Here is a 109334-nt window from a genome sequence, read left to right as displayed (position 1 = left end):
CTCGAGACGGATGGAGACCACCGATGACCATGACATTCATCAACCTGCCGGTGCGCGACCTCACCACCGCTACCGAGTTCTACCGGGCGATCGGTTTCACCAGCGACCAGGCCGAGCCGGACGGCGACAGCATGGTGCTCACCATCTCCGACACCACCCGGCTGGTGCTGCACCTCCGTTCGGGCTTCGAGGCGTACACCGGGGTCGCCACGCCGGACACGGCGACCAGCCGGGAGGTGATCGTCGGGCTGTCGGCGCCGAGCCGACGGCAGGTCGACGAACTCGTCGACCAGGCGGCGGTCGCCGGCGGGGAGTCGCTCGGGCCGGGGATGGCCAACGGGCCGATGTACATGCGCGGCTTCCGCGACCTCGACGGCCACCAGTGGTCGTTCCTGCACCTGGCCGGCTGACAGTGCGGCCCGGCGGCGGCCTCCTCGGACCGCCGCCGGGCCGCGGTCAGTCCGCCCCGCCCGGCACGGCCGCTGCCACGCCGGTGGGCACGGCCGTCCGGCGCCGGCGGTGGGTCAGTAGCACCAGCGCCACCACGAGGTACGCCCCGGCGGTCAGCGCGAACGCCACCGCGTTGCCGGCCGTCGTGGCGAGCAGACCGTAGCCGGCGTACGTCACGATGATCAGCACGTCGGTGGCCATCCCGGCCAGGGAGGTGACGGTGGCGCGGCTGGTGCCGGTGATCCGGGCCTGGAGCCGCGCGTCGGCCAGCACGGTGGCCAACTGCGCGGCGCCGAAGGCCACCGCGAGCAGCACGAACCCCGCCGGGTGCCGGAGCAGGGCGCCTCCGGCCAGCGCGACGCCGACCAGCCCCAGCAGTGCGGCGTACCCTCGGCTGCCCATCCGCTCCCCCGCCGGGGCGAGCAGCCCGCCGACTGTCACTCCGGCCCAGAGCAGCAGGAGCAGCAGGGGTACGGCCTGCGCCCCGACGCCGGTGTCCAGGGCCAGCAGCGGGGTGTACTCGTCCAGGGCACCCCAGTCGGCGGCGACCACGGCCACCAGCAGCACGGCGGCCCGTACCGGCGGACGGGTGCGGACCTGCGACACCCCGGCCCGCAGCGTGTCCCACCACCCCAGGTCACCATCGTCGTCCGGGCTCGCGGGCAGGGCGGTGTCCGGCTCGTCCGGCCCCGGTGGTGCGGCGCCCACCGGCCGGGCGGCCATCGCCGGCTCGGCGACCGGGGCGGCTGCGGCGCCCGGCGCGCGGTGTTCCGGGAAGCGGGTGGCGACGATCGTGGCGAGCACGCAGGCGAGCACGCTGGCCGCGCCGACCAGCGGGTACCCGCCGACGGCGAGCACCGGGCCGGCGAGCACTCCGGAGACCACCACGCCCAGCACACCCGCTGTCCGCGCCCGCCCGAGCACCCGGGCGTACCGCCCGACCGCGGCGAGCCGGTCCAACTCGGTCCAGACCAACGCCTCCAACGCACCGGAGACCAGTGCGCCACCAGCGCCCCAGAGCAGGAAACCGACAGCGAACGCCGGGTACGACGGCAGCAGCACCCAGAGCGCGAAACCGGCGGCGGCCACCAGCGGGGCGAGGCACAGCAGCAGCCGGCGGGACACCACGTCGGCCCAGGCGCCGGAGGGCACCTCGAACAGGATGCCGGCGGCGGACCAGATGACGAAGAGCGACGCGATCTGCCCCACCGACAGCCCGGTGTCGGCGAAGAACACCACGTACAGCGGGTAGAGCAGGACGAGGTCACTGAGGAACGCGTACCCGTAGAGGGTCGCCGTCAGCCGACGGACCGCCGGCTCGGGCACGCGCGGAGCGATGAGGATCATGGGGCCTTCCCGTGGGAGTGGAGACGGACACCGGACGTGCGGTGCCCGTGGTGGCCCACGGGATCGGCCGACGCTGCTGGATCAATGTCGCCAGGTCATGCCCGCGATGCTAGACAACCCGCGCGGCCCCGGCCAGCGCTTTCGGCGTGCCGAGCAGCGCGAACCGTGCCAGGTGAGCGAGGCGGGGGCGGACAACGAGAGGCGGGGCGGGATCAGATCGATCCCGCCCCGCCGCCGTACCGCTGGTGTCAGCGCCGGTCGACCGGCGGGATGACAGTGGTGGTCTCACTGTCGTCGCTGGTGCGCTGCCCGGGCACCGCGTGATCGGTGCCGCCCGTGACCACCTGGGTGGCGTCGGGGTCGACGTTGGTGCCCACCACCTGCGTGACGTCCGAGTCGGCCGAGCCGCTGACCACCTGAGTCGTGTCGTCGGTCGCGGACGGTCGGGCCGGCGTCGGCGTCACGTCGTCGAGGGCACCGCGATTGACGGCCTGGGTGGCATCGGAGCTGACCGGGAAGTGGACGACCTGGGTGGCCTCCGGGTCGGTGGGCCGGGTCACCACCTGGGTGGCGTCGGCGTCGGCGGGTCGGGTCACCACCTGGGTGGCCTCCGCGCCGCTGGTGGTGGCCGACCGACGGGCCAACTCGGCCTCGGCGTCGCGGCGACCGGCGCGGTACGCCTGGGCGTGCTCGGCGATCAGCTGCGACTCCTGCTCGGCGCGGGTCAGCCACGACTCCCAGCGGCTCTGCATCGGACGGATCAGACCGCCACCGACACCGACGACGAGGACGCCGCCGATCGTGGCCAGCACGGCGATCAGCACCGGAGTGGTGACCGCGGTGGCCACACCGATCTGGTTCAGTGCCGCGATGACACCGAGACCGAGGATGAACACCGAGGCGATGGTGGCCAGCACCCGGCCGTACGACAGGCCACCGAGCGCGCCGCTGATGATGTCCTTGACCGCGTTGGCGATGGCTGCGGCGACCACGACGATGACGATCGCGACGAAGGCGCGGGGCAGCCACGCGATCACCGCGCCGAGCAGGTCGGAGATCGGGTTCGGCCCCCAGATGCCGAAGGCGAGCTGAAGGGTGAACAGCAGCACCGCGTAGTAGACGAGCTTCGCGACGATGTCACTGGCGTCGTACCGGGAGCGGCTCAACGCGCGGCGGATGCCGCCGCGTTCGACGGCGCGGTCGAAACCCACCCGTTCGAGGACCTTCTCCACGATCTTCAGTACGGCCTTGGCGATCAGCCATCCGGCCACCAGGATCGCCAGGAAGGCGACGGCCTTGGGCAGGAAGAGCATCACCGAGCGGAGAGCGTCGCCCACCGCGTCGCTGACGTTGTCACTCATCTGGTCATTCCTTAAGTGGGGCAGCCGGAACGGTCAGCCCCGGACCTACCCCCGACCCGACGCGCGGAAACGCCGACCAGGCGGGGTCGCCCCTCACGACCGGAGTGCTGGTGAGCGAACAGCACGCGGCCGCGCGGATGTGGAGTGCCCCGAACCCGCCCTCGCCGTCGAGGATCTGTACGTGGTGATGAGGTGTGCGTGTTGCGGTGTTACCTGTCCTCGGTGCTGGGCTGCACTGTGCTTGGGGAGTCGAACCCCGCGCTGCCCACCGCGCGCCAAGAAGGGTGCCGGGTTTACAGCCCGGACCTGTGTGTACACGCCTCCACAACGGCTACCTGCTCCACATCGCTGCTGGAGTCACTCAGTCCAGCAGGTCAGCCTCCCAGTTGGTGCGCTGGATCCGCACCTCGAGCTCGCGGAGCTGCCCGGCGAGCCCGTCGGCGCGTTCCCGAAGCTCGGCGACCGGCAACGCGGCGAGCATCTTCAGCTCGGAGCGGAGCTGCCGGGCCGGGTGACCACGGCCGCTACCGGCGGCGGCGTCGGCGGCCGCCGTGATGGCCGCGTGCCGCAGTCGCAGGACGTCCCGCCGGGCCAACGCGTCGGTGAGCGTTCCGAGGTCGTCGACCGACACCGTGGCGTTGGTCCGGTTGATGCGCCGGATCAGCGTCTCCAGGTTGTCGAGGACCTGGTCCAGCTCGGCCATGAGCACAGTGGCGTCCTCCGGAGGCAGCTCGCCCTCCTGGTACCGGGCGCTGCCGTTGATCCGGGTCCGCAGCTGCTCGACCCGTCGTGCCGCCTCGGCGCGTTCGGTCAGCGCCTCACCAAGTTTCATCTTCCACCCCCGAGTCAGCGGCCAGGTTAGCGGATCGTTGATCTTTTCGCCGGCTGGTTTTCCGGCTGCCCATTGGGGGTGGGCGCCCTCTAGCGCGCGGGCGAGTCTTGGCAATATTCTCCGGAGTACGTGCGGCCACTGGAGCTACTTTTCATCCCCCCGCCGTCGGCCGCAGGAGGAGATGCAATGCACGTCGACCATTCCGAAGTGGATCGCCGGACGCTGCTGCGGGCCGGTCTCGGCGCCGCCACGGTCGCCGTCGTCGGGAGCGAACTCGCCTTCCCAGGCGCGGCGCAGGCCGCGCCGGGCACCGACCTGGACTGGATCATCAGCTGTGACGAGTGGGCCGCCCGCCCGCCGAAGGACCCGCTGTCGGTGAGCGCCATCGCCACCAACAAGATCATCGTGCACCACATGGCGTTCCCGAACGTCACCGACTACTCCCGCGAGCAGGCGGTCAAGCTGGCCCACGACTGCCAGGACCTGCACATGGACGGCAACGGCTGGTCGGACACCGGCCAGCACTTCACTGTCAGCCGTGGCGGGTACGTGCTGGAGGGTCGCCGGGGCAGCCTGGAGCGCCTCGAAGCCGGCGACCGGCAGATGATCTCGGCGCACTGCCCGGGTGAGAACGGCCGGGCCATCGGCATCGAGAACGAGGGCACCTACGTCACCGAGACGCCACCCGAAGCGTTGACCGACTCGCTGGTCAAGCTCTGCGTCGCGATCTGCCGGCAGTACGGGCTGCACGCGCACGACATCTTTGGCCACTGGGACTTCCGCACCACCGAGTGCCCGGGCGCGGCCTTCTACCGGCAGTTCCCCGAGCTGCGGCGGCGGGTGCACGCCGCCCTGGGCACCAAGCTCGGTGACGTGCCGGCGCGCCGCTGGCCGGACCTGTGGCGTTTCGTCAACTCCCCCTCGGTCCGGGTGGTGCAGCACCTGCTCGCCTACCGGGGCTACCCGGTGACCGTCAGCGGCACGTTCGACGCCGCGACCGTCGCGGCGGTGCAGGACTGGCAGGCCCGCAACGGCATCGCTGTGGACGTGGACGCCACGCTCACCACGCCGACCTGGGAGACCCTCGCTCCGGAGCTGGACCAGCACGCCACCGGAGCGCCGGTCACGGCCGTGCAGGAAATCCTCGCCACCAAGGGGTACGCAGTCACCGTCACCGGGGCGTACGACCACGCCACCCGGAGGGCGGTGCAGGACCTTCAGGCGCTGCACGGTCTGCCCCGCAACGGCAAGCTCAGCACGAGCACGTGGTGCACGATCGTCGGCGGATCGGTCCGCGAGTCGTTCCGGCACCGCTGAGCGCGTGGTGGCGGTGCGGGGCGCACCCGCACCGCCACCAGCCAGCTCACCGGTTTGATCCGCCGCTCGGGCGGAAAGAACCCCGGGCATGACCTGGGCCCGTCGAGCCGTACCCGCTGTCGCCGCCGCCGTCGCGGCCCTCGCCGCGCGGGACCTGATCCAGCGCGACCACGCGCTGCTGCGCAACTTCCCGGTCCTCGGCCGCGCCCGCTACCTGTTGGAGACGATCGGGCCGGAGCTACGGCAGTACATCGTGGCCGGCAACAACGAGGAACGGCCGTTCACCCGCGACCAGCGCCGCTGGGTGTACGCGTCGGCCAAGCAGGAGAACAACTACTTCGGTTTCGGCACTGACAACGACATCGAGTACACCCCCGGGTACCCGATCATCAAGCACCGTACGTTCGGCCGTGCCGTGCCGTCGTCGTCACCGACCGCCGGTCACGACGTGCGGTTGCCCAGCGCGAAGGTGCTCGGCGCCGCACGGGGACGCGCCCGGGCGTTCCGACCGGAGTCAGTCGTCAACATCTCCGGGATGAGCTTCGGCTCGCTCTCCGGCAACGCCATCACCGCGCTCAACAAGGGGGCGGCGCTCGCGGGCTGTCTGCAGAACACCGGCGAGGGTGGCCTGTCGCCGTACCACCGCAACGGCGGTGAGCTGGTCTTCCAACTCGGCACCGCGTACTTCGGCTGCCGCGACGAGCACGGCCGGTTCAGCCTCGACCGGCTGAAGGACCTGGTCGCCGGCGCACCGGTGCGGGCGCTGGAGATCAAGCTGAGCCAGGGCGCCAAGCCGAGCCTCGGTGGGCTGCTGCCCGGGGCGAAGGTGTCCGCCGAGATCGCCGCCACCCGGGGCATCCCGGCCGGTCAGGACTGCGTCAGCCCGTCCCGGCACGCCGAGTTCTCCGACTGCGACAGCCTGCTCGACTGGGTGGAGCTGCTGGCCGCCGAGACAGGACTGCCCGTCGGCATCAAGTCGGCGGTCGGTGACCTGAGCTTCTGGCAGGAGTTGGCCACCCTGATGCGGGACACCGGCCGGGGTGTGGACTTCGTGACGATCGACGGCGGCGAGGGCGGCACCGGCGCCGCACCACTGATCTTCACCGACTCGGTGTCGCTCCCGTTCCAGCAGGGCTTCTCCCGGGTCTACAAGATCTTCGCCGAGCACGGCCTGCACGAACAGGTGGTCTTCGTCGGCGGCGGCAAGCTCGGCCTGCCAGACAACGCCATAGTGGCGTTCGCGCTCGGCTGTGACCTGATCAACGTCGGTCGGGAGGCGATGCTGGCGATCGGCTGCATCCAGGCGCAGAAGTGCCACACCGACACCTGCCCGACCGGCGTCGCCACCCAGAACGCGTGGCTCTCCCGGGGCCTGGACCCGACGTTGAAGTCGGTCCGGGCAGCCAACTACCTGCGGACGCTGCGCCGGGACCTGACCAAGGTCGCCGAGGCCTGCGGCGTCGAACATCCCGGCCTGATCGGCACCGACGCCGTGGAGATCCTGGACGGCCGCACCGGCTCCACCCCACTGCACCAGGTGTACGGCTACCGGCCGGAATGGGGACTGCCCTCACCCGCCGACCAGGCGGAGATCATCCGACTGATGGCCCCGGAGGCACCCCAGGGCGGCAGCGCCCCGCCCTCCGCCACCGCCGTCGGCTGAGATCGCGCCCGCCCAGCCAGCGTGGACAGGGGTCCCAGGCCCGGGGCAGCCTGCATGCCGGCGGCCGGGCCACCGGTCGCTCGGGTCGCAAGCCCCGATCGCGGATCGGCTTGATGACCGTGCGGCATCGTGATGACTCACAGACATCAAGCGTTTTCCCGCCATGTCCGCGAAGCGCCGCGATAAACGCGTGGAGCTGGCGACACGCCGCGTCTATGGTGGCGCGGTGCTGATCAGACGCGAGACACCCGCCGACGTCGACGCCGTTCGGGCGGTGCACTCCGCAGCCTTCGCCAAGGCCGACGGCGGTGACGGCGTGCCGGTCGAGGCGACCCTTGTCGACGCGCTGCGCGCCGACGAGGGCTGGCTGCCCGCGTACTCCCTGGTGGCGACCGATTCGGACGGCCACGTGGTGGGGCACGTGGTGGCCACCCGCGGCCGGGTGGGCGGTGCGCCGGTGGCGTTGGGCCTGGGGCCGCTGGGTGTGTTGCCCAGCTGGCAGCGACGAGGGGTCGGCAGTGCGTTGATGCACGCCGTGCTCGGCGCTGCCGACGCGCGGGACGAACCCCTGGTGGTCCTGCTCGGGCATCCCGACTACTACCCGCGCTTCGGGTTCCGGCCGGCCGTCGAGCTGGGCGTCACCCCGCCGCAGCCGTGGGGGCCGCAGTACTTCATGGCTCGGCCGTCGCACGCGTGGCGCGAGTCGATCCGGGGCGAGTTCCGCTACGCCGGCCCGTTCGACGACCTGTGAACCGACCCGCTATCCGTCGGCGGCGTGCCACCGACCTGGACGGCTGCGTCGCGGCGCTCGCCGAGGTTCACCGGGTCGACGGGTACCCGATGAACTGGCCCACCGACCCGCACCGCTGGCTGCGCGAGCCGCACCCGGCGCGAGCCTGGGTCGCCGTCGACGCCGACGCGGCCGTCGTCGGACACGTCGCGGTACACCGGATCCCCGATCAGGTGGACGGGCCGCCCGGCCGACCGACGGCCGAGGTGGCTCGTCTCTTCGTGGTGCCGAGAGCCCGTGGGTTGGCGCTGGGCAGCGCGCTGCTGGACCGGGCCCGCCAGTGGGCGGACAAACGCGCAACGGACCTGGTGCTGGAGTTGGCCGGCGGTGGCACCGCCGCCGCCGCGCTGTACGAGCGCGCAGGATGGCGCTGTGTCGGCACCAGCACGGCACCATGGACCGCTTCCGACGGCAGCCCGGTGTCGCTGCGCCACTACACCCTGCGTCACCGCGCGCCGGGCTCCGACGTCGCACCGGCCAGCGCCGCGAGGCGACGGGCGAGCCGGCCTGCGGCCTCGCGCAGCTCGGGAGGCTCCAGCACCTCCATTTCGTGATCCAGGCGGGCGAGGTGCGCGGCGAGCCAGTCCAGGTCGTCGCCGCCGACGACCAGCACGCACCATCCGTCGCGGTCGTCCTCGACCCGCCCCACCTGTGGTGGAACCACCTCCCGCAACCGCTCCGGTTGGGCGTGCACCCGCACCCGGGCGAGGTAGCGGTACGGCGCACCGGTCACGGCCCGCTGCACGAAGGCGACCGGATCCGGGTGCTCGCGGGCCGCGAAACGCCAGGTCGTCGCCACCGCCGCCCGCATCCGGTCCAGCCGGAACGTCCGCCAGTCGGCGCGGTCGACGTCCCAGGCCATCAGATACCAGCGGCGGCCGGTCGTGACCATCCGGATCGGCTCGACCGTCCGTTCCCGCTCACCAGCGTCCCGGCCGGGATAGTGGAATCGAACGCGTACCCCGTCCCGACAGGCGCGGGCGAGTGTCACCAGCAGCTCCGCGTCGATCTCGGCGACCGGGCCGATGAGGGTGTCGGTGGAGCCGTGCACCGCCCGCACCTCGGCGCGGAGCCGCGATGGCATCACCTGGTCGAGCTTCGCGAGGGCCCGCAGCGCGGCCTCGCTCGCCCCGGCGACAGTGCCCCCGGAGGCGAGCCGCAGAGACACCGCCGTGGCGATTGCCTCCTCGTCGTCGAGGAGCAGCGGCGGCAGCCGGGTGCCGGCACCGAGTTGGTAGCCGCCGCCGACGCCCGACACCGCGTGCACCGGGTAGCCGAGTGTCCGCAGACGCTGCACGTCGCGGCGCACGCAGCGGCCGGTGACCCCCAGCTCGGCGGCGAGTTCGGCGGCCGTCCAGGACAGACGTCGTTGCAGCAGCGCCAGCAGGCGCAGCACCCGCTCGGTCGTCGCCTCGACGGTCACCAGTCGATCGTTGCACTGATAGCGGAACATCCCTGTCCGCTATCAGCGAGAGGCTGGGATCATGACCGACCAGAACAGGAAGCAGGGATCCGCCGTGACCCGCGACGTCCAGATCACGTTCGACTGCGCCGACCCGGCGGGGTTGGCCACGTTCTGGGCCGAGGCGCTCGGCTATCAGGTGCAGGCCCCACCCGGGAACTTCGAGTCCTGGGACCAGGCGTTGGAGGCGATGGGTGTCCCGCCGGAGAACCGCAACGACGCGTCGGCGGTGGTCGACCCCGAGGGCTCGCGACCACGGCTGTTCTTCCAGCGGGTGCCGGAGCACAAGCAGGTGAAGAACCGCGTCCATCTCGACGTACGCGCGGCCCCCGGGCTGGAGGGTGACGAACGGATGGCGGCCCTGGAGGCGGAGGCCGAGCGGCTCGCCTCACATGGCGCCAGGCGGCTCAGTCGGCACGAGCCCACTCCCCCGTTGGGCGCCGGTCATCTCATCATGGCCGACCCCGAGGGCAACGAGTTCTGCCTCGACTGACCGGCGTTCGCGCAGCTCAGCGCCGCACTGGCCGGGCGTCATGCGAACATGTGTACGTGTCGTCCGGCGCCAGCATCCTGCACGCCGACCTGGACGCGTTCTACGCGTCGGTCGAGCAGCGCGACGACCCGCGCCTGCGTGGGCGGCCGGTGATCGTCGGTGGCGGCGTGGTGCTGGCGGCCAGCTACGAGGCGAAGGCGCGGGGCGTCCGCAGCGCGATGGGCGGCCAGCAGGCGCGAAGGCTCTGCCCGGACGCGATCGTCGTGCCGCCGCGGATGTCGGCGTACACGGCGGCGAGCCGCGCGGTCTTCGAGATCTTCCGGCAGACCACACCGCTGGTCGAGGGGCTCTCCATCGACGAGGCGTTCCTCGACGTGGGTGGGCTGCGGCGGCTGGTCGGACCACCGGCCGAGATCGCCGAACGACTGCGCCGGGAGGTCCGCGAGCGGGTCCACCTGCCGATCACGGTGGGGGTGGCCCGCACGAAGTTCCTGGCCAAGGTGGCCAGCGGCGTGGCGAAACCGGACGGCCTGCTGGTGGTCGCACCGGACGCCGAGCTGGCGTTCCTGCACCCGCTGCCTGTGGAACGGCTCTGGGGCGTCGGCCCGGTCACGGCCGCCAAGCTGCGCGAACGCCGGATCCGTACCGTCGGGGAGGTGGCCCGCCTCGGTGAGGCGGCGCTGGTGTCGCTGCTCGGGGCGGGTGCCGGCCGGCACCTGCACGGGCTGGCGCACAACCACGACCCCCGGGCGGTGCAGGTGGGGCGGCGGCGCGGTTCGATGGGCGCGCAACACGCGCTGAGTCGCGGCCCGCACGCCTCGACGGAGTTGGACGCCATCCTCGCTGGCCTGGTCGACCGGGTCAGCCGGCGGATGCGGGCGGCCGGGCGGTCCGGCCGCACAGTGGTGTTGCGGCTGCGCTTCGGCGACTACACCCGGGCGACCCGCTCGCACACGGTGGGTAAGGCGACGGCGGACACGACGCCACTGCTCGTCGCCGCGCGTGCGCTCCTACGCGCGGCACTGCCCGAGATCGATCGCCGTGGAGTCACACTGATCGGTGTCTCAGTGGGCAACCTCGGCGACAACCCGGTCCAGCCTGAGCTGCCGTTCCAGCCGGACCCTGGGTCCGATCTGGACGCTGCGGTCGACGCGGTCCGCGACCGGTTCGGATCAGCGGCGCTCACTCGGGCGGTATTGCTCGGCCGGGAGCCGAGAGTGGAGATGCCACTTCTGCCGGACTGACCGATAAGCGTGCGCTGTCCACGGCCGAGTTGCGATCAGAGACACATCACAGCAGGTCGGCGGTTTAGCCGGCGGCTGACGGGTGACCCTTGGGGGGTACAGCCTGACGAGGGGGGCCCACCATGTCCGACGACACCAGCAACCGACCGAGTCGCACCGCCGAGCGTCCGCACGACGTGACCGACCCGCTGCTGTGGCAGTTGGCGATCGACGTGCTGAGCGCCCACGAGCCGGACGACGAGGGCCGGTGCCGCAACCTCCAGTGCGCCGGGCAGTCCTGGCCGTGCGCGGCCCGCACCGGCGCCGAGCACTCACTGCGGCTGGCCCGCAGCACCCCCGCCTCGGTCGAGGTGACCATCGACGGGACCGACAGCGACGACGCCGACACGGATGGGCGTCAGGGCGCGGCGGTACCGGCTCCCCGCTGGGGCTGGAACGCCGGCCCGGTGGCGTCGCACCGAGGGTCGAAGGCCGCCTCCGCGGCGTGACGGGCCACCAACCCCTGCACTGATCCGCACCACGTAGGCGAGCGCTCGGTCGGTTGTCCGGCCGAGCGTTCAGCTGTCGTGGCGGAGCCAGGTGACGATGCGGCGCAGCAGCTCCTGATGCCCCGGCGACTCGTACGACCGGACGTCGTGGCCGAGTGCGTCGTAGACGATCCGGCTGCTCCCGACGGTGCGCGCCCAGACCAGCGGGTGGGTGTCGCCGCCCTCGTCGTGGACGTAGAGGGGCTCGATGTCCAGGCCGTCGACCAGCTCCAACTCGGTGTAGCGCTCGTCGTGAACCTCGAAGTCCCCGAGCCCGGCGCTGATCGGGTGTTCCACACCGCTGCGCCGGATGAGACTCGGGCCGATCGGCGGGTGGAAGGTCCGGCCGTGGGCCCAGACGGCGCCGACGGTGGAGCGCCAGCTTGCCAGCTGGGGAAACGCGATCGTGGCGCTGTGCACGGCGAGCAGGCCGCCGCCACGGGCCAGGAAGTCGTCGAGGACGCGGGCGAAGTTCTCGTCCTCGGGGATCGGGGTTGTGCGGTCCGCGCTCGCGTTCACCACCAGCAGGCGCGCGCCGCCGAGCGCGACCTCGAGCTGGTCGACGGCTGTCACGATCGCTACCGAACCCTCGTCGCCGATCAGCCGGGCCAGCGCGGCGCTGGTTTCGGCCAGCGGGTGCCAGGGGTCGGCGTGCGGGCCCTCCCCGCTGAAGATCACGGTGTCGACAGACATGCCGGTGCTCCGTTCATCATTTGGATTATTTTCGAAATCACGAAATGAAAGCTAGCATGGCGTCCATGAGAGCCCTGCATCATCCCGATCTCACCTCGGTCGACCTGGCCACCCTGCTCGGCGCCCTGGCCGACCCGGTGCGCCTCAGCGTCGTACGGCAGTTGGCACAGGCCGGCGGTGTCGTCTGCGGCCAATTCGACGCGCTGTCCGACGTCAGCATGTCCACGCTCTCGCATCACCTGAAGGTCCTGCGGGCCGCCGGCGTCCTCCGTGTCACACCGAACGGCAGTTTCCGTCGCCACGAATTGCGGGCCGACGAGATCAACCACCGGTTTCCGGGAATCCTTTCCGCGATCCTCGCCAACCTTGACCTGCCGGAGCGAGTGGGAGTGCCCGCATGACCGAGGCCACATCAGGCGGAAAGAACCCGCCGAGCACGCTGGGTCTGTCCGCCGACGAGGTCCTGAGCACGACCCGCGCCGTCCGCAAACGTCTCGACCTGAGGCGTTCGGTCCCCCGCGACGTGATCGAGGACTGTGTGCGCATCGCGCTCCAGGCGCCCAGTGGCCGCAACAGGCAGCGCTGGGACTTCATCTTCGTCGAGGACCGCGAGACCCGGGCGGCCGTCGCGCGACTGTGGCGACGCGGCCTGATGGCGCCGCCACCGGCGTCGGGCGGCACCGGGCCGGCTTTCAGCCGGATGGACTTCGCCTCCGAGCAGTGGGGTCGGATCGCCGGCAGTCTGGCGCACCTGGCGGACCACCTGCACGAGGTCCCGTTGCTGCTCATCCCCTGTCTACGCGTCGAGTCACGCGCCGAACTGGACAGCGTGCGCGGGCAGGCGGGAGCCTGGGGTTCGGTGATCCCGGCGTTCTGGAGCTTCATGCTGGCCGCCCGGGAACGCGGGCTCGGCACCGCCTGGACCACCAGCCATCTCAGCTACGAGCGGGAGATGGCCGAACTGCTCGGCATCCCTTACGACACCGTCGTGCAGGTCGCCCTCACCCCGGTCGCGTACACCCTCGGCACCGACTTCAAGCCCGGTCCGCGGGCCGACGCGGACGCGTTCGCCCACTGGAACCGCTGGTAGCGGCCCGCCGGCTGCGGGCTTCCCGGTGATCCGGGAACCCCGCAGCCGAAGGGGTACGCCTACAGGGTGCGCGCCAGCCGGTCGGCGAGCGTCCGGGTGAAGCGGGCCGGGTCGGGCAGCTCACCGCCCTCGGCGAGCACCGCCAGGCCGTAGAGCAGCTCGGCGGTCTCGGTCAGGGCGGCGGTGTCGCTGCCCTGCTCGTGGGCCTTGCGCAGCCCGGACACCAGCGGGTGACCGGGGTTGATCTCCAGGATCCGCTTGGTGGTGGGGATCTCGTGCCCCATCGCCCGGTACATCTTCTCCAGGGTCGGGGTGAGGTCGTGGGCGTCGCCGACGACGCAGGCCGGTGAGGTGGTCAGCCGCGACGACAGGCGGACCTCCCGGACGCTGTCCGTGAGGGTGGTGCCCAGCCAGTCGAGCAGCCCGGCGAACTCCTGTCGCTGCTGCTCGCGCTCGGCCTCGGCCTGCTGCTTCTCCTCGTCGGTGTCCAGGTCGATCTCGCCCTTGGCGATCGAGCGCAGTGGCCGACCGTCGTACGTGCCGACCCGCTCGACCCACACCTCGTCGACCTGGTCGGTGAGCAGCAGCACCTCGTGCCCCTTGGCCCGGAACGCCTCCAGGTGCGGAGAGTTCTCGATCGCGGCCCGGGACTCGCCGGTGGCGTACCAGATGTCGTTCTGGCCGTCCTTCATCCGCGACACGTAGCCGGCCAGGTCGGTGGGCTCGGCCGGGTCGTTGGTCGTGGCCACCGACAGGATGTCCAGCAGGGTGTCGCGGTTGTCGGTGTCGTCGATCAGCCCTTCCTTGACCACGGCGCCGAACTCGGTCCAGAAGGTGCGGTAGCGCTCGGCGTGGTTGGCCTTGAGGTCCTTGACCGTGGCGAGGACCTTCTTGACCAGGCGGCGGCGGACGATCTGGATCTGCCGGTCCTGCTGCAGGATCTCCCGGGAGATGTTCAGCGACAGGTCGTGCGCGTCGACCACGCCCTTGACGAAGCGCAGGTAGGTCGGGACCAGCGCTTCGCAGTCGTCCATGATGAAGACGCGCTTGACGTAGAGCTGGACGCCTCGGCGGCCCTGCGGGGAGAACAGGTCCAGTGGGGCGTGGCTGGGCAGGAAGAGCAGCGCCTCGTACTCGAAGGTGCCCTCGCCCTTCATGTGCACGACCTCGAGCGGGTCGGCCCAGTCGTGGCTGACGTGCTTGTAGAACTCGTTGTACTCGGCGGCGTCGACCTCGTCGCGGGGCCGCGCCCAGAGTGCCTTCATCGAGTTGAGGGTCTGCACCTCGCGGGTGGCGGGCTCACCGTCGGCTCCGGGGCGTTCGACGCTCATCCGGATCGGCCAGGCGATGAAGTCGGAGTAGCGCTTGACGATCTCGCGGACGGTCCACTCGGCGGTGTAGTCGTGCAGGTTGTCCTCGGTGTCGGCCGGCTTGAGGTGCAGCGTCACTGTGGTGCCCTGCGGCGCCTCGTCGACCGTCTCGATCGAGTAGGTGCCCTCGCCGGTGGACTCCCAGCGGGTGCCGCCGGTCTCGCCGGCCTTGCGGGTCAGCAGGGTGACCCGGTCGGCGACCATGAACGCGGCGTAGAAGCCGACGCCGAACTGGCCGATGAGGTCCTGCTTGGCGTGGGCGTCGGCGGACTCGCGCAGTTGGCGCAGCAGCTCGGCGGTGCCCGACTTGGCGATTGTGCCGATCAGCTGGACGACCTCGTCGCGGGTCATCCCGATGCCGTTGTCGCGCACGGTGAGGGTGCGGGCGTCGCTGTCGATCTCCAGGGCGACGTGCAGGTCGTCGGTGTCGGCGACGAGTTCCTTGTCGACGAGGGTGGCCAGCCGGAGCTTGTCCAGTGCGTCGGACGCGTTCGAGATGAGTTCCCGCAGGAAGACGTCCTTGTTCGAGTAGATCGAGTGGACCACCAACTGGAGGAGCTGACGCGCCTCGGCCTGGAATTCCAACGTTTCGGCCTGGTTGCTCACACCGTCTCCCATCTCGGCTCGTGCGAAGGTTCGCGGAAAGGATACGAGTCGTCACCGGTCGGGGTGTGGGCGCGTCCGGGTCGTATTCCCGATCCGAGCGGCCGACCCCGTGACATAGCTGACTTTGCTCAACAGAAGTCAGGTCGGATAGCGTGACGGCCATGAAGATCGCTGGAAGCACCGCCCTCGTCACCGGCGCCAACCGTGGCCTCGGCCGGCACCTTGCCGCCGAACTCCTCGCCCGGGGCGCCACCGTCTACGCCGGCGCCCGCAACCCCGACAGCGTCGACCTACCCGGCGTGACGCCGGTCCGCCTCGACATCACCGACCCGGCCTCGGTGGCCGCCGCCGCCGAGCTGGCCGGCGGCGTGAACCTGCTGATCAACAACGCGGGCATCGACACCCGGACCGACCTGCTCGACGGCGACCTGGACCTCGTCCGGCTGGAGTTGGAGACCCACTACATCGGCACCCTGTCGACGATCCGGGCGTTCGCGCCGGTCATCGCCGGCAACGGCGGCGGAACGATCCTCAACGTGCTCTCGGTCCTGTCCTGGTTCGGCTCCCCGACCCACGCGGCCTACAGCGCCGCCAAGTCCGCCGAGTGGGCGATGACCAACGTGCTGCGCGTCCAACTGGCCGACCGGGGCGTCCGGGTCGCCGGCCTGCACGTCGGATACCTGGACACCGACATGGCCGCTGACATCATCGGCCCGAAGTCCGACCCGGCGGCAATCGCCCGCATCGGTGTGGACGGCGTCGAGGCCGACGCGTACGAGATCGTCGCCGACGACCTCAGCCGCCAGGTGCAGGCCGGACTGGCCGGCGGCGTCGCCGCGCTCTACCCGCAGCTCCCCTGACCCACCACGCGACGGGTGACCCACCACGCGACGGGCCGCCACCGGAGAAACCGGTGGCGGCCCTTCTCGGGTACGCGGTCAGCTCGCCTGCAACGTCACGTCATCGATCACGAAGGTGGTCTGCAACGACGAGTCCTCGGTGCCGGTGAACCGCAGCGTCACCGTCTGCCCGGCGAACGCGGCGACGTTGAGGCTGCGCTGCACGTAACCGGTCGCGGCGTTGAGGTTCGAGTACGTCGCCAGGGTGGCCGAACCCGCCTGCACCGTGAGCCGGTCGTACGCCGTGGAGCTGGTGGTCTCGGCGGTGTCGATGTGCAGCCAGAACGACAGCGTGTACGTGGCGCAGCCGGCCGGCAGTGTCACCGACTGCGACAGGCTCTCGGTGCGGGTGCTGCCGAACCCGTTGAGCCACGCCTTGTACGACCCGGTCCGGGCCGGCTGGCCGCTGGCGTTGGTGATCACGCCCGAGGACGCGGTCCACGGCGTGCTGCCGCTCTCGAAGCCACCGTTTCCGACCACCTGACCGCCGGTGCACGTCGGGGTGCCGCCGCCCACGGCGAGCTGCCACAGCGCGTACGCGACACCGTCGGCCGCCCGGTTCAGCACTGTGGCGCTGACGTTGGCGGTGGTGTCGCAGGACCGGTGGTAGCACGGGTCGTACGCGGAGTTGGCGGTACCGCCCCACTTGGCGGCCTGGGCGCTGGTCTTGCGGGCGCTGGCGCCGGCGGCGTAGCCCGAGGTGGGGATGCCGGCCTGCTGGAAGTAGTAGTCGTCGGAGCGACCCTGGCCCTCGACGTTCTCCTCCGGCTGCAGGCCCAACGAGTCCCAGTACGCCTTCAGTGGCGCGGCCGTGGTCGAGCTGACCCGGTTGATGAAGTAGCCGCCGTTGGTCGAGCCGACCATGTCGAAGTTGTAGTAACCCTTGATGTAGCCGCGCTGGGTGGCGCTGAGCGAGTTGACGTAGAACCGGGAGCCGTTGAGCCCCTGCTCCTCGTCGGTCCACCAGGCGAACCGCACCCGTTTGGTCACCGTCGGGTTCTGCGCGGCCAGGACCAGCGCGTTCTCCAGCAGGGTCGACGAGCCGGTGGCGTTGTCGTTGATGCCCGGACCGGCCGCGACGCCGTCGAGGTGCGCGCCGAACATGACCACCTGGTCGGCCGGGCCGCCGGGCCACTCGGCGATGAGGTTGTTCGAGGGGTACCGGCAGCTGGAGCAGTACTGCTCGCTGACGGTGTAGCCGGCCGACTGGAGCCTGGTCTTGACGTAGTTGAGCGAGGCGGTGTAGCCGGCCGAGCCGGCCCGTCGGTTGCCACCGTTGCTGGTGGCGATGGCGTTGAACTGGGTCAGGTGCGCCTGGACGTTGGTGATGGAGATGTCCGGCGCGGCCAACGCGGCGGCGGACGCGGCGATCGGCCGGGTCACCGTCGTGGCGGTCGGAGGTGACGCGGTCGCCGTTTGGGCGGCCAACGGCACCGTCATCCCGGCGAACACGGCGAGCGCGATTCCCGCGCTCAGCGTTCTGCCTCTCATGGGGGCTCCTCGGGGTTGGAGAGATACCCGAGACACTTACAGATATCTATTTCCTGAGCATCGGTCGTTCGTCCCGAACCGCCGCCGGTTCGACGGTGGGTACCGGCGTCGGCACAGGTGAGTAGAGGTGTCAGGATGGGTAGGTAACGCGGCAGGGGTCGTCGGGCCCGGAACGGGGGCTTGCGATGGGGTCGGATCGAGCGTGACACGACCCAGCACTGACCTGTTCCTCGGCGGCGAGACCGGGCGGTTGATGGCACAGCTGGACTGGGCCGGCACCCCGCTGGGCCCGGTCGACGCTTGGCCGCAGAGTCTGCGCGCCGCCGTCCGGGTGGTGCTCTCCTCCCGCTATCCCATGCTGCTGCTCTGGGGCGAGAGCTACTCGCAGCTCTACAACGACGCGTACTCAGCGCTGATCGGCGACAAGCACCCCGCCGCGCTCGGCGACGACGTACGAGTGACGCTGGCCGAGGGCTGGCACGTGCTCGCCCCGCTGATCGAAAAGGCCATGGCGACCGGGGTGGCCAGCTGGGTCCCCGCCCTGCAACTGCTGCTGGAACGGTCCGGCTATCGCGAGGAGGCGTACTTCAGCGTCTCGCACGCCCCCGCCCGCGACGACGACGGCCGCACCGTCGGCGTACTGACCGTGTGCAGCGAGGTCACCCAGCAGGTGGTCGGTGAACGCCGGCTCCGTCTCCTGCGCGACCTGTCCGTGCTCGGCGACGGGCGCACCGTCGACGTGGACGCCACCGGCGCTCGGCTGATCGACGTGATCGACGGCCACCCCTTGGACGTGCCGTTCGCCGCCATCTACCTGCGCGACGGCACGGCGCTGCGCCGGGTCGCCTGCACCGGCAGCGACCAGGGGCACGCCCAGGCCCTGCCGGACGCCGTCGAGCTGACCGACCCGGGCCCGCCCGCGTACGCCTGGGGGCTGGCGGACGCCGCCGAGGGCCGGGCAACCCAGGTGACCGACGTCACCGACCGGCTGCCGCTGCCCGCCGGCCCGTGGAACGACCCGGTCCGCACCGCGCTGGCGCTGCCGCTGCCCTCCGCCGACGAGGACCAGCCGCTCGGCGTCCTGCTCGCCGGGGTCAGCCCCAGCCGAGGGCTCGACGAGGCGTACCGCTCCTTCCACCAGCTGCTCGCCCAGCAGATCTCCGTGGCGGTGCGCAACGCCCAGGAGTACGAGGAGGAGCGGCGCCGGGTCGAGGCGATGGCGGAACTGGACCGGGTCAAGACCGACTTCTTCGCCAACGTCAGCCACGAGTTCCGTACCCCGTTGACCCTCATCCTCGGTCCGCTGACCGACGCCCTCACCGACGCCACCGCGCCGTTGGCGGCGGTGCAGCGGGAGCGGGTGGAGACTGGCTGGCGTAACGCCACCCGACTGTTGACGCTTGTCAACAGCCTGCTCACCTTCTCCAGCCTGGAGGCCGGGCGGGCGCGCAGCGACGCCCGGGTGGTGGACCTGGCCGCGCTGACCGCCGAGCTCGCCGGGGTGTTCCGGGCCGCCGTCGAGCGGGCCGGGCTGACCCTCGAGGTGAGCTGCCCACCGCTGCCCCGGCCGGTCGCTGTCGACCCGGTCAACTGGGAACGCATCGTCACGAACCTGCTCTCCAACGCGCTGAAGTACACGTTCATCGGCCGCATCCGGGTCACCCTCGACGCCGATGACGAGGAGGTGCGCCTCACCGTCGCGGACACCGGCATCGGCATCGCGGAACGGGACCTGCCGAAACTCTTCGAACGCTTCCACCGGGTGCGAGGCGCCCGCTCGCGCAGTCACGAGGGCACTGGCATCGGCCTGGCCCTGGTGCACGAGTTGGCCCGGCTGGAGGGCGGCGACGTGCGGGTGACCAGCCAGGTGGGCGTCGGCAGCAGGTTCACCGTGACGCTGCCCTGGTCGGCGGCGCACCGCACCGCGGTCACCGGGCCGGCGGTGGACGGGCGGGGTGACGCGGCCCGCGCCGCCGTCGAGGAGGCGATGGGCTGGCTCACCGAACCGGACGACGCGCTGACCGAGCCCGATCCCGCGTGCGGGGCGGCCACTGACGAGCTGACCGGCGCCCGGATCCTGCTCGCCGACGACAACGCCGACATGCGGGCGTACCTCACCCGGCTGCTCACCGGTCAGGGCTGGCGGGTGCGGGCCGTCACCGACGGCCGGCAGGCCCTCGACGAGATCCACAGTGATCTGCCCGACCTGGTCCTGACCGACGTGATGATGCCGGTGCTGGACGGCTTCGACCTGGTGCGCCGACTACGCGCCGACCCGACGACCCGGACGCTGCCGGTGCTGGTGCTCTCCGCCCGTGCCGGCGGGGAGGCCAGCGTGGAGGGCCTGAGCCTGGGCGCCGACGACTACCTGGTCAAACCGTTCGCCGCGGCCGAGTTGATCGCCCGGATCCGGGCCAGCATCCGCCGAGCCCGCGACCGCGCCCCTGCCGTTGCCGTCGTCGGCGACCCGGCGACTGTCGCTGCCGCAGCTCCCCCGGCGCGAACCGCCCCGACCGGCCCCGTCGCGCCGACCCCGGCGGTCGAAACCGTCCGCGACGCGTCAGTGGTGGTGGAGGCGCCGCCCGAGCCGGACGGGCTGGGCGACCTCCTGGACGTCGAGTGGACGTACCCGTCCGTGCCCACCTCCGCCGCCGCGATGCGTCGCGACGTCCGGGGTGCGTTGGGCGAGCTGGACGTCGACCCGGACGTGCTGGAAGATCTCCTGCTCGCCGCCTCCGAGGCCGTCAACAACGCCGTCGAGCACGCGCAGCGACCCAGCCGTCCGGAGGTACGGGTGCGCGTCCAGGTGGGTGGCGGACTGATCCGGATCTCGGTACGGGACTTCGGCACCTGGCGGGACCGCCGGCCGGCGATGGACCGGGGACGCGGAGCGCTGCTGATGAACGCCTACGGTGACGTGCGGCTGGTCTCCACCGCCGAGGGGACGACGGTGACCATCGAGCGTCGACTGGCCTGAGTGCCGGCGGCGCGTCAGAGTCGGCGGCCGCTGGCGTCGCGGGCGATGATGCCGTCCAGCCGCTCGCCCGGAGTGAGCCGCGCCGGGTCGAACCAGAAGATCAGCACCTGCTTGTCGCCACTCCATGGCGCCACTCGGGCGTCGACCTGCCGACCGTCGACGGTGCCGACGATCCGCTTGGCGGGGCCGACGAAGTAGCCGAAGGTGGGCACCGGCGCGGCGAAGCCCTCGTCGTAGCCGATCTGATGGAACCCGGCGCTGCGGTCGCTGCCGTAGACGTCGTTGACCAGGATGTCGGTGCTCAACGAGCCGTCCGGAGCCTGGCGACCGGCGGCCAGTCCGATGGACACCTTGGGCTCACCGGGCACTGACACCGCGACGACGTAGTAGACCCGACGCTCGGCGCCGTGCCGCACCCCGCTGTCCACGATCTGGCCCAGGGGCTTCGGTGGCGGCTCGTCGCGGCCCACAGTCGGCGGCGGCGTGGAGCCCAGCGACTTCTCCGCCCACGGCGAGACACCGACCGGCGGTGGAGCGACGGCGACCGGCGGCGGGTGCTCGGTCGGCGCCGGATCGCCCGACCCGGACACGCCGACCGCCACCACGACGACCGCCGCGGCCAGGCCGGTCGCGAGAGTCGCCGCCCCGGCTCCGGCGACGCGTCGACGGGTCCGCAACCGACGTCCCTCGCGCATCACGGAGTCCAGATCGAGCACGGCGTCGGAACGCTCGGTCGCCCGCATCGCGTGGCGGAGCCGATCCAGCTCGCTCATCGGTGCGCCCTCTCGTCGGCCGCGCGGGGCGCGGCGGTGCGCAGCTTCTCCAGAGCTCGCGAGCTGGTGCTCTTGACCGTGCCGACGGATACGGAGAGTTCCCGGGCCACCTGCGCCTCCGGCAGGTCGAAGTAGTAGCGCAGGACGACGATGGCGCGCTCCCGGGGGCTGAGCGCACCGAGGATGCTGATCAACCAGCGCCGGGTGGCCACGTCGTCGGCCACGTCGCCACGCCGCTGCTCCGGCACCTCGTCGGTCGGGTACTCCCGCATCGGCCGTCGCCACCCGTCGACCAGATGGTTGACCAGCGTGCGGCGGGCGTACCCGTAGGCGTCGTCGTCGTGGATCCGCGACCACGACGCGTAGGTGCGCACGAGCGCGGTCTGCGCGGCGTCCTCGGCCTGGTGGTGGTCACCGGTCATCAGGTACGCGGCGTGCACCAGTCGCGCGGACGCTGCGCGCGCGAACTCGACGAAATCGGCGTCACCCCGCGCCACCGCGAACCCTCCCCGTGCCACAGAGCTAGAGACGGGCGAGGCCGGCAAAAGGTTGAGCCCTGGGTCACATCAACTTTTCGGCACTGTCGCCCGTCTTCTCCTCCGCGCCGCCGCCGAGCGACGCGCGAGGGGAGAGACATGTCGACGAAGGTTACCCGCCGCTGGGGTACCGCCTCGATGGCGTCATTCTTGGTGGTGGCGCTGCTCACCGGGTGCGGCCTGCCCGCCGCCGGGCAACCCGCCACCGACCCGGTCGTCGCCGGGCCGCCGCCCAGCGATGCGGCGACACCTACCGGTCGGCCGACCGGAGCCACCGAGGTCCGAACCAGTTCCGCACCGGTCATCGCGGTCAGCTATCCCGCCACCGGTGGTAACCGCTGGTCGGTGGCGCCCGGCGAGACGACCCCCGGGCGCGCGACGGCCGGCCGGTTGCTGCGCTACCGGGTCGCCGTGGAGCGCGACATCCGGGGCCTGCCGGCGACTGACATCGCCACGGCGATCACCGCGACGTTGAACGACCCACGCGGGTGGATGGCGGGTGGAGCGTGGCGGCTGCGCCGGGTCGGTGCCGGCGAACCGACCGACTTCACCATCTACCTGGCGACCCCCGGCACCCGCGACACCCTCTGCCAGGACGTGCCGGACGCCTACACCTCCTGCCGCAACGGTGGCCGGGTGGTGCTCAACGTGGCGCGCTGGGTCAAGGGGGTGCCGGGTTACGGCGCGACAGTGGAGTCCTACCGGCAGTACATGGTCAACCACGAGGTGGGGCACAAACTCGGACACGGCCACGAGCGGTGCCCCGGGCGGGGTCGGCCGGCGCCGGTGATGCAGCAGCAGACGCTGGGCCTGCACGGCTGCACCGCGAACGCCTGGCCGTACCCGAAGGGCAAGGCCCGCTACAGCGGGCCGGTCGGGGCGTACGACGACGCGATCCCCAGGCGTGAGGGCGCCTACTCGGCATCGTGAGGACAGCGTTCCCTCAGGTACGCCGACGGCGCTCCTGGTCGAGTCGCTCATCCTGGCGGCCCATCTCGTAGATGGCGTTGAGGCTGGTCGGCAACCGGCTGACGTTCTCCGGCACCGGGCCGGGATCCGGTGCCGGGCCGGCGCCTGGTGCGGGGTCGAGGTCGGGTGTGGCGGCGGGGACCGCGGCCCGACGGCGCACGAGCAGCAGCGCCAGCACCGCGAGGACGGCCACGACCAGCAGGTACGACGCGGGCGGCCAGGCATTCCGGGTGGGGCTGGCGAGGACCGGCGGTGCGGTGGGTGCGGGGGCGTCGCCGTCGCGCCCGGGCACTGCGGCCTCACGGGTGGCGGTGCCCTCGCCAGTGGTGCGGCGATCGGGGGCGGTGGGTGCGGGGCGGCCCCCGGTCGAGCCGGCGGGCACCGGGATCGCTGTGGCCTCCGCTGGGCTGGGCTGACCGGCGGCCGGCGGCCGACTCGGCGTGGCCGCCCCGGTGGGGGTGGCGCTCGGCGGCGGAGCGGTGCTAGGCGTGTCACCGTTGAGCAGGTCGTCGACGATCTGGCCGACGCCGCCGATGATGTCGCCGAGCGGATCCGGGGTGGCCGACGGGGACGGCGCTGGCGCGAGGGCGAGGGTCAGCGCGAGGACGACGACGGTAGGCATGACGCCACCTCCGATGTGCCGGATATGCCACGCACCGTATCGCATCGTGGGATGGCGTGGGTGGCACCGGCACACCGGGGCGGGGGCGCGTGTGGTGCTCGCCCCCGCCCGCGATGTCGCTGATGGTCAGACCGGCAGGCCACCCACCTGAGTGGAGATCCACGATCGGATCGACGGCAGGTCGACGTAGATGGACGGGCCGGTGGCACAGGTGGAGTTGTTGTTGCCGGCCCGACTCGTGGCGCCGATCAGGTTCCACACTCCGTTGACCCGGCGCACCTGCGGACCACCCGAGTCGCCGTAGCAGGCGCCGGAGTTGCCGTTGGTGTTGTTGGTGCAGATCTCGTACGGGCCGTTGATGCCGGAGCACCGGCTGTCGGCCACGATGGACGTGTCGAGCTCGTTGGCCACGGCCGGAGCCGAACCGCAGCCCCGCGGGGCGCAGGTCTGACCCCAGCCGATGATCCGGGTGGCGGTGCCGACCGCGCCGGAGGTGCTCGGGATCGGGGCCGGCGCATACGTGACCGAGCTGGCCAGTTGCAGCAGCTTGACGTCGACGCTCGGGTGGTTGACCGCCCGGGTCACCCGCACCACGGTCCCGCCGCTGGAACGGTTGATGCTGCCCACCCGCACCGAGGACGGCGTCGAACAGTGCTTGGCGGTGACCGCCCAGTTGCCCTTGATCAGCGTGCCCGTGCAGCCGGAGACGTACACCATGAAGGGGTAGTTCTCCGTGGCCGGCCGGCCGCCGACCACCAGCGGGCTGATGTCGGAGTCGCCATTCCAGGTGTACGTCGTGCTGGCCGGCGCGGCCAGGGAGCCGGCGAACAGCGAGTTCACCCGGCTCGCCTCGGCGGCGCTGGGGTTCGCGTTGCGGCAGGAGACCGGTGCGCTGCTGCCGGACATCAGATCGGAGCAGAGGCCGGTGCGCCGGTCCGGCAGACCCAGGATGTGGCCGACTTCGTGGGTGGCGATGCGGGTGCGGTCGTAGCCCTGGTTGACGGCCGTGCGGCCCATCCAGATCCGGCCCGAGCCGAGGCCGGTCGGCTGCGCGCGGGGCCAGCCTTCGTCGACGTAGATGGTGATGCTGGCCGGGGTACCGGCCAGGAGTCGGACGTTGCTGACCCGGCTGTTCCAGATCTGCGCCGCCTGGTCGAAGTTGGTGCGGAACTCGCCGGTCCGGCTCGCGTCGTAGTAGACGGTCCGGACGGCGGCGGCCGGCGTACCGGTGGCAAGCTGTATCCCGGCCGCCGCCAGGATCGCCACCAGCATGGCCAGCGCCGCGCGTCTCAGTTGTCCTCGGAACATCGGGTACTCCCTGCGGTCGTCCGGCGACCGTCGCCACCGGTCCATCGATACATGCCGATATTAATGTGACGGCGGCCGATGTTCGGCATAGCGGAAGCGTCATACCGGCGACGTGCAGGCTGTTACCCAGCGGTTACGTCGCGGCGAAGCTCCCGTGCCGGGGCAGGACGACGGTGACGGCAGAGGGTCACCGGCAGCGCCGCCGCGACGTGACCCCCATACCGAACGGAGAAACCACAATGAGGATCAGGAGCGCACTGACCGCGTTGGCGGTCGTCCTCGCCGGGCTGGTCGCCAGCGCCGGCAGCAGCACCGCCGCGGGCACCACGACGGGAGCGGCGTACTGCGGGATCACCTGGGGCAGCGCGGAGAAGGCGGCCGGCACACTGAGCGACGCACCGCTGATGGGCGTGCGGACCGGCCGGGACGACTGCTACGACCGGGTCGTGTTCGAGTTCAACGGTCCGGTCGACGGTTACGCGATCGGCTACGGCGAGACGTGGACCGAGGGCGAAGGGCTGGCACTGTCGCCGTACACCGCCGGCGGGGCGCTGCTGCGGGTCTCCCTGCGGGCCCCGGCGTACGACGACGACCACCTGGGCACCGTGCCCTACGCGGTCGGCGAGCACGCGGCGAACTTGCTGCGCTACCCGACGCTGCGCGACGTGGTGTTCGGCGGCAGCTTCGAGGGCTACAGCACCTTCGCCGTCGGCGTACGGGCGCGCTTGCCGTTCCGGGTGCTCGTGCTCGCCGGTCCCGGCACCCACAGCCGGGTGGTGCTCGACGTCGCCCACCAGTGGTGACCCGGGCGGGAACTCGACCGTCACCGCTCGCCAGCAGCCGCAGGCGACGCCGGTAGCGTCACGGTCGGCGTGGTGATCAGTGCGGCGGCGAACTCCCGTCCCGCCGATCATGGAGTTGTGGTGGGTGACAAGGCGACCGACAGTCGCCACGACGGGCACCACAACTCCATGATCGACATTGACCTAAGCCTCGTCGGCCAGGTGCCAGACCTCGCGCATCGGGGCCCAGAAGTCCCCCGAGCCGGGCTCGGCGATCGACTCCTGACACGGGTCGGTCAGCTTCCACCACTCCTGCGTCTGCGGGTCCGCCGCGATCAGCCGCAGGTCGGCCTCGTAGTCGTCGCCCACGTACTCGTAGTAGCCGAAGAGCAGATCGTCGTGGAGGAAGATGGTGTAGTTGCGGAAGTTCGCCTCGCGCAGCGTCTTCTCCACGCTCGGCCAGACGGCGGCATGCAACCGCAGGTAGGTCTCCCGCTGCTCGGGGCGGAGTCGGATCACGCAGCCATGACGTTTCACGTCGTGCCCTTTCGTGTGAGCTGTTCCAGGGGTGCCGAAGGCACCTGAACGTAGCGGTTGGGCAGCGCCCGGAGGGGGCCAGCCGGCCGCCGATGTCGGCCGTTCCGCCAGGACTACGCACTGTGGCGCCGGGTCTACCCTCGGGTGATGGAGGGCCGCGTGCTGGTGGTCGAGGACGATTTCTCGATCCGGGAGGTCACCGCCCTCGGTCTGCGCCGCGCCGGCTTCCGGGTCGACACCGCCGTCGACGGGCGGCAGGCCCTGGCCGCGTTCCGCGCCCACCCCGTCGACCTCATCGTGCTCGACATCATGCTGCCGGGCCTGGACGGTCTGGAGGTCTGCCGGGAGATCCGGCGGACCAGCCAGGTGCCGATCCTGATGCTGACCGCGCGCACCGACACCATCGACGTGGTGGTCGGGCTGGAGTGCGGCGCGGACGACTATCTGCGTAAGCCCTTCGACCTGCCCGAGCTGGTGGCCCGGGTTCGTTCGGTGCTGCGCCGGATGAACGTGTCGGCCCCCTCGTCAGTCATCGAGGTCGGCGGCCTGGAGATCGACCCGGGCGGCTTCGTGGTTCGCCGGCACGGCCAAGAGGTGGCGCTCACCGCCACCGAGTTCCGCCTGTTACTGGAGCTGGCCCGCCGGCCCGGTCAGGTCTTCACCCGGGACCTGCTGCTGGACCTGGTCTGGAACCACGACTTCCTCGGCGACTCCCGACTGGTCGACGTGGCGGTGCAGCGGCTACGGGCCAAGATCGAGGACGACCCGACGCAGCCACTGCTGATCCGGACCGTGCGCGGCGCCGGCTACAAACTGTCGACGGGCTGACGGGGGCGGCGATGGCCGGACGCGGGGTGTTCCCCGGGCGCCTGCGGCGCCGGCTGACGATCGCGTTCGTCCTGGTCGCCGGCGTCTCGGCCGGACTGCTCGCCGGCGGGACCGGGCTGCTGCTGCGCCAGTCCTGGTTGGACGCGTCGCTGCACGAGGCCGCCGCCGATGCCCGCTACCAACTCGTTCTCGCTGGGCAGTTCCTGCCGCTGACCGAGCAGCGCAGCACCGAACTGCTCACCAGCTTCGAGGCCAGCGGTCGGCACGTGCTGCTCGTCGACGGCCCGACCCGCGCCTCGCACCCCGCGTACGTCCCGGTGCTGGGCACCCGGTTGCGGGCCGTCGTCGCGGACGGGCGGCTCGGTTATCAGCGCTCCGCGCCGGCGGAGCGTCCTCGGCTGCTGGTGATCGGTGGGCGCATCCCCGGCTCGGCCGCCGAGTTGTACGTCCTGACCGTGGAGGACGACGTCGCTACCGACCTGGGTCAACTCCGCACCGCGCTGGTGGCCGGCTGGGTGCTCGTGGTGTTGCTCGCCGCCGCGGTGGGGCACGCGTTGGCCCGTCGCACGTTGGAGCCGGTGGGCCGGGCCAGCCGGGCCGCCCGAGCCCTCACCGAGGGCCTGCTCGCCACTCGCCTGCCGGTACGCGGGCGCGACGAGTTCAGCGTCTGGGCGGCGACGTTCAACGAGATGGCCGAGGCACTGGAGTCGAAGATCGCGGCGCTGTCGGCCGCGCAGGCCCGCGAGCGGCGGTTCACCGCCGACGTCGCGCACGAGCTGCGTACCCCGGTGACCGCGTTGGTGGCCGCGGCGTCGCTGCTGCGCGAGCACCTCGACCAACTGCCCGACGACGCCCGACCGGCGGCCCGGCTGCTGGTCGGCGACGTGGTCCGGCTGCGCCGGTTGGTGGAGGATCTGATGGAGATCTCCCGGCTGGACGCCGGACGGGAGCAGTTGGCCGTCGGGCCGGTCGACGCGTTGGCGCTGCTGCACAGCATCGTCGCGGCGCGCGGCTGGTCGCCGCGGGTGCGGGTCGCCGGTGATCCGGTCACGGCGCGCACCGACAGGCGTCGGCTGGAGCGCGTGCTGGCCAACCTGGTCGCCAACGCGGTCGAGCACGGCGGCGGCGAGATCACGGCCAGCGTGGCGGGCGCGGGCACCCTGGTCGCCTTCGAGGTCACCGACGAGGGGCCGGGGATCCCGGCCGAGCACCTGTCCCGCGTGTTCGACCGGTTCCACCAGGTCGATCCGTCCCGCTCCGCGCCGGGCAGCGGGCTCGGGCTGGCCATCGCCCGGGAGCACGCCGAGCTGCTCGGCGGCGCGCTGAGCGTGCGCAGCGAACCAGGCGAGGGCACCCGGTTCCGGCTGGAGTTGCCCATCGCCGGTCCCGCCGGCCCCCACGGTGACGACCTGTCGCCCCCGAACGACAGTGCCCGCCCGGGTCCGGTTGGGCGTACCGCAGGCACGCCGGGCGGTGTGGGGTGACCGGCCGCGGCGCGGTCGGGCTGGGCGCATCGGCGCTGGTCGCGTCGCTCCTACTCGGCGGCTGCGGCACTCCCCGCTCCGGTGATCTCGGCCCGGCGCCCACCGCGCCGCCGCCGAGCGTCGCACTCACCGACCGCCCGGAACCCACAGCGACCCGGGCCGTGGCACCGACGCCACCGCCCGCGAACCGGCCGCCGGGTCCCTCGACGGCGGCGTCCACCGGCACGCGCCGGCCGGATCCGGTGACCATCGAGCTGTGGTACGTCCGCGCCGGGCTGCTCGTGCCGACCCGGCGCACCCGGCCGGCCACTGTCGCGACGTCCCGGCTGGCGCTGACCGAACTGGCCGCCGGGCCGAGCCCGGCCGAGGCCGCCACCGGGATGATCACCCTGCTTCCGACCGGCGTCGAGGTCACCCGCATCGCCGACGGCGTGGCGACGCTGTGGGTGCCGTCCGTCGGTGACCCGGCCACCCGGCGGCTGCGCGAGGCGCAGGTGGTGTGGACGCTCACCCAGTTCCCCAGCGTGCGTCAGGTCCGCCTCGACGACGCCGCCCCGGTCGGCCGGACGGACTACGCGGACCTGCTGCCACCGATCGTGGTCACCGGCCCGATCCCCGGGGAGCGCGTCTCCGCTCCGCTCGTCGTCACCGGCACCGCCACCGTGTTCGAGGCCACTGTGAGCGTCCGGGTGCTGGACGCCGCCGGCCGGGAGGTGGCCACCGGTTTCGGCACCGCCAGTTGCGGCAGCGGCTGCCGGGGCGGCTACCGCGTGGCGGTCGGCTGGCGCACGGTCCGCGAACAGAAGGGCACTGTCGAGGTGTACGAGGTGTCCGCCGAGAACGGCACGCGGATCAACACGATGGCGGTGCCGGTGGTCCTCGCGGCCCGCGACTGACCACCTCGCCCCAGAGGGTGTTAACCCGATGCGTCATCCATTTGTCGACGGCGACGTGCGGCGCTGACGTCTACCCGACAGCGCAGATCCTCGCCGGCATTTCCCGGGCCGGCGCGGCCACGCGATGAAACCGCAGGCCAGATGCCGTGGAGCCGGTGGGAACGTCTCCGACACGCCGGCAGCGCGAAGGCTCGTCGGGCTTGGCCGGACGGCCGTTCACGTGACCTTCGAGATTGACCTGGGTAGACATGTTTGCCAACGTGAGCGCGTCATTGCACACAGTCATATTCGCTGTTCAGCACCGTGCCGGCCGGGCGACTCAGGAAGTCGTACCGGTCGCCGCGACAGCCTCGCCATCCCTCACAGAGCGGAGATACATCATGTCCGGTGGCAGCCTTCCCCGTACCGGTATGGGCGTCGTCACGATCGGCGGCGCGGCCGGGATCGGCAGCTACGCCCTCCCCCTGCCGCTCACCATCGCCCTCACCGGAGCGACAGCCGTCCTCGTCGGCTTCATCATGATCCGGATGACGTTCCGTCGTAAGCAGTCGGTCGGCCAGTGACCGCGAGTGTCACGAAGGGTCGTGTCCTGTTCGCCGCGGCGGTCGTCCTGGCCGCCGCGGCGGCGTGGACCGCCCATCACGTCCTCGCCGTGATCGGCGCCATCGACGGAGGCGGTCACCGCTTCACCTTCGCGTACGCCGCCATGTTTCTGCTGCTGATCTGGCAGCTCGGCACCTCCTATCTGGAGAAGCCCGCAGTGGTCACCGACCGGATGCAGGGGCACCTCGACGGTCTGCACGTGGTGGGCATCGTGCCGGCGTACAACGAGGATCCGGGCGCGCTGCGGGCCTGCCTCGAATCCATGATCTTCCAAACACGCAAACCAAACACCATCTACGTGGTGGACGACGGGTCGAAGCTGACCGAGGGCTACCAACCGATCAAGAGGTGGTTTCTCGACGTCGCCCCCGTACACGGGATCATCGCCGCCTGGCACATCCAACCCAACGCCGGGAAACGGCACGCCCAGGCCGCCGCGGTGCGGTCGACACCGGCAGCCGACGTCTACTGGACGGTGGACTCGGACACCATCTCGGACCCGAACGCCCTCGACGAGTTGTTGAAGCCCTTCGCCGACCCGGCGGTGCAGTCCGTCGCGGGGGTGGTGATGGCCGCGAACGTGCGCAGCAGCTTCCTCACCCGGTTCACCGACCTGTGGCTGGTGACCGGGCAGCTCACCGACCGGTCGTCACTGTCGGTGTTCGGGTGCGTGTGGGTGAACTCGGGCCCGATCGCCGCCTACCGCGCGGAGGTGGTTCGCGACAACCTCGGCGCGTATCTGACGGAGACGTTCTTCGGCCAACGGGTGCCCTTCTCCGACGACTCCCTCCTCACCCTCTTCGCGATGGTCAGGGGACGTACCGTCCAGCAGCCGTCGGCGTTCGCGTTCTCCCTCATGCCGGAGAACGCCGGGCACTTCTGCCGGATGTTCCTGCGGTGGATGCGCGGCAGCTTCATCAGGACCTGGTGGCGGGTCCGGTACCTGTCGTTGCTGTCGATCGCGTGGTGGCTGCATCTGCTGCGCTGGGCGGCGACTGTGGTCGCGACGGTGCTGTTCGTGGCGGTGGCGATCCTGTCGCCGATCATCGACCCCGATCCGAGGGCGATTCCGTGGCTGGTGGCCGTGCCGTTGATCGTCGGGTACGGGCAGGCGCTCCGCTACATGACGGTGCGACGATCGGACCAGTCGACGGCCTACCAGTGGGGCACCTGGCTCCTCACGCCCGTCGCCGTGGTGTTCGCCCTGGTCGTGCTGCGCGCGATCCGCTGGTACGGCGTCGCCACCTGCTGGCGCACCGGCTGGGGAACCCGCAAGAAGGTGGAAGTGGCGCTGGGTTCCTGACCACGCGACCCGTGCCGATCCTGACACCCGGGCCGACTCCCCGTGAAACGTGACCGTTTCGCCGGCTGGATGCGAGGCAACTCACGAATCCCTGCACGATCAGCCAACCGCGAACTAGTGTCAGTACGACATCGTTTCGCGGGGGGTCGGGATGCTGGGTGGTCAGCAGGTGGGCGCGGGTGCCGGGGTGCCGGCAGCCCGGGCCCCGCGCTGCACCGACAGCGACCTGTTCACCGTCGTCATCGACACCCTGCGCGAGGTCGGCTTCGACCGGATGACCATCGACGCCGTGGCCGCCCGCGCCCACGTCAGCAAGGCCACCATCTACCGACGCTGGGACGGCAAGGCCGAGCTGGTCGTCGCCGCCCTGCGCGACCGGCACGTGGGTGTCCACAACCCGCCCGACACCGGCTCCCTCCGCGGGGACCTGATCGAGTTGCTGAAGGCCACGGCCGCGATCTGCACTGCCGACTGCGACCTCATGCAGGCGTTGACCTTCGCCATGCGGACCAACCCCGAGCTGGAACGCCTGGTGCGTCACCAGGTACTGCCGGCCGGGCGGGTGGCAAGCACCGCCATCCTGGTCCGGGCCGCCGCCCGCGGGGAGATCCCGCCAGAGGCCGGCGAGCGGGAGTTGTTCCACGATCTGGCGCCCGCGCTCACCATGTCCCGCATCGTCGCGCACGGCCTACCCGCCGATGACGCGTTCCTCACCCAGGTCGTCGACCAGGTGCTGATCCCGGTACTCCGCTATCAGCACGACCGTCCGTCGCCGGCCTGATTCACCGATATTCGCAACACGGAAGGCTTCACCATGCCCGGAACCACCTCGACCGCGCCCGGCGCGCCCAACGCCGGGGCGTCGACAGGCGCACCGCACCCGCGGCGCTGGATCGCGCTGGCGGTCATCGCGGTCTCACAGCTGATGGTCGTCCTGGACGCCACGATCGTGAACATCGCGCTGCCGCAGGCCCAGGCCGACCTGGGGATCACCGACGCGAACCGGCAGTGGGTGATCACCGCCTACACGCTGGCCTTCGGTGGTCTGCTGCTGCTCGGCGGTCGCATCGCCGACTACTGGGGGCGTAAGCGCACCTTCCTGGTCGGCATGACCGGTTTCGCGCTCGCCTCCGCCCTGGGCGGTCTGGCCACCACCGGTGAGATGCTCTTCGCCGCCCGCGCGTTGCAGGGCGCCTTCGGCGCGCTACTCGCCCCGGCCGCGCTGGCGCTGCTCACCGTCCTGTTCACCGAGGCCACCGAGCGGGCCAAGGCCTTCGCGGTGTACGGCGCGATCGCCGGCGGTGGGTCGGCGGTCGGCCTGCTGCTCGGCGGGGTGCTCACCGAGTACGCCGACTGGCGCTGGTGCCTGCTGGTCAACATCCCAGTGGCAGCCATCGCCATCGCGTTCGCGCTGCCGCTGGTGCCGGAGAGCCGGGCCCACGGCAACACCCGCTACGACGTGCCCGGGGCGATCGTGGTGACCGCCGGCCTGGTTTCCCTGGTCTACGGCTTCACCAAGGCCGCCGAGGACGGCTGGGACGCCACCGCGACGCTCGGTTTCATCGGCGCGGGCGTGGTGCTGCTCGCCGCCTTCGTGGTGATCGAGCTGCGCTCCAGCCACCCGCTGCTGCCGCTGCGGATCCTGCTGGACCGCAACCGGGGCGGCGCGTTCCTCACCTCGACGCTGATCGGCGCCGGCCTGTTCGGGGCGTTCCTCTTCCTGACCTTCTACTTCCAGGTGGTGCTGGAGTACAAGCCCCTCGAAGCCGGTCTCGCGTCCCTGCCGGTCACCGCCGGCGTGCTGATCGCCGCGGGCGGCGCCAGCCAGCTCATGCCCCGGTTGGGTGCCAAGCCGCTGATGGTCGCCGGTTCGGCGCTCGCCGCCGTGGGCATGCTGGTGCTGACCCAGATCGACGTGGACACCTCGTTCCTCACCCACCTGCTGCCCGCGCAGGTCGTCCTGGGCCTGGGGCTGGGCTTCACCTTCGTCCCGCTGTCCAGCCTCGCCCTGGTCGGGGTGCCGGAGCACGACGCCGGCGCGGCCAGCGCGACGCTCAACGCCACCCAGCAGATTGGTGGCTCGCTCGGCACCGCGCTGCTGAACACCTTCTACACCAGCGCGGTCGCCGCCTACCTGGTCGGACGGGCACCGAACCCGGTCAACCAGGTCGAGGCGCTGGTGCACGGCTACCGGGTGGCCTTCGCCTGGGGCGCTGCGCTGATCGTGCTCGCCGGACTGGCCACCCTGGTCCTGGTGAAGGTCCGCAAGGAGGACATCCCGACCGGCAACACCGTGCACATGGGCTGAGCCTGAGCGACGTGGCCGCCGGCCGGAGCGCCCCGACACCGGGGCGGGCCGGCCGGCGGCCACGTCCGGTAGCGTCCCGACCATCGTCGAAAATCCGTTTGAGGAGATCCATGTCGACCCCTGCTGACCAGATCATCACAGCTCTGCGCGCGGGCCACGAGGAGCTCGCCGCGCTCGTACGGGACCTCAGGGAGGACGACCTGCTCCGGCCGTCGGGGGCCAGCGAGTGGCAGGTCTCCCAGGTGCTGAGCCACCTGGGCAGCGGCGCCGAGATCAACCTGGCGACGCTGGACGCCGCCCGTTCCGGCGCGCCCGGCCCGGACGGGGACTTCAACCGTGGCGTCTGGGCACGCTGGGACGCGATGGCCCCGGCCGAGCACGCCGCCGGGTTCCTCGCCACGAACGAACGGCTGGTCGAGGCGTACGAGGCGCTGGACGCCGAGACCCGGGCCTCGATGCGGATCGACCTCGGCTTCCTGCCGGAGCCGGTCGACGTGGCCACCGCGGCCCGGTTCCGGCTCAGCGAGTTCGCCCTGCACCAGTGGGACGCCGAGGTGGCGTTCAACGGGTTCGCGGCGGTGACGCCGGGAGCGGTGCCGCTGCTGCTCGACCAGATCGGCGGCATGCTGGCCTGGACCAGCCGACCCCGGGAGCTGGCCGGCCGGGAGGCCACGGTGCTGGTCCGGCTGCACGCGCCCGAGCGGACGTTCGGGCTGCGGCTGGGCGAGAAGGTCGAGATCGTCGACGCGCCGGAGCGCCCCGACGGGGAGCTGGTGGCCCCGGCCGAGGCATGGCTGCGGCTGGCCACCGGACGGCTCGGTCCCCAGCACACCCCCGACGGGGTGCAGGTGACCGGCTCGGTGACCCTCGACGACCTGCGCCGGGTCTTCGTCGGCTTCTGACCAGCGGCCGTGCGGGCCGGTTTCCCCGGCCCGCACGGCACGTCAGCCCTTCACGCAGACCACCTGCTTGAGGTGCGCGACCACCTCGACCAGGTCCTCCTGCTGGGCCATCACCTCGGTGATGTCCTTGTACGCGCCGGGGATCTCGTCGACCACCCCGGCGTCCTTGCGGCACTCCACCCCGGCGGTCTGCGCGGCCAGGTCCTCGGTGCTGAAGGTCCGCTTGGCCTGCGCCCGAGACATCCGACGCCCTGCCCCGTGCGACGCCGAGCAGTACGCGTCGGCGTTTCCCCGTCCCCGCACGATGTACGACCCGGTGCCCATCGACCCGGGGATGATGCCCAGGTCACCCCGGCCGGCCCGGATGGCGCCCTTGCGGGTCACCAGCACGTCCACCCCGTCGTAGCTCTCCTCGGACACGTAGTTGTGGTGACACGAGATCGACTCGTCGAAGGACACCTGCGGGAAGTGCTCACGCACCACGCCGCAGAGCAGGGCCAGCATGACCGCCCGGTTGCGCCGCGCGTACTCCTGCGCCCACCAGAGATCCCGCCGGTACGCGTCCATCTCCGGCGTCCCGGCGAGGAACACGGCCAGGTCCCGGTCCGGAAGGTCGGCGTTGTGCGGCAGCCCCCGGGCCACCCCGATGTGCCGCTCGGCCAGTTCCTTGCCGATGTTGCGGGACCCGGAGTGCAGCATCAGCCAGACCCGCCCCTCGTCGGGGCCGCCCTGCTCCAGGCAGACCTCGATGAAGTGGTTGCCCCCGCCGAGGGTGCCGATCTGCCGCTGCGCCCGCGTCTCCAGCTGCGCCACCCGCCGGTCCAGGCCGGCGAACCGGCCCCAGAAGTCGTTCCAGCCGGCCTGCTCCAGGCCCCGGATCCGACGGGTGTCGACCGAGTCCTTGCGCTGGGCGAAGCCGACCGGAATGGTGGCCTCGATCGCGGCGCGCAGCCCGGCCAGGTCGTCCGGCAGGTCGGCAGCGGTCAGCGAGGTACGGACCGCCGACATCCCGCAGCCGATGTCGACGCCGACCGCGGCCGGCGAGACGGCCTGCCGCATCGCGATCACCGAGCCGACCGTGGCGCCCTTGCCGAAGTGCACGTCGGGCATGACGGCGACACCCTGCACCCAGGGCAGCGCGCCGATGTTGCGCAGCTGCTTGGCGGCCTGCGCCTCGATGGCGTACGGGTCGGTCCAGACCCGGACCGGTGCCCGGGTACCGGCGAGGGGGGTGAATCCCATCGTGGTCTCCTTCTGTCGTGCGGTGACCGTTAATGATCATATTTGGCGGCCAGCGGCGGTGCGCGGATACGAAAGGGCCGCCCGATCCCGGTGGGATGGGCGGCCGGCGGACGCGTCAGCGTCGGCGTCAGTCGCGCCACCCCGGCTCGTTGCGCCGCGATGGGCGGTAGGCACGGGTTTTGGCGGTGATCTGCAAAGGGGTGCCGGCGGAGAGCAGGCACCAGCGGGCGTCGGTGCGGACGCGTCGCGACATGGCGTACTCCCCTCGGGTGTCATCGGTTGGCCTTGCACCGACGAGACTAGGAGGGCCACGGCACGTCCGCAATGGATATCCCCGCTAGCCGTAGGGCAGACTCGCGAACATGGTGGAGACCTCCGTGCGCCTGCTGCGGCTGCTGACTCTCCTGCAGGTGCGCCGGGAGTGGTCCGGCGCCGAGCTGGCCGAGCGGCTCGCGGTCACCACCCGCACGGTACGCACGGACGTGGAGCGGCTGCGGGTGCTGGGCTACCAGATCGAGTCACACCCGGGGGTCGCCGGCGGCTACCGGCTCGGTGCCGGGTCGGCGCTGCCACCGCTGCTGCTCGACGACGACGAGGCAGTGGCGGTGGCCGTCGGGCTGCGAGCGGCAGCCGGCGGCTCGGTGACCGGCATCGAGGAGACCTCGCTGCGGGCGTTGGCCAAGCTGGAGCAGTCGTTGCCGTCACGGCTGCGGCACCGAGTGGACGCCCTACGCTCGGCGACGGTCTCCGCCGCGGGCGGTGGCCCGACAGTGGACGCCGACACACTCACCGCCGTCTCCACGGCCGCGCACCGTCGGGAGCGGCTGCGGTTCGACTACGCCGGCCACGACGGCACGGTCAGCGTGCGCGACGTCGAGCCGTACCGTCTGGTCTACACCGGGCGGCGGTGGTACCTGCTGGGGTGGGACACCGACCGGGCCGACTGGCGGACGTTCCGCGCCGACCGGATCCAACCCCGGGTGCCGACCGGCCCACGCTTCGCGCCGCGGGAGCCGCCAGGTGGCGACGCGGTCGCGCACGTGCTGCGCGGCGTCGGCTCCACGGCCTGGCCACACCCCGCCCGGGTACGCCTGCACGCGTCGGCCGAGGCGATGGCGCAACGGATCCCCACCACGGCGGGCCTGCTGGAGGCGATCGACGAACGCGCCTGCCTGCTGCACACCGGCGGCGAGTCGCTGGGCAATCTCGCCGCCTTCCTCAGCACGCTGGCTGTCGACTTCGACGTGCTCGACCCACCGGAGCTGCGCACCGTCGTCCGGGACGTCGCCGCCCGGTTCGCTCGCGCCGCTCAGGTGTCGTAGACCCCGTCCCAGGGCGGATCGAACCCCAGGTCGTCGGGGAGGAACTCGGCGTGGTCCGCGCCGTCGTACTCGTGGGACCAGTCGACCAGCCCGAAGACGTGCCCGTCGACCTCGACCTGGAACAGCCGGATGGCGATGTCAGCGAAGACCCGGCCGGGCAGGGCGTCCAGCCACTCGGCGAGGCGAGCCTCCGCCCGATCAATCGAGGCTTCCTCGTCCTCGCTGGTGCCGGCGAACCAGATGTCGGAGTCGGTGTGCACACCGTCGGCGTCGAACCGGTGCAGCACCGCGTACCAGCGCTTGTGGCGGTACCAGTCGTCTTCGGCTCCGGCACCGTCCTCAAGGGTGGCGGTGACGGAGCCGAAGAACTGACCCTTGTCGTAGTGGCCGATCGTGCTGGTGCGGTAGTCGGGCTCGTGCGCGATCGGCACCAGGTCGGGAATCGCCATGGCCGAGAGGCTACGGCAGTAGATCTATGCCTGCGGCACCAGCCGGAAGGACTGCGCCGCGGTGCCGTTGCAGGTGTATTGGATGAGTTGGACGCTGTCCGCGGTGGACGCACCCGGGACGTCGAGACACTTGCCGCTGGAGCGGTTGACCAGGCGGTAGTAGCCGCCCCCCTCGGGCTCGGCCCGCCACTGCTGGTTGTTGCCGCCGCTGTAGGACCAGAGCTGAATCGGCGCCGAGTCGGCGGTCGACCGGTTCGTCACGTCGAGCACCTGGGCGCTGTTGTTGCGGTTGTTCACCCGCAGGTACCCGCCGCTGGTCGGCACGAACTGGTACTGCTGCGCGGTGCTGCTGTTGCACGCGTACTGCTGGATGGCGGTGCCGTTCGCGCTGGCCGCGGCCCGGGCGTCCACGCACTTGCCGCTGGCCCGGTTGACCGCTGTGTGCCAGGCGGTCGGCGAGATGCCGTCGGACGGCGGGGGCGTGGTCGGCGGGACGGTGCCGACGCCTGCCAACCAGTGCAGCCCGTCGATCAGCAACTGGTTCTGCTGCGCGCTGTCGAACGTCGACGACAGCCCGGTGTTGGTGCTGTAGTTCATCTCGTTGTGGCCGAAGTTGGCGTAGAGCATCTTGTACTGCCGGTTGCTCCAGACGAGCGGGTAGTAACCCCCGTACCAGGACTGGTTGGGGTCCGTGCCGACCGGGAAGCTGGACGGGTCGACCGAGGCGAGGATGTCGATGTTGGGGTTCTGCCGCAGGTCGTTGCTCCAGGAGTACCACTCGCTGATCGACGACGGGAACGTCGCCGGGAGGTTCCGGGTGGCGGCGTGGGTGCGGTTGTCGGCGCGCATCGTGACCCGGGTGGGTCCCCAGGTGTTCGTCTGGAACGAGCCGGTGCCGAGGAAGGTGTTGTAGTACCAGCTCCAGCTCGACGGGTTGGTGGTGAACGCGCTGACGTGGAAGCCGAACCACCCCCCGCCGTTCTGCACGTACTGCTGGAACGCGGCGCGCTGCGCGGCGGGCGGCGCGTCGTCCAGGAACATGACGACCTTGTACTGGGCCAGGTTGGCGGTGTTCAGCAGGCCCCAGTTGTTGGTGGCCTCCCACGAGAACCCGTGTTGGGCGGCGGCCTGCGGGAACCAGGCTCGGGCGTCCTTGACGAAGTCGATGTGCGCGGCGTCCCAGGTGCCGTTGTAGAAGGCCAGGACCTTGAACGTCGGGGCGGCCTGGGCGCTGCGTGAGGCGTTGACCGCGAGACCGGCGGTCAACGCGACGACCACTGCGACGAACAACGACAGGATCCGTCTGGTACGGGAGGAGAGTTCTGCGATCACCTGATCGTCCCTTCGGTCGGGACGCGCGCCGCCGCGTCGATGTGCATCTGTTCACAAGGTTTACAGATAGATGGAAGGTTATGCGCTCCGGTTGGGCGGAGTCAATCGCGGGGCGACCGATCGGGTGGGATTCCTGCGGCAACGGGTACCCCGGCCGGATGACCAGCCCGGACGCCGTCGACGTCGACCAGCCGCTCGCAGTGGACGTACCCGCCGCGCCGCACGACGCCAGCGGCGAACGTGTGCCGACCCGCGATCTGGCCGGCCTCGCGCCGCCGGCCCGGTCGGCACGCCGCTGGACCCCGAGCCGGGTGGTGGCCACCCCCGCCGCGCTCGACCACCCACACGGCCAACGGATCGTCGAGCGGGTGCGGGCACTCGGCATCGAGGTGGAACACCTGCGCGCCAACCGGCTCACCGGGGTACGCGGGCAGACCGACCGGGAGACCTACGCCCGGGCCAAGTCGACGATGGCGATCGTGGTGAGCCCACCCTCGCGGCGCGTCCTGCAACCCATCGCCCCCAGCGCCGACTGGCGGGTCGACCTGGCCGAGGGCTGCCCCGCGCACTGCCAGTACTGCTACCTCGCCGGATCCCTGTCCGGGCCGCCGGTGACCCGGGTGTACGCGGACCTCGACGACATCCTCACCGGGCTGGCCGCGTACGCCGGACGTGGCACGGTGACCAGCCGCAACGCGCGGCGCGCCGACGAGGGCACCACCTTCGAGGCGTCCTGCTACACCGACCCGCTCGCCCTCGAGCACCTGACCGGCAGTTGGCGGCGCGCGGTGCAGCACTTCGCCGACTGGGACGCCCCCGTACAACTGCGCTGGACCACCAAGTACGCCGACGTGGACACCTTCGTGGGGCTGCCGCACGCCGGCCGGACCCGGGTCCGCTTCAGCGTCAACTGCGCCCCGGTCAGCGAGCGGTTCGAGGGTGGCACCGCCCGGGTGCCGGACCGCCTCGCCGCGCTGCGCCGGCTCGCCCTCGACGGCTACCCGGTCGGGCTGACCATCGCGCCGATCATCGCGCTGCCGGACTGGCGGGAACACTACGGCGAACTGCTCGATCACGTCCGCGCGGCGGTCGACGGGGTGCCGGACCTGGATCTGACCGCCGAGCTGATCACCCACCGGTTCACGCCGGGCAGCAAGGAGGTGCTGCTCGGCTGGTACCCGCGCACCCGACTGGAGATGGACGAGGAGTCCCGCACCCGTAAGCACGGCAAGTTCGGCGCGGTGAAGTACGTCTACCCGCGTGAGCAGATGACCGAGCTGCGCGACTGGTTCACCGCCGAACTGACAGCCCGCGTGCCCGCCTGCCGAATCCTCTACTGGACCTGACCTCGGGCCCAGGGCGGGTCAGCCGACCGAGGAGCGGGCGACCGGGGCGGCGAAGAACGTGTCCGGGTACGGCTCGTCGCGCAGGCTGTAGTGCCACCACTCGCGGTCGTAGTTGACGAACCCGGCGTCGGTCATCAGCCGCTGCAACAACCGGCGGTTGTCCCGCGCCGTCCCGGTGACGCGGGGGTCGGCGGTGTGCGCCCGCGAGTCGAAGCAGTCGAAGCCCGTACCCATGTCGATGCTGTTGTCAGCGAAGCGCTGCCCGCGCGGGGCCGTGCAGGCGACCAGCGGCTGCCCGACCCGGTACGGAGGTTGGCTGGCGGCGGGCTCGTCGACCAGTGTCAGGTCCAGGGTGCTGCCGCGGCTGTGCGCGGTGGGCGCGCCGATGTAACCGTCGGCGAAGAGCCGGTTCTTGGCCAGGCCCGGGTAGAACTCGGCCTTGGTCTGCTGCTCGTCGGGGCGCTTCGACCAGGCGACGAAGTCGTCCACCGCCGGTTGCGGGCGGTAGCAGTCGTACACCTTGAGGCTGTGCCCACCGGTCAGCGCGGCGTCCTGTACGCGGCGCAACGCCTCGGCCGCCTGCCGGGTGAGCAGGCACAGCGGCTCGCGGTAGCCGGTGATCGGTCGGCCGACGAAGTTGTGCGGTGTGGCGTACCGGATGTCGGCGTGAATGCGCGGGTCGAGGTCGGTCAGCACCACGAACCCCGGCAGCGCGGCCGCCACGGAGGTGGACGGGGTCGGCGCGGGAGTGGGTGTGGGGCTCGCCGACGTCGGCTGCGGCGCGGCCGGCGCGGGGCGGGGCTCCGGCCGCGAGCAGCCGCCGAGCAGCGCGGCGAGCGCGAACACGACGGCCAGGCGGTAGCGCACGAGTCCTGTCTATCAGCCCGGCCAGGGTCACCATCCCAGGATCCCTGTGGTCCGTCGAGCGAAAGTGACCGGAAAAAGTCCGGAACTTTTCCGCAACTCAAGCGAAGCTTCGATCGACCTGGCATGTCGTCAACCCCCGTCGGTGAGGCAAGATGACGCGTGGAACGGGCACGCCGTTTCGGGACACACGGTGGGCGACGCCTGGTGGTCGTTCCTCCGGCTCGGTGAAGGAGACGCGGGTGGGCGCGGACGACGGACGCAGGGTGACCATCACCGCGATCGCACGGGAGGCCGGGGTGTCGGTGCCGACCGTGTCACGGGTGCTCAACGGGCGCTCCGATGTGGCCCCGGACACCCGGGAGCGGGTCGAGGAGTTGTTGCGCCACCACGGCTACCGGCGTCGCACCAGTCGCAGCGTTCGCCGTGCCGGTCTCGTCGACCTGGTCTTCAACGACCTGGACAGCCCCTGGGCCGTGGAGATCATCCGGGGGGTGGAGGATGTCGGGCACGGTGCGGGCGTCGGCACCGTGGTCTCCGCGATCCACCGGCAGCCCACAGCGGCTCGGCAGTGGTTGCAGAACCTGCGCACCCGGGCCACCGACGGCGTCATCTTCGTGACCTCGCATCTGAGCCCGCCGCTGCACGCGCAGCTGCGTCGCCTCAACGTGCCAGTGGTGGTCGTGGACCCGGCCGGGGTGCCGGCCATGGACGTGCCGACGATTGGCGCCACCAACTGGGCCGGCGGGCTCGCCGCGACCGAACATCTGCTCGCGATCGGGCACCGGCGCATCGGTTTCGTGGCCGGGCCGACGCACCTGCTGTGCAGCCGGGCCCGGCTCGACGGTTACCGGGCCGGGCTGGAGGCCGCCGGGGTGCCGGTGGACGACGCGCTGATCTACCCGGGCGACTTCTACCACGCCTCCGGTTTTGCCGGCGGGACCGCGCTGCTCAACCTCGCCGACCCGCCGACCGGCATCTTCGCCTCCAGCGACCAGATGGCCTTCGGCGTCTACGAGGCCATCCGGCGCCGCGGGCTGCGCGTGCCGGACGACGTGAGCGTGGTGGGGTTCGACGACCTGCCGGAAGCCCGCTGGGCCTCACCGCCACTGACCACAGTGCGCCAACCGTTGGTCGAGATGGGACGGTTGGCGGCCCGGACCGTTCTGCGCCTGGCCCAGGGCGAGGGCATTGACTCGCCCCGGGTGGAACTCGCCACCGAGTTGGTCGTCCGGGACAGCACCGCCGCCCCGCTGACCGGGTCGCCCGCCTCGACGTGACGGCCGGAACTGCGTCGGAAACCGGTTGGACCGGTTCCGGTCCGTTCCCGAAAATTCCGGCGAGGTCCTGCCCGACCGAGCGCCACCCACGGCGGGCGCGGTGAGCAACCGACGGTCACCCACCGCGCCGCGCTGTCAGTGGTGGTGCCAGCGGACGGCCTTGCGGATGGTCACCGGCAGTGCGGGCGCGCCGTCGACCGGCGCCGGGTCTTCGGCGGTCGGCGCCACTCCCCCGGCGGCGATCCGGTCCAACGCGGCCAGGCCGGCACCATCGACCTCGCCGAAGATCGTGTAGTGGGGACGCAGCGCGGAGTTGGCGTAGACCAGGAAGAACTGGCTGCCGTTGGTGTCCGGCCCGGCGTTGGCCATGGCCAGCAACCCCCGGGCGTACACCCGGCGCTCCCCGGTCGGGTCGGTGGGCGCGGGCGGCAGGTCGGTCGGCAACTCGTCGCGATAGCGGTAGCCCGGGCCGCCCTCGCCGGTGCCGGACGGGTCACCGCACTGCAGCACGCTCAGCGTCGGGTAGGCGGTGAGCCGGTGGCACGGGGTGCGGTCGTAGAACCGCTTGCTCACCAGGTGCAAGAAGCTCTGCACCGTGCACGGCGCGGCGGCCCGGTCCAGTGTCAACCCGATCGGCCCGTGATTGGTCGCCAGTGTCACCCGGACACTGCCCCGAGACGGGGTGCGTCGCGGGTCGGGCGGCAGCGGCACCGGCCGGGCGGCGGGTTCGTCCGGGGTCTCGGTGTACGCGCACGGGCCGTGGGTGGTGCGCGGCGGTCGGGTGGCGGCGTCGACAGTCACGAGCGGCGCGGCGGAGATGCCCGCCGAGTCGGCCGACGGGCCCGGGGCGGCGAGCGCGGTGGCGGACGAGCCGACGACCAGCGCCCCGGCGAGCGCTGTCACCCCCGCGAGGCGGGTCAGGGCGCGCACCGGCCGGCGGGGTGCCGCCATTGCGGGGCGCGGTTCGAGTTCACTCGACACAGGGATCCTCCTGGACTGGTGGTGCCAGAAAGACCGGAGTCTATGGACGGCAGCGCCCGATGTCGATCCGTCAGAGCATCCGGCGGCGACGCCGCCACAGCAGGCCGCCCAACAACGCCACCACCGTCGCGCCGCTCACCGCGGTCACCGACCAGAGCCACTCCGAGCCGGTACGCGCGGGCCCACTGGCCGCCGCCGGCCGGGGCGCGCCGGGTGCCGCCAGCGCGGACGGCGCCGCCGAGGGGGTGGCGGTCAGCTCGCCGGGCTCGACCAGCCGACCCACGGCGGCGTCCCGGGGCACTGTGAAACCCCAGTCCAGCAGGGCCGCACCCTGCTCCCAGCCGCGTACCGGTGCCGATTCGGCGCCCAGCAGTGTCACCACCAGCCGCCGCCCGCCGCGTTCCGCCGCCCCCACGTAGGTGTGCCGGGCCAGATCGGTGAAGCCGGTCTTGCCGCCGAGCGCCCCCGGGTACCGGTAGATGAGCTGGTTCTCGTTCTGGATCTCGAAGCCCTTGGTGCGTTGCGCCGGTTGGGGCGGAATCGACGTCTGCTCGGTCAGCGCGTACCGACGGAAGTTCGGCTCGGCGAAGCAGGATCGGGCGATCAGCGCCAGGTCGTACGCGCTGGTGAACTGCCCCTCGCCGTCCAGCCCGGACGGGGTGACCGCGTGCGTCTGGAGGGCGCCGAGGTGGTGCGCCTGCTCGTTCATGGCGCGCACGCCGGCGGCGCTGTCCGTCCCGCTGCCGAGTCGGGCCAGCGCGTTGGCGGCCTCGTTGCCGGAGTTGAGCAGCAACCCGAGCCAGATGGTCTCGATGGTGTACCGGCCGCCCGCGACCAGGCCCACGGCCGAGGAGCCGGGTTCGATGTTCATGTCCGCGTCGGTGACGGTGACCGTCTGCCTCGGGTCGAGCTTGGGCATCATCGTGGCCGCCAGCAGGAGCTTCTGCACGCTCGCCGGTGTGCCGTACTCGTGGGGGCCGCAGCCGCCGAGCACCTGGCCGCTGTCCAGGTCGGCGACCAGCCACGACGTGGCGGTGACCCTGGGTGGCGCGACGACGCCGGCCGGCACGACCAGGCCGGCCGTGTCCAGCGCCGCGCCGCCGATCGTCCGTTGCTCGGGAACGGCGGGTGGAGGCGACGGCCGGGGTGGGCGGGACGCCGCTGGCGCCGGGACCCGGGGGCAGCGCACCGTCGGCGCGGCGGACGCTCCCGTCGCACCGACCGGCACGGGAGCGAGCAGGACGGCGGACGTCGTGGCCGCCAGCAGCGCAGCTCTCATGTGCCCGACCCTAGTCAGGAAGATCGCCCGGCGGGACGGGATGCCGGTCAACTCGCGTCGCCGCGACCGCATAGGTAGTCGTGCAGCGCGGCGCTACCCCGCAGCCGGCGCAGGCTGCGGGTGTGCAGCTCCTGCTCGCGGCGGCCCAACTCGGCGCGGACCCGCTGGGCGCTCCCGGTGGTCCGCAGCTCGCCCAGCACCGCGGCGATGATCTCGAACGGGTACGCGCCCCGGCGCAGCAACGCGATGACCTGCGCCGCGCGCAGCTCCGCCTCGTCGTACACCCGGTAGTTGGTGCCCGGGGTGCGGCCCGGCCGCAGCAGCTCGCGCTCCTCCCACAGCCGCAGCTGTGAGGTCCGGACCCCGACCAGGGCGGCGACCTCGCCGATGCGGACGCCGTGGCGTGGCGCGGGCCGGGCCGCGGGTGGGCTGGCCAGCACGGTCTCGAAGGCGCCGAGCACCCGTCGGATCTCGGCGCGTTCCCGGTCCAGCTCGGCATGGCCGCCGTCGAGCGCCGCCAGGGCCGCCGGCAGGTCACCCGTGTGCACCGCCGCCATGATCTCCCGGGTACGGCTCCAGCCGTGCCCCTCGGCCAACCGCCGCGCCACTGTCAGCGCTCGGGCGTGCTCGGTGGTGAAGATCCGGTAGCCGCTGGCGGTGCGGCGCACCGGAGGCAGGACCCCCAACTCGACGTAGTTGCGCACCTGCTGCACCGAGATCCCGACGGTGGCCGCCAGGTCCACGGCGCGCAGCCGATCCTTCGAGGCGACGTCCACGCGAGCCACCGTACCGCTTACGACGTGATTTGAGACTTTACGGGGCGTAGTGCTTCGGTGCGCGCTCGGAGTTCACCAGAACTGTCTACATGGGGATGAATGAGACAATGGAACCCGCCAGTGCCCGGCGGGGCAAAGTCCCGCCACGATTCCGTGAAGGGTTCGTATGTCGCAGCCAGCATGGTCCGCCGCCGACAGCCACGACATGATCGAGGTACGCGGAGCGCGGGAGAACAATCTCGCCGACGTCTCGGTCGACATCCCCAAACGCCGGCTGACCGTCTTCACCGGCGTCTCCGGGTCGGGCAAGTCGTCGCTGGTCTTCGGCACCATCGCCGCCGAGTCCCAGCGCATGATCAACGAGACCTACAGCGCGTTCCTCCAGTCGTTCATGCCGAACCTCAACCGGCCGGACGTCGACTCGCTGCGCAACCTCAGCGCGGCCATCGTCGTCGACCAGGAACGGATGGGGGTCAACTCCCGCTCCACCGTCGGCACCGCCACCGACGCGTACGCCATGCTGCGGATCCTCTTCAGCCGCCTCGGCCAGCCGTCCATCGGCGGCGCCGGTGCGTTCAGCTTCAACCTGCCCGAGGGCATGTGCCCCACCTGCGAGGGGCTGGGCCGGGTCTCCGACCTCGACGTCAACGAGCTGGTCGACGTCGAGCGCTCCCTCAACGACGGCGCGATCACCGTGCCCAACTTCGCTGTCGACTCCTGGTACTGGCAGACCATCGTCGGCTCCGGCCTGTTCGACCCGGACGTCAAACTCCAGGACTTCACCCCGCAACAGTGGGAGGACTTCCTGCACAAGCCGGCCACCAAGATCAAGGTGGGTAGCAACAACTGGACGTACGAGGGGCTGGCGGTCAAGGTCAAGCGGCTCCTTCTGAGCAAGGACCGCGAGTCGATGCAACCCCACATCCGCGCCTTCGTCGACCGGGCGGTCACCTTCACCAGCTGCGGCGACTGCGGCGGCACCCGACTCAACGCGGCGGCCCTGTCATCACGGATCGCCGGGCTCACCATCGCCGACTGCTCGGCCATGCAGATCAGCGACCTGGCCGCGTTCGCCCGCACCGTCGACGACCCCGGGGCCGCGCCACTGGTCGCCAACCTCCGCGACCTGCTGGACTCCCTGGTCGAGATCGGTCTGGGCTACCTCAGCCTGGACCGCGAGTCGGCAACCCTCTCCGGCGGCGAGGCGCAACGGGTGAAGATGGTCCGGCACCTCGGCTCCAGCCTCTCCGACGTCACGTACGTCTTCGACGAACCCACGGTCGGCCTGCACCCGCACGACATCGCCCGGATGAACGACCTGCTGCTGCGGCTGCGCGACAAGGGCAACACCGTGCTGGTGGTGGAACACAAACCGGAGACCATCGCCATCGCCGACCACGTGGTCGACCTCGGACCGGGCGCCGGCACCGACGGTGGTCGGATCTGCTTCACCGGCGACATCCCCGGCCTGCGCCGCTCCGACACGCTCACCGGGCGGCACCTGGACCACCGGGTGACACTGCGCTCCGACGTGCGCCGGCCGACCGGGCAACTCGCCATCCGCCAGGCCGACCTGCACAACCTGCACGACGTGGACGTGGACATCCCGCTCGGGGTCCTCACAGTGGTCACCGGCGTGGCCGGCTCCGGCAAGAGCTCACTGATCCACGGGTCGCTGCGCGGCCGGTCCGGGGTCGTCATCGTCGACCAGTCCCCGATCCGCGGCTCGCGACGCAGCAACCCCGCCACCTACAGCGGGCTGCTCGACCCGATCCGCACCGCCTTCGCCAAGGCCAACGGGGTCAAGGCCGCGCTGTTCAGCGCCAACTCCGAGGGCGCCTGCCCGACCTGCAAGGGAATCGGGCTCATCTACACCGACCTGGCGATGATGGCCGGCGTCGCGAGCGTCTGCGAACGGTGCGAGGGGCGACGCTTCACCGACGAGGTGCTCACGTACACGCTGCGCGGCAAGAACATTCACGAGGTGCTGACCATGTCGGTCACCGAGGCGTACGCGTACTTCCCGCACGTCATCCTCGGTCGGCTGGTCGACGTCGGGCTGGGCTACCTCAGCCTCGGCCAGCCGCTGACCACCCTGTCCGGCGGGGAGCGGCAACGACTCAAGCTCGCCATCCACCTGGCCGAGAAAACCACCACGTACGTCCTGGACGAGCCGACCACCGGCCTGCACCTGGCTGACGTGGATCAACTGTTGGCCCTGCTCGACCGGATGGTCGACGCCGGAAACACGGTGATCGTCATCGAGCACCACCAGGCGGTCATGGCACACGCCGACTGGCTCATCGACCTCGGCCCCGGCGCCGGTCACGACGGTGGCCGCATCGTCTTCACCGGCACACCGGCCGAACTGGTCGCCACCGGCGACACCCTCACCGCCAAGCACCTCCGCGAGTACGTCAACCCGGCGGTGGTCGGCCAGGGCTGACACCGCCGGCGGCGCACCGGCGGCGGCGCACCGGCGGCGGCGCACCGGCGGCGGCGGTGTCAGGTGACGTGGCGCAGCCAGCGCCGCTGCCAGGGGGTCTCCACCGCCTTCGGGTGGTAGCCGGCCCGCACCCACGGCACCGCCCGCTCGACCGGCAGACCGTCGAGGATCGCCAGTGCGGCCAGGGCCGTTCCGGTACGACCCACCCCACCCCGACAGGCCACCTCGACACGTTCACCGTCGTGGGCCCGTCGCAGCGCCTCCCGCAGGACGTCGAGGGCTTCGGCACGGTCGAGCGGCACCCAGAAATCGGGCCACCGGATCCGTCGGTGCGGCCAGGCCGGCTCCGGACCAGGTGCCAGCAGCACGGCGAAGTCGGCGGGCGGAGCCGCGTCAGCGACGCGGCGTCCGCGCACCGTCGCCCCACTGGGGAGCACGAGTACGCCCGACTGCTCGGACCACGGCTGGGCGTCAGTCATCCGGACATTGTGCCGCGACGCTCTGACGGATGAGCACAGACAGCGCCGCCCCCAGCCGGTGGGCCGGGGGCGGCGCTGGTGTCGGTGTGCAGGTCGCCTCTCGGCGAGTGGCACGACGCGGCTCCAGCCGAACGGTATTCCGCGAAGGCGATATTAGGTGAGGCCCGGGGACACTGAGTCACACCGACACCCTCCACAACCAGCCCGCACCCCGCGTTGTTCCCCGGCTCCACCCATCCGATCCTCGCCCGGCCGTCCCGCCGCGTGGCGGTAACACTGCCCCGCCGGGTCCCATCGCCGCCGGGTCCCATCGCCGCCGGGCCCATCGCTGTCGGGCCGCCCCGCCGCCGGGTCCCATCGCTGGACAGCGGTCGCCTCACGACCACAACACCCGCCAACGCGCCACCCTTCGGGTAGAACCCACGAGATCTTGGACAGTTTCCGTTACGGCAGAACTGTGCTGTCCCGAGACATGTGTCAAGGGGAAGTCCCGATAGATGTGTCAGGTGTTGTTGATCAGGCTGCTCGGGTGAGGCTGATGTAGGTCCGGTCGGGGGCGAGGTGGAAGTGGCCGAGGGGTTGGCCGTCGTGGTGGTAGATGGTGATCCGGTTTTGGTCGCGGATGGCGGTGACGGTGGCGCCGGCGTGGGTGGTGCCGACGCTGGTGCGGTGTCCGGCGACGGTGATGGCGCCGGTGCTGCCGACCCGGCAGCGGTGCAGGGTGGCGTCGGTCTGCATCGGGAGGCTGGCTGGCCCGCCGAGGCTGGGCGCGTCTGTCCATGCCTGGGCGGGGGTGGCGCGTTGTGGCAGGGCGCTGTGGCGTCGTTGGGTGTTGTAGTAGCGGCGGTAGACGTCCAGCAGGTTCTGCAGCTCCGCGCGGGTGCTGGGGGTGGGTTGGGTGCTCAACCATTTCTTGAGGGTTTGGTGGTGGCGTTCGACCTTGCCGCAGGTTTGCGGATGGTAGGGGCTGGAATTGATCGGCCGGACATTGTGGTCCAGGAGGCACTGGACGAATGTGGAGATCGATCCGGGCCGGGTCAGTCGGCTGGTGAACGCGGTGCCGTTGTCGGACAACACGATCGCCGGGGCGCCGTACTCGTCGAACGCCTGCCTGACCGCGGTGACCGCGCCTTCGGCGGTCTCCGCGATCGTCGTGTAACAGCCGACGAGGGTTCGGGTGCAGTCGTCCAGGACGTCGAAGACCGCGGCGAGGCTGCCGTCGGCGAGCCGAACGTTCGTGGCGTCGATCTGGTAGCAGTCCCGGGGCCGGGCGTAGACGAACCGCCGAAACGAGCTGCGCGGCCGTTTCGCCGGGTTCCGCTCCAGCAGGTCATGCCGGGCCAGGACCCGGTTGATCGTCGACCTTGACGGCACCCGCCACACCGCACCGGTAGCGGCATGCACCTCGATCAGGGCATCGCGGATGAAGTCAGCCCCGTTGTCCAGGCCGAGTTCGACGCGCAGCTTGCAGATCCAGGCGTCCAACTCCGGTGGCGTCACCCGCGGACTGCTCCGCGGCCGCCGGGACCGCTCATGCCACTCGCCCACGTCCCGGATCCGCGCCTGATGCCGGTACACGGTACGGACCGACACCCCATGCTCACGCGCGAACTCGGCCGCGTTGATCCGCACTCCAGCAGCCAACTGCGCATCGAGCAGATTCATGACATGCCGCCGAGAAGCCATGCCCGGCACCATGGACCAGCACGCCCAAGATCCCCACCAAGTGACACATGTATCGGGACTTCAACACTGACAGATGTCATGGGACTGAATAGTTACGGCAGAACGGAAACTGTCCAAGATCTGCTGGTGGCCCCCGACCGGACCGCGCCATCCGCTTCTGGCAGCGCGGCATCCGCTTCCGGCGGCACCGGGCGGCGCGGCGATCCGCGACCAGCGAGTATGTGTCTGCCGCACACGGAGACGGAAGTGCCGCTGGCCGGCACCCGGGTTGCGGGTGCCGGCCAGCGGTCGCTGTCCTGGTGTCATCTTGCCGTGCCGTGCCGTGGTGCGGTGCGGTGCGGTGCTGGGTGCTTGTGGTGTGGTGCTGTGGTGCGGGTCAGCTGTTCCAGTGCTGGCCAACCAGGTCAGCGGCCTGCTGCTCCCACTGGGCGTAGGCGTCCGGGTACGCCGACACCTGCACGGTCTGCGCGGCGTCGGTCAAGGCCATGTCCTGCCACCCGTCGACCTGCTTGAGGCCCTTGAGGAACGCGGTGGTGGAGTACTCGGGGTCGGTGATCTGCTCCGGCGTGCCCCAACCACTGGACGGGCGCTGTTGGAACAGGCCCAGCGAGTCGTGGTCGTTCATGTCGCCCAGGTGACCCAGGTTCTCCAGCTTCGACTCCTGCAGGCTCGTCGCGATCGAGATGACCGCGGCCCGCTCCGGCAGACCGGCCTTCTTCGTAGCGGCGATGATCGCCTTCACGTTCGCGGTCTGCTCGTCATTCAGGCTGATGCGGGACTGATCGCCCTGCGGCTTCGGCGCCGCCGACTGCACAGCCACCGCGACCGGCTTGGAATCCACCGGGTTGGCGTGGGCGGCGATCGGGCCGGCGAACACACCACCGGCGAACGCGAGACCAGCAACAGACAACATGCTCTTACGGAAGATCGTGTTCATGGGGGTAGCTCCTTCGGGGGTAGAACACCCACACCGCCAAAAAAGGGGGAACGGCGGTTGATGGGTGTGAGCACCTCGTCCGGCGCTGCAACAAACAACGGGAAAAGTCTGAGGGGGTGACACCGTGTCGGGGTGTCGGGGTCGGCGACCTGGCGAGCGGGGGCTCGTGGCGCCGGGTTCATGTGTAACGACCGGGGGGCCGGGGTCATTCCGGGGTTGGCCCACTTTGCTGGCACCCTCGTCGTGGCGGTGCCTGTCGGTCGTTCGTGGGGACTGCAACGACCTGGGGGCCGGGGTCATTCCGGGATCGGCCCACCCGTCGGCACCCTCATCGCGGCGGCGCCTGCGGTCGTTCGTGGGGGTCGTAACGACCGAGCGCGGATCGGCATTCCAACCCGGCGCGACCAGCCCTCGGGGTCGGGCGGCCGGTCGGTGGTGCTGCGATCGTCAGGGTGTGTAACGACCCCGGCCCGGCCATGATTCCGGCCCACGAGTGCGCCCGACCACACCCCACAAACCCCCACCAACGACCAAACCACCCACACCCACCGAAACCCCTGGCGTCTAATCGCCCCTCACCCGCTTGATCCACTCGGGTTCACGGAAGGCGGGGCATCCCGGACGCCGGGACACCCCGACATCAAGGAACCCGAGTCGATCATGCCGGGCCCGGCCCCCGCGTGCCCGGCGTCCGATCCCGCATGGCTTGCCTGGTCCGCGCCTGCACGGCCCCTGATTCCGCAGGCTGGACCGGCCGCCGCGCCCGGACTACGAGGATGCCCGGACTACGAGGGTGCCCGGCCTACGAGCCCAGGTAGCGCAGGATTGCCAGGATTCGTCGGCTGTAGCCCGTTGTGTGTACGAGGTCGAGTTTGTCGAAGATGGCGTTGACATGCTTCTCGACTGCGCTCTGCGATACATGCAGCCGCTGGGCGATGGCAAGGTTCGTGTGCCCCTGTGCCATCTCGTGCAACACGTCCCGTTCCCGCGGTGTGAGCCGACCGAACGGGTCGGGTCGGTCCGAGCCGGCCACCACCTGACGGACCACCTCCGGATCGAGGGCGGTGCCTCCGGCGGCGACCCGGTCGAGTGCGTCGAGGAAGTCGTCCACCTGGGCGACCCGGTCCTTGAGCAGGTAGCCGACTCCCTCGGGACGGTCCGCGAGCAGCCGTCCGGCGTAACGCCGCTCCACGTACTGGGAGAGCACGAGGACTCCGGTGTCGGGCCACCGACGACGGATCTCCAGGGCGGCCCGTAGCCCGTCATCGGTGTGGTTGGGTGGCATTCGGACGTCGGTGACGACCACGTCGGGACGGGATCGTCCGACCGCCTCGACAAGCTGGTCGGCGGTCGCGACCGCCGCGAGTACCTCGTGCTCCTCGTCGGCGAGTAGCCGCGTCAGGCCCTCCCGGAGCAGCGTCGAGTCTTCGGCGAGGACTAGCCGCACGGCAGCTGCGCCAGCACTGTCGTCGGACCGCCGGCGGGGCTGGTCACCAGCAGCCGGCCGTCCAGCGCGGCGACCCGTCGCGCCAGTCCGGACAACCCGCGTCCGGTCGGTTCCGCCCCGCCGATGCCGTCGTCGTGTACGCGCATCCGGATCCACCCATCCCGTACTCCGATGTCGACAGTGACCAGGGTAGCGGCGGCGTGTTTCGCGGCGTTGGTGAGCGCCTCGCAGGCCACGAAGTACAGCACCGTCTCGACCTGCCGCTCGGGGCGGACGGGCAGCTCGCAGCGGATCCGCACGGGCACCTCGGATCCGCGGGCGACGATGGCCAGGACCTCGCCCAGATCGCTGTCGTCCAGTGCTGACGGGTAGACCCGCCACGCCACCTCGCGCAACTCTTCGATGGCCCGCTGCACGTCCTCGTGCGCCTGGGCGAGCAGTGCGTGTGTGCGGTCGGCGTCGCGGGCGCGCCGGGCTCTGCCGAGCAGCATGCCGAGGGCCACCAGCCGCTGTTGGAGGCCGTCGTGCAGGTCACGTTCGATGCGCTGCCGTTCGGCGTCGACCGCGGCGATGACCCCGGCCCGACTGGTGGTCAGCTCGTGGACCCGCCGCGTCAGCTCCGCCCGACTTCCCGGCCCGAGCAGTCGTCGGGCCAGCCGGATGTCCAGCGCGGCGATGCTGGCAACGGCCTGAACGTTGAGCAGCAACAGCACCGCCCCGACGCCGATCTGGGACAGGGCGTCGAGGACTGTCAGCTCTCCGCGCACCGCCGCGCGCAGCACGATCCCGGCCAGCACCACGCCGACGCCGAGCACGGCGTACGCCAGCAGGCCGAGCGTGCCGGGTAGCAGCCGGGCGGCCAGGTAGCCGAGATGCCGCCGGGTCGCCACGGTGATCGGCGCGGGCAGATCCTCCGCGGCGAGCAGCCCGACGAGGCGGCGATGTTCCATCCGCACCAGCCGCCCCCCGTACCGGTCGGTCAGGCCGGCAACCCGATGGCCGGCCGCAGGCGCGACAGCGCGCACGCTGGATGCGGCGGCCGCGACGGCGAGGAAGGCGAACTCGACGGCGGCCGTCGCGATGCCGACGGCGACGCCGAGCGGCAGCCGAAGCCACCGCCTGCCGGTCCGCCGCTCCCCCACCATCTCGCCCGCCTTCCGCACCACGCCTCTTCTCCTGCTCTGCGTCATCTGACCCGCCCGCACGCGACCCCGGGGTGTGGCGCGTGGGGTGGAGGAGAAGAAGAGGGGGCTATCGCTCGTCCGAGGCCCACGAGCCGCTTCGGTAGAGGGTGCCGCGACCCCCCGGGTCGGGCATCCCGTCCAGTTCGCTCTGCTCGGGTTCGGTCGGCTCGGGGTTGCGGGCGGCGCGGCGGGCTTTCAGCACGCGGGACCCGACGAACCAGACGGCCGCCGCCACGCAGACCACGATCACCACTTTCTGAAGCGTGCCGACGTAGCCCTCGACGAGGTGCCAGTTGTCGCCCAGCAGGTAGCCGGCGAGCACGAATGTGGTGTTCCAGATCAGGCTGCCCAGCGTGGTGTAGAGCAGGAACGTGGTCACCGGCATCCGCTCCACGCCCGCCGGGATGGAGATCAGGCTCCGGAAGATCGGGATCATCCGGCCGAAGAAGACTGCCTTCACACCGTGCCGCAGGAACCACGCCTCGGTCCGGTCCACGTCGCTGAGCTTGACCAGCGGAAGCCGGGAAACGATGGCGCGCATCCGGTCGCGCCCCAGGGCCGCGCCGATCAGGTAGAGCGCGAGCGCGCCCACCACCGAACCCAGCGTGGTCCAGAAGATCGCACCGGCCAGACTCATCCGTCCCTGCGCGGCGACGAACCCGGCCAGCGGCAGGATCACCTCACTGGGGATCGGCGGGAAGAGGTTCTCCAACGCCACCGCCAGGCCGGCACCCGGCCCGCCGAGTCGTTCCACCAGGTCAGTGACGTAGCCGACGATCCCGTCCTGTGGTGGCTCCGCTGCGGCGGCGGGGGTTCCGGTGGCGAACACGGCGTGGGACGTTCGAATCATGCGCCCACGTTACGAAGTCATCCTGAGAGCCGACCATGGGGCCGACCGCCCGACCGCGCGGGTCGACCACACCGGTGGGGGTGTGGAGAGCCGCACCCCGCTGCGGCTCGCCGTGGTCCAGCCGCCGTGCGTACCCCTGGATGTCGCGGTAAACGCGCGGGCGCACGCCGCCGCGGTCCGCGCGGCGCGCGCCCGAGTGGTGGTCTTTCCGGAGCTGTCGCTGACCGGGTACGAGTTGGACGCGCCGGTCGTGTCGGTCGACGACCCGCGGTTGGCGCCGCTGGTCGAGGCGTGCGCCGAGGCGGGTGCGCTGGCCCTGGTCGGTGCGCCGGTCACCGGTGACCACATCGCGATGCTGGCGGTTACCGGCGGCGGTGCGACGGTGGCGTACCGGAAGATGTGGCTGGGGGACGCGGAGGCCCGTCGCTTCCGGCCCGGCGACGCGCCGGTCGTGCTCGATGTGGACGGTTGGCGGCTGGGGCTGGCGATCTGCAAGGACACCGGCGTGGCCGCGCATGCGGACCGGACGGCGGCGCTCGGGATCGACGTGTACGCGGCGGGCGTCCTGGAATCGGCCCGCGACGCCGCCGTGATAGACCAGCGGGCGCAGCGGATCGCCACGGCGCACCGGGTCTGGGTGGCGGTGGCGAGCTTCGCCGGGTCGACCGGCGGTGGCTACACCGAGGCGGCGGGGCGCTCGGGTGTCTGGACGCCGGACGGCGAGGTGTACGCCCGCGCGGACACTGGACCGGGCGAGTCGCTCAGCGTCAGCATCGGGTGACTGGGCGGTCGACGTCGGACCCATCCCCTAGCGTGCGGCAGTGTCACCGACACGAGGAGGAGCGCATGGCCGAGGCCACGACGACCGGCACGGTCCGCTCGGCGGACGGCACCACCATCGCCTACGAGCGCAGCGGCGCCGGTCCCGCGGTGATCCTGGTGGATGCGGCTGGCGGGTTCCGCGAGATGGGCCCGATGAGGTCGCTGGCTGCCCACCTGGCCGAGGAGTTCACAGTGCTGGCCTATGACCGGCGGGGCCGGGGGCAGAGTTCCGACACGTCTCCGTACGCGCCACAGCGGGAGGTCGAGGATCTACGGGCCCTTATCGAGGGCGCGTCCGGCGGTTCGGCAGCCCTCTACGGTTTCTCCTCGGGGGCGGTGCTGGCGCTCCTCGCCGCGACCGGCGGCCTGTCGGTCACCCGGCTGGCCCTCCTGGAGCCGCCGTTCACACAGGACGAGCAGTCGACTGGCGATCCGGGCCTGGCCGCGGACATCACCGAGCTGGTCGCCGCCGGCCGTCCGGGCGATGCGATGCTGCATTTCCAGCGCAGCATCGGTGTGCCCGCCGAGTTCGTCGACGGGATGCGCGACGGGCCGGGCTGGCCGACCATGGAGGCCTTGGCGCACACCCTGGTGTACGACCTCACCCTGCTCACGGCCCTACCTGCCAAGGCACTGACCACACTCACGATCCCGACGTTGGTGCTCGATAGCGCGCAGAGCGACGCACGGCTGCACGGCTGGGCACAGGGGGTGGCCGAAGCGCTGCCAGCGGGGCGGCACCGGACGCTGCCCGGCGAGTGGCACGGTGTTTCGGTTGACGTGCTGGCACCGGTGCTTGCCGACCATTTCTCCGGCCGCGCCGACTGAACGGCGACGCGTGCCCGCGCCGCTCCTGCCTCCTGTGGCTGCGGGTGCTGTTTGCGCAGCGGCGATGACCTTGAAATGCTTCCGGGATGACCTCCTTTCCTCCGACCTTCGCCGATGATGTGGTCGGCCAGTCGGCTCAGGCGCAGTTCGAGGCGTTCATCGACGAGCACCGCAGGGCGCTCAACGGCTACCTGGACGGGCTGACCGAGGAGCAGGCGCGCCGGTCGTTGGTGCCGTCCCGGACGACGCTGCTGGGTCTGGTGAAGCACGCCGCGTTCGTGGAGAAGGTCTGGTTCGACGAGGCCGTCACCTGTCGACCCCGCTCGGAGATCGGCATCCCCGCCACGCCGGACGAGTCGTTCATCCTCGACGACGGCGACACGATCGCCACCGTCCAGCGCACGCACCAGGAAGCCTGCGAAGCCTCCCGCCGCGCCACGTCCAGCCTGGGCCTCGACGACCTGCTTCGCGGCAACCGGCGCGGCCCGCTGCCGCTGCGCTGGGTCTACCTGCACGTGCTGCGCGAGTTCGCCCAGCACTGCGGGCACGCGGAGATCCTGCGCGAGCAGATCCTGGCCGCCGACTAGCGCCACCGCATGCCCAAGCTGGTCGCGCCCGGTGCGGCCCGGATCATCCCCTGGCCCACCCGCCGGTGTCGGCGAAGCGGCGCAGCGTCCAGCGGGCCGGCGGCCAACCGCCGGGGTCGTGGTCGGTGGTCCATTCGGTGATCGAGGCCGGGGGCACGTCCAGGTCGAACGCCCGGAAGACCGGCTGCGCGGCGAGCGCGTGGAACGCGCCCTCGACGGTCTCGCTGTGGCCGACCAGGACCACTGTGGAGCCCCGGTGCCGGTGGGCGATCTCCATGATCGCGCGGCTGACGCGGACCACCAGCTCGGCCCAGCTCTCGTTGCCCTCCTCGAAGGGTCGGAACACACCGCCGCCCGCCACCGCGTGGTCGGTGCGGAAGAGGGCGGTCGGCAGGCCGTCGGCGTACGGGGGTGTGTGCCAGGTGCAGAGACCACAGTCGGCCACTGGCCGGACGCCGAACGCCGCACCGATCGGTTGCGCGGTCTCGACGGCCCTGCGCAGCACGGACGAGTAGACCGCCACCGGCCCGTCGACGGCGACCTCGCCGGTGAGCCGGTTGGCCAGGTCGTGTGCCTGCTCGTGGCCGAGGGCGGTGAGGCCCCGACAGCCACGTGGCCCACCGATGATTCCTTCGAGCTGGTGGACCGACTCGCCGTGTCGCACGAAGATCAGACGTGTCCGCATCGGGACATCATGCCAGCGGTATCGACGGCAGTATCAGTCGTCCGTACGGCTGGTGGAGAAGGCGTCGGCCCGGCTGAGCAAAGCGTCCAGTTTCGCGCCCGTCTGCGCTGGTAGACGGTCCCGCCGCACCAGCTCGGCGATGTGGTCCCGTAGGTCGCCGACGCGCTTGGCGCGGTCCCTGGTGCGGCGGTTGAGGTCGGCCAGGTCGTCACGCAGATCTTCGGCGGTCTTCGGGTCGACGTCACCGCGGGCGACAGCGGTGGCGAGGACGGCGGCGAACTCGCTGCTCACCTCCCGGAAGCTGACCGGTAGCTGCTGCCCGATGGTCGGGGGCGCGGTGCTGGCGGTGGGGCGTGTTGGCGACGGTGCGGCCGGCGTCGGCGAGTGTGTCGTGGGCGCGGGGGCCGGGGCGGAGGTCGACGGCGCGGCCGCGATCTCGGCCGGGTCGGGTGTGCCCGGGTTGCCGAGCGGATTCTCCACGAACAGGACGCCGACGCCGATCAGTACGGCCAGCACGGCCGCGGCGAGCACGGCGAGAGGCCGACGCGACCGGCGTCGGGCCGGTGCGGCGGGTGCCGGGACGGGGCGGGCCACCATCGACCGGTCGATCAGGGTGGGCGGGTGGGCGGCCGGTCGGATGCGCAGCAGCTCGGTGGGTGGCTCGACCGGCTGACCGGCACCGAAGCGGCGGGCCAGGTGCGCGGCGCTCGGCCGGTCGGCCGGGTTGGCGGCCAGGCTGGCGACGGTCAGCTCGGCGATGTCGGCGGGAAGGCCGGGCACCCGCAGCGGCGGCACCGGGGTGCCGCGCCGGTGCACTTCCAGCGCGTCCTCCCAGCTCTGCACGGGCAGTGGCGCCCGCCCGGTGAGGGTGCGGTAGAGCAGTGCGCCGAGGGCGTACACGTCGCTCGCCGGGTCGGGCGGGCCGGCGGTCAGCCGTTCCGGGGCGAAGTAGGCGGGGGTGCCCATCAGGGGTTCGCCGGACTGGCTGTCGAGGCCGCCGAGCGCGGCGATGCCGAAGTCGAGCACCTTGGCGCCGGTGTCGGTGAGCATGACGTTGCCGGGCTTGACGTCGCGGTGCACGACGCCGATGCGGTGCGCGGCGGCCAGCGCGGCGGCGATTTGCCCTGCCACCCGGACCGCCTCCGGCCAGGGCAGGGGCCCGGTCCGCAGCCGGTCGGCCAGGTTGTGACCGTCGACGAGTTCCATCACCAGGTACGGGACCACGACGCCGCCGGCCAGGGTCGCCTCGGCGTAGTCGTACACCTGGGTCACGTGTGGGTGGGTCAGCCGGGCGGCCGCACGGGCCTCGCGTTGGATGGTGGCCCGCAGCTGTGGGTCGGTGGCGAACTGCCCGGCGAGCACCTTGATCGCGACCGGCCGCCCGAGCACCTCGTCGTCGCCCCGCCACACCTCGGACATGCCACCGAGACCGATCCGCTCGTGCAGTACGTAGCGGTCGTGGAGGCGGAGAGTGGGCGTGAGCGGTGACATGGCTTCACCAGTCTGCCTGGCAACACCGCCGTCGACCACTCTGCGTGCCCGGACCCGCACTGTTCGTCCCGTGCGTACCGGAATGGGATTGGTGCGGGTCAGGAGCAGCGCGGGGTGGCGGGCAGCGGTCGTGGCTGGATGCGGTCGGCGAGCCGGCGCAGGGCGAGGGCGGTGGCCTGCCGGGTCGGGGCGAGCAGGGCCCGGCGGGGGTGTTCGACCTGGACCGGAGCGTCCGGTCGGGCCGAGTTGACGTGCCGGTTCATGGCGTCGAGCGCGGTGATGTATCCGGTGGGAAGTTCCATGGTCAACTCCTCGGGACAGGTCCGGTGGAGTCCCGGACAATGAGTGCGGTGGGCAGCAGTACGTGACCGGCCGCGACGTCAGCGGGCGGGTCGAGCAGCAGTTCGGCGGCGATCCGGCCCTTCTCCTCGGCCGGTTGCCGGACGGTGGTGAGACCGGCCGCGGCGGCCTCGGGGACGTCGTCGAAGCCGGTCACCGAGACGGTTGGACGATCATGGGCCGGCCGTGCGGCCAGGGCGTCCAGCACACCGAGCGCGAGGACGTCGGAGCCGGCCAGCACGGCGGTCGGCGGCGTGGGTTGGTCGAACAGCCCGGCGATGGCCGCGGCTGCCGCCGGGCGACTGTTGCCGGGGACGTTGACCAGCGTCAGCTCGGCCCAGCCGACGCCGACCTCGGCGAAGGCGTCGGCGAACCCGCTGAGCCGACCTCGGGTGGTCGGATGCGGCACCTGGTCGACCCCGGTCACTGTGAGCGGGCCGGCCGGCGCGTCGGGCAGCACGGAGTCGGCGAGCAGCGCCACCCGACGGTGCCCGAGCCCTGCGACGTGCGCGGCGGCGCTGCGTGCGGCGGCCCGCTCGTCGATGCCGACGAACCGTTCGTCGTCGCTGGCGTCGTCGCGGGCGGCCGTGCTGACGAACGGCAGCCCGCGTTGGCGAATCACGTCCAATGCCCAGTCCTCGTCGGCGACGCAGTAGACGCAGAACCCGTCGACGGCGGCGTTCTCCACCGCCTGTCGGGCGTCGGTCACCGCCGGGGGCAGCGGCACCAGCAGCATGCTGGTGCCGTGCCGCTCGGCCGCCGCGCCGACGCCGGCCAGGAAGCGGACCGCGAACGGGTCGGTGAAGGCGTACGACAGTTGCGAGGTGAACAGCACCCCGATCGACCCGACGAAACCTCGGCGCAGGGAGCGCGCGGTGGGGTTGGGGCCGGGGTACCCGAGTTGCCGGGCGGCGTCCAGGATTCGCTCGCGCAGGGCGGCGGAGAGTTGGTCGGGGCGGCTGTAGGCGTTGGACACGGTGCTGCGCGAGACACCGACGGCGTCGGCCACGGCTTGCAGTGTTGGCTTCACCGGCACCTCTCTGCATCGATCCAGTCTGTATCGATACAGAGACTAGCTCGGCCGGTCGGCGTCGGTCAATACGCGCGCTGAGAGTCTTCCGCTGAGGGCTCGAGCGGTCAGGGCAGGCGGGCTGACTCCGGCCCACTGTCCACGGTCATTGACCAGGCCAGGGCCGTCGCGGTCGGCAGTCAGGCCGGGTAGAGGTCGTCCAGCAGGTCGCCGAGGATCTCCGCCGTACGCTCCGGCGGCTCGGCCTCGACGCAGAGCCGCTCCATGGCCACCGCGTAGTAATCCAGATCGTCGCGCTTGTCCAGGTAGATGGCGCTGGTGAGCTGTTCGATGTAGACGATGTCCGGAAGCTCCTGGTCGCCGAAGCGCAGGATGGTGAAGGCGCCGCCAGCGGCGGCGTGGCCACCAGCGGCGAACGGGATGACCTGCAACCGGATGTGGGGCGACTTGGTCGCCTCGATGAGCGCGGTGAGCTGACCGCGCATTACCTCGGCGCCACCGATGGGCCGGCGCAGGGCCGCCTCGTCCACCACGGCCCAGAGCTGCGGCGGGTTCTGCCGGTGGAGCAACTGCTGACGCTGCATCCGCAGCGCGACGCGTCTGTCGATCTCGCCCGGACCGGCCGCGCCGTGCCCGAGCAGCACGACCGCCCGGGCGTACTCCCGGGTCTGCAGGAGGCCGGGCACGAACTGCACCTCGTAGCTGCGGATCAGCGCGGCGGCCGCTTCCAGGCCCAGGTACGACTGGAACCAGGAGGGCAGCACGTCGCCGTAGCGGTGCCACCAGCCGGGGCTGTTGGCGTCCCGCGCGAGCTTGAGCAGCGCGTCACGCTCGTGGTCCTCGGTGACGCCGTAGAGGGTCAGTAGGTCGGCGACGTCGCGCTCCTTGAAGCCGACCCGACCCAGCTCCATTCGACTGATCTTGGATTCGGAGGAGCGGATCTCCCAGCCGGCGCCCTCCCGGGTCACCCCGCTGGACTCCCGAAGGCGGCGCAGTTGGGCGCCGAGCAGCATGCGCAGCACGGTCGGCCCGGTTGTCGGGCCACCCTCGGCGGGAACCATCGTCACGTGCGGACCTCCGGACACCGACCCACGACGGCCGGGCGCCCCGGCCCGGCCGACGTGTAAGCATGCCATGGACCGACAGTGAGGTGAACTCCTCCGCGCCGGTGAATAAGTCCCGTCGCCGGGACGACCCACCCCCGGACGGTCAGTTGATCAGGTGGTCGAAATCTCCGTCCCGCGCACCGAGAACGAAGGCGGCGATCTCATCCACCGTGTAGATCAGCGCCGGCCCTTCCGGGTGTCGTGAGTTGCGGACCGCGATGCCCGCTCCCTCGGGCAGTTCGGCCAGTTCGACGCAGTTGCCGCTGGGGTTGCTGCGGCGACTCTTCTGCCAGCTCAGCGGAGGCAACTGGTGGATCGGTACGCCATTGGGTGGCTGCTGCATGGGGGCGTCTTTCTGTTACGAGCCCGCCGGTGGCCGTGGGAGGAGCGGTGACGGCGAGGAGGTGCGGTATCGACATTGGACGGTTCTGCACGTGCATCTGCTATTGCATCTGCATCCGACGGCGAGCATGATAACGCACATGATCGGTGCCCATCCGTTCACTTTGTGTTACCCCCACACGGGCAACGATCAGGCAAAACTGGGCCCGACGCGGCGTGCCGCGTCAACCGAAGGCTGGAGGCGGTCGCGGCGATGGGAGGGTTCGTGCCGGATCCGATGAGTGTCGCCTCCGGCGTCTGCGCGGCGGGCGCGCTGCTCTCCTCCTGGCAACTACGCCGACGGGCGGTGCGCGCCGAGGCCGAGATCGGTCACCTCCAGGCAGAGCTTGCCGCCGAACGGCACGCCGCCAGTCACGACCCGCTCACCGGGCTGCCCAATCGACGCGCCTTCTACCGTCTGGCAGCCGCCCTGCTCACCGACGCCGCCGGCCAGCCGCTGATCGCCGTGGTGCTCGACCTGGACGACTTCAAGCAGATCAACGACCGGTACGGGCACGCCGCCGGCGACCAGGTGCTGATCAGCGTTGCCGAACGCCTCGCCGGCTTTGCCGGGGACAACCTCGTGGCGCGCCTCGGCGGCGACGAGTTCGCCGGGCTGCTCTCCAGCCCCACCGTCGACCGGCGCTGGATCGAGCACTCCACCCGCCGGCTCAGCGAGACCGTCGCCGCGCCGATCCGGCTGAGCGGGTGCAGCGTCCGGGTCACCGCGTCCGTCGGGCTCGCCCCGGTGAGCGGCCCGGCCCAGCTCACCGACGCGCTCAGCCGCGCCGACGCGGCCATGTACCAGGCGAAGAGCCTCGGTGGCACCCGATCGCCCCGCCAACTGGTCGACAGCGCGTTCCTCGGCGAGCGCTGACCGTTCAGCCCCGCACCGCATCGTGGCCGCCCTGAAGAGGCGGTGGCCGTCGTCGGCCCGCAGTGGCGCGGTGATGCCCGGCAAGTCGGGCGTGCTGGTCCGCCCCGGAGGTGACCGGCTCCATCGTGGACAGGCGCAGGCCGAAGCCCGCCCGTACCTGTTCGGCCACCTGCCGTGCGACGTCCTGCACCATGCGGAACACCATGCCAGCGCACCGGCGACCGGCCCACCGCTTTTGCCGGTCACCAGGGCGTTCTGAGGCGTCCTATCCGGGTATGGGAAACCAGTACCCGAATCACGACCGCCGAGAGGAACCGACGTGGCGACCATCAGCGCCCTCGTACTCAACTGCACCCTCAAGCCGTCACCGACGCCGTCGAGCGCCGAGCAACTCGGTCGGGAAGTGCTCGCCGAGTTGGCAGCGCAGGGCGTGGAGGGCGAGATGATCCGCGTCGTCGATCACGACGTGCGTTTCGGGGTGTCCACGGACGAGGGCGACGGCGACGGTTGGCCGGCGATCCGCGACAAGCTGATGGCAGCCCAGGTGCTCGTCATCGCCACGCCGATCTGGCTCGGCCAACCCTCCAGCGTCTGCAAGATGGTCCTCGAACGCCTCGACGCCGAACTCTCCGAGACCGACGCCGAGGGCCGACTCCTCACCTACGGCAAGGTGGCCGGCGTCGCGGTTGTCGGCAACGAGGACGGCGCCCACCACACCATCGGCGAGGTGCAGCAGGCGCTCAACGAGGTCGGGTTCACCATCGCCGCCGCCGCCGCGACCTACTGGGTCGGGGAGGCACTGCAGACCGTGGACTACCGCGACGCCGGCCCCAAGCCCGACACCACCGGCCGCACCACGAAGGCCCTGGCGCTCAACACCGCACACCTGGCCCGACTCCTCGCCGACCAGCCGTACCCGCCGCCGGACACGAAGGGTGCCGCGGTCGGGCCGAGCCGCGAATAGATCTCGCCGCCAGGTGCGTCACTGTGGGGCTACCCCACTGCCGGGGTTGCTCGCCGCGCGGTCAGCGCCAGCCGTAGCCGGCGCGCAACGCCTGCCCGACGCGGTCGAAGCGGGGCCGGTCCAACACGGCGCCCTCCCGGCGGATGCTGTCCTCGCGCATGGTGAGCACCCGGTCCAGCCGGACCCAGCTCGGCCGGTTGTCGCGGTCCCACTCACCCGGCCCGAGCGCGAACCAGTGCCGCTGCCCGTCCCGCTCGCTCTGGCTGGACAGCATCAGCCCGAACAGGGTCCGGCTGTGCCGCCCGACAACCAGCACCGGCCGGTCCTTGCCCTGGCGGGGGTCGTCCTCGTACGGCACCCACGTCCAGACGATCTCGCCCGGGTCGGCCTGACCGTCCCGCTCCGGAGCGTAGGTCAGCTCCCGACGCTGCAGGGCGCTCACCTGGCGGCGGCGGGCCACCTGCGCGGGCGCCGGCCCGGTACGCCGGGGCGACGGGATCACCGCACCGACCCGGGAGATACGCGCCGCGACATTCCTCAACAGACCAGCCACGGCGGGCAGCCTACCCGCCGCCGAAGAGGGCGGTACGACAGACTGGCTCCATGAACGAGCTGCCCCGTGACCTGCCGATCCTGGAGCGACGCGCGGTGCGGGTGGTGGTCACCGACGGTGCCGACCGGGTGTTGCTGTTTCACACCCGCGACCCGGACCACGCCCGGCTGGGCACCTGGTGGGAGCTGCCGGGCGGGGGCATGGATCCCGGTGAGACCTATCGCGACACGGCGGTGCGGGAGCTGCGGGAGGAGACCGGCATCGTGATCACCGCCGACGAGGTTGGTGCGCCGAACTGGCGGCGGCGGGCGAGCTTCCTGCACCGCCAGTTGCGGCAGGTCCAGGACGAGGTTGTCGTCGCCGTACGGCTGGCCGGCCCCGGCCCGGACGTGGACGAGGCGCACCGGCTCGACTACGAGCGGGAGGACTACTTCGGCTTCCGCTGGTGGCCTTTGCCGGCGGTGGTCGCCAGTCGGGAACGGTTCTATCCCGGGCAGCTCCCCCGGCTGATCACCCCGTTCCTCGCCGGCACGGAGATCGACGAGCCGTTCGAGCTGTGGTCATGAGCGGGGCCGGCGGGCAGAGTGGGGACATGAGGACCGATCTGCACGGGCCGCTCTCCGCGTACGCCGCGCGGCTGCACGCCACGGCCGGCGACGGACACCACGTCGCCTCCCCGCTCGGTGCCTGGCTGCTGCTCGCTGTCACTGCCACCACGGCCGACAGCGATCCGGCCGTAGCGGACAGAGCCGCCGCGAAGCTGGCGCAGGCGCTGGGCACCGACCTGCCGAGCGCGGCCGAGGTGGCCCGAACACTGTTGGAGGCGCCGCACCCGCTGGTCGGGTCCGCCACCGCGCTCTGGCACCGAACGGGGCAGGCCGACGGCGGGCCGGCGGCGTGGCGGGCCGCGCTGCCCAGCACGACCGAGGTCGGCGCACTGCCCGATCAGGCCGGGTTGGACGCCTGGGCGCGCGAGCACACCCTCGGCCTGATCGAGACGTTCCCCCTGGAGGTCGATTGGGACGTGGTGTTCATCCTGGCCAGCGCGTTGGCCACCCGGGTGTCCTGGGCGAACCCGTTCGACGTCGCCGACGCACGCGCGCTCGGCGCCAACAGCCCGTGGGCCGGCCAACTACGGCGGGCACTACGCAGCCCGAGCCATGGCCACCACTGCGCCATCGTGTCCACAGCACGGGCCGGTGACGTGATCGTGCACGCCGCACCCGCCCAGACGACCGACGGCGCGGGGCTGGTCGTCCTCTCGGTCGCCGCCGCGCCGCAGGTGCCACCGGCCGAGGTGCTGGCCACTGCGTACGACCTGAGCGCCGGCGCGGCCGACGGCGCGCCACCGGCGGGCAGCCGCGCGCTGTTCGACCTGCCGCTCGGCGAGACTCCGCTGTGGACGCTGACCGAGGAACGGGTACACACCTGGGCGCGCGACGGCCGCGAAGAGCGGCACACCGCCGTCCTGCCCTGCTGGTCCGCTCGGAACGACCATGACCTGACCGCCCCGGCGCTCGGCTTCGCCGCCGCGGTGGACACGCTCGCGACGGCGCTGGCGCTGCCGGTGGAGCGCTTCGAGGCATGGCAGACGGCGGTGGCCCGGTTCGACAGGTACGGCTTCGAGGCGGCGGCGGTGACCGGCATGGCCGGGATCACCAGCATGCCGCCGGAGGGCGTGGCCCGCACCGCCGAGCTGCGCTTCGGCCACCCGTACGCGGTGGTGGCCGTCGCCACCGACGCCCGAGCCGACGGCGTCACCGGCCCGTGGCACGGGGTGCCGGTCTTCTCCGCCTGGGTCGCCGAGCCCGAGGAGGTGTCCGAGGCGTGAGTCACCTCGCGGAGGACCAGGTGGCCGCTGTGCTCCGGCAGTGGATCGGCACGACCACCCCGAAGCTGCTGGGCGAGGGCATGGAGGGCGCGGTCTTCGAGGTCGACGACTCGCGGGTGGCGAAAATCTGGTTCGCCGGTTCGGTCGAGTCGTCCCGCCGGGCGGCAGCGTTCTACGACGCACTAGCCGCGAAGCCGCTGCCGTTCCAGGTGCCGCGGATCACGCAGGTGGAATCGGTGGGAGGCCGAGTCGTCACCATCGAGCGGCGGCTGACCGGCACGACAGTGGCCGCCGCGCTCGCGGCCGGCGCGGTGTCCCGCGAGGCCGCGTACACGATCGTCGTCGACATCGTGGCCGCGCTCGCGGCCGGCGGTGGTCTCCCGGCGGCCCGTGAGCTGGCCGTGCTGGGCGAGGTTGCCCCGCTGTTCAACACCGGGGAGGGCTTTCCGGTCGCCCTCGCGCGCCTCGCCGAACGCCGGGTCGAGCGTTTCCGACAGGTGCTGAGCGGGGCGTCGCCGACTTCGACCGGAAAGCCGCGGCGCTCACCAGCCGTCTGGTCGAGGTGGACAGTGGCCGGCGGGCGGTGCTGCACGGTGACCTGATTCCGGGGAACATCCTGGTCGACGCCTCGGGTCGACCGAGCGCGGTGCTGGACTGGGGCTTTCTGACCACCGAGGGTGACCCGGCGTTCGACGCGGCGGTCACCGCCGCGATCTTCGACATGTACGGGCCTGAGGCGGCGCAAATCGAACGCGACCTCCTCGACCGGATCGAGGCGCGGTTGGGCTACGACCGCGGGGCGCTGCTCGTCTACCGGGCCGCCTACTCGCTGATCACGGCGAACGCCTACGACCCGACGGGTCAGGACGGCCACTTCGCCTGGTGCGTGGCGGCCCTCAACCGGGCCGACGTCACAAGGGCCCTCCTGGGCTGATCCCGCCGGGTCGGGTCAGAACCCGCCGTCGCGCGGCAGTCGCGCCACCATCTCCCGGAACTCCCGCACCGTCATCGCCGTTCGCAACGTGGCGAAGACGGCGCCCGTTCCGGCCCGGGCGGTGGCCGGGTCCACCCCGGCGCGCTGTTCCACCCGACGAAGGAACTCCGTCGGGCCGGCCTCCATCGGGGTCGCGCCGGCACCGCCGACCTCCAGGCCCACCCCGCTGGTCAACCCATCGGCGCCAGCATCCGGGCCGAGGGCCCCGGCCGGAAGGGCAGTCGCGGCCGCATCCGGGGCCGGACCGGAGGCCCCGGCCGGATCCGGGGCCGGGCCACTCAGGTAGCCGTCGACCTCGTTCGGAAGGTGCCCGACGACGTCGCCGGACGCGTCGCCGGTCACCCGCTCGGCCAACGTCTGGAGCACGGCGCGGGCGAGCACGGCGGCCTCCTCGGCCGGCAGGCCGGACCGTTGGGACACCGCGTCGATGAAGTACGGGAACCCGTCGCCGTCGGTCACGCTCGGCCGGTTACCCCTGGCCGGCCGCGACAAACTGCTGCTAGGCCAGCAGACCCTCGGCCCGCAGGTGGTCGAAGATGATCTGGTCGACGGGCGAGGTGCGGTGTCGGTCCGCGTACCCGAGCCAGGCCATCTCGGCGATCTCGCTGGCCGGCCGCAGCTCTCCCCGATAGTCGGCCCGGTAGCAGGTCATCCGCACGGTGATGCCGGTCGAGTGGCCGTGCGCCTGCGCGGTGAAGGTGCCCAGGTGCACGGCGCCGGGCACGACGACCTCCACGCTCAACTCCTCGTCGATCTCCCGACGCAGGGTCTGCAGGTCGGTTTCGCCCGACTCGCGCTTTCCGCCCGGCAGGTACCAGACGTCCTTGCCCACCGACCGGGTGCTCAACACCCGACCGTCCTCGACGAGGATCCAGGCCACCTTGTCGATCTCGCGCACGATGCTCCTTTTGCCGCCACCGGGATCGGGGACGCTACCACCCGGCAGCGCGCTCAGTCGGCGAGCAGGTCGAGCAGCAGCGCGGCGGTCCAGCTGAACGCCGGTGAGCCCAGCCCGGCGCCGGTGTCCGGGTGGAAGTACTCGTGACAGCCCGCGCCGGCGACCAGACCGATCATCGAGCGACCCAGCCCGGCGGCCAGTTCCGGGTGCCCGTGCTCGATCAGCCCACGCCGGACGAGCCAGCCGATGTTGAGCCAGCTCGGCCCACGCCAGTAACGCAGCGGCTCGAAGTCGGGCGCGGTGCGGTCGTAGGTGGGCAGCGGCCGGTCCATCCGACGGGCCACCCCGAAGCGCGCCGACCGGGCCTCGACGACCAGCGCGTCGACCTGCCGGGTCGGCAGGTCGGGCAGGATCAGGGGGGTCAGCCCGAGCACGGTACGGGCGCTCACCAGGCGGTCGGTGCGCAGGTCACGGGGCTGGAACGTGCCGGTGTCCGGGTCGTACAACCGGCGCAGGAGGGCTTCGGTGACCCGGGCCGCGCGGGCCCGGTGCGGTCCGGGATCGTCGCCGACGAGCGCGGCGATCTCGGCGAGGGCGTGTTCGGCGGCCCCGAACGCCGCGTTGAACAGCGGGCACTCCACCAGGAACGGGTGCCCGGCGGCCAGGTCGCGGTCGGAGTAGCAGTGGTCGCGGTAGGCGGCGACGATCGCCAGGTAACGCGCGTAGTCCAGGTCCGTGGGGCGGTGCGCGGCGTCGGCGTGCGTGGTGTCGTGCCGACGGTACGCCCGCATGACTGCCGCCTCGGCCGGCACCGCGGCCATCGGCTCGTCCCAGGCCGGGCTGTTGTCCAATCCGGACTCCCACGGGTGCACGATGCAGACCAGCCCGTCACCGGCCACGTCCCGCCGGTCGGCCAGGTAACGCTGTTGGGCGACCAGCGCGGGATAGAGCCGGCGCAGCGCGGTCAGGCCGGTGGGATCGGGCGCCCGCCGGTACGCCAGCAACGCGGCGAGCGCGTGCACCGGCGGCTGGACCAGGCCGGAGGTGGCCACCGTCGGTGCTCCCGGCACGTCGGCCGATCGCCACATCTCCGGCCCCGGGAAGTACGCGCCGACCCGCAGTGCCGGGTTGAACACGATGTGCGGCACCCGTCCGTCGGCCCACTGCGCCCGGAACAGGCTGGCCAGCTCGCGCCAGGCGCGGTCGGGGCGGACCTGGGCCAACCCGATCGCGATGAACGCGGAGTCCCAGCTCCACTGATGCGGGTAGAGCGTGCGCGACGGCACCGTGTGGTCGTGCTCCCAGTTGGCGTCGAGCGTGTCGACAGCGAGCCGGCGCAGCCCGGCCGCGTCGGCCGGGCCACCCGTGCCGGCGGCGTCGGCGCGCGTCGCTCCGGCGTCGGCGGGCTCGCCGACGTTAATCGGCTCGGCGTCGGCGGAAGCGCCGACGCTGGTCAGCCTCGCGTCGGCGGTCACGCGGCGGCCCGCCGGGGCAGTGCGTGCCGCAGCACCGTGGCGGCCTGTTGCAGGGCCCGGACCGGGTCGCCGCGGAGCCGGCACTCCAGGGCCAGCCAGCCCCGGTAGTCCAGCTCCAGCAGGGTACGCACCAGCGCCGGCCAGTCCAGGTGCCCGGCGCCGGGCTGGTACCGGTTGGAGTCGCTGACCTGGACGTGCCCGAGGTACGGCGCGGCGGCGCGCAGCGCGCGGTGCACGTCGTCCTCCTCGATGTTCATGTGGAAGGTGTCGGCGACCACCCGGACCGACGGCAGTCCGAGCGCGGCGCAGAGCGCCACCGCCTCGTCGAGACGGTTGACCATGTGGTCCTCGTACCGGTTGAGGGGTTCCAGGAAGAGGGTGACCCCCTCGGCCCGGGCGTGTTCGCCCAGCTCGCCGAGGGCGTCGAGGAGCACCTGCCGGTCGCCGTCGGGGGCCCGGGGCGGCTCGAACGGCGGCAGTCGTCGGGAGAACATCCCCCAGGCGGCCGGGGTCATCACCCCGACGCCACCCAGCTCGGCGATCACCGAGAGCTGGGAGCGCAGGTTGCGGACGGCGTCGGCGGACCGGGCCGGGTCGAAGTCGCCGATGAAGTGGTCCATCTCGACGCAGACGGTGGGCATCACCACCCCGGCGGCGCGGGCCCGGCGCAGCTCGGGCAGCCGGCGGGCGAACGCCAGGTCGCCGCGGCCGCGTAGTTCGATGCCCTGGTAGCCGAGGGCGGCCGCGAGGGCGTACTTCTGGATCAGGTTGGTGCCCGGCAGGAGTTGTTCCTGACAGGCCAGCGCGATGGTGGTCATGAGAACCTCAGCACGACTTGGAGGACGTCACCGGCGCCGCGGTCGAGCAGCGCGAGGGCGTCGGCGACCGCGCTGGCGTCGACGATGTGGCTGACCAGCGGCAGCGGGTCGACGCTGCGGTCGGCCACCAGGTCCATGAAGGTCTGCGCGACCCGATCTCCGGTCCACCGGCCGGCCATGCTCGGCGCGGGGGTGGGCCCGGAGACCTGGGCGGCCACCAACTGGATGCGGTTGTGATGGAACTCCTCGCCGAGGCCGAGCGCGTCGGCCTGGCCCTGGTAGAAGCCTGCGGCCACGACCCGGCCGGCGTGGGCGGTGGAGCGGATCGCCTCGTGCAGCGCCGGGTACGCGCCGGACAACTCCAGGCAGACGTCGGCCCCCCGGCCGTCGGTGGCCTGGCGCAACACGGCGGCGGCGGAGGTGACAGTGGCGTCCACAGTGGATCGCGCGCCGTATCGGGCGGCGTGCTCCAGCCGGTCGGGGACCGGGTCGACGGCCACCACCCGGGCCCCGGAGAGCACCGCGAGCCGAGTGGCGAGCAGCCCGATGACCCCCTGGCCGAAGACGCCGACCCAGTCACCGAGGTGCAGGTCGCCGGCGAGCACGGCGGTCAGCGCGATGGCGCCGGGGCGGGCGAAGACCGCGGCGAGCGGATCCAGCCCGGTGGGGAGCGCACGGACCGCGTCGGCGGCGAGCACGGCCTCGGCCCGGTGCCCCCAGATGCCCCAGACGAGCTGCCCCGGATGCCGGTCGGTGACCTCCGAGGCGACCTCGATGATTTCCCCGACCTCTTCGTAGCCGAAGCCGATCAACGGGTAGGGCACCGGCGTCTGTCGGGGGACGAACATCCGGGCGGCGTCGTCCCAGTCCTTGCTGAGCCGGGGATTGCTGCCCCGGTAGAGGGTCAGCTCGGTGCCGGCGGAGATGCCCGAGTAGCAGGTGCGGACTCGGACCTGGCCGGGGCCGAGCGGATCCGGCGGGCAGGGCTCGAGGCTGATGCGTCGAGGCCCGGCGAGAGAGACCACCCAGTTGCCCATGTGTCACATCCCGGTAGCACTGGGTTCCAGGATAGCAAAAAATCGCGATATGTCTTGCTATTGATCAATCGAAGGTGTTGGATCCTTCTTGTACCCTTCGAGAGGAGTGCCATCGATGTCTGCACCTCCGAGGCGGATACTCGCCACCACCCTGATCCTGGCACTGACCACGTCCACCCTGCTGGCCTGCGGCGACGACGAACCCGACAGCAACAGCAAGAAGATCACCGTGTGGAGCCTGGAGGACGTCGCCGACCGGGTCACCGCCACCAAGGCGATCATCGCCGACTTCACCGCCAAGACCGGGATCCAGGTCGATCTCGTGACCGTCAACGAGGACCAGTTCCCCTCACTGATCGCCGCCAACGCCGCCGCAGGCGACCTGCCCGACGTGGTCGGTTCGGTCTCCCTCGCCGGCATCCGTACGCTCGCCGGCAACGAGCTGCTGCACGCCTCGGCGAACGCGGAGGTCGTCGACAAGCTGGGCAAGCAGACGTTCTCTCCCCGAGCGCTGGAGCTCACCTCCGACGACGGCAAACAGCTCTCCGTGCCCAGCGACGGCTGGGGGCAGCTGCTCGTCTACCGCAAGGACCTGTTCGCCGCGGCCGGCCTGCCCGCCCCCGACACGTATGAGCGGATCACCGCCGCCGCGGCCCGACTGAACACCGGCGGGGTCGCCGGCATCACCGCGGCGACCGCCCCCAGCGACGTGTTCACCCAACAGACCTTCGAGCACCTGGCGCTGGCCAACGGCTGTCAGCTCACCGACGACTCGGGGAAGGTGACACTGGATTCGCCCCAGTGCGTCGAGGCGTTCCGCTTCTACGGTGACCTGATCCGCACCAGCTCGGTCAAGGGCGCCCAGGACGTGGACACCACCCGGGCCACCTACTTCGCGGGCAAGGCGGCCATGGTGATCTGGTCGCCGTTCATCCTCGACGAGCTGGCCGGACTGCGCAACGACGCCAAGCCGACCTGCCCCCAATGCCAGGCGGATCCGGCGTTCCTCGCGAAGAACAGCGGGTTCGTCACCGCGATCAAGGGCCCCAACGGCACCGAGCCGGCCCAGTACGGCGAGATCAGCTCGTGGGCGGTTCTCGACGGCGCGGTGACCGACCCGGCGAAGTCCTTCGTGGAGTACATGCTCGGTGACGGCTACCCGCGCTGGTTCGGCATGTCCCCGGAGGGCCGCTTCCCGGTGCGCAAGGGCACCCCCACCGAGCCGGAGGCGTACCTGACCGCCTGGAACACCAGCCAGGCGGGCGTGGACGCGAAGAAGCCCCTCACCGATGTGTACGGCGACGAGGTGCTGGCCACGCTGCGCCGCAGCCCGGACACCTTCGGGCGCTGGGGCCTCAGCCAGGGGCAGGGCAAACTCGTCGGCGCCATGCTCGGCGAGTTGCCGGTGCCCAAGGTGCTGGGCGACCTCGTCTCCGGCAAGTCCGACGCGGCGGCCACCGCCAACCGCGCCACGAAGGACGTGGACGCCATCAAGGCGGGCGTCAATTGACCACCACAGCGCCCGGCCCCGGCCGCTCCCCCACCCGGGAGCGGCCGGGGCCACCCCGGCGCCGACCACTGACCCTGCGCCGCCGCGAATCCCGGGCCGGGCTCGCGCTGGTCGCACCGACCCTGCTCGTCACCATCGCTGTCATCGGCATCCCGATCGTGTGGACGGTGGTGCTCGCCTTCCAGCGGGTCCGGCTGGCCACGCTGCGCAAGACCGGTCTGTTCGGCGAGTTCACCATGGACAACATCGACCGGGTGCTGAACACACCCGGCTTCGCCGAGACGCTGTGGGTCACGCTGATCTACAGCATCGGCGGCACCGTCGGGTCGATACTGCTCGGCCTGGTGGCCGCACTGGTCGTCCGCCGGCCGTTCCGGGGTCGCACCCTGGTCCGGGCGTCCATGCTGCTGCCGTACGTGGCACCGGTGGTCGCCGTGACGTTCGTCTGGCAGGTGATGCTCGACCCACAGCTCGGCATCGTCAACGCGTGGGGTCAACGCCTGCTCGGCTGGGACGCGCCGGTGCCGTTCCTCACCCAGGAGTCGACTGCGCTGGCCACGGTGATCGTCTTCGAGGCGTGGCGGTACTTCCCGTTCGCGTTCCTGTTCCTGCTGGCCCGGCTCCAGGCGGTGCCCGGCGAGTTGGAGGAGGCCGCCCGGGTCGACGGCGCCACCCCCACCCAACGGTTCCGGCACATCCTGCTGCCGCAACTGCTGCCGGTGATCGCCCTGCTGGGCGTGCTGCGCTTCATCATGACGTTCAACAAGTTCGACGACGTCTACCTGCTCACCGGCGGTGCGGCCGGCACCGAGGTGGTCAGTGTGCGGGTGTACGAGTTCCTCACCGCCCGTACCGACATCGGGGCCGCGGCCGCCCAGGCGGTCGTGCTGGCCGTGGTGCTCATCGTGTTCGTGCTGATCTATCTGCGCTTCTTCGGACGGAGGGTGGGTTGATGGACCGGGACGTGGTCGAGACGGTGAGCCTGCGTTGGCTGCGCCGCCTGGTGATCGCCGTGTTCCTGGTGATCACGGTCTTCCCCTTCTACTACATGCTGGTGCTCTCGGTGCGCCCCATCGAGCGGCTGCTGCTGGACCCCGGGGCGCTGGTGGTCGGCTTCGGTGAGCTGACAGTTGCCACGTACGCCGAGGTGCTCAAGGCCACCGACGACGGCGGCCAGGGTTTCCTCACCTTCATCCGCAACAGCGGGCTGGTCGCCGTCGCGGCGACAGTGCTCACTCTCCTGGTCGCGATCCCTGGCGCCTACGCGGTGGCCCGGCTGCGGTTCTTCGGCCGGAGGCAGGTGGACTTCCTGTTCCTGGCGGTCTACCTGTTCCCGTCGATCGTCATCGCGATCCCGTTGTTCGTGGTCTTCACCCGGGCCGGGCTGCGCGGCTCGCTGTTCGGTCTGGTGCTGGTCTACATCTCGCAGACGTTGCCGGTGTCGGTCTACATGCTGAAGAACTACTTCGAGACCATCCCGGTCAGTCTGGAGGAGTCCGCCGCGATCGACGGCGCCGGCCGGCTCGGCATCATCCGCCGTGTCAGCCTGCCCCTGGCGATGCCGTCGATCATGGCGGTCGCGCTCTACGACTTCATGATCGCCTGGAACGAGTTCCTCTTCGCCCTGCTGTTCCTGGTCGACAAACCCGACCGGTGGACGGTGTCACTGGGGTTGTCCCTGCTCGCCGACGGGGTGGAGGTCCCCAAGACCGTGCTGATGGCCGGGTCGGTAGTGCTCACCCTGCCCATCGTGATCCTCTTCTTCGCCAGCGAACGGCTGCTCACCGAGGGACTGACCAGCGGCGCGGAGAAGGGATGATGGTCTCGTCCGGGTCGCCCGCCCGGGCCCCACCGGCCCGGATACGGTGGCCTCATGGCCAACCCGACCCGCTGGGCTACCGACACCGGTCCCGAGCACTCACAGTGGTATATCGACCGGTTCCGCAAGCTCGTGGCCGAGGGTGCGGACCTGGCCGGCGAGGCCCGACTGGTGGACGCCCTCGTCGCGCCCGGCTCCCGCATTCTCGACGCCGGCAGCGGCACCGGCCGCGTCGGTGCCGCGCTGGCCGAGCGGGGGCACACGGTGGTCGGGGTGGACGCCGATCCCGCGCTGGTGGATGCCGCCCGCGCCGACTATCCCGGCCCGACGTGGCTGGTCGCCGACCTCGCCGAGCTGGATCTACCGGCGCTGGGTGAGGCCGAGCCGTTCGACGCGGCAGTGCTGGCCGGCAACGTGCTCGCCTTCGTCGCCGTCGGCACCGAACCGGAGGTGCTGCGCCGGGTGGCAGCGCACCTGCGACCCGACGGGGTGCTGACAGTGGGCTTCGGCACCGAGCGCGGCTACCCGCTGACCGCGTTCGACGCCGACGCGGTGGCCGCCGGGCTGCGCGTGGAGCAGCGCTTCGCCACCTGGGACCTGCGCCCGTGGCGCGACGACGCCCCGTTCGCGGTCACCGTCCTGCGCCGCCCGGCCGACTGACCACCGTCCGCCTCCCGGTGCCTCCCGGTGCCTCCCGGTGCCTCCCGGTGCCTCCCGGTGCCTCCCGGTGCCTCCCGGTGCCTCCCGGTGCCTCCCGGTGCCTCCCGGTGCCTCCCGGTGATCAAGAGATTTCCGTCAGGCTCGCGCCAATTTCTGACGCAAACCTCTTGATCACCGCCGCCCCGTCGACGGGGCGGGTCATCCTCAGTCTGGGGCGGCGACGGCGCGGGCGGCGGCCGGGTCGAGGGTGGCGCCGGCGGGTACCAGGCTGACCAGCCCGGCCGGCAGCCGCACCGGCCGCACGTCGCGGTAGCCCAGCATCGGGAGCACCTCGCGGTCGGCCAGCACGTACCGTCGGCCCAGGTCGGTGACCACGGAGACCGCGCCGCCGGTCGCGCCGGGCGCCGCGGCGGCCTCGACCACCGCACCGCGGCCCGGCTCCACCACGACGTGGTCGGCCAGCACCGCGCCGCCGGTCGGCGCGGTGCGGGGCACCGCCGTCAGGTCCCCCAGCGGTACGCCCCAGCGCACCTCACCAACCCCGCCGTCGTCGCCGATGCGGGTGCAGAGCGCCCCACCGTCGCCGGCCGCGAGCCGGGGAGGGCTCGGTGGCGGGGCGTTCGGGCCGGTCGGAGCGAGATCAGGCACAGTGGGCAGCGCGGCGAACCGACCCAACGTCATCGGCACCGGCTCGACCTGCCCGGTGCGGGCCAGCAACAACCCCGCCTGCAACTCGGTGATGCCGGCCAGGCCGGCGTCGAGCGCCACCGCGTACTGCCGGCCGCCACCGGAGTTGCTCACCAGGTAGACAGTGCCGATCGCCGCACCCGGCACCCGGGTGGCGGGTCGGCCCAGCGCGGGCAGATCGAGTGGGGCGAGGTCGGTGCCGGCGGGCAGCGAGTTGAGCAGCGCCGGCGCCACCCGAACCGCCTGGGCCCGGGTGGTGGCGAGCGCCGCCAGCACCCGGCTCGGGTCACGGACGAGGTAGCGGCGCTGGTGCCAGACCAGGTGCAGCCCGCCGTCGGGGTGGCGCAGCAGCAGCGCGTCGTCGCCCAACGGCCGACCGCCGTCGGGCTCGGTGCCGATCAGCAGCGCCGAGCGGGGCGCCTCGACGCCCGTGCCGGCCGGGACCGTCGAGCAGACCGTCCACGCCGTGGCGGCCAGCCGGCCCGGGGCGGGCAGCGAGTCGGGTGCGTCGGCGATGCCCAACGGCAGCCCGCGCGGCACCCCGTCGATAGTGCGTCGGGACACCAGGACGGTCTTCGAGCGGTCGGCGCCGACGATGAGCAGCGCCGAGGCGTAGTTGAGCACCGGGTGCAGCTTCTGCTCGCGGTAGACGAACCGGGCGCCGGATTCCTTCTCCACGATCACCGCGCCCGGGTCGCGCCACCCCTTGCCACCACCGGCGAACAGGCCGTAGAGGGCGAAACCACCGAGCCCGATCGCCGCGACCAGGACGCTGGCCAGGCCGGCGCCGGCCAGCCGCCGAAACGGCGACTGGGCGGGGTCGGTCTCCCGCATGACCAGGGCGGCGACCGCCCGCTGGACGCTGAACTGGTAGGAGTGCAGCTGGTCCTGCCGCGACGGCATGAGTCCGTTACCTTTCGGTGCGCTCTAGTGAGCGCGTGATTGGTTGCCCCGCCTTGCGGTGGGGGCGGTCCCGGTCTTGCCGGCGGAGTGCGGCGTTGTGGTCACGGTCGATGACCAGGCCGCACGCCTCACAGTCGTACTCACGCTCGTGCAGGGCGAGCTTGGCTTTCACCGCGCCACAACCCGAGCAGGTTTTCGAGGACGGATACCAGCGGTCGGCCACGAGCAACCGGCCGCCGTTCCACCTCGTTTTGTATGCCAGCTGACGGCGGATCTCGGCGAACCCGGCATCAGCGATGTGCCGGGCCAGCCGCCGGTTGCGCAGCATGCCCGCGACGTTCAGGTCTTCGACAACGATGGTGCCGTGTTCGCGTGTCAGCCTCGTGGTGAGCTTGTGCAGCCCGTCGCGGCGCAGGTTCGCAACCCGCGCATGGGCCCGACCAAGTCGCCTCGACGCGCGTTGCCAGCGGTTCGAGGGGCGGCAGCCGGTGCGCCGGTGGGGCCCAGACTTCCGCGACAACACCCGACCGAGCGCCCGCAGTCGGGCCTGCGCGGCGACGAGGTGCCGCGGGTTGTCGACCCGCTCGCCGGTGGACAACACCGCAAGATGTTTGATTCCGACATCCACCCCCACCACCACATGCCTACGATCGGGCTCGACCCGAATCGCGCCTGTGGTGAACCGCACCGACGGTGTCCCACGGCGGCGGGACTTGAAGCGAGGGAAACCGACCCGCCTGCCGCCCCGCCCGCCCTGACGGGAAGCAGCCCAGTTCTTCAAGCCACGGGCGAGAGCATCCAGGCCGGTGTTGAACGCCTCTTTCGACACCTCACCCCACCACGGCGCCGCATCGGCCTTCGCAGCGTTCCACGCCTTGCGCAGCCCGGCGAGCGACCACGGCAGCGACGGCGTCAGCAACTCATCCGGCACCCCATAGGAGCGCTCCGCCGCGCGCTGGTCCATGACCGCCTTGACCCGGGCCAGCGCCCAGTTGTGCGCCACTCGCGCGGCCCCCACATGCGCCCTCACGGCGCGTTCCTGACCAGGGGTGAGGTCGAGAGCGAACCGGTAAGCCTGGATCGTCTTCACGTCGGATCCTCGATGACCACCTCGGCCGCGCGGCGAGCCGGTACGCGGGAACAGGCAACGTCCCGGACTCGTACCGCCGTCGCGTACGAGACGCCGGTAGCCGCCGCCCACTCCTTCAAGTTCACACCGCCCCTCTAGACGACCACTGAACACTCCTGACCGTCAGAACGCCAGCAGTTACTTCCCCTCCGGTGGATCGGCCGGGCACAGGATATGCGCTGCGTCGATGTCCGGTGGACCCTGCGTGGCCGCCCGTCGCGGGGCAACCGCTACCATCCGTGGACGAATCCGGCGGCGAGAGGGCACCCGTGGGCGCGCGTTTCGAAGAGCTGGCCTGGCGGGAGACCCCGATCGGCGCGATCAGTCTGCGCCGACGCCGGGACCCGGCACTCCAGGTCGAGGTGTACGAGGTCAAGCTCGACGACGAGTATCTGATGTCCAGCCTCTTCCCGGTCGCGGAGATCGAGCTGGCCCGGCTCGGGCTCGCCGAGGTGGCCGGTGACTCGCTCGACGTGGTGGTGGGCGGTCTCGGGCTGGGCTACACCGCCTGTGCGGCGCTGGGCGACCCCCGGGTGCGCTCGCTGTTCGTGGTGGAGGCGATCGAGGACGTGATCGACTGGCACCAACGAGGGCTGCTGCCGTTCGCGGCGGGGCTCGCCGAGGACCCCCGGACCCGCTTCGTGCAGGCCGACTTCTTCGCGGCGGTGGCCGGTGACACCGGCTTCGACGCCGAGGTGCCCGGCCGGCGGTTCGACGCGGTGCTGCTCGACGTCGACCACTCCCCGCGCAACGTCCTGCACCCGAGCCATGCGGCGTTCTACCCGCCGGCCGGGTTGCGTCGCCTGGCCGCCCTGCTACGCCCCGAGGGCGTCTTCGCGCTCTGGTCGGACGACCCGCCGGACGCCGAGTTCACCGCAGCTCTCACCGAGGTGTTCGCGAGCGTACGCGCGCATGTCGTGCCGTTCGCCAATCCGCTGACCGGCGGGGAGTCGGCGAACACCGTCTACGTGGCGCGTACCGGCCCCTGATCGACTTCGGTATGCGGCGCGTGCATGGTGTCGGCCGGACGGGGAACGAGGAGCCGGGGCCGGCCGCACCAGGCGCGGCCGGTTACGGGAGGTCGACATGCGCGCGCTGCTCTGGGTTGTCGGCGTGGTCGCCGGCGTGCTGATCCTGCTCGGGTTGATTCTCGAGGCGGTCCGCTGGCTGATCATCATCGGTGTGATCGCGCTGGTGATCGTGATCGTCTGGGGCGTCGTCAAGGGGCGGCAGGCCGTGAGCCACCAGTCCCGCCGACGGTGAACGGCGGCGGGACCGGTCAGAACCAGTCCGGGCGCATGTCGAGCGTGGTCCGGTCCCGGCTCTCCAGCAGGTCGAACTGCGGGCCGGTCCGGGGCAACTCGACGGCGAAGAAGTAGCGGGCGGCCTGCCTCTTGCCAGCGTGGAACGCGTCGCCGGCACCCTCCGCCGGCAGCGCCAGCACCTGCTCCAACCACATCCATGCGATCACCACGTGCCCGACGGCCTCCAGGTAGGCGCTGGCGTTGGCCAGCGCGAGCACCGGGTCACCGTCGGCCCACAGTCGACGGGTGACAGCGCTGACCCGGTCCACCGCGGCGGCCAGCCGGTCCGCCAGCTCGGACGCCTCTCCCCCGACCTTGCGGGCCCGCTCGACAGTGTCACCGATCGTCGTGGTCAGCAGGGCGAGACCAGCGCCGCCCTGCATGGTCATCTTGCGCCCGAGCAGATCCAGTGCCTGGATGCCGTGGGTGCCCTCGTGGATCGGGTTGAGCCGGTTGTCCCGGTAGTGCTGCTCCACGTCGTGGTCGCGGGTGTAGCCGGCACCTCCGAGCACCTGGATCGCCAGGTCGTTGGCGGCGAGGCACCACTGCGACGGCCAACTCTTGGTGATCGGGGTGAGCACATCCAGTAGCAGGTGCGCGCGCTCGCGGTCGGCCTCGGCCGGTGCGGTCTTCTGCTCGTCGAGCAGCCGCGCGCAGTAGAGCACCAGCGCCAGTGCCCCCTCCACGTAGCTCTTCTGGGCCAGCAGCATCCGTCGTACGTCAGGGTGGTCGATGATCGGCACCTGCGCGGCGGCCGGGTCCTTCGCGCCGACCGGCCGGCCCTGCGGCCTCTCCTTCGCGTACGCCAGGCTCTTGAGATAGCCGGTGTAGCCCAGCGCGGTGGCGCCCGCCCCGACCCCGATCCGGGCCTCGTTCATCATGTGGAACATCTGCGCCAGACCCTGATGCGGCGCGCCGACCAGGTGCCCGACCGCTCCGGCGCGACCAGCCGGGGTGTGCGCGCCGTCGCCGAAGCTGAGCAGGGTGTTCGTGGTGCCCCGGAACCCCATCTTGTGGTTGAGGCCGGCCAACGCCACGTCGTTGCGCTCACCGAGCGACCCGTCCGGGCCGACCAGCACCTTCGGCACGATGAACAGCGAGATGCCCTTGACGCCGGGCGGTGCGCCCGGGATGCGCGCCAGCACCAGGTGGACGATGTTCTCGGCCAACTCGTGGTCGCCACCGGAGATCCACATCTTGGTGCCGAAGAGCCGGTACGTGCCGTCCGCCTGCGGCTCGGCGCGGGTCGTGATGTCGGCCAGCGAGCTGCCGGCGTGCGGCTCGGACAGGCACATGGTGCCGAAGAACCGGCCGTCCAGCATGGGCCGGACGTAGGTGTCCACCTGCTCGGGGCTGCCGTGCGCCAGCAGCAGGTTGGCGTTGCCCAGGGTGAGGAACGGGTACGCCGAGGTGGCCACGTTGGCGGCCTGGAACCAGGTGAAGCACGCAGCCGCTACGGCGTGCGGCAGTTGCAGGCCGCCGACCGTGGCGTCCAGCCCGGCAGTGAGCAGGCCCGTCTCGGCGAAGCTGTCCAACGCCGCGCGGACCTGCGGGATCAGCCGCACCCGCTGCCCGTCGAAGGTGGGCTCGGCCAGGTCGGCGGCGCGGTTGTGCGGGGCGAACTGCTCGGTGGCCACCCGCTCGGCGAGATCCAGGGCGTCGTCGAAGGTCTCCCGGGAGTGCTCGGCGTAGCGGGGGCGCTCGACGAGCTCGGACACCCGCAGCCACTCGTGCAGCAGGAAGTCGAGGTCACGGCGGGAGAGCAGGGTGGACGGCACGGCACTCCTCAGCGGGCACGGGGGCGGGTCGGGCCGGGGCGACGGCCCACTGTCGCCCCGCCCATCCTGGCGGATCGACGGGGCGCGCACCACCGGCCCGGGTGGGGTTCGACGAGCGGAACTTGTCACACCGACCGGTTAGCGTCGTTGTCCGTGACCGCACCCGGAGACGTCCCGCCCGAGGTTCTCGACCGGCTGCGGCCGATCTGTCTCGGGCTGCCGGAAACCTACGAGGAGCCGGCATGGGTGGGCACCCGCTGGCGGATCCGCAAGCGGACCATCGCCCACGTGCTCACCGTCGACCCCGATCGCCAGCCGGTGCACGCACGGGCTGCCGCACTCGATCAGCCCGCCTGCCTGCTGACCTTCCGGTCGCCACTCGACGAGATCGCCGGGCTCCTCGCCACGGGGCACCCCTTCTACAAACCGGACTGGAGTCCGAACGTGATGGGCATGGTCCTGGACGAGAACACCGACTGGGAGGAGGTGGGTGAGTTGCTCACCGAGAGCTACTGCGTGATGGCCCCGAAGCGGCTCGCCGCCCGGGTCGGCCCCCCGGCACCGCCGATTGGGTGAGCGCCGGGGCGCCCTGCCGCCGGTTGAGCGTCGGTGTCCTGCGACCGGCGGTTTCGGCCGGCACGCTCCGGGGATACCGCGCCGGGCGGCAGTGGCCGTTCGTTGCCGGCTAACCGGACGGCCGCCGACGTCGGTTACCGGCTGAAGCCGAGGCGCCGCCGAAGGGGTGAGGAGCAGGTCCATGTCGTCGCTGCCCACCGAGGAGGATCACCGGTTGACACCGGTGTTCCAGGAGGACCGAGTGTGCACGGGCGTGTCCACAGTGGGCGAGCGGGTGTTCCTGAGCTACCCGTCGGCGGATCGGCCCGGCGTACAGGTGGTGGAGGCGCTGCCGGACGGCCGTCGTGTCCCCTACCCCGACGCCGCGTGGAATCGTGCCGACCAGCCGCCGAGCGGGGCGTTCGTACACGTCAACGGATTGCGCGCCGGCCCGGACGGCCGGTTGTGGATCGTCGACTCGGGTTCGCCGCGGTTCGGCGGCGCGCAGGTGCCGGGCGGCGCTCGGCTGATCGCTGTCGACCCGGACGACGACCAGGTAGAGCGGGTCTACGACCTCGACGAGGCAGTGCACCCGGGCAGCTACGTCGACGACGTCCGATTCAATGGCCGGATGGCCTATCTCAGCGACGCCGGGGCGGCCGGCCTCATCGTGCTCGACCTCGACTCGGGTCGGTCGAGGCGGGTGTTGGACGGGCATCCGAGCACGGCGGGCGGCCCGGTGGTCGCCGACGGGCGCGTGCTGCGTGACCCGGACGGCGCCGAGGTACGCCTGCACGTGGACCAGTTGGAGGTGTCGCCGGACGGTCGCTGGCTCTACTACCAGCCGGCCTCCGGCGGGATGTCCCGGATCGCCACCCGCTGGTTGGACGACCCGTCGGTGTCCGCTGTGGAGCTGGCCCGGAGGATCGAACGCTGGTGTGACACACCCAGCACCGGCGGCACTGCCATCGACGCCACCGGCACCATCTACCTCAGCGACCTGGAGCGGCGACGCGTCCTGGTCCTCGCTCCCGACCGCAGCGTACGGACGCTCGTCGCCGACCCCCGGCTGGCCTGGGTGGACGCGATGTGGCTCGACGCCGATGCCCGGCTGTGGATGCCGGCGGCCCAACTGCATCTGACCGCCGGGCTCAACGGCGGGGTCTCGGCCGTCGACTACCCGGTCCAGATCTATCGGATGCCCGTTGAGATCGGGCCGCCCGCCCAAGACCACGCCTGAGTGCTCAATCCGGCGGTCCACAACGGGTCTCCCCGGCCCGGCTACGAAAACCCGGTGGAAAGGCGCGGTCCGGTGGGCGAAGATCGCAGGGTGTCTGTTCCTGCCCGTCAGATCCGTGCTCGTTTCTCGGCCGACACGATCACCGTGTACCAGGCGTACCCACCGGAGATCGCGCTGCCGGCGGTGGCCGCCGGTCGCTTCGTGGCCCCCTTCAAGCGCGACCGGATGACCTGGATCAAGCCGTCGTTCCTGTGGATGATGTACCGCTGCGGTTGGGCCACCAAGCCCGGGCAGGAGCGCGTGCTGTCCATCGACATCACGCGGGAGGGCTTCGAGTGGGCGCTGGCGCGAGCCTGTCTGAGTCACTACGACAAGGGCCTGCACGGTGACCGGGCGACGTGGTCGCGGCAACTCAAGGCCAGCCCGGTCCGGGTGCAGTGGGATCCGGAACGGACACTGCACCTGAGCGCGTTGCCCTACCGGTCGTTGCAGGTCGGGCTGTCCGGCGAAGCCGTCGCCCGGTACGTCGACGACTGGACGGTCAGCGTCACGGACATCACCCCCGCTGTCCACCGCGTACGGGAACTGGTGCGGGCCGATGACGTGCGGGCGGCCACGGACCACCTGCCGGCCGAACGAAGCTATCCGCTGCCGAGGCAGATCGCTGCCCACCTCGACGCCACCGGCTGACCGTTCGCGATCACCGGTCCCGGCCCGCGCCTGGTAGCGACGTATCGGGGCTGTCGGAGGGTGCCGCTAGGGTCCGCCCATGGCTGATTTCGTGTTGGTGGCGGGTGCGTGGCTGGGATCCTCGGCATGGGACGAGGTGGTGGCACCACTGCGGGCGGCCGGCCACGGCACCCACCCGCTGACCCTCTCCGGCCTCGCCGACCGGCGGAATGTGCCCGCCGGGCAGCAGACCCACGTTCAGGACATCGTCGACGAGATCGAGCGCGGCGACCTGCACGACGTGGTGCTGGTCGGGCACAGCTACTCGGGCATTCCGGTGGGTCAGGCCGCCGAGCGGATCGGCGAACGGTTGAGCCGGGTGGTCTTCGTGGATTCTGAGGTGCCGGTCGACGGTGGGTCGTTCGCCTCCGGCTGGTGGCAGGGGCAGGCCGCCTTCGAGGCGCAGATCGCCGACAACAACGGTTACTGGGCTCCGCTCGGCCCGGCCGACGTCGACGGTCAGGGTCTCACCGACGAGCAGGTCGCCCGGCTGATCGAGGGCTCCACGCCGCATCCCGGGGCCACGCTGACCGAGCCGGCCGTGCTGACCCGGCCGTTGGGTGAGCTGCCGGCGACGTACGTCAAGTGCCTGCTCGACGGGCCTGAGCCCAACGACACGGTGGCGAAACTGCTGACCAGCGACCACTGGCGACTGGTCACCATGAACACCGGCCACTGGCCGATGTTCTCCCAGCCCGCCGAGCTGGCTCGGATTCTGTTGGCGGAGGCCGGCTGAGCTTCGCTTGCGAAGGCCGCAGAGCCAGGTCGGCCGTACGCCGGCAGCCCTCAGGCCGTGTCGATGGTCTGGATGTGGCGCACCGGTGACGCGAGCAGCCACAGCACGGCGAGCACGCCACCCAGGCCGGCGATGGCCAGGGTGGGCCGCAGCCCGATGGTGGTGCCCAACGCGCCGCCGACCAGCGCGCCGAGTGGTCGGATGCCGTAGTTGACGGCGCTGTAGGCGCCGGCCCGGCGTCCGAGCGCGTCGGCGGGTGTCACGGCGATGAGGAGGGCGTTGAGATTCACGTCCATCAGCATCACCCCGATGCTGGAGACCAGCTCGATGGCCGCCAGCATGGCCACCTTCGTCCAGGTGGGTCCGGACACCAGGGCGGTCAGCGCCAGCGGCGCGGGGAAGAGCACCGCGCCGATCATGGCGGTACGGCCCAGTCCGATGGCGCGTGAGACACGCGGCGCGAGCGCCGCGCCGATGAATCCGCCGATCGCCCCGAAGCCGAGGGCGATGCCGATCGCGCCGGCCGACAGGTCGAGTTCGCGGCTGGCGTAGAGCACCAGCAGCGCGCCGGCGATGAAGGTGAAGAAGTTGACAGTGCTGGTGCAGCCGAGGGCGGCCCGCAGCACCGGGTGCCGCAGTACCAGCACGAGCCCTTCGCGGACCAGGCCGAGAGTGGACGTTCGACGCGGCGGCGGCGAGGGCTCGGTCACCGGGATGCGGCTGAGCAGCAGCGCGGAGCCGAGGAAGGAGACCGCGTCGACGACGATCGCGACCGGCGCGCTGAGCGCCTGAACGAGGCCACCGCCGACGGCCGGGCCGGCGATGAAGGAGAGCGACCGGCTCATGCTCATCTTGCTGTTCGCGTCCACGTACGCCGATCGCGGCACCAGGCCGACGAAGAACGCCTGCCGCGCCATGGCGAAGAGCACCGCTCCGAAGCCGGTGAGCAGTGCCACCAGGTAGAGCTGGGTGAGGGTGATCGCGTCGAACAGGTAGGCCACGGGCAGGCTGAGCAGCACCGCGGCGCGGATCACATCGGCGATGATCAGCAGTCGCCGCTTGTGGGTGCGCTGGTCCACCCAGGCGCCCAGGAACAGGCCCAGCAGGTTGGGCAGCCAGATCAGCGCGGTGAGAACGCTGACCTGCACGGGTGTGGCGGTGAGCAGGGTGACGGCGATCAGCGGTAGAGCCAGTTCGCTGATCCGATCGCCGAAATGGGAGATCGTCTCGCTGACCCAGAAGGTGCGGAACCGCCGGTCTCGGTGCAGGGTCGGCGGGGGCCCGGTGTCGGCGGAGGCGTCGATGGCGGCGGTCACGACGTGGCCGCGTCGTCGTCGCTGGGCTCGGCCGGGGCTTCGTCCGCCGGCTCGGGCAGCAGGTAGCGCAGCATCCGGACGATCCGCGCGTCGGCCGGGGCCGACTCCTCTTTGCGTCGCACGTACGGGGCAATCAGCTCTTCAATGGACTCCTCCAGTTGCCGCAGTTCGTCGGCGGTGGCCACGAACCGGGTGTCGGCCATGCCGGCCAGCGCGCGCCACTCGGGGTGCAGTCGGGGCTCCTCATGCAGCAGCCACTGCTGGGGTGCGTCGGCGTTGCGGGCGAACATCTCCGCGCGGAGCTGCTGGACGGCGGACTGCCCCTCGGTGCCCTCGGGGGCGGTGAACCGGAAGCCTCGGGCGACGGCCTGCCACCAGCGTTCCCGCTTGCTGGTGGCGCCGTCCCAGTCATGGACCAGGCCGAACGTCGCGAGGTGCCGCAGGTGCCAGCTGACCACCGACGGCGTGGCGCCGACGTGCGGTGAGAGCCCGGTTGCCGTGGCCGGGCCGTGCCGCTGAAGGTGTTCGAGGATCGCCAGGCGTACCGGGTGGGCCAGCGCCCGCAGCGCCTGCGGCTCGGTGATCTCGAAATCCCCGTACGGATTCTTGAGAGACATGTTTCGAGAGTAGTCTCTCAGATTAGATCGGGGCAACCCCGAGCCGCCGCAGCGGCGCGGTGATCAGGCGATGCCCAGCCGCGCCAGCGGCTCCACCAGCTCCCGCTCCTCGTAGCTGAGGTGCGACAGCAGGGCGTCGGTCAGCAGGTCCACCGCAGCGCGCAGCTCGGCGATGCCGTCCGGAGACCCGACGTACGCGACCAGCGCACGATCGACACCTTCCAGCACGTCGTGGATGGCGTGATGCTCCTGCTCCAGCCGGTCGACCACGGGGCCGAGTCGGGGGTCCCGCGCCCGCAACCGGGGAAAGAGCGACTGGTCCTCGATCGTGTGGTGGGTGGTGACGATGCGGCAGTACGACTCGCAGTAGACGCCGAGCGTCCACCGGTTCTGCCGCATGGTCATCGTGTTGATGTGGGAGCGGGCCGCGCCGGCGTCGATCTCGCCCGCCGCCACCTGCTCGATCAGGTCGTGGATCTGGGCCAGTTCGGCGCGCAGGCCGTCGTGGATCTGCACGAGGTGCGCGCCGGTGGCCTGCTCCTGCGGGGTGTAGGTGCGCTCCGGGTCGGGCGTTGGCCCGGTCGGCCGGGCCGACTCGTCCCACACCTGCTGCTCGCTTCGCCGTACGCCGTCGTCCGGGGTCGGCACCACGGCGAACGCACCACCGGTCGCGGTGGCGCGGCTAGCCCGCGCGGGCGGCGCAGCGACGGGCTCCGGCTCCGGCTCCGGGGCCGCGTCCCGGTCACGTTCGGCGGCGACCAGCTCGCGGACGGCGGGGGCCACCTCGCCGGCGAAGCGGCGCAGGTCGTCGGGGTCGTCGCTGCCCAGGATGAAGGTGCCGACACCCTCCTCCAGCGCCAGTTCGGCCAGCTCCTCGGCCCACTGCTCGGCGGGCCCGTTCAGCGGGCCGCGCCCGACGGTCGAGAACTCTCCTGCGATGTTGAGCAGCCGACGCACGTCCTGCGGGGACCGGCCGGCCTGCTGCGCGGCGTCGTCGATGATCGCGTTGCCCTTGGTCAGATCACCGGGCTGGAGGTAGCCCAGCGTGGGCAGCCAACCGTCGGCCCGACGACCGGTGAGCTGGAGCATCCGGGGCTTGTACGCACCCAGCCAGATCGGCACCGCGTGGGCCGGAGCGGGACCGCGCTTGGCGCCCACCACCCGGTAGAACTCGCCGTCGACCCGCACGCCGCCGCGCGTCTCGACGTCCCAGAGCTGACGGACGACCTCGATGGCCTCCTCCAGCGCTCGTACGCCCTGGCCGGGGGTCAGCCGTCGGCCGCCCATCGCCTCGATGGCATCCCAGAACGCCCCCGCCCCGAGGCCGAGGCTGATCCGGCCACCGCTGAGCCGGTCCAGGCTGGCCACGCTGCGGGCGAGGACCGCCGGCGGGCGCAGTGGCAGGTTGGTCACGTTCGCCGCCAGGTGCACCCGGTTGGTGCGGGCCGCGACGAAGCTCAGCAGCGTCCAGGTGTCGAGGAACGCCGGCTGGTACGGGTGATCCTGGAAGGTGACCAGGTCCAACCCGACCTGCTCGGCCAGGACGGCGACACCGACCGCGCGGTCCGGGTTGTCAGCGCTGGGCGTGACGAAGGAGCCGAAGACCAGGTCGTGGCCGTAGTCGCTCATCTGCGAGCCTCCCGATTTCCTCGACGCCTCGGACGATGCGTCGCAACCTTAACCTTATGCCACACAGAACATCTTCTGCCAACAAGGTCTTACTCACTGCGCTATTGTCGGGGCATGACGGGTGCCACTCACCGGCCGGACCGGCCCGATCCGCTCGACGACGACCTGGGCTGGATGCTCGGGATCGTCTTCCGCGGCTACGTCCGGGCGGCCGAGCACGCGCTCACCGACTTTCCCGGTGGCCCGCGCGGCTACCAACTGCTCACCGCGGCCAGCAACGGGCCGGCCCGGAACCAGGGCGCCATCGCCGAGGAGATCGGCATCGACCGCACTGTCCTCACGTACCTCATCGACGACCTGGAGCGGCCCGGGTTCGTCGCCCGGCGCGCGGACCCGGCCGACCGGCGCAACCGGCTGATCGAGGTCACCGACGCCGGTCGTGCCGCCTGGGAGCAGCGGCGGTTGGCACTGCGGCAGGTCGAATCGCACCTGCTGGGGGCGCTCACGTCGACCGAGTCGGCGACGCTGCGGTCACTGCTGCAGAAGGTCGCCTGCTCGGCGCAGGCGGTGGACCCGTTGCGCGACCTCTGCGAGGTGGTCACCCAGGTGCAGGCCGAGACTACGACGGCGGCACCCGCTGCGCGCCGGACCGGCGCCGCGGCGGCGCGGAGCGGGCGGACCGCCACCCCCCGAGCCCGCCGCAGCAGGCCCGACTGACCTGCGGAAACCGCGGGCGGGCCTGCCCCACACCGCCCGACGTCGTCAGTCGAGCGGTGCCGGACAGGCCCGCGATGTCGCTACCGCACTCGGTCAGCGCACGTGCACGAAGACCGGGTTCGAGTAGAACCACAGGTCGTCCCACGGGCTCTCCAGCCCGTCGGCGAGCGGCTCGGCCTCGTCGGTGCTGGTGCCCCGCACCCGCGCGTAGGTGTCCGCCTCCACGTTGCGCAAGGTGTGCCGGATGACGTAGCTGTCGCCGTGCCGACGCCAGTCCCGCGGGCCGAACCGGGCCGCCACAGTGGTCGTGGGGTTGGTGTCGGCGTCCAGGCTGGCGCTCGGGCCGGTGATCTGGCCGACGATCAGGTCGACCCGGCGGACCTCGGGCCGGTCACCGTTCGCGTTCACCCCACCCAGCGGGCGGAAGGTGATCTCGATCTCGACATCGGTGCGGCTACGACGGCTCACCGTGATCGTCTCGCCCACCTCGGCGGTCCGGCCCTGGGACGTGGCGGTGACGTCGAGGCTGCGGATCAGGTCACCGGTGGTGACCCAGATCCGGCCGTTGCGCAGGCCGTCCATGATGTCGCCGTAGTCCTGGCGGGCGTGCACGTACGTCTTGCTGTACTCGCCCGGCCAGAAGTCGGAGCCGCCCCGGGTCCAGTGCACGTGTGAGTCCGAGGTCGCGGTGATCCACCAGCGCCGGCCCTCGCCGAGCAGTGAGTCCCACAGGCCGCCGACCCGGGCGGTCATCTGGTCGAAGCCGCCGTAGGTGGGGTGGTTGCCGTAGCCGCCCCGCTTGCCGCCGTTGAGCGGGCCGGCCTGGTGACCGGGCGCGCCCTCGAAGCCGATGTAGACGTCCGGCGCGGCATTGTTGCCGTTGCGGAACTCGCGCGGGGTGTCCTGACCGTAGACGCCGAGACCGGGCGCGGAACGAGACGCGTGGTGGGCGATCACCAGCGGCTTGTGCGGCATGCCCCGGGCCACCTTGAGGAACTCCACCATCTTGGCCTCGGTGTCGCGGGCCGGGTCGGTGGGGAACGCGTCGTACTTGGCGAACCGGCTCTCCAGCTCGAAGAGCTGCTTCGCCTCGTCCTCGTGACGCGGGATCATCAGCGTGTGGTGGTCCAGCGAGGGCGCGTCGAACTCCATGCCCCAGAACTGGAGCACCTCGGGGACCAGCTTGCGGGACCGCAGCAGGTCGGGGTACGCCTGCTCGATGTTCACCTTCGAGTGGGTCGGTCCACCGTGGTCGGTGCACATCGCCCAGGTCAGGCCGAAGTTCTTCGCCATGATGGCGTTGGTGACGATCGGGTAGACCGCGTCCGCGCCCTTGTGGAAGACGATCGGGGACTTCGTGGTGTCGAACTCGCCGCTGTACTCGGAGTGGATGTGGTGGTCGCCCGCACGCCACGCCCGGTTCTTGGAGTTGCCCCGGTCGGTCTTGTCGTCGTCACCCGGTCGACGGGTCTCGTCGGCCCAGGCCGCGCCGGAACCGACCAGTGGGCTGGCCGCGGCCAGCGTCGCGCCGACGCCCGCGTACTTGACCAGCTTGCGCCGGGACAGCTGCGCGTGCTCGGTCTCTTCGGGATGTCTGTCTCTCACCTGAGAGCCTCTCCTCGATCAAGCGAATGCTCTTTCGATCAAGGAGCCTCGGAGAGGGCGGTGAACAGCCGCCGTACGCAGCTGGTGCGCACGATGAACACCCTGCCCCGGCCTGCGCGCATCGTCGGGTGGGGCAGCAGCGGGTCACCCCGTGCTCGCACAGCGCCCAGTCGGGACCCGTACGACGTGTCCGGGTCAGGACACCGGACGACCGGTGCCCTGCCGACGGTCCGCTCAGATCCGGGCGCGCGGCAGCCAGCCCAGAAAGCGGAGCCGGACCCGGGGCAACGGCATCGTGGGCAGGTCCTGAGCGGCGGCGACGAGGCAGGAGCCGAGATAGACCGCGAGGGAGGCGCGCGCTCCACCGAACTCGGCGAGCAGTTGGCTCTGCTTGGTGGCGCAGGGCCACTCGCGGCCACATCCCGTGCAGGTCCAGCTCGGTGGGTTGGGGAGGTGCTCGGGCAGCTTGGCGCGGCGGTACCGACCGACGACGCTGTTGTCCGAGCGCACGTCACGTCGCCGTGCCGCGGGCCCTTCGTTGCGGTGGGCCACCGGACGGGCACCGGGCAGGTAACGCCCGACGGTGCCGAAGAGCACGCCGACGCGGATCAGGGCGTCCGGTCCGACGTGCTGGGTCAGCAACGCGGTCATCAGATAGTGCCCCAGCAGGTCGAAGGCGTCACGGTGCAGACGCAGGTCGCGGCAGAGGTCGACGAACTCCGGCGTGGTCAGTGGCACCCGGTCGTCGAGCGCGCGGCGCAGCACCTCGCGGAGCCCACGCCCGAGCCTCTCCAGCGCGTCCCCCTCGCCCAGACCCAGGCTGTCCTCGTCCGCCACCCGGGCCAGCGCCTCGGCGACGGCCAGCCGAACGACGCGGTCAGGATCGGTACTGTCCAACGTTTCCCCCTCCGTGGGTCGGCCTCCCGGCAGTGACCCGGTCATCCTCCGACGAATCATGAACAAGATTTCGCTGTCGGCCACGAGGGTGGCTAGGACAGCAGACGCAGAACCATGTGGCGCGCTAGTCGGAAAACGAAGTCGAGCTGCCGACACGTCGCGGTGATTCGCGGGACGGCACGTCGGTGATTGTCGTATGGTGACATTCCCATCTACAGATATTGCGCCTCAGCGTCAGTGAATGGTCAGACCAGATCCGACACGCTCAACCGGTCGCTGCCGTCCCGCTCGCGACGTTCCATCCCACCGCACCGCCGGCCAACGACGTGCCGGGTCACCGCCGAGCACCCCGGCACGTCCCGAACCTGCCGTCGGCACCCGTTCCAGCACCCGGCGGCACCTCCACCGGACGGAGACAGCGGATGACGTCATCGCCAGTGCAGACCCACCAGTTCGACAGCCGTGACCCGGCGGCCATCCAGGAATTCCTGTCCGCCGCGTACGACCCGAAACTGCGCATTCAGAGCAGGAACGGATACCGGCTCACCCACCACCGCGTCGACACCGGCCCCTTCGCCATCGCGACCACCCGCCAGACCGGGCACCTCGAGATCGATGCCAGCACACTCGGCGGGCTGGTCATCGGTCGCACCCGCACCGCACACGTCGATCGCTCCTGCGCCGGATCCGCCCACCGGTTCGGCCCCGGCGAGGTCTTCCTCGTCACCAGGCCGGAGGAGCCGTGCGCCGTCCGCTGGCATCCCGGTGAGGTGGAGCTCTGCGTACTGGACCTGTCGGTGCTGGCACAGGTGGCCACCACCGCGCCGGCCCGCCGGCCCGGTCGGATCGAGTTCACCGAGCTGGGTGCCGCGAGCACGGCCCTCGCCCGGCAGTGGCGCAACACCACAAGCTTCGTCCGCGACGTCGTGTTGAACAGCCCGGCCGCCGGGGCACAGTCGCTGGTGATCGGCAACGCCGCCCGGATGCTGGCCGCGGCCGCGCTCGCGGTCTTCCCCAACACCGCGTTCACCGAACCGACCGCCGCCGACCGGAACGACGCCACCACCGCCACGCTGCGACGCGCGATCACGTTTCTTGAGGAGCACGCCGAGCGGGACATCAGCGCGGCCGACATCGCCGGCGCCGCCGGGGTCTCCCTCCGGGCGGTGCAACTCGCCTTCCGCCGTCACCTCGGCACCACCCCCATGGCCTACCTGCGTCGGGTCCGGCTCGTCCGGGCACACCACGACCTGGTACGCGCCGACCCGCGCCAGGAGACGGTCTCGGCAATCGCCAGTCGGTGGGGATTCGCCAGCCACAGCAGGTTCACCGCGCGATACCACGCCAGCTTCGGGGTGCCGCCGCGCGAGACGCTGAACACCTGAGACCCGCACGGACGCCAACCAGCCAGGCGCCCGGTGTTCAGCGAAGGACGCGGGCAAGGCGTCGCACGGCCTCGTCCATGAGTTCGGGTGCGGCTGCCGCGTAGGTGAGGCGCAGGTGCGGGGCCGGGGGTTCAGCCGCGTACCAGGGCCGGCCCGGGAAGACGGCGACGCCTTCGCCCGCCGCGGCAGCGGCCAGCGCCGCGTCGTCGGTGCCGGCGGGGAGGCGTACCCAGAGGTGCATGCCGCCACGTGGGATCGACTGTGGAGTGAGGCTTGGCAGGTGCCGGCGTAGCGCGGTCAGCAACGCGTCACGACGTGTCCGGAGGGCCGTGCGCAGTGCCCGGCGATGCCGCGACCACGCCGGAGAGGTGAGGAAGTCGATCGCCGCCTGTTGCAGTGGTCCGGCGACGAAGAAGTCGTCGAGCAGCCGGGCATCGCGCAGTCGCGCCCCGGCCGGACCACGGGCTCCGATGGCGGCGACGCGCAGCCCGGGGGCGGTCGACTTGGTCAGCGAGCGCAGGTAGATGACGTGGCCGTCGGGATCATCGCTGGCCAGTGGTGGCGGGGCCGGATCGTCGATGGTGAGGTCACGGGCGTAGTCGTCCTCGATCAGGAACGCCCCGGCGTCGCGTACGGCCTCGGCGACCTGCGCCCGGCGGTGCTCCGCCAGCGTCGCGCCGTGCGGGTTGGCGTACAGGGGCTGGCAGTAGAAGAGCCGGGCGTCGGTGCGGGCGAACGCGGCGGCGAGTTGGTCGGGTCGTACCCCGTCGGCGTCGGCCGGCACGGGCACCACCCGCAGCCCGGCCGAGCGGGCGGCGGCCAACGCACCCAGGTAGGTCGGCGACTCGACGAGCAGGGCGTCGCCGGGCGTGGTGAGCGCCCGCAGCGCGGACGACAGGGCGGCCTGTCCACCGGGGCAGATCACCATGTCCTCGGCGTGCAGCCCTGCCCCGGCCTCGCGGGCGAACCAGGCGCGCAGGTCCGCGCGCCCCTCGACGGGCCCACGCTGCCAGCTCGCGGGCTGGCGGGCGGCTCGGGTGAGGGCGGCGCCGAGCGCGGCGGCGGGCTGGAGGTCCGCGTGGAGGTAGCCACCGGACAGCGGGATCGTGCCGGCCGGCGTCAGCGCCAACAGCGCCCGCATCTCGTCCTGACCGAACCGGCGGGGCCCGAGCGCGACGGTCTGCCAGGACAGGTCGGGTACGCCCGGCTGGTCCGGCTCAGTGGCCACAAAGGTGCCTCGGCCGGGTCGCGCCTCGATCAGCCCCTCGGCCGCCAGCTGGCGGATCGCCTCGGCGACGGTCACCGGCGAGGCCTGATGTCGGGCCGTCAGCTCGCGTACCGAGGGCAGCCGGGCACCGGGACCGGCGGCGGCCGCGAGACCCCGCAGATCTTGGATAACGCGTTGGGCTGCGTTACCGTTTTCCATGAGGGACAAGAGTAGCGCTACTGCCGGAACCACGGTAACAGCGGATCGGATCGTCGGGCTCGGCCTCGGCGCCCTGGGCGTGCTCGGCTTCAGCTTGTCGCTACCGGCCACCCGGATCGCCGTGCAGCAGCTCGACCCGTGGTTCGTCGCCTTCGGCCGGGCTGTCGGCGCGGGTCTGCTGGCATGGGCGTACCTGTGTCTCACCGGCGCACGGTGGCCCACCCGCGGTCAGTGGCAACGGCTGCCGATCGTCGCGCTCGGAGTCATCGTCGGCTTTCCGTTGTTCACCTCGATGGCGCTTCTCACCCAGACCTCCGCGCACAGCGCTGTCGTCATCGCCGCACTGCCCGCGATGACGGCCGTGTTCGCGGTGCTGCGGGCCGGCGAGCGCCCACCGCCGCTGTTCTGGATCGTGAGCGCGGGCGGACTGCTGGCGGTTCTCGCTTTTCTCGGCGCCAGCGGCGCGGTACGCGGTGCCTTCACCCTGCCCGACCTGTTCCTGCTCGCGGCGGTAGTGCTCTGCGGCCTCGGCTACGCCGAGGGCGGCGCACTTGCCCGCGAGTTGGGCGGCGCTCGGACGATTTGCTGGGCATTGCTGCTCTCGCTGCCCGTCACCGTTCCCGTCACTGTCGTTGCCGCCGCAGCCGGTCCGCCGCGGGCCGATGCTCTCGGCTGGTCGGCGTTCGGCTATCTCACCGGGGTCTCGATGTTCCTGGGCTTCTTCGCCTGGTACGCGGGCCTGGCCCGGGGCGGTATCGCGCAGGTGGGCCAGGTCCAACTCGCCCAGCCGGTGCTGACCCTGGGGTGGTCGGCGCTGCTGCTCGGCGAGGTGGTCTCCCCCGCCTCGATCGCGGCGGCGCTGGTGGTGCTGGGATGCGTCGTGGCGACCCAGCGCATCCGCCAGAGCCCACGGACGGTGGTGGCGCGACGCGAGGCCGGCGCGAGATCGCGCTAGCCCCGGTCGCGCTCGCGGCTGTCGCGGGCGGTCTGCAACTCGGGCACCGAGGCCTCCAGCAGGTCGGCGAGGCCACGCAGTTGCTCGGCGACCCGGGCGCCGAGCGGGGTCAACGAGTATTCGACGCGCGGTGGGATCGCGGTGAGCACCTCGCGGGTCAGCATCCCGTCGCGTTCGAGGGTCTGCAGGGTCTGGGACAGCATCCGCTCGCTGACCCCGTCGATGCGGCGCCGCAGCGCGTTGAACCGGTAGCGGCCCTCGCCGAGCGCCAACAGGGCCAGCGAGGCCCACTTCGAGGTGACATCCTCGAAGGCCGCACGGGAGGTGCAACCCCGCGCGAACACATCGCTGACGAATTCCTGGGTAGGCCCCGCCGGGTCCTGGGCCGGCATGTCGCTCACCTCACCAGCCTATCCCATGCCGCCCATCAGTTAGTGCTGTAGATTCGTAAGTGCTTACTGATCGACCCCTACCCTCCGGAGGTTCCCATGCCCACCTATGCCGTCACCGGCGCCACCGGCCGGCTGGGCCGCCTGGTGATCGAGCAGTTGCTCGACAGCGGCGTACCCGCCGCCGAGATCGCCGCCATCGTCCGCAGCCCGGAGAAGGCCGCCGACCTGGCCGCGCACGGGGTCGAGATCCGCAAGGCCAACTACGACGACCCGTCGACACTGCCCGGCGCCGTGGCCGGCGTACGCCGCCTGCTGCTCATCTCCGGCGACACCCCCGGTCAGCGCGTCGCGCAGCACACAGCGGTCATCGACGCCGCCAAGCTCGCCGGGGTGGAGCGTCTCGTCTACACCAGCATCCTCAAGGCCGACACCACAGCGAACCCGCTGGCCCCGGAGCACAAGGCCACCGAGGAGGTCCTCGCCGCGTCCGGTCTGACCTACACCGTGCTGCGCAACAGCTGGTACACCGAGAACTACACCGACCAGCTCCCGCAGTACCTGGGGTCCGGCACGATCCTCGGCGCCACCGGCGGCAGCAAGATCTCCGCCGCCACCCGGGCCGACTACGCGGGGGCGGCCGTGGCCGCGCTGACCCGGGAAGAGGACGGCAACGCCGTCTACGAACTGGGCGGCACCGCGTTCACCTTCGACGAGCTGGCCGAGGCCGTCACCGAGGTCACCGGCACCACAGTCGTCCACCAGGACATGTCCGCCGCCGACCTGGCCTCGGCCCTGGAGAACGTCGGCCTGGATGCGGGCACCGCCGGTTTCGTCGCCGCGCTCGACCACTCGATCGCCAACGGCGAGCTGGCAACCGACAGCGACGACCTCAGCCGGTTGCTCGGCCGGCCGAGCACCCCGCTGCACGACGCCATCCGCGCCGCTCGGGCCTGAACCCGATCCATCGCCGAAGCGGGCGGCGGGGCCTCCGGTCGCCGTCGCCCGCCACGCCGTGAAGCCGCGCACGTATCCTCGACGACATGGTGAGGCACGTCGATGAGCAACTCGCCCGGCCCGTCGGGCCGCCATGTCGGCACGCCGTGCGGTCCGACCTGGACACTCCGGCGTCGGCCCGGTGAGCGGCGGCGACTTCGTCGTCCGCTCCGCCGTGGCGCAGGATGACCCCGAGCTGGTCTTCGACGTGCTGTGGCAACTCGCCCCCGACGACGCACGGCCGGACACCGCCCGGCTCGCCACCGCCTGGCGCGACCTGCACGCCCAAGCCGGCCGCCGCCTCCTGCTGGCCGTCGCCGGGGACACCTTCGTGGGCACCCTGGACACCCTCGTAGCCCCCAACCTCACCCACGGCGCGCGACCGTACATGCTGGTGGAGAACGTGGTGGTCGCGCCCGGCTGGCGCCGTCGCGGAGTCGCCCGGGCCCTCATGCTGGCGGCGCTCGACGAGGCGACGGCGGCCGGCTGCTACAAGGTTCAACTGGTGTCGAACGCCGCGCGCACCGACGCCCACCGGTTCTACGCGTCCATCGGGTTCGCGCAGTCCGCTCTCGGTTACCGTCGATATCTCACCGCCGCGACGTGACGCCGGCTGCGGGCGCTCCCGCGTCCCGGCCGAGGCGAGGCGGGTCAGCCCGCCTCGGTCGACTCCGCGAGCAGCAGGCCGGTCAGCAGACTGCGCACTGTCCGTTCGACGAGGTCCGCCCGGGGTGCCGGTCCGGAGGGCTGACGGAACGCCGCGACCAGGTGCGGGTACGCCGCGAGGTCCACCCCGGCGAAGCTGAACGCCCCGGCGGCGGACTCGCGGCGGGCAAAGAGGCTCACCACGCCGGTCATCATCGCGATGGTCTCGAACTTGGCGGCGGCAGGGCAGCGCACTGGTTCCAGGATCCGGATGCAGTTGTCGAACCAGGCCAGGCTCTGCGGGCCGATGCCGGAGGGCCGGTGGATCACGTCGAGCAGCCACGGGTGGGCGCCGAACAGTGCCAACTGCCGGCGGCCCAGCAGCACCATCGTCTCCAACCAGTCGCCCTCCACCTGCGGGTACGGGCGCAGCTCCCCCACCGCCCGGTCGGTCATCAGGTCCAGCAGGTCATCGCGGGACGACAAATAGCGGTAGAGGGATCCGGCGCCGGTGCCGAGCGTGGCGGCCACGGCGCGCATCGACACCGCGGCCAGCCCTTCGGTGTCGGCCAGGGCGATGGCGGCCACGACGATGGCCTCCCGGCTGTGCGCGGGAGCGGGGCCACGGCTGCCGCGTTCGGGCCTGCTCCAGATCGGCTGCCGGTCGGGGTCGCTCGCGGCTGTGTCACTCACTGATCTACTGTAAATCGCCAACAGCGTTCCGATTTGTATCGTTGCCGCACGGATCGCGTCGGCGCGCAGCGAACACGTCACGCTGCACTCACGGCACTGTCGCGCAGCGTCATTGATCTTGGCTAGGGTGGTGGGCATGCCCGCACACCATCCGCACCGCCACGACGACGGCCGGAGGTGGGCCCCGGCCCCGGCACGCCTCATCGAGCCGGCCGACTGGTGACCGACGCACCCGTGCCCGCCCAGCGGGGCGGTCCGTCCACACCGCCGTCGCACCGCTCCGGATGGACCGGCCGTTGCGACCGGCTCGCCCGGTCACGGCCCTTCGAGATCGCCATCGTCGTGGTCATCCTCGCCAACGGCATCGTTCTCGGCCTGGAGACGTACGACGATCTGAGCCCGGCGGGCACCGCGCTGCACGGCCTGGAGCTGTTCTTCCGGGCCGTCTTCGTCGTCGAGATCGCCGTCCGGCTGGCCGCCTACGGCAGACGCCCACAGGACTTCTTCCGGCACGGCTGGAACGTCTTCGACTTCGTGGTGATCGCGGCGATCTTCATCCCGGGCCTGCACGGCGACCCGGCGCTGCTGCGGGTCGTCCGGGTCGCCCGCATGGTCCGCCTGGTGCGGTTCTCACCGGGTCTGCGGACCATCGTCTCCGCACTGTGGCGCAGCCTGCCGGGAGTCACCGGGTTCCTCGCCCTGGCCGTGGTGACGCTCTACGTGTACGGCATGGCCGGCTGGCTGATCTTCGGCAACAGGTACCCGGAGGAGTACGGCGACATCGGCCGCTCGCTGCTGACGTTGTTCGTGCTGCTGTCGCTGGAGACTCTGCCGGACCTCATCGAGCAGGGCATGGCGATCTCACCATGGACGCTGCTCTACTACGTCAGCTACGTGGTCATCACCGTCAACCTGCTGCTCAACATCCTCATCGCTGTCATCGTGAACTCCATGGAGGAGGCCCGCCGGTTGGAGATGACCGAGCGACTGGCTCCCGGGTACGACGAGGACGGCGACGGCGTACCGGACGAGGTGGACCGGATCGCGCTCACCCAACGGCTGGACGACCTGCGCGCGGTCATCACCGAGTTGGAGCGCGAGCTGCGCATCGACCGGGACGACGGGCACGGCCGACCCCACCGGGACAAGGCCCGCGCCAGACGGTGATCCGACGCTCGCGCTGCGTCCACGAGTTCGGATAGTGTCGGCGGCGGTCCCATCGGCCTGCCGTGAGGGGTTCCGAGCATGACGACCAGTGTCGACAATGCCCAGACCGCCACCGATCCCCCGGACACGCTCGACACGGTGATCGACGACGTGATCCGCCCGCAGGCGCCGATCGTCGACCGGGATGGGACCTTCCCCCGTCCGGGTGTCGACGCTCTCGCCGCAGCCGGCCTGCTCGGCCTGGCCTCCTCGACCGACGTCGGAGGCGCCGGCCACGGCCTGCGGGCGGTCGCCGAGGTGATCGAGCGGCTGGCCGCCGAGTGCGGGTCCACGGCGATGGTGGTGCTCATGCACTACGCGGCCACCGCCGTCATCGAGGCGCACGGCCCGCACGACGTCCGCGCGGCCATCGCCACCGGCGATCACCTCACCACGTTGGCCTTCTCCGAGTACGGCTCGCGCAGCCACTTCTGGTCGCCGACCGGCACCGCGACAGCCGCCGCCGACGACACCGTCCGCCTCGACGCGCGTAAGAGCTGGGTCACCTCGGCCGGCGAGGCCAACAGCTACGTCTGGTCGAGCCTTCCGCTGACCCGCGACACCGGCCCGATGACGCTGTGGCTGGTGCCGGCCGACAGCGCCGGCCTGAGCGTGACCGGCGACTTCGACGGGCTGGGTCTGCGGGGCAACGGCTCTCGGCCGATGACCGCCGACGGGCTCCGGGTTCCGGCGACGGCGAGGATGGCGGCCGACGGGGCTGGGCTCGACACCGCGCTCGGTGCGGTCCTGCCCTGGTTCCTGGTGCTCAACGCCGCCTTCTGCCTCGGTCTCGCCGACAGCGCGGTGGCCGAGGCGGGCCGACATCTCACCAGGACCACGCTCGCGCACACCGGCGCCGCCCTGCGCGACGCGCCCGTCACCCGACGCGACCTCGCCCGGCTGATGATCCGCACCGACGCGTTGCGCGCCTTCCTGGGTGACACGCTGACCGCACTGGAGACCGGCCGCGAGGACGCGATGCTGCGGGTGCTCCAGGTCAAGGCGCTCGCCGGCGAGACCGTCGCCGACGTGACCGATGGCGCGATGCAGCTCTGCGGCGGCAGCGCCTTCCGCAAGGAGTTGGGCCTTGAGCGCCGTTTCCGGGACGCCCGCGCGGCCCGGGTGATGGCGCCGACCACCGACGCGCTGCACGATTTCGTCGGTCGGCTCGCCACCGGGCTGCCGCTGCTCGGCGAGGCCAACCGCTGATGCCCGCGCCAACCGTTCTGCTGGGCGCGGTCGCGTACGACCCCAAGGTGGTGACCATCTGGGAGGGCTTCCGCGCCTGGCTGCGCGGGCAGGGCCTGGACTTCGACTTCGTCCTCTACTCCCACTACGAACGACAGGTCGAGGACCTCCTCGCCGGGCGGATCGACGCGGCCTGGAACTCTCCCCTGGCCTGGCTGCGGGCTGAGCGGTTGGCGGCCGCCACCGGCACGGCCGTCCGCGCGCTCACCATGCGCGACACCGACCAGGACCTCACCTCCGTCGTGGTGGTCCGCGAGGACTCGCCGGTGCGCCGGATCGCGGACCTCGCCGGACGGGTGGTCGCCGTCGGGGCGGTCGACAGTCCACAGGCGACGCTGATTCCACTGGGTCACCTCGCGGCGGCCGGGGTCACTGTCGACGTACGCCGCTTCGACGTGGGTGTCGGCCTGCACGGCGACCACATCGGCGGCGAGCGCGACGCGGCCCGCGCCCTGGTGGCCGGGGAGGTCGACGCCGCCTGCATGATCGACGCCAACCACCTGGCGTTCGTCCAGGAGGGCACGCTACCGCCGGAAGGCACCCGCGTCGTGGCGCAGACCGCACGCTACGACCACTGCAACATGACGGTCCGCGCGGCGGAGTCCGACGGCGTCCGGCTCTTCGGCAGGCTGCTGCTCGGCATGTCGTACGCCGATCCGCAGGTGCGTCCGCTGCTCGATTTGGAGGGGTTGAAGGCCTGGCGGGAGGGCCGCACCACGGGGTATGACGCCCTCGCGGACGCGGTCGACGCCAACGGTTTCTACTCCCCCGACGGGCGGGTGACGGCCACGGACTACCGGCCGTGAGCGCGGCACCGGTCGCCGAGGTCGACCTGGGTGATCTGGGTTTCGGCCGGGGCGCGCACCTGCTGGTGCAGCGCGCCCTGGCCGGGTTGCCGCCCGGCGGCCGGTTGGCGGTCTCCGGGCGCGACCCGGCGCTGCGCGTCCACCTGCCCGCCTGGTGTCGTGGCCGGGGCCATCGGGTCGAATGGCCGGACCGGGGCGAGGCGAGCGAGCTGGTGGCGGTGGTGGTCCGGGGGTCGGCGGATGACGACCGCTGGTTCGGGGCGGAGCGGGCCGGGCCGGCCCTGCCGTCGGCGCTCAGCAGCCGCCCACCCGCGCGGTGGGGGCTCGGCGCCCGGGGCGCGCTCCTCGAAGCCGGTGGTCCGGAGGCGCGATTCGACCTGGACGACCGCGACCTGGTCTGGGCCGACATCGCCCCAAACCTGTACGCGCAGGCCGCCGCCCGACAGTGGGACCCGCAGACCGCGGTGCCGTGGGACGACCCGTTCGCGCTGCCGGCCGACGTCGAGGCGGCGGTGGTGCAGGTGATGACCTACCTGGTCGAGAACGAGCAGGCCGCCCTCGTCGTGCCGGCCCGGTTCGTGGGGCGCATCCACCCGCACTTTCGGGAGGTGGTGCAACTGCTCGCCGTGCAGATGGCCGACGAGGCCCGGCACATGGAGGTCTTCAGCCGGCGGGCACTGCTGCGCGGCGCCGAGATGGGCACGTCGTCCGCCGGGGGTCGGCAGTCGCTGTTCACCCTCGTCGCGGAGTCGGACTTCGCGTTGGCGTCGTTCCTGCTCTCCGTGCTCGGCGAGGGTAGCTTCGTCGATCTGCTCTCGTTTCTGCACGAGAACGCACCGGACCCGGTGACGCGTCGGATCTGTTGGCTCGCCATGCAGGACGAGCGCCGGCACGTGGTGTTCGGCATGGCACACCTGGAGCATCAGGCGCAGCTGGATCCGCTGCTGCGGGACCGGCTGCGGGCGGCCATCCACCGCCGTCACGACGCGCTTGTCGACACCGCCGGGCTCAACGCGGATGTCTTCGACGCGCTGGTGCTGCTCGCGGCGGGTGGTTGGCATCCGGACGACGTTTCCGCCGGCTTCGACCGGGTGCAGGCTCTGCAACACGCCATGGATCAGGGCCGTCAGCGCCGCCTCGTTCGCCTGGGTTTCCGGCCGGACGAGGCGGCGGCGCTCTCCGCCCTGCACACCCGCAACTTCATGTAGCCGATCCCCGCGCACGGCGTGGCGTGCGCGGGGATCGCGGCAGGGCAGGTCAGCGAGCGCTGGTCACTGGCCGAGCAGGGTCCGGATCTGACGCGCGTAGCCGGCCACCGTGAAGTCCGGGCCGACGGAGTCCACCAGGACCAGGTCGTTGATGGTGTGATCGACGCGCAGCGACAGGATCGCCTGGTACTCGGGCGAGTTGTACCAGGTCTTGGCGGTTTCCGCGTCCGGGAACTCGATCAGCACGACCGAACCGGGCCAGCTGCCCTCGAGGACCTGCACCTCGGCATCCAGGACGAGCCACGTGGCGCCGTACGCCTCGGTGGTGGCCTGGACCTGCTCCAGGTAACGCAGGGACTCCTCGGTCGGCACTCCGCCCGGGATACGCAGGTGGTTGATCAGGTAGGTGCTCATGTCTCACTCCTCAGTTGCGGGGTTCTGCCTCCCGGCCGAAGGCGTACGACCGGTCGTCTTGAATTGGTTACGCGCTGGCGCCGGATGGGGGCGACGCGAGCTGTTACCGCTGGGGTCGGACGCGGATCAGGTGAGGATCCGGGCCGTGGTGATCGTGAAGAACTCCTGGAGAGCGGCCGGGTCGCCGGATGCCTTCGCCCGCGCTGCCGCGCCCTCGTAGCTGGAGACGACAAAGCCGGCGAGGTCGGTGGCCGGTTCGTCGCCGTGCAGTTCACCGGCGGCCCGCGCCTGCTCGATCGCCGTGGCGAGCGCGGCGACCCAGCGGCCGAAGCCGGCGTCGACGGCGTTGCGCAGAACGTCGCTGTGTGCCGGGATCTCGGTGGCGAAGTTGCCGAGCAGGCAGCCACGGTCGCCCATGGTGTCGCCGAGGCCGGTGATGTATCTCAGATGCCCGGTGATCCGCTCCAGCGGGGTTCCGCCCTGCTTCTCGTCGAGCATCTCCAGCCCCATCGCCGCGGAGTATCTCGCCACCGAGTCGAGAGCGAGGTCTTCCTTGCTGGCGAAGTGGTTGTAGAAGGTGCCCTTGGGCGCCCCGGCCGCGGCGACGATGTCCTGGACGCTCGTGCCGTTGTAGCCGCGCAGGTGGAACAGGTCCAGCGCCGCGTCGGACAGCCGTTGCCGGGTCCCGGCGGAGGCCGGCGACTTCGATCGTGGCATCTCGTGGCACTCCTCTCGTCCGTGGTTCCGGCTGACTGACGGACACCACGATATGACCGGTCGTCTCGGAATGCCAATGATGTGACCACGGTCATCCCCCAGTACTCTGAAACGGTCATGAACAGGGATTCCAGCGCGATCCGTGAGGCGTTGCTGCGGCTTCGCGAGCAGACCGAGGCTCAGGCCACTGCCTTGGACGGTGACCTGCGGAGCCTCTTCGAGGCGTCCCGGTCGTCCAACGCCGACGACGAACACGACCCCGAGGGCAGCACGATCGCCTTCGAACGCGCGCAGCTCACCGCCGTCCTGGACGCCACCCGCCGACGCCTGGCGGAGCTGGACGTCGCGCTGCGACGGGTCGACGACGGCAGCTACGGCGTGTGCGAACGGTGCGCCCGTCCGATTCCCGCCGACCGGCTCGTCGCCCGCCCGTCCGCGCGTACGTGTGTCGCCTGTGCCAGCCGGCGGTGACGGCGCCTGCCTGCCTCGGCGGTAGTCCGCCCGACCGCACCTCACTGAGGGGGACCGTCCGACTGCACGGGCTGCCCGGACGGCGGCATGGGGGCGGCCGGGTAGCCGCCGGGCGAGGCAGGCGGCGGCGGGCACCGTCGTATCCGGTGATCAGCTGGCGCAACAACCTGCTGCCGGCGCGGCGCCGAGGGCGATGAGGCTGATCGGAGCGGACCGCAGCCCTCCGGAGATGCCGGTGGACAGTCCACGCCCCGTCGGTTGCGGCCCACAGCAGTCGTCGCCGCCCACCGAGTCGGCAGGGTTGCTGTTGCACACACCGGTCGCGGGCAGGTCGAGTTGGACGTCGCGGGCGGCGGTCCAGTCACCGGCCAGCGCGGCGACCACGGAGCGGACCTGCTCGTAGCCGGTGGCCATGAGGAACGTCGGCGCTCGGCCGTAGGACTTCATGCCGACGGCGTAGTAGCCCTGCTCGGGGTGGGCGAGCACGTCCACGCCGTGCGGCGGCACGGTGCCGCAGGAGTGCTCGTTGGGGTCGATCAGCGGGGCCAGGGCACGGGTGGCGCCCAGCACCGGGTCGAGGTCCAGCCGCAACTCGGCGGCGATGCCGTGGTCGGGGCGGAAGCCCGTGGCCGCGACAACACGGTCGACGGTGATCGACTCGACGGTGCCGTCGCCGTGCCGCAGGACCACCCTCACCCGACCGTCCGTCGGGGTGAGCGCCTGCACGGAGAAGCCGGTGAGCAGCCGGATCCGGCCAGCGTCGACGTGCGAACGCAGCCGTGCGCCGAGCGCGCCTCGCGCCGGTAGGGCGTCGGCGTCCCCGCCGCCGTAGGTACGCGTCGGCGCGGCGGCCCGGATAGCCCAGGTCACCTCGGTGTCGGGCTCGACGGCGGCCAGCTCCGCGAGGGACAGCAGGGTGTTCGCGGCCGAGTGACCGGCGCCGACCACCACTGTGTGCCGTCCGGCGAACCGGCCCCGGTCGGCGCCGAGGACGTCTGGCAGCGCGTGCTCCAGGTACGCCGCCGCATCGGCCTCCCCCCGCGCGCGCAGACCGGACGCGCCGAGGACGTTCGGCGTGCCCCAGGTGCCGGAGGCGTCGATGACGGCGCGGGCGACCAGTTCGTCGCCGTCGGCGAGGCGGAGCAGGAACGGTGCGGTGTCGCGCCCGGCGGTACGCAACCGGTCGAGGCCGAGCCGGCTGATCGCCTCGACGCGTGCTCCGTACCGCACGTGTGGCTTCAGTTGCGGCAGCTGCGCGAGGGGCCGGAGGTAGTCGTCGACCAGCTCCGCGCCGGTGGGCAGTGCCCCCGGGTCGGGGGCGACCCAACCGGCCTCGTCGAGGAGCCGACGGGCAGCCGGGTCGATGTTGTAACGCCACGGCGAGAAGACCCGCACGTGCCCCCACTGGCGTACGGCGGCACCGGGAATGTCGCCGGCTTCGAGGACGGTGAAGGGCAGCCCGCGTTCGTGCAGGTGCGCGGCGGCGGCGAGACCGGTCGGGCCGGCGCCGATGATGATGGTGGGACTGTCGTCCAGAGCGTTCATCAGTGGCTCCTCGGTGTGGTGGCCTGGCCCGTCTTGAGGGCCACGGCTGGTCAGGTGATGGTGGGGCTGCGACGTTCCAGCAGGACGACGTCGCGCCAGCGGTCGTGATGGCGGCCGACCCGCTCGCGTACGCCGATGACCCGGAAGCCGGCACGCTGGTGCAGGGTGAGGCTGGCGGTGTTCTCCGGGAAGACTCCGGACTGGATGGTCCAGATGCCGGCGGCCTCGGTGGAGGCGACCAGCGCGGTCAGCAGCAGCCGGGCGATGCCCCGGCCCTGGGTGGCCGGGTCGACGTAGACGGAGTGTTCGACCACACCGGCGTAGACCGTGCGGGTCGAGGTCGGCGAGACGGCGATCCAGCCGAGCACCACCCCGTCGCTGTCGACGGCCACGAAGCGGTGCGCGCTCAGGCGCGCGGCGTCGAACGCCGCCCAGGTCGGGGCGGTGATCTCGAAGCTGGCATTGCCGGCGTCCAGACCGGCCTGGTAGATCGCCAGGACCCGGTCGGCGTCGTCGTCGGTCATGGTGCGCACGGTGATGTCGGCCATCAGCGGGTTGCCTTCCGGAAGAGATCAGATGCCTGTCTCGACGTCCGTCGAAACAGACAGTTGCACACTGATTAGAGAAGTGTCAACCTAGAGGAATGTCGAATCAAGCAGGTCCGACCATGGACGTGTCGTGCTGCGTCCCGCTGGCCAAGCGACGCGTACCGGCCGAGGCCGCCGCTGTGCTCGCGCCCGCGTTCAAGGCCCTCGGCGACCCGGTGCGGCTGCAACTGCTGTCGATGATCGCCTCCGCCGAGACCGGGGAGATCTGCGTCTGTGACCTGACCCCCGCGTTCGACCTGACCGGTCCGACCATCTCGCACCACCTCAAGACGCTGCGCGAGGCGGGGCTGGTCGACGCCGAACGCCGTGGCACCTGGGTCTACTACCGCGCTCGACCGGCCATCCTGCGCCAGCTCGCCGCGCTGCTCACCGTGGCGCCGGCGACATGACGACGACCCTCCAGAGCGACTCGGCCGAGAGCGCGGTCGTCGGCCGCCTGTCCCGACTCGACCAGTTCCTACCCGTGTGGATCGGGCTCGCGATGGCCGCCGGCCTGCTCCTCGGTCGGCTGATCCCCGGGCTGAACAGCGCCTTGGACGCGGTGCAGATCGGCGGGATCTCGCTACCCATCGCGGTCGGCCTGCTGATCATGATGTACCCGGTGCTGGCGAAGGTCCGCTACGACCGGCTCGACACCGTCACCGGCGACCGCCGGCTGCTGATCTCCTCGCTGGTCCTCAACTGGATCGTCGGCCCCGCCGTGATGTTCGCCCTGGCCTGGATCTTCCTGGCCGACCAACCCGCCTACCGCACCGGGCTGATCATCGTCGGCCTGGCCCGCTGCATCGCCATGGTCATCATCTGGAACGACCTCGCCTGCGGCGACCGGGAGGCCGCCGCCGTCCTGGTCGCCCTCAACTCGGTCTTCCAGGTCGTCGCCTTCGGCCTGCTCGGCTGGTTCTACCTCGCCGTGCTCCCCCAGTGGCTGGGGCTCTCCGGCGCCGAGCTGAACGTCTCCGCGTGGGACATCGCCGGTAACGTGCTCATCTTCCTCGGCATCCCGCTGCTCGCCGGCTACCTCACCCGCCGCCTCGGCGAACGCGCCAAGGGCCGCGCCTGGTACGAGGCACGCTTCCTGCCCCGCATCGGCCCGGCCGCCCTCTACGGGCTGCTGTTCACCATCGTGATCCTGTTCGCCCTGCAAGGCGACGCCATCACCAGCCGACCCCTGGACGTCGTCCGCATCGCCCTGCCCCTGCTGGTGTACTTCGCGCTCATGTGGGCCGGCTCCTACGCCCTCGGCCGGGCCATCGGCCTCGGCTACCAACGCACCACCACGCTGGCGTTCACCGCCGCCGGGAACAACTTCGAACTGGCGATCGCCGTCGCGATCGGCACCTTCGGAGTCACCTCCGGCCAAGCCCTCGCCGGGGTCGTCGGCCCGTTGATCGAGGTACCCGTCCTGGTCGGGCTGGTCTACGTCTCGCTGTGGGCCCGCCGCCGCTTCTTCACTCCCCCGCAATCCGCGACCGCGTAACCGGAAGGCAACCCCGACATGAGCGACAGACCCAGCGTCCTGTTCGTCTGCGTCCACAACGCCGGCCGTTCCCAGATGGCCGCCGGCTGGCTGCGCCACCTCGCCGGCGACACCGTCGAGGTTCGCTCCGCCGGCTCCGCGCCGGCCGAGACGATCAACCCCGCCGCCGTGCAGGCCATGCGCGAGGTCGGCATCGACATCACCGACCAGACCCCCAAACTTCTGGAGTACGCGACAGCGGAGTCCTCCGACGTCATCGTGACCATGGGCTGCGGCGACACCTGCCCGGTCTTCCCCGGCAAGCGCTACGAGGACTGGACGCTCGACGACCCGGCCGGCAAGGGAGTCGACGCCGTCCGCCCGATCCGTGACGAGATCCGGGGTCGGGTGGAGAAGCTCCTCGCCGAGCTGAACCTCGCCACCCGACCGGAGCGCAGCCCTCAACGGCCTCCGGCGTAGCTGGCGCGCTCGCCGAGCTCTTCCTCGATGCGGATGAGCTGGTTGTACTTGGCCGTGCGGTCGGAGCGCGACAGCGAGCCGGTCTTGATCTGACCGCAGCCGACGGCCACTGCCAGGTCGGCGATGGTGGTGTCCTCGGTCTCCCCGGATCGGTGCGACATCACCACCCGGTACCCCGCCTTGTGCGCGGCGTCGACCGTCGCCAGGGTCTCGGTGAGGGTGCCGATCTGGTTGACCTTGACCAGGATCGCGTTGGCGTAGCCGCCGTCGATCCCGTCGCGCAGCCGGTCGACGTCGGTGCAGAAGACGTCGTCGCCGACCAACTGCACGCGCTCCCCCGCCACCGCCGTCAGCCGCTTCCAGCCGGTGATGTCGTCCTCGGCCATCGGGTCCTCGATCGAGCTGATCGGGTACCGGGAGAGCAGGTCGAGCAGGTAGTCGATGTGCTCCTCGACGCTGCGCTGGCGTCCCTCGCCGACGTAGTCGTAGACACCCGCGCGGAAGAACTCCGAGCTGGCCGGGTCGAGGCAGATCCGCACGTCGACGCCGGGCTGGTAACCGGTGTCCTCGATGGCGCGCAGCACGAACCGCAGCGCCTCGTCGGCGTCCGTGACGTTCGGCGCGAAGCCGCCCTCGTCACCGACGTTGGTGTTGTGCCCGGCCGCGGCCAGGGACGCCTTGAGGGTGTGGAAGACCTCCGCGCCCATCCGGACCGCCTCGGCGAACGTCCGCGCTCCGACCGGGGCGATCATGAACTCCTGGAAGTCGAGCGGATTGTCGGCGTGCGCTCCACCGTTGATGATGTTCATCATCGGCACCGGCAGCAGGCGGGCGCCGACGCCGCCGACGTAGCGGTACAGCGGCTGCCGGTGGGCCAACGCCGCCGCCTTCGCGGTCGCCAGGGACACCGCCAGGATCGCGTTGGCACCCAGTCGACCCTTGTCCTTGGAACCGTCGAGCGCGATCATCGTCTCGTCGATCAGGGCCTGGTCCTCCGCGTCGAGCCCGAGCACCGCGTCGGCGATCTCGCCGTTGACAGCGGCGACGGCAGTGCTCACGCCCTTGCCGTGAAAACGCGTCAGGTCCCCGTCACGCAGCTCGACCGCCTCGTTCGCCCCCGTCGACGCGCCGGACGGCACGGCCGCCCGGCCGGTTGACCCGTCGGCGAGGACCACGTCGGCCTCCACCGTCGGGTTGCCCCTGCTGTCGAGGATCTGCCGAGCCCACACCCGACTGATTGCCGTCATCGCACACTCCCTGTTCAAGCTGCCTTTTCGCAGCCAGACTGGCAGGAAACGGCGGCCCTGACACCGCGACGATGGACACGTTGACCCGTACCCCGGGGTGCGGGTTTAGGGTCGCGGGATGCGGGTGGGTGAGTTGGCACGCCGGACCGGAACCACGGTCCGGGCACTGCGTTACTACGAGTCGGCCGGGCTGGTCGTACCCCGGCGGCTGAGCAACGGCTACCGGGAGTACGACCCGATCGCGGTGCGGCTGGTGGCGCAGATCCGCGAGCTGATGGCGCTCGGCCTCACCGTCGAGGAGACCCGCCCGTTCGTCGAGTCGATCGCCGATGGTTCCGACGACACCGACGTGTGCGCGGCGGCGGTGGCCACGTACCGCAGCACCATCACGAACCTCCAGGAACGGATCGGCAGGTTGACCGCCCAGCGGGACGCGCTGGACGCACGCCTGGACGCCGCCGCGACCCAGGTCGTACCCGGCAGTCCCGCCGAAGGCGCCGACCCCACCGCGCTGGTCGGCGTCAGGTTG

General features: G+C 71.5%; 115 protein-coding genes and 1 pseudogene (2 of these 116 running past the window's edge). 60 read left to right on the top strand and 56 right to left on the bottom strand.

The window, feature by feature from the left end; genetic code table 11:
- Both OHB44_RS15070 and OHB44_RS15065 read left to right on the top strand, forming a co-directional pair.
- Positions 1-27, top strand: the 3' end of a protein-coding gene (locus OHB44_RS15070; RefSeq protein WP_330441048.1) for a hypothetical protein. The gene continues 699 nt to the left of window position 1, outside the view; only the last 27 of its 726 coding nucleotides appear in the window; its start codon lies off the left edge, out of view; its stop codon occupies positions 25-27.
- Entirely contained in the window at positions 24-410 is a 387-nt protein-coding gene (locus tag OHB44_RS15065) for a VOC family protein (protein WP_238682734.1), read from the top strand. Before OHB44_RS15070 ends, OHB44_RS15065 begins: the two co-directional genes overlap by 4 nt.
- A gap of 46 nt (positions 411-456) precedes the next feature.
- On the opposite strand, the gene OHB44_RS15060 is transcribed toward OHB44_RS15065, so the two are convergent.
- The 3 genes from OHB44_RS15060 to OHB44_RS15050 form a co-directional block, all read right to left on the bottom strand.
- Positions 457-1797: an MFS transporter gene (locus OHB44_RS15060; RefSeq protein ID WP_330441047.1), complete on the bottom strand. Its 1341-nt coding sequence runs from the start codon at positions 1795-1797 to the stop codon at positions 457-459.
- Positions 1798-2045: 248 nt separating this feature from the next.
- A complete protein-coding gene (locus OHB44_RS15055; RefSeq protein WP_330441046.1) occupies positions 2046-3158 on the bottom strand; it encodes a mechanosensitive ion channel family protein in 1113 nt (370 codons plus the stop codon).
- A gap of 361 nt (positions 3159-3519) precedes the next feature.
- Positions 3520-3990, bottom strand: coding sequence for a DIP1984 family protein (locus OHB44_RS15050; RefSeq protein ID WP_238682731.1), 471 nt, complete (start codon positions 3988-3990; stop codon positions 3520-3522).
- Between the two features lie 207 nt (positions 3991-4197).
- Here OHB44_RS15050 and OHB44_RS15045 point away from each other — a divergent pair, with 207 nt between their 5' ends.
- The 4 genes from OHB44_RS15045 (at position 4198) to OHB44_RS15030 (ending at position 8314) form a co-directional block, all read left to right on the top strand.
- On the top strand, positions 4198-5307 hold the full coding sequence (locus OHB44_RS15045; RefSeq protein WP_238682730.1) for a peptidoglycan recognition protein family protein: 1110 nt from the start codon (positions 4198-4200) through the stop codon (positions 5305-5307).
- Positions 5308-5395: 88 nt separating this feature from the next.
- Positions 5396-6970: an FMN-binding glutamate synthase family protein gene (locus OHB44_RS15040; protein WP_238682729.1), complete on the top strand. Its 1575-nt coding sequence runs from the start codon at positions 5396-5398 to the stop codon at positions 6968-6970.
- A 226-nt stretch (positions 6971-7196) separates the two neighbouring features.
- Complete coding sequence (locus OHB44_RS15035) at positions 7197-7721, top strand: GNAT family N-acetyltransferase (protein WP_330441045.1); 525 nt, start codon at positions 7197-7199, stop codon at positions 7719-7721.
- Positions 7718-8314 (top strand): GNAT family N-acetyltransferase, encoded by a 597-nt coding sequence (locus OHB44_RS15030; RefSeq protein WP_330441044.1) that lies wholly within the window; start codon positions 7718-7720, stop codon positions 8312-8314. Before OHB44_RS15035 ends, OHB44_RS15030 begins: the two co-directional genes overlap by 4 nt.
- On the opposite strand, the gene OHB44_RS15025 is transcribed toward OHB44_RS15030, so the two are convergent.
- Positions 8206-9213: a helix-turn-helix transcriptional regulator gene (locus OHB44_RS15025; protein WP_266302750.1), complete on the bottom strand. Its 1008-nt coding sequence runs from the start codon at positions 9211-9213 to the stop codon at positions 8206-8208. The genes OHB44_RS15030 and OHB44_RS15025 overlap by 109 nt on opposite strands.
- A 31-nt stretch (positions 9214-9244) precedes the next feature.
- Here OHB44_RS15025 and OHB44_RS15020 point away from each other — a divergent pair, with 31 nt between their 5' ends.
- The 3 genes from OHB44_RS15020 (at position 9245) to OHB44_RS15010 (ending at position 11447) form a co-directional block, all read left to right on the top strand.
- Positions 9245-9715, top strand: coding sequence for a VOC family protein (locus OHB44_RS15020; RefSeq protein ID WP_238682725.1), 471 nt, complete (start codon positions 9245-9247; stop codon positions 9713-9715).
- Positions 9716-9771: 56 nt separating this feature from the next.
- Positions 9772-10959, top strand: coding sequence for a DNA polymerase IV (gene dinB, locus OHB44_RS15015; protein WP_330441043.1), 1188 nt, complete (start codon positions 9772-9774; stop codon positions 10957-10959).
- Between the two features lie 122 nt (positions 10960-11081).
- Positions 11082-11447, top strand: coding sequence for a hypothetical protein (locus OHB44_RS15010; protein WP_330441042.1), 366 nt, complete (start codon positions 11082-11084; stop codon positions 11445-11447).
- Positions 11448-11516: 69 nt separating this feature from the next.
- On the opposite strand, the gene OHB44_RS15005 is transcribed toward OHB44_RS15010, so the two are convergent.
- A complete protein-coding gene (locus OHB44_RS15005; protein ID WP_330441041.1) occupies positions 11517-12179 on the bottom strand; it encodes a ThuA domain-containing protein in 663 nt (220 codons plus the stop codon).
- Between the two features lie 65 nt (positions 12180-12244).
- Between OHB44_RS15005 and OHB44_RS15000 the strand changes: the two genes are divergently transcribed.
- Positions 12245-12580 carry an ArsR/SmtB family transcription factor gene (locus OHB44_RS15000; RefSeq protein ID WP_266302754.1) on the top strand — a complete coding sequence of 112 codons (336 nt, stop codon included), beginning with the start codon at positions 12245-12247 and terminating at the stop codon, positions 12578-12580.
- Positions 12577-13269, top strand: coding sequence for a nitroreductase family protein (locus OHB44_RS14995; protein WP_330441040.1), 693 nt, complete (start codon positions 12577-12579; stop codon positions 13267-13269). Before OHB44_RS15000 ends, OHB44_RS14995 begins: the two co-directional genes overlap by 4 nt.
- 59 nt (positions 13270-13328) lie before the next feature.
- Here OHB44_RS14995 and htpG read toward each other — a convergent pair whose 3' ends face one another.
- Entirely contained in the window at positions 13329-15257 is a 1929-nt protein-coding gene (gene htpG, locus OHB44_RS14990; protein ID WP_330441039.1) for a molecular chaperone HtpG, read from the bottom strand.
- A 149-nt stretch (positions 15258-15406) separates the two neighbouring features.
- Between htpG and OHB44_RS14985 the strand changes: the two genes are divergently transcribed.
- Entirely contained in the window at positions 15407-16105 is a 699-nt protein-coding gene (locus OHB44_RS14985) for an SDR family oxidoreductase (RefSeq protein ID WP_238682718.1), read from the top strand.
- Between the two features lie 78 nt (positions 16106-16183).
- On the opposite strand, the gene OHB44_RS14980 is transcribed toward OHB44_RS14985, so the two are convergent.
- Complete coding sequence (locus OHB44_RS14980) at positions 16184-17635, bottom strand: M28 family peptidase (RefSeq protein ID WP_330441038.1); 1452 nt, start codon at positions 17633-17635, stop codon at positions 16184-16186.
- 202 nt (positions 17636-17837) lie between these two features.
- Here OHB44_RS14980 and OHB44_RS14975 point away from each other — a divergent pair, with 202 nt between their 5' ends.
- Positions 17838-20612 carry an ATP-binding protein gene (locus OHB44_RS14975; protein ID WP_330441037.1) on the top strand — a complete coding sequence of 925 codons (2775 nt, stop codon included), beginning with the start codon at positions 17838-17840 and terminating at the stop codon, positions 20610-20612.
- A gap of 14 nt (positions 20613-20626) precedes the next feature.
- Here OHB44_RS14975 and OHB44_RS14970 read toward each other — a convergent pair whose 3' ends face one another.
- Positions 20627-21385 carry a hypothetical protein gene (locus tag OHB44_RS14970; protein WP_330441036.1) on the bottom strand — a complete coding sequence of 253 codons (759 nt, stop codon included), beginning with the start codon at positions 21383-21385 and terminating at the stop codon, positions 20627-20629.
- A complete protein-coding gene (locus tag OHB44_RS14965) occupies positions 21382-21882 on the bottom strand; it encodes a SigE family RNA polymerase sigma factor (RefSeq protein ID WP_266302761.1) in 501 nt (166 codons plus the stop codon). Before OHB44_RS14965 ends, OHB44_RS14970 begins: the two co-directional genes overlap by 4 nt.
- Positions 21883-22059: 177 nt before the next feature.
- Between OHB44_RS14965 and OHB44_RS14960 the strand changes: the two genes are divergently transcribed.
- The gene (locus tag OHB44_RS14960; RefSeq protein WP_266302762.1) at positions 22060-22851 is read left to right on the top strand and encodes a DUF3152 domain-containing protein; all 792 of its coding nucleotides are present in this window, start codon (positions 22060-22062) and stop codon (positions 22849-22851) included.
- Positions 22852-22864: 13 nt separating this feature from the next.
- Here OHB44_RS14960 and OHB44_RS14955 read toward each other — a convergent pair whose 3' ends face one another.
- Entirely contained in the window at positions 22865-23512 is a 648-nt protein-coding gene (locus OHB44_RS14955; protein ID WP_266302763.1) for a hypothetical protein, read from the bottom strand.
- Between the two features lie 126 nt (positions 23513-23638).
- Entirely contained in the window at positions 23639-24784 is a 1146-nt protein-coding gene (locus OHB44_RS14950) for a snapalysin family zinc-dependent metalloprotease (RefSeq protein WP_442932696.1), read from the bottom strand.
- 275 nt (positions 24785-25059) lie between these two features.
- Here OHB44_RS14950 and OHB44_RS14945 point away from each other — a divergent pair, with 275 nt between their 5' ends.
- A complete protein-coding gene (locus tag OHB44_RS14945; RefSeq protein ID WP_330441035.1) occupies positions 25060-25623 on the top strand; it encodes an AMIN-like domain-containing (lipo)protein in 564 nt (187 codons plus the stop codon).
- Between the two features lie 183 nt (positions 25624-25806).
- Here OHB44_RS14945 and OHB44_RS14940 read toward each other — a convergent pair whose 3' ends face one another.
- A complete protein-coding gene (locus OHB44_RS14940) occupies positions 25807-26121 on the bottom strand; it encodes an L-rhamnose mutarotase (protein WP_238682709.1) in 315 nt (104 codons plus the stop codon).
- A 165-nt stretch (positions 26122-26286) separates the two neighbouring features.
- Between OHB44_RS14940 and OHB44_RS14935 the strand changes: the two genes are divergently transcribed.
- From OHB44_RS14935 to OHB44_RS14900, 8 genes are all read left to right on the top strand, one after another.
- Positions 26287-26967, top strand: a complete 681-nt coding sequence (locus OHB44_RS14935) for a response regulator transcription factor (protein ID WP_238682708.1) — start codon at positions 26287-26289, stop codon at positions 26965-26967.
- A gap of 11 nt (positions 26968-26978) precedes the next feature.
- Positions 26979-28451: a HAMP domain-containing sensor histidine kinase gene (locus OHB44_RS14930; protein ID WP_330441034.1), complete on the top strand. Its 1473-nt coding sequence runs from the start codon at positions 26979-26981 to the stop codon at positions 28449-28451.
- Complete coding sequence (locus OHB44_RS14925; protein ID WP_330441033.1) at positions 28448-29347, top strand: Gmad2 immunoglobulin-like domain-containing protein; 900 nt, start codon at positions 28448-28450, stop codon at positions 29345-29347. The genes OHB44_RS14930 and OHB44_RS14925 overlap by 4 nt, the downstream gene beginning before the upstream one ends.
- A 380-nt stretch (positions 29348-29727) precedes the next feature.
- Positions 29728-29910: a hypothetical protein gene (locus OHB44_RS14920; protein ID WP_203117656.1), complete on the top strand. Its 183-nt coding sequence runs from the start codon at positions 29728-29730 to the stop codon at positions 29908-29910.
- Entirely contained in the window at positions 29907-31253 is a 1347-nt protein-coding gene (locus OHB44_RS14915; protein WP_330441032.1) for a glycosyltransferase, read from the top strand. Before OHB44_RS14920 ends, OHB44_RS14915 begins: the two co-directional genes overlap by 4 nt.
- A 151-nt stretch (positions 31254-31404) precedes the next feature.
- Positions 31405-32034 carry a TetR/AcrR family transcriptional regulator gene (locus OHB44_RS14910; RefSeq protein WP_238682704.1) on the top strand — a complete coding sequence of 210 codons (630 nt, stop codon included), beginning with the start codon at positions 31405-31407 and terminating at the stop codon, positions 32032-32034.
- A gap of 33 nt (positions 32035-32067) precedes the next feature.
- A complete protein-coding gene (locus tag OHB44_RS14905) occupies positions 32068-33561 on the top strand; it encodes an MFS transporter (RefSeq protein ID WP_238682703.1) in 1494 nt (497 codons plus the stop codon).
- A 110-nt stretch (positions 33562-33671) separates the two neighbouring features.
- Positions 33672-34463 (top strand): maleylpyruvate isomerase family mycothiol-dependent enzyme, encoded by a 792-nt coding sequence (locus OHB44_RS14900; RefSeq protein WP_330441031.1) that lies wholly within the window; start codon positions 33672-33674, stop codon positions 34461-34463.
- Positions 34464-34505: 42 nt separating this feature from the next.
- On the opposite strand, the gene OHB44_RS14895 is transcribed toward OHB44_RS14900, so the two are convergent.
- Complete coding sequence (locus tag OHB44_RS14895) at positions 34506-35705, bottom strand: RtcB family protein (protein WP_238682701.1); 1200 nt, start codon at positions 35703-35705, stop codon at positions 34506-34508.
- Between the two features lie 127 nt (positions 35706-35832).
- Entirely contained in the window at positions 35833-35958 is a 126-nt protein-coding gene (locus OHB44_RS14890) for a hypothetical protein (protein ID WP_266302769.1), read from the bottom strand.
- Between the two features lie 109 nt (positions 35959-36067).
- Here OHB44_RS14890 and OHB44_RS14885 point away from each other — a divergent pair, with 109 nt between their 5' ends.
- Positions 36068-37027, top strand: a complete 960-nt coding sequence (locus OHB44_RS14885) for a helix-turn-helix transcriptional regulator (protein WP_238682700.1) — start codon at positions 36068-36070, stop codon at positions 37025-37027.
- Here the strand turns inward: OHB44_RS14885 and OHB44_RS14880 are convergent.
- The gene (locus OHB44_RS14880; RefSeq protein ID WP_238682699.1) at positions 37015-37476 is read right to left on the bottom strand and encodes a hypothetical protein; all 462 of its coding nucleotides are present in this window, start codon (positions 37474-37476) and stop codon (positions 37015-37017) included. The genes OHB44_RS14885 and OHB44_RS14880 overlap by 13 nt on opposite strands.
- Before the next feature lie 24 nt (positions 37477-37500).
- Positions 37501-38808 carry an RICIN domain-containing protein gene (locus OHB44_RS14875; RefSeq protein WP_330441030.1) on the bottom strand — a complete coding sequence of 436 codons (1308 nt, stop codon included), beginning with the start codon at positions 38806-38808 and terminating at the stop codon, positions 37501-37503.
- Between the two features lie 158 nt (positions 38809-38966).
- Here OHB44_RS14875 and OHB44_RS14870 point away from each other — a divergent pair, with 158 nt between their 5' ends.
- Positions 38967-40154, top strand: a complete 1188-nt coding sequence (locus OHB44_RS14870) for a spore photoproduct lyase family protein (RefSeq protein ID WP_330441029.1) — start codon at positions 38967-38969, stop codon at positions 40152-40154.
- Between the two features lie 18 nt (positions 40155-40172).
- On the opposite strand, the gene OHB44_RS14865 is transcribed toward OHB44_RS14870, so the two are convergent.
- Complete coding sequence (locus OHB44_RS14865; protein WP_330441028.1) at positions 40173-41021, bottom strand: M15 family metallopeptidase; 849 nt, start codon at positions 41019-41021, stop codon at positions 40173-40175.
- Between the two features lie 239 nt (positions 41022-41260).
- Between OHB44_RS14865 and OHB44_RS14860 the strand changes: the two genes are divergently transcribed.
- Positions 41261-42298 (top strand): LacI family DNA-binding transcriptional regulator, encoded by a 1038-nt coding sequence (locus OHB44_RS14860; protein ID WP_238682695.1) that lies wholly within the window; start codon positions 41261-41263, stop codon positions 42296-42298.
- A 135-nt stretch (positions 42299-42433) separates the two neighbouring features.
- Here the strand turns inward: OHB44_RS14860 and OHB44_RS14855 are convergent, their stop codons facing one another.
- The 3 genes from OHB44_RS14855 to OHB44_RS14845 form a co-directional block, all read right to left on the bottom strand.
- Positions 42434-43249 carry a peptidylprolyl isomerase gene (locus OHB44_RS14855; protein WP_274530528.1) on the bottom strand — a complete coding sequence of 272 codons (816 nt, stop codon included), beginning with the start codon at positions 43247-43249 and terminating at the stop codon, positions 42434-42436.
- 100 nt (positions 43250-43349) lie between these two features.
- Complete coding sequence (locus OHB44_RS14850) at positions 43350-44558, bottom strand: D-alanyl-D-alanine carboxypeptidase family protein (protein ID WP_330441027.1); 1209 nt, start codon at positions 44556-44558, stop codon at positions 43350-43352.
- Between the two features lie 47 nt (positions 44559-44605).
- Positions 44606-45334 carry a MerR family transcriptional regulator gene (locus tag OHB44_RS14845; protein ID WP_330441026.1) on the bottom strand — a complete coding sequence of 243 codons (729 nt, stop codon included), beginning with the start codon at positions 45332-45334 and terminating at the stop codon, positions 44606-44608.
- A 166-nt stretch (positions 45335-45500) separates the two neighbouring features.
- On the opposite strand from OHB44_RS14845, the gene OHB44_RS14840 reads away from it, so the two are divergent.
- The gene (locus OHB44_RS14840; RefSeq protein ID WP_266302776.1) at positions 45501-47780 is read left to right on the top strand and encodes an excinuclease ABC subunit UvrA; all 2280 of its coding nucleotides are present in this window, start codon (positions 45501-45503) and stop codon (positions 47778-47780) included.
- A gap of 59 nt (positions 47781-47839) precedes the next feature.
- Here the strand turns inward: OHB44_RS14840 and OHB44_RS14835 are convergent, their stop codons facing one another.
- From OHB44_RS14835 to OHB44_RS14810, 6 genes are all read right to left on the bottom strand, one after another.
- The gene (locus OHB44_RS14835; RefSeq protein ID WP_238682690.1) at positions 47840-48259 is read right to left on the bottom strand and encodes a protein-tyrosine phosphatase family protein; all 420 of its coding nucleotides are present in this window, start codon (positions 48257-48259) and stop codon (positions 47840-47842) included.
- A gap of 516 nt (positions 48260-48775) precedes the next feature.
- Positions 48776-49945, bottom strand: a complete 1170-nt coding sequence (locus tag OHB44_RS14830; protein WP_330437513.1) for a DDE-type integrase/transposase/recombinase — start codon at positions 49943-49945, stop codon at positions 48776-48778.
- A gap of 376 nt (positions 49946-50321) precedes the next feature.
- On the bottom strand, positions 50322-50882 hold the full coding sequence (locus tag OHB44_RS14825; RefSeq protein WP_330441025.1) for a hypothetical protein: 561 nt from the start codon (positions 50880-50882) through the stop codon (positions 50322-50324).
- A gap of 802 nt (positions 50883-51684) precedes the next feature.
- Positions 51685-52329: a response regulator gene (locus OHB44_RS14820; RefSeq protein ID WP_238684880.1), complete on the bottom strand. Its 645-nt coding sequence runs from the start codon at positions 52327-52329 to the stop codon at positions 51685-51687.
- Entirely contained in the window at positions 52320-53495 is a 1176-nt protein-coding gene (locus OHB44_RS14815; RefSeq protein ID WP_330441024.1) for a sensor histidine kinase, read from the bottom strand. Before OHB44_RS14815 ends, OHB44_RS14820 begins: the two co-directional genes overlap by 10 nt.
- Before the next feature lie 85 nt (positions 53496-53580).
- Positions 53581-54363: a DedA family protein gene (locus OHB44_RS14810; protein ID WP_330441023.1), complete on the bottom strand. Its 783-nt coding sequence runs from the start codon at positions 54361-54363 to the stop codon at positions 53581-53583.
- 82 nt (positions 54364-54445) lie between these two features.
- Here OHB44_RS14810 and OHB44_RS14805 point away from each other — a divergent pair, with 82 nt between their 5' ends.
- The 3 genes from OHB44_RS14805 to OHB44_RS14795 all read left to right on the top strand — a co-directional run bounded on the left by OHB44_RS14805 (position 54446) and on the right by OHB44_RS14795 (position 56600).
- A complete protein-coding gene (locus tag OHB44_RS14805) occupies positions 54446-55144 on the top strand; it encodes a carbon-nitrogen hydrolase family protein (RefSeq protein WP_330441232.1) in 699 nt (232 codons plus the stop codon).
- 65 nt (positions 55145-55209) lie between these two features.
- The gene (locus OHB44_RS14800; protein ID WP_330441022.1) at positions 55210-56013 is read left to right on the top strand and encodes an alpha/beta fold hydrolase; all 804 of its coding nucleotides are present in this window, start codon (positions 55210-55212) and stop codon (positions 56011-56013) included.
- Between the two features lie 86 nt (positions 56014-56099).
- Complete coding sequence (locus OHB44_RS14795) at positions 56100-56600, top strand: DinB family protein (protein WP_238684885.1); 501 nt, start codon at positions 56100-56102, stop codon at positions 56598-56600.
- Between the two features lie 43 nt (positions 56601-56643).
- Here the strand turns inward: OHB44_RS14795 and OHB44_RS14790 are convergent, their stop codons facing one another.
- The 6 genes from OHB44_RS14790 to OHB44_RS14765 form a co-directional block, all read right to left on the bottom strand.
- Positions 56644-57285: a histidine phosphatase family protein gene (locus OHB44_RS14790; protein ID WP_238684886.1), complete on the bottom strand. Its 642-nt coding sequence runs from the start codon at positions 57283-57285 to the stop codon at positions 56644-56646.
- A gap of 33 nt (positions 57286-57318) precedes the next feature.
- Positions 57319-58776: a serine/threonine-protein kinase gene (locus OHB44_RS14785; protein WP_266302785.1), complete on the bottom strand. Its 1458-nt coding sequence runs from the start codon at positions 58774-58776 to the stop codon at positions 57319-57321.
- 98 nt (positions 58777-58874) lie between these two features.
- A complete protein-coding gene (locus tag OHB44_RS14780; RefSeq protein WP_238684888.1) occupies positions 58875-59078 on the bottom strand; it encodes a hypothetical protein in 204 nt (67 codons plus the stop codon).
- A gap of 2 nt (positions 59079-59080) precedes the next feature.
- Positions 59081-60145: a LacI family DNA-binding transcriptional regulator gene (locus OHB44_RS14775; RefSeq protein ID WP_330441021.1), complete on the bottom strand. Its 1065-nt coding sequence runs from the start codon at positions 60143-60145 to the stop codon at positions 59081-59083.
- 179 nt (positions 60146-60324) lie between these two features.
- A complete protein-coding gene (locus OHB44_RS14770) occupies positions 60325-61206 on the bottom strand; it encodes a helix-turn-helix domain-containing protein (protein ID WP_274531148.1) in 882 nt (293 codons plus the stop codon).
- A 148-nt stretch (positions 61207-61354) separates the two neighbouring features.
- Positions 61355-61594, bottom strand: a complete 240-nt coding sequence (locus OHB44_RS14765) for a DUF397 domain-containing protein (protein WP_091406718.1) — start codon at positions 61592-61594, stop codon at positions 61355-61357.
- Between the two features lie 264 nt (positions 61595-61858).
- Here OHB44_RS14765 and OHB44_RS14760 point away from each other — a divergent pair, with 264 nt between their 5' ends.
- Positions 61859-62509, top strand: a complete 651-nt coding sequence (locus OHB44_RS14760) for a GGDEF domain-containing protein (protein ID WP_238684891.1) — start codon at positions 61859-61861, stop codon at positions 62507-62509.
- 4 nt (positions 62510-62513) lie between these two features.
- Here the strand turns inward: OHB44_RS14760 and OHB44_RS14755 are convergent, their stop codons facing one another.
- Positions 62514-62702 (bottom strand): hypothetical protein, encoded by a 189-nt coding sequence (locus OHB44_RS14755; protein WP_238684892.1) that lies wholly within the window; start codon positions 62700-62702, stop codon positions 62514-62516.
- A gap of 126 nt (positions 62703-62828) precedes the next feature.
- On the opposite strand from OHB44_RS14755, the gene OHB44_RS14750 reads away from it, so the two are divergent.
- A complete protein-coding gene (locus OHB44_RS14750) occupies positions 62829-63473 on the top strand; it encodes a flavodoxin family protein (RefSeq protein WP_330441020.1) in 645 nt (214 codons plus the stop codon).
- A 61-nt stretch (positions 63474-63534) separates the two neighbouring features.
- Here the strand turns inward: OHB44_RS14750 and OHB44_RS14745 are convergent, their stop codons facing one another.
- Positions 63535-64026 (bottom strand): type II toxin-antitoxin system PemK/MazF family toxin, encoded by a 492-nt coding sequence (locus OHB44_RS14745; protein ID WP_030336385.1) that lies wholly within the window; start codon positions 64024-64026, stop codon positions 63535-63537.
- Positions 64027-64076: 50 nt separating this feature from the next.
- Between OHB44_RS14745 and OHB44_RS14740 the strand changes: the two genes are divergently transcribed.
- The 4 genes and pseudogenes from OHB44_RS14740 to OHB44_RS14725 all read left to right on the top strand — a co-directional run.
- Positions 64077-64592 (top strand): NUDIX hydrolase, encoded by a 516-nt coding sequence (locus OHB44_RS14740; protein WP_330441019.1) that lies wholly within the window; start codon positions 64077-64079, stop codon positions 64590-64592.
- A gap of 26 nt (positions 64593-64618) precedes the next feature.
- Positions 64619-65857, top strand: coding sequence for a hypothetical protein (locus tag OHB44_RS14735; protein ID WP_330441018.1), 1239 nt, complete (start codon positions 64619-64621; stop codon positions 65855-65857).
- A complete protein-coding gene (locus OHB44_RS14730) occupies positions 65854-66459 on the top strand; it encodes a hypothetical protein (protein ID WP_330441017.1) in 606 nt (201 codons plus the stop codon). Before OHB44_RS14735 ends, OHB44_RS14730 begins: the two co-directional genes overlap by 4 nt.
- Positions 66387-66791: pseudogene (locus OHB44_RS14725) on the top strand (phosphotransferase); the annotation flags it as partial. The gene OHB44_RS14730 and the pseudogene OHB44_RS14725, both read left to right, overlap by 73 nt.
- Before the next feature lie 15 nt (positions 66792-66806).
- Here OHB44_RS14725 and OHB44_RS14720 read toward each other — a convergent pair.
- The 5 genes from OHB44_RS14720 to OHB44_RS14700 all read right to left on the bottom strand — a co-directional run bounded on the left by OHB44_RS14720 (position 66807) and on the right by OHB44_RS14700 (position 71079).
- Positions 66807-67310, bottom strand: coding sequence for a DUF2267 domain-containing protein (locus OHB44_RS14720; protein WP_330441016.1), 504 nt, complete (start codon positions 67308-67310; stop codon positions 66807-66809).
- Between the two features lie 40 nt (positions 67311-67350).
- Entirely contained in the window at positions 67351-67749 is a 399-nt protein-coding gene (locus OHB44_RS14715) for an NUDIX hydrolase (RefSeq protein WP_238684898.1), read from the bottom strand.
- 53 nt (positions 67750-67802) lie between these two features.
- Entirely contained in the window at positions 67803-69089 is a 1287-nt protein-coding gene (locus OHB44_RS14710) for an MGH1-like glycoside hydrolase domain-containing protein (protein ID WP_238685098.1), read from the bottom strand.
- 131 nt (positions 69090-69220) lie between these two features.
- Positions 69221-70042, bottom strand: a complete 822-nt coding sequence (locus OHB44_RS14705; RefSeq protein ID WP_112589707.1) for a sugar phosphate isomerase/epimerase family protein — start codon at positions 70040-70042, stop codon at positions 69221-69223.
- Positions 70039-71079: a zinc-dependent alcohol dehydrogenase gene (locus OHB44_RS14700; protein ID WP_330441015.1), complete on the bottom strand. Its 1041-nt coding sequence runs from the start codon at positions 71077-71079 to the stop codon at positions 70039-70041. The genes OHB44_RS14705 and OHB44_RS14700 overlap by 4 nt, the downstream gene beginning before the upstream one ends.
- Positions 71080-71194: 115 nt before the next feature.
- On the opposite strand from OHB44_RS14700, the gene OHB44_RS14695 reads away from it, so the two are divergent.
- Genes OHB44_RS14695 through OHB44_RS14680 form a run of 4 tightly spaced genes read left to right on the top strand, consistent with a single transcriptional unit; the run spans position 71195 to position 75068 of the window.
- Positions 71195-72589, top strand: coding sequence for an ABC transporter substrate-binding protein (locus tag OHB44_RS14695; RefSeq protein ID WP_330441014.1), 1395 nt, complete (start codon positions 71195-71197; stop codon positions 72587-72589).
- Positions 72586-73542 carry a carbohydrate ABC transporter permease gene (locus OHB44_RS14690; RefSeq protein ID WP_330441013.1) on the top strand — a complete coding sequence of 319 codons (957 nt, stop codon included), beginning with the start codon at positions 72586-72588 and terminating at the stop codon, positions 73540-73542. Before OHB44_RS14695 ends, OHB44_RS14690 begins: the two co-directional genes overlap by 4 nt.
- On the top strand, positions 73542-74408 hold the full coding sequence (locus OHB44_RS14685) for a carbohydrate ABC transporter permease (RefSeq protein ID WP_238684902.1): 867 nt from the start codon (positions 73542-73544) through the stop codon (positions 74406-74408). The genes OHB44_RS14690 and OHB44_RS14685 overlap by 1 nt, the downstream gene beginning before the upstream one ends.
- A gap of 54 nt (positions 74409-74462) precedes the next feature.
- Entirely contained in the window at positions 74463-75068 is a 606-nt protein-coding gene (locus OHB44_RS14680) for a class I SAM-dependent methyltransferase (RefSeq protein ID WP_112602530.1), read from the top strand.
- A 204-nt stretch (positions 75069-75272) separates the two neighbouring features.
- On the opposite strand, the gene eccB is transcribed toward OHB44_RS14680, so the two are convergent.
- The 3 genes from eccB to OHB44_RS14665 are packed head-to-tail and all read right to left on the bottom strand — an operon-like array spanning position 75273 to position 77873.
- Positions 75273-76658, bottom strand: coding sequence for a type VII secretion protein EccB (eccB, locus tag OHB44_RS14675; protein WP_238684904.1), 1386 nt, complete (start codon positions 76656-76658; stop codon positions 75273-75275).
- 7 nt (positions 76659-76665) lie between these two features.
- Complete coding sequence (locus OHB44_RS14670) at positions 76666-77748, bottom strand: RNA-guided endonuclease TnpB family protein (protein ID WP_266302798.1); 1083 nt, start codon at positions 77746-77748, stop codon at positions 76666-76668.
- Positions 77745-77873, bottom strand: coding sequence for a hypothetical protein (locus OHB44_RS14665; protein ID WP_266302799.1), 129 nt, complete (start codon positions 77871-77873; stop codon positions 77745-77747). The genes OHB44_RS14670 and OHB44_RS14665 overlap by 4 nt, the downstream gene beginning before the upstream one ends.
- A gap of 183 nt (positions 77874-78056) precedes the next feature.
- Here OHB44_RS14665 and OHB44_RS14660 point away from each other — a divergent pair, with 183 nt between their 5' ends.
- Positions 78057-78776: a spermidine synthase gene (locus OHB44_RS14660; RefSeq protein WP_266302800.1), complete on the top strand. Its 720-nt coding sequence runs from the start codon at positions 78057-78059 to the stop codon at positions 78774-78776.
- 97 nt (positions 78777-78873) lie between these two features.
- Positions 78874-79050: a hypothetical protein gene (locus OHB44_RS14655; RefSeq protein WP_238677404.1), complete on the top strand. Its 177-nt coding sequence runs from the start codon at positions 78874-78876 to the stop codon at positions 79048-79050.
- Between the two features lie 16 nt (positions 79051-79066).
- Here the strand turns inward: OHB44_RS14655 and OHB44_RS14650 are convergent, their stop codons facing one another.
- Positions 79067-80869, bottom strand: coding sequence for an acyl-CoA dehydrogenase (locus OHB44_RS14650; protein ID WP_266302801.1), 1803 nt, complete (start codon positions 80867-80869; stop codon positions 79067-79069).
- A 153-nt stretch (positions 80870-81022) separates the two neighbouring features.
- On the opposite strand from OHB44_RS14650, the gene OHB44_RS14645 reads away from it, so the two are divergent.
- The 4 genes from OHB44_RS14645 to OHB44_RS14630 all read left to right on the top strand — a co-directional run bounded on the left by OHB44_RS14645 (position 81023) and on the right by OHB44_RS14630 (position 84129).
- Complete coding sequence (locus OHB44_RS14645; RefSeq protein ID WP_330441012.1) at positions 81023-81445, top strand: MmcQ/YjbR family DNA-binding protein; 423 nt, start codon at positions 81023-81025, stop codon at positions 81443-81445.
- 181 nt (positions 81446-81626) lie between these two features.
- Positions 81627-82664, top strand: coding sequence for an SMP-30/gluconolactonase/LRE family protein (locus tag OHB44_RS14640; RefSeq protein ID WP_330441011.1), 1038 nt, complete (start codon positions 81627-81629; stop codon positions 82662-82664).
- 90 nt (positions 82665-82754) lie between these two features.
- Positions 82755-83354: a DUF4291 domain-containing protein gene (locus OHB44_RS14635; protein WP_238684910.1), complete on the top strand. Its 600-nt coding sequence runs from the start codon at positions 82755-82757 to the stop codon at positions 83352-83354.
- A gap of 79 nt (positions 83355-83433) precedes the next feature.
- The gene (locus OHB44_RS14630; RefSeq protein ID WP_330441010.1) at positions 83434-84129 is read left to right on the top strand and encodes an alpha/beta fold hydrolase; all 696 of its coding nucleotides are present in this window, start codon (positions 83434-83436) and stop codon (positions 84127-84129) included.
- A gap of 50 nt (positions 84130-84179) precedes the next feature.
- On the opposite strand, the gene OHB44_RS14625 is transcribed toward OHB44_RS14630, so the two are convergent.
- The 3 genes from OHB44_RS14625 to OHB44_RS14615 all read right to left on the bottom strand — a co-directional run bounded on the left by OHB44_RS14625 (position 84180) and on the right by OHB44_RS14615 (position 87691).
- Positions 84180-85445 (bottom strand): MFS transporter, encoded by a 1266-nt coding sequence (locus OHB44_RS14625; RefSeq protein ID WP_330441009.1) that lies wholly within the window; start codon positions 85443-85445, stop codon positions 84180-84182.
- Positions 85442-86062 carry an ArsR/SmtB family transcription factor gene (locus OHB44_RS14620; RefSeq protein ID WP_330441008.1) on the bottom strand — a complete coding sequence of 207 codons (621 nt, stop codon included), beginning with the start codon at positions 86060-86062 and terminating at the stop codon, positions 85442-85444. Before OHB44_RS14620 ends, OHB44_RS14625 begins: the two co-directional genes overlap by 4 nt.
- A 63-nt stretch (positions 86063-86125) precedes the next feature.
- Positions 86126-87691: an LLM class flavin-dependent oxidoreductase gene (locus OHB44_RS14615; protein ID WP_330441007.1), complete on the bottom strand. Its 1566-nt coding sequence runs from the start codon at positions 87689-87691 to the stop codon at positions 86126-86128.
- A 114-nt stretch (positions 87692-87805) separates the two neighbouring features.
- Here OHB44_RS14615 and OHB44_RS14610 point away from each other — a divergent pair, with 114 nt between their 5' ends.
- The gene (locus OHB44_RS14610) at positions 87806-88408 is read left to right on the top strand and encodes a MarR family winged helix-turn-helix transcriptional regulator (protein ID WP_238684915.1); all 603 of its coding nucleotides are present in this window, start codon (positions 87806-87808) and stop codon (positions 88406-88408) included.
- 93 nt (positions 88409-88501) lie between these two features.
- On the opposite strand, the gene OHB44_RS14605 is transcribed toward OHB44_RS14610, so the two are convergent.
- Positions 88502-90013 carry a phosphoesterase gene (locus tag OHB44_RS14605; protein WP_330441006.1) on the bottom strand — a complete coding sequence of 504 codons (1512 nt, stop codon included), beginning with the start codon at positions 90011-90013 and terminating at the stop codon, positions 88502-88504.
- 234 nt (positions 90014-90247) lie between these two features.
- Positions 90248-90910, bottom strand: coding sequence for a hypothetical protein (locus OHB44_RS14600; RefSeq protein ID WP_238684917.1), 663 nt, complete (start codon positions 90908-90910; stop codon positions 90248-90250).
- A gap of 422 nt (positions 90911-91332) precedes the next feature.
- Between OHB44_RS14600 and OHB44_RS14595 the strand changes: the two genes are divergently transcribed.
- Complete coding sequence (locus OHB44_RS14595) at positions 91333-92295, top strand: helix-turn-helix transcriptional regulator (protein ID WP_330441005.1); 963 nt, start codon at positions 91333-91335, stop codon at positions 92293-92295.
- A gap of 37 nt (positions 92296-92332) precedes the next feature.
- Here OHB44_RS14595 and OHB44_RS14590 read toward each other — a convergent pair whose 3' ends face one another.
- The gene (locus OHB44_RS14590; protein WP_330441004.1) at positions 92333-93721 is read right to left on the bottom strand and encodes an aminotransferase-like domain-containing protein; all 1389 of its coding nucleotides are present in this window, start codon (positions 93719-93721) and stop codon (positions 92333-92335) included.
- On the opposite strand from OHB44_RS14590, the gene OHB44_RS14585 reads away from it, so the two are divergent.
- Positions 93720-94676 carry a DMT family transporter gene (locus OHB44_RS14585; protein ID WP_330441003.1) on the top strand — a complete coding sequence of 319 codons (957 nt, stop codon included), beginning with the start codon at positions 93720-93722 and terminating at the stop codon, positions 94674-94676. The two genes, OHB44_RS14590 and OHB44_RS14585, sit on opposite strands and share 2 nt — an antisense overlap.
- Here OHB44_RS14585 and OHB44_RS14580 read toward each other — a convergent pair.
- On the bottom strand, positions 94673-95068 hold the full coding sequence (locus OHB44_RS14580) for a winged helix-turn-helix transcriptional regulator (protein ID WP_196924914.1): 396 nt from the start codon (positions 95066-95068) through the stop codon (positions 94673-94675). The genes OHB44_RS14585 and OHB44_RS14580 overlap by 4 nt on opposite strands.
- Before the next feature lie 96 nt (positions 95069-95164).
- Here OHB44_RS14580 and OHB44_RS14575 point away from each other — a divergent pair, with 96 nt between their 5' ends.
- Both OHB44_RS14575 and OHB44_RS14570 read left to right on the top strand, forming a co-directional pair.
- Positions 95165-96022, top strand: a complete 858-nt coding sequence (locus OHB44_RS14575; RefSeq protein WP_266302811.1) for an SDR family oxidoreductase — start codon at positions 95165-95167, stop codon at positions 96020-96022.
- Positions 96023-96203: 181 nt separating this feature from the next.
- Positions 96204-96668: a GNAT family N-acetyltransferase gene (locus tag OHB44_RS14570; protein WP_330441002.1), complete on the top strand. Its 465-nt coding sequence runs from the start codon at positions 96204-96206 to the stop codon at positions 96666-96668.
- Between the two features lie 44 nt (positions 96669-96712).
- Here the strand turns inward: OHB44_RS14570 and OHB44_RS14565 are convergent, their stop codons facing one another.
- Positions 96713-97399, bottom strand: coding sequence for a TetR/AcrR family transcriptional regulator (locus OHB44_RS14565; protein ID WP_238684922.1), 687 nt, complete (start codon positions 97397-97399; stop codon positions 96713-96715).
- 219 nt (positions 97400-97618) lie between these two features.
- Here OHB44_RS14565 and OHB44_RS14560 point away from each other — a divergent pair, with 219 nt between their 5' ends.
- The 4 genes from OHB44_RS14560 (at position 97619) to OHB44_RS14545 (ending at position 101867) form a co-directional block, all read left to right on the top strand.
- A complete protein-coding gene (locus OHB44_RS14560; protein WP_330441001.1) occupies positions 97619-98566 on the top strand; it encodes an ion transporter in 948 nt (315 codons plus the stop codon).
- 78 nt (positions 98567-98644) lie between these two features.
- Positions 98645-99814, top strand: a complete 1170-nt coding sequence (locus tag OHB44_RS14555; RefSeq protein WP_330441000.1) for an acyl-CoA dehydrogenase family protein — start codon at positions 98645-98647, stop codon at positions 99812-99814.
- Complete coding sequence (locus OHB44_RS14550) at positions 99814-100659, top strand: phosphate/phosphite/phosphonate ABC transporter substrate-binding protein (RefSeq protein WP_330440999.1); 846 nt, start codon at positions 99814-99816, stop codon at positions 100657-100659. Before OHB44_RS14555 ends, OHB44_RS14550 begins: the two co-directional genes overlap by 1 nt.
- Positions 100656-101867: a ferritin-like domain-containing protein gene (locus OHB44_RS14545; protein ID WP_330440998.1), complete on the top strand. Its 1212-nt coding sequence runs from the start codon at positions 100656-100658 to the stop codon at positions 101865-101867. The genes OHB44_RS14550 and OHB44_RS14545 overlap by 4 nt, the downstream gene beginning before the upstream one ends.
- A 63-nt stretch (positions 101868-101930) precedes the next feature.
- On the opposite strand, the gene OHB44_RS14540 is transcribed toward OHB44_RS14545, so the two are convergent.
- Both OHB44_RS14540 and OHB44_RS14535 read right to left on the bottom strand, forming a co-directional pair.
- Positions 101931-102281 (bottom strand): DUF1330 domain-containing protein, encoded by a 351-nt coding sequence (locus OHB44_RS14540; RefSeq protein ID WP_266302818.1) that lies wholly within the window; start codon positions 102279-102281, stop codon positions 101931-101933.
- Between the two features lie 126 nt (positions 102282-102407).
- Positions 102408-102998 (bottom strand): TetR/AcrR family transcriptional regulator, encoded by a 591-nt coding sequence (locus OHB44_RS14535; RefSeq protein ID WP_238684928.1) that lies wholly within the window; start codon positions 102996-102998, stop codon positions 102408-102410.
- 117 nt (positions 102999-103115) lie between these two features.
- Between OHB44_RS14535 and OHB44_RS14530 the strand changes: the two genes are divergently transcribed.
- The gene (locus OHB44_RS14530) at positions 103116-103469 is read left to right on the top strand and encodes a TraR/DksA family transcriptional regulator (RefSeq protein ID WP_266302819.1); all 354 of its coding nucleotides are present in this window, start codon (positions 103116-103118) and stop codon (positions 103467-103469) included.
- A 150-nt stretch (positions 103470-103619) separates the two neighbouring features.
- Here the strand turns inward: OHB44_RS14530 and OHB44_RS14525 are convergent, their stop codons facing one another.
- Both OHB44_RS14525 and OHB44_RS14520 read right to left on the bottom strand, forming a co-directional pair.
- The gene (locus OHB44_RS14525) at positions 103620-105014 is read right to left on the bottom strand and encodes an FAD-dependent oxidoreductase (RefSeq protein WP_330440997.1); all 1395 of its coding nucleotides are present in this window, start codon (positions 105012-105014) and stop codon (positions 103620-103622) included.
- Between the two features lie 50 nt (positions 105015-105064).
- Entirely contained in the window at positions 105065-105562 is a 498-nt protein-coding gene (locus tag OHB44_RS14520; protein ID WP_330440996.1) for a GNAT family N-acetyltransferase, read from the bottom strand.
- A gap of 95 nt (positions 105563-105657) precedes the next feature.
- Here OHB44_RS14520 and OHB44_RS14515 point away from each other — a divergent pair, with 95 nt between their 5' ends.
- From OHB44_RS14515 to OHB44_RS14505, 3 genes are read left to right on the top strand one after another with little or no spacing between them, the layout of a single operon-like run.
- Positions 105658-106011, top strand: a complete 354-nt coding sequence (locus OHB44_RS14515) for an ArsR/SmtB family transcription factor (protein ID WP_330440995.1) — start codon at positions 105658-105660, stop codon at positions 106009-106011.
- A complete protein-coding gene (gene arsB / locus OHB44_RS14510; RefSeq protein WP_266302821.1) occupies positions 106008-107099 on the top strand; it encodes an ACR3 family arsenite efflux transporter in 1092 nt (363 codons plus the stop codon). The genes OHB44_RS14515 and arsB overlap by 4 nt, the downstream gene beginning before the upstream one ends.
- 18 nt (positions 107100-107117) lie before the next feature.
- Entirely contained in the window at positions 107118-107558 is a 441-nt protein-coding gene (locus OHB44_RS14505) for an arsenate reductase ArsC (RefSeq protein ID WP_330440994.1), read from the top strand.
- Here OHB44_RS14505 and eno read toward each other — a convergent pair.
- The gene (gene eno, locus OHB44_RS14500; protein WP_330440993.1) at positions 107540-108805 is read right to left on the bottom strand and encodes a phosphopyruvate hydratase; all 1266 of its coding nucleotides are present in this window, start codon (positions 108803-108805) and stop codon (positions 107540-107542) included. The two genes, OHB44_RS14505 and eno, sit on opposite strands and share 19 nt — an antisense overlap.
- 118 nt (positions 108806-108923) lie before the next feature.
- Here eno and OHB44_RS14495 point away from each other — a divergent pair, with 118 nt between their 5' ends.
- Positions 108924-109334, top strand: partial view of a MerR family transcriptional regulator gene (locus OHB44_RS14495; protein WP_330440992.1) — the beginning only. 504 nt of this gene lie beyond the right edge of the window; the window shows 411 of its 915 coding nt (coding positions 1-411); it begins with the start codon at positions 108924-108926; its stop codon lies off the right edge, out of view.

Source organism: Micromonospora sp. NBC_00821, assembly GCF_036347035.1.
Classification (GTDB): domain Bacteria; phylum Actinomycetota; class Actinomycetes; order Mycobacteriales; family Micromonosporaceae; genus Micromonospora; species Micromonospora hortensis.
Note: the sequence above shows the minus strand (reverse complement) of the source record. Positions and strands in the feature narration are given on the sequence as shown.

Excerpts from the sequence above, each read along its gene's own strand:
- OHB44_RS15065 (WP_238682734.1), top strand. The coding sequence starts at position 24 with ATGACCATGACATTCATCAACCTGCCGGTGCGCGACCTCACCACCGCT.
- OHB44_RS15060 (WP_330441047.1), bottom strand. The coding sequence starts at position 1,797 with ATGATCCTCATCGCTCCGCGCGTGCCCGAGCCGGCGGTCCGTCGGCTG.
- OHB44_RS15055 (WP_330441046.1), bottom strand. The coding sequence starts at position 3,158 with ATGAGTGACAACGTCAGCGACGCGGTGGGCGACGCTCTCCGCTCGGTG.
- OHB44_RS15050 (WP_238682731.1), bottom strand. The coding sequence starts at position 3,990 with ATGAAACTTGGTGAGGCGCTGACCGAACGCGCCGAGGCGGCACGACGG.
- OHB44_RS15040 (WP_238682729.1), top strand. The coding sequence starts at position 5,396 with ATGACCTGGGCCCGTCGAGCCGTACCCGCTGTCGCCGCCGCCGTCGCG.
- OHB44_RS15025 (WP_266302750.1), bottom strand. The coding sequence starts at position 9,213 with ATGTTCCGCTATCAGTGCAACGATCGACTGGTGACCGTCGAGGCGACG.
- OHB44_RS15020 (WP_238682725.1), top strand. The coding sequence starts at position 9,245 with ATGACCGACCAGAACAGGAAGCAGGGATCCGCCGTGACCCGCGACGTC.
- OHB44_RS15010 (WP_330441042.1), top strand. The coding sequence starts at position 11,082 with ATGTCCGACGACACCAGCAACCGACCGAGTCGCACCGCCGAGCGTCCG.
- OHB44_RS15005 (WP_330441041.1), bottom strand. The coding sequence starts at position 12,179 with ATGTCTGTCGACACCGTGATCTTCAGCGGGGAGGGCCCGCACGCCGAC.
- OHB44_RS15000 (WP_266302754.1), top strand. The coding sequence starts at position 12,245 with ATGAGAGCCCTGCATCATCCCGATCTCACCTCGGTCGACCTGGCCACC.
- OHB44_RS14995 (WP_330441040.1), top strand. The coding sequence starts at position 12,577 with ATGACCGAGGCCACATCAGGCGGAAAGAACCCGCCGAGCACGCTGGGT.
- htpG (WP_330441039.1), bottom strand. The coding sequence starts at position 15,257 with ATGGGAGACGGTGTGAGCAACCAGGCCGAAACGTTGGAATTCCAGGCC.
- OHB44_RS14985 (WP_238682718.1), top strand. The coding sequence starts at position 15,407 with ATGAAGATCGCTGGAAGCACCGCCCTCGTCACCGGCGCCAACCGTGGC.
- OHB44_RS14980 (WP_330441038.1), bottom strand. The coding sequence starts at position 17,635 with ATGAGAGGCAGAACGCTGAGCGCGGGAATCGCGCTCGCCGTGTTCGCC.
- OHB44_RS14970 (WP_330441036.1), bottom strand. The coding sequence starts at position 21,385 with ATGAGCGAGCTGGATCGGCTCCGCCACGCGATGCGGGCGACCGAGCGT.
- OHB44_RS14960 (WP_266302762.1), top strand. The coding sequence starts at position 22,060 with ATGGCGTCATTCTTGGTGGTGGCGCTGCTCACCGGGTGCGGCCTGCCC.
- OHB44_RS14955 (WP_266302763.1), bottom strand. The coding sequence starts at position 23,512 with ATGCCTACCGTCGTCGTCCTCGCGCTGACCCTCGCCCTCGCGCCAGCG.
- OHB44_RS14950 (WP_442932696.1), bottom strand. The coding sequence starts at position 24,784 with ATGCTGGTGGCGATCCTGGCGGCGGCCGGGATACAGCTTGCCACCGGT.
- OHB44_RS14945 (WP_330441035.1), top strand. The coding sequence starts at position 25,060 with ATGAGGATCAGGAGCGCACTGACCGCGTTGGCGGTCGTCCTCGCCGGG.
- OHB44_RS14935 (WP_238682708.1), top strand. The coding sequence starts at position 26,287 with ATGGAGGGCCGCGTGCTGGTGGTCGAGGACGATTTCTCGATCCGGGAG.
- OHB44_RS14930 (WP_330441034.1), top strand. The coding sequence starts at position 26,979 with ATGGCCGGACGCGGGGTGTTCCCCGGGCGCCTGCGGCGCCGGCTGACG.
- OHB44_RS14920 (WP_203117656.1), top strand. The coding sequence starts at position 29,728 with ATGTCCGGTGGCAGCCTTCCCCGTACCGGTATGGGCGTCGTCACGATC.
- OHB44_RS14910 (WP_238682704.1), top strand. The coding sequence starts at position 31,405 with ATGCTGGGTGGTCAGCAGGTGGGCGCGGGTGCCGGGGTGCCGGCAGCC.
- OHB44_RS14905 (WP_238682703.1), top strand. The coding sequence starts at position 32,068 with ATGCCCGGAACCACCTCGACCGCGCCCGGCGCGCCCAACGCCGGGGCG.
- OHB44_RS14900 (WP_330441031.1), top strand. The coding sequence starts at position 33,672 with ATGTCGACCCCTGCTGACCAGATCATCACAGCTCTGCGCGCGGGCCAC.
- OHB44_RS14895 (WP_238682701.1), bottom strand. The coding sequence starts at position 35,705 with ATGGGATTCACCCCCCTCGCCGGTACCCGGGCACCGGTCCGGGTCTGG.
- OHB44_RS14890 (WP_266302769.1), bottom strand. The coding sequence starts at position 35,958 with ATGTCGCGACGCGTCCGCACCGACGCCCGCTGGTGCCTGCTCTCCGCC.
- OHB44_RS14885 (WP_238682700.1), top strand. The coding sequence starts at position 36,068 with ATGGTGGAGACCTCCGTGCGCCTGCTGCGGCTGCTGACTCTCCTGCAG.
- OHB44_RS14880 (WP_238682699.1), bottom strand. The coding sequence starts at position 37,476 with ATGGCGATTCCCGACCTGGTGCCGATCGCGCACGAGCCCGACTACCGC.
- OHB44_RS14870 (WP_330441029.1), top strand. The coding sequence starts at position 38,967 with ATGACCAGCCCGGACGCCGTCGACGTCGACCAGCCGCTCGCAGTGGAC.
- OHB44_RS14855 (WP_274530528.1), bottom strand. The coding sequence starts at position 43,249 with ATGGCGGCACCCCGCCGGCCGGTGCGCGCCCTGACCCGCCTCGCGGGG.
- OHB44_RS14850 (WP_330441027.1), bottom strand. The coding sequence starts at position 44,558 with ATGAGAGCTGCGCTGCTGGCGGCCACGACGTCCGCCGTCCTGCTCGCT.
- OHB44_RS14840 (WP_266302776.1), top strand. The coding sequence starts at position 45,501 with ATGTCGCAGCCAGCATGGTCCGCCGCCGACAGCCACGACATGATCGAG.
- OHB44_RS14835 (WP_238682690.1), bottom strand. The coding sequence starts at position 48,259 with ATGACTGACGCCCAGCCGTGGTCCGAGCAGTCGGGCGTACTCGTGCTC.
- OHB44_RS14830 (WP_330437513.1), bottom strand. The coding sequence starts at position 49,945 with ATGGCTTCTCGGCGGCATGTCATGAATCTGCTCGATGCGCAGTTGGCT.
- OHB44_RS14825 (WP_330441025.1), bottom strand. The coding sequence starts at position 50,882 with ATGAACACGATCTTCCGTAAGAGCATGTTGTCTGTTGCTGGTCTCGCG.
- OHB44_RS14810 (WP_330441023.1), bottom strand. The coding sequence starts at position 54,363 with ATGATTCGAACGTCCCACGCCGTGTTCGCCACCGGAACCCCCGCCGCC.
- OHB44_RS14800 (WP_330441022.1), top strand. The coding sequence starts at position 55,210 with ATGGCCGAGGCCACGACGACCGGCACGGTCCGCTCGGCGGACGGCACC.
- OHB44_RS14795 (WP_238684885.1), top strand. The coding sequence starts at position 56,100 with ATGACCTCCTTTCCTCCGACCTTCGCCGATGATGTGGTCGGCCAGTCG.
- OHB44_RS14790 (WP_238684886.1), bottom strand. The coding sequence starts at position 57,285 with ATGCGGACACGTCTGATCTTCGTGCGACACGGCGAGTCGGTCCACCAG.
- OHB44_RS14785 (WP_266302785.1), bottom strand. The coding sequence starts at position 58,776 with ATGTCACCGCTCACGCCCACTCTCCGCCTCCACGACCGCTACGTACTG.
- OHB44_RS14780 (WP_238684888.1), bottom strand. The coding sequence starts at position 59,078 with ATGGAACTTCCCACCGGATACATCACCGCGCTCGACGCCATGAACCGG.
- OHB44_RS14770 (WP_274531148.1), bottom strand. The coding sequence starts at position 61,206 with ATGGTTCCCGCCGAGGGTGGCCCGACAACCGGGCCGACCGTGCTGCGC.
- OHB44_RS14765 (WP_091406718.1), bottom strand. The coding sequence starts at position 61,594 with ATGCAGCAGCCACCCAATGGCGTACCGATCCACCAGTTGCCTCCGCTG.
- OHB44_RS14755 (WP_238684892.1), bottom strand. The coding sequence starts at position 62,702 with ATGGTGCAGGACGTCGCACGGCAGGTGGCCGAACAGGTACGGGCGGGC.
- OHB44_RS14740 (WP_330441019.1), top strand. The coding sequence starts at position 64,077 with ATGAACGAGCTGCCCCGTGACCTGCCGATCCTGGAGCGACGCGCGGTG.
- OHB44_RS14735 (WP_330441018.1), top strand. The coding sequence starts at position 64,619 with ATGAGGACCGATCTGCACGGGCCGCTCTCCGCGTACGCCGCGCGGCTG.
- OHB44_RS14705 (WP_112589707.1), bottom strand. The coding sequence starts at position 70,042 with ATGACCACCATCGCGCTGGCCTGTCAGGAACAACTCCTGCCGGGCACC.
- OHB44_RS14700 (WP_330441015.1), bottom strand. The coding sequence starts at position 71,079 with ATGGGCAACTGGGTGGTCTCTCTCGCCGGGCCTCGACGCATCAGCCTC.
- OHB44_RS14695 (WP_330441014.1), top strand. The coding sequence starts at position 71,195 with ATGTCTGCACCTCCGAGGCGGATACTCGCCACCACCCTGATCCTGGCA.
- OHB44_RS14685 (WP_238684902.1), top strand. The coding sequence starts at position 73,542 with ATGGACCGGGACGTGGTCGAGACGGTGAGCCTGCGTTGGCTGCGCCGC.
- OHB44_RS14680 (WP_112602530.1), top strand. The coding sequence starts at position 74,463 with ATGGCCAACCCGACCCGCTGGGCTACCGACACCGGTCCCGAGCACTCA.
- eccB (WP_238684904.1), bottom strand. The coding sequence starts at position 76,658 with ATGCCGTCGCGGCAGGACCAGCTGCACTCCTACCAGTTCAGCGTCCAG.
- OHB44_RS14655 (WP_238677404.1), top strand. The coding sequence starts at position 78,874 with ATGCGCGCGCTGCTCTGGGTTGTCGGCGTGGTCGCCGGCGTGCTGATC.
- OHB44_RS14640 (WP_330441011.1), top strand. The coding sequence starts at position 81,627 with ATGTCGTCGCTGCCCACCGAGGAGGATCACCGGTTGACACCGGTGTTC.
- OHB44_RS14630 (WP_330441010.1), top strand. The coding sequence starts at position 83,434 with ATGGCTGATTTCGTGTTGGTGGCGGGTGCGTGGCTGGGATCCTCGGCA.
- OHB44_RS14620 (WP_330441008.1), bottom strand. The coding sequence starts at position 86,062 with ATGTCTCTCAAGAATCCGTACGGGGATTTCGAGATCACCGAGCCGCAG.
- OHB44_RS14615 (WP_330441007.1), bottom strand. The coding sequence starts at position 87,691 with ATGAGCGACTACGGCCACGACCTGGTCTTCGGCTCCTTCGTCACGCCC.
- OHB44_RS14610 (WP_238684915.1), top strand. The coding sequence starts at position 87,806 with ATGACGGGTGCCACTCACCGGCCGGACCGGCCCGATCCGCTCGACGAC.
- OHB44_RS14595 (WP_330441005.1), top strand. The coding sequence starts at position 91,333 with ATGACGTCATCGCCAGTGCAGACCCACCAGTTCGACAGCCGTGACCCG.
- OHB44_RS14585 (WP_330441003.1), top strand. The coding sequence starts at position 93,720 with ATGAGGGACAAGAGTAGCGCTACTGCCGGAACCACGGTAACAGCGGAT.
- OHB44_RS14590 (WP_330441004.1), bottom strand. The coding sequence starts at position 93,721 with ATGGAAAACGGTAACGCAGCCCAACGCGTTATCCAAGATCTGCGGGGT.
- OHB44_RS14580 (WP_196924914.1), bottom strand. The coding sequence starts at position 95,068 with ATGCCGGCCCAGGACCCGGCGGGGCCTACCCAGGAATTCGTCAGCGAT.
- OHB44_RS14575 (WP_266302811.1), top strand. The coding sequence starts at position 95,165 with ATGCCCACCTATGCCGTCACCGGCGCCACCGGCCGGCTGGGCCGCCTG.
- OHB44_RS14555 (WP_330441000.1), top strand. The coding sequence starts at position 98,645 with ATGACGACCAGTGTCGACAATGCCCAGACCGCCACCGATCCCCCGGAC.
- OHB44_RS14550 (WP_330440999.1), top strand. The coding sequence starts at position 99,814 with ATGCCCGCGCCAACCGTTCTGCTGGGCGCGGTCGCGTACGACCCCAAG.
- OHB44_RS14540 (WP_266302818.1), bottom strand. The coding sequence starts at position 102,281 with ATGAGCACCTACCTGATCAACCACCTGCGTATCCCGGGCGGAGTGCCG.
- OHB44_RS14535 (WP_238684928.1), bottom strand. The coding sequence starts at position 102,998 with ATGCCACGATCGAAGTCGCCGGCCTCCGCCGGGACCCGGCAACGGCTG.
- OHB44_RS14530 (WP_266302819.1), top strand. The coding sequence starts at position 103,116 with ATGAACAGGGATTCCAGCGCGATCCGTGAGGCGTTGCTGCGGCTTCGC.
- OHB44_RS14525 (WP_330440997.1), bottom strand. The coding sequence starts at position 105,014 with ATGAACGCTCTGGACGACAGTCCCACCATCATCATCGGCGCCGGCCCG.
- OHB44_RS14520 (WP_330440996.1), bottom strand. The coding sequence starts at position 105,562 with ATGGCCGACATCACCGTGCGCACCATGACCGACGACGACGCCGACCGG.
- OHB44_RS14515 (WP_330440995.1), top strand. The coding sequence starts at position 105,658 with ATGTCGAATCAAGCAGGTCCGACCATGGACGTGTCGTGCTGCGTCCCG.
- arsB (WP_266302821.1), top strand. The coding sequence starts at position 106,008 with ATGACGACGACCCTCCAGAGCGACTCGGCCGAGAGCGCGGTCGTCGGC.
- OHB44_RS14505 (WP_330440994.1), top strand. The coding sequence starts at position 107,118 with ATGAGCGACAGACCCAGCGTCCTGTTCGTCTGCGTCCACAACGCCGGC.
- eno (WP_330440993.1), bottom strand. The coding sequence starts at position 108,805 with ATGACGGCAATCAGTCGGGTGTGGGCTCGGCAGATCCTCGACAGCAGG.